Below are 83,439 nucleotides of genomic sequence, written 5' to 3'. Positions count from 1 at the left end.
CTAGAATCAATTTAGTTAAATCTACACTTCAAGTTTTAAAAAATGGATTAGATTTAATTGGATTAGAAGTAGTGGATAAGATGTAATATATTAAGATTCAATGAAAAAGAGGGTGCTTTTCTACAGGTCTTAAAGCGAGGGGGAGTGGTGAAAGCCTAAAGTCAAAGGTTTTAAAAATAAAGAGCTAACATTTCTATGATTATATTCAATATATTGTAAGTTGTGTTATAATAATTATGCAAAATGCAATATTTTACCCCCCATTTTTGTGTTTTTGATTGGTACTCTAAACAGAGAATACCATAAAGGAGTGAGATATATACCAAAAGAAGCAAAAAAGTAAGTTTAATAGTTGCAACATTCTGAAACTGACTAGCAAGAATATGTTAAGGGAGTGTTATATATGTTATCTTTAGTAGTTAATGTATAGTAAGTTAAATGATGAATATATCCTAATAAAACCAGTAAATATAAGGGTTTATTAGGANNTGTGATTGTAAAGTAAGTATACCTTAAAACTGAATATGAAATAATTATTAAACAGTAGAATAACTATTGTACATATGTTCTAATGATGTTGAAATGTAAGTAATTAGAAGCTATTTAACATTTTAGACATATTAAAAAACTGGAACAAGATAAAAAGAATCTTATCGTTCAGTTGGTGGATTATGAGGAATTGAAATCTGAAAACGAGCGATTAAAACAGAGATTAGCAAAACAATAACTATTTAGACAAATCACAGTTTGTTGAGATGATGATATAAAGTGAAAATACAGAATTTGGAGGAAATACATATCATGAATGATTTTGATACAATAACGAATCTGGCAATGGAATTACAATCAATAGCTCAAATTGCTCTGACTTATACGAAAGATGTTTATGATAAAGAGCGTTTTGAGAGAATAAGAGAAATATCTGCAGAATTAATGGCAATAAAGACAGGATTTCCGATAGAAAAGGTGAAAGAATTATTTTGTAATGAAACAGGATATCAAACTCCTAAAATAGAAACAAGAGCAGTAATCTTTAAAGAAAATAGAATATTGCTTGTAAAAGAAAAGGGGAAATGGTCTCTTCCTGGTGGATGGGTTGACTATAATGAGTCAATTACTTCAAACACAATTAAAGAAGCTAAAGAGGAATCAGGATTAGATGTGAAACCAATAAAGATTATTGCTATACAAGATAGAAATAAACACAATGTTCCCCAATATGCTTATGGGATAGTTAAGGTCTTTGTTCTGTGTGAGGTATTGGGTGGAAGTTTCCAGCAAAACAATGAAACAACAGAAAGTAATTATTTTTCTCTTGAGAATTTACCTATTTTAGATGAGGATAAAAATGTTTACGAACAAATAAAAATGTGTTTTGACGCAATAAAAGATAATAAATGGCAAGTTGTTTTTGATTAAGGATTTTGCTAAATTCCAATTTGTTAAATCACCATTTGAAGAGGAAACTTTTATTGATATAAGCGAGGCAATTGATAAATGGATGCATGCTTATGAAAATAAATAACTCCAAACCAATATGAACAATCATTATAGAATATGGTTATGCTTGAAAGAAATGTTATAGCAATGAATGATAATGATAATATATAAAAATTTTATAGAAAAAATATATTTTTTAATGAAAACTATTTTCAAATGAGTTTCATTATTGTATAATGTATTTGGCATTTAAATTATACCGCGGCAAACCTAAAAATTGGAGGTAAATTTATATGGCAAAAATGATGGGACCACGTTTCAAATTATGTAGGAGATTAGGATTAAATGTTGCAGGACATCCTAAAGCAATGGAAAGAGCAGTAAGAGGTACTTCTAGAGCTGATAAAAAATTATCAGATTATGGTGTTCAACTTTTAGAGAAACAAAGACTAAGAGCTTATTATGGTGTACTTGAAAAGCAATTTAGTGGATATGCTAAAAAATCTATTAAGGATGCTAAGAGAAATAGGGACATTCCAGGAGAAACACTTATAAAAATGCTAGAATGCAGGCTGGACAATATAGTGTATAGATTGGGATTTGCAAACTCTATTCGCCAAGCTAGACAGATGGTTAACCATGGTCACTTTTTGGTAAATGGAAAAAAAGTAGACATACCTTCTTATAGAATTGAAGTAGGAGATGTAGTTACTTTAAAAGAAGGATCAAGAAAAAATGAAATGTTTAAGGAAAATTTTGAATCTACTTTAATAGGACATTTACCATATTTAGAAAAGGACATGGAAGGTTTTTCTGGGAAACTGTTAAGAATACCTGATAGAAGTGAGGTTCCAATACAAATAACTGAGCAATTGGTTATAGAGTATTATTCTAAGTAATATATTGAAGTGATGTAGATTTAAAGTAATAAATTTATAAAGGATTTAAGGTTGCTATGCTTTTAGTATAACAACCTTAATTTTTTATATAAATTATTTAATATGCGAAATTTTAACAAAAACTAAAAGCTTAAAATTTACAAAAAAGCGTAAAAGGAAGCATAGTTACATGCTTCCTTTTGTGTATATATTTAGAAGATTTGGATGTAATTAATGGACAATGCAAATTTTAAAAAATCTTATAATATAAATTTTGAACACCCGTTTTTATATATGATTTTATATTGTTTGCTCTTCTTTTTAAGAATACCATATTATAAAATCAAATGCAAGTGAAAATCATTATCAAATAAAATATAATTGTATTTTGTTGCTAAAATAATACTAATTTTCTATAATATAGCTATATGGGTATTTAAAATGAAGTATTAATAGGTGATTTAAAGATAAGGAGTTTAACTTTAATATGGATATTTATTTGATTTTAAGTGAACTTATATTGATAGTGTATTATATTTTAGAAATTATAAATGTTTTTAATTTTGGAATCCTCTCTGTAGGATTCATATTAACTTATATAATTATAACGATGGCACAAAGCATATTCCATAAAAAAACTGTTTGTTTTATATTAGCTTTAGGTAAATTTATATTAATTTATTTTGGATATTTTTATATAGATAACATCACAATTATTTTTCTACCATTAAGTTTATATAGAAGTATTGAGATAAACAAATATTTACGTATAAAAATATTTGTTGCATTAATGATTTTATTAGCATTACCAAATACTTTAATTCCAATCTATATCTTTATAAGTCTAATTATGTATATTATATATCATATGTTAAATTATTTTACTCATTACATAGAAAAATTGGAAAATGACATAGTTAATTTAAAAAAGAGAAATGAAAGTCTAGAAAATAAAATATATAAACAAGAAGATTTTGAATCACAAATAAAATATACATCTATATTAGAGGAAAGAAGTAATATATCTCAGAGAATTCATGATGAGGTAGGCCATACTCTTTCAGCTGCTATATTTCAATTAGAGGCTGTAAATTTGCTTTTAGATAAAGATATGGAAAAAGCTAAAACTTTTCTTAAAAGTACTATTGATAGATTAAGAGATGGAATGGATAATATAAGAAATACTTTAAAAGAAATTAAACCGGAAAAAGAACAAATAGGTATAAACAAAGTAAAATTGTTTATAGAAAAAATCAGAATAAACAGCGATGTGGAAATTATTTTAAATTGTGATGATTATATAGATAGAATTTCTTTTGTGAATTGGAAAATCATATATGATAATATTGTGGAATCAATAACTAACAGTTTGAAATATTCAGAAGCTGATAAAATAACGATAACTATATCTATAATTAATAATAAAATTATAAAGTTAGAAATAAAGGATAATGGAATAGGAGTAAAGAAGATAAATAAAAATATGGGGATACGAGGAATGGAAGAAAGATGTGAGAGAATCGGGGGAAAACTTATAGTTGATGGAAGTGATGGTTTTTCTGTAATATCACTACTTCCTATTGAGATTTAGGGGGATATTATGAGTATTAAAATATTAATAGCAGATGATGATGAACTTATTAGAGAAAGCTTGAAGATTATTTTAAATATGAATGAAGAGTTTTCTGTAGTAGATACCGCTAATAATGGTTTAGAGGCTGTTAAAGCTTGCTTAAGGGAAGAAATAGATGTAGCGCTATTAGATGTTAGAATGCCGGTTATGAATGGTGTAGAGGCCTTAAAGGAGATCGTATCAAAATGTAGTACAAAGACTTTGATACTAACTACTTTTGATGAAGATGAATATATAAAAGATGCGCTAAAATATGGAGCTATGGGATATCTACTGAAAAATAATTCTCCAGAAAAAATTAAAAATGCTATATATACAGTTTTAAATGGAAATATAGTACTTCAAGATACAATTATAAAGAAAATAATAAATCCTGATAAAGAAAATCAAAGTAACTTTGACGATAAAAATAAGTTTACTGAAAGAGAAAAGGAAATTATAAAATTAATTTCTGAAGGGTTATCCAATAAAGAAATAGCATTAAATTTATATATATCTGAGGGAACAGTTAAAAATTATATTTCCTCCATATTGGATAAAACTTGTCTCAATCATAGAACTCAAATTGCTATATATTATTTAAAAGGATTACTTTAAGTAATGCACAATTAAGGAAGAAATTATTTTTAAAAAAATAATTTTCTAAAACATATTTTTGACTAGCAATATAAAATTGTTAGTGATTATGGCGAACACTGTTCGCCGCTACAATTAATAAACTTTAAATTTCTCAGTGATAGCTGAGAAATATCAATAATTGTCCATTGTCCATAGTCAATTCTTAATTACATAAGTGTAAATTAAAATAATTTAACATCACAACTCTATAATCCTATAGATTAAATTTAGATTTCCATATCTATATAGATAATGTATGACTTTAGTAATATTGAAAGTATGACCTTCTCCACTTAAGAGAAGGTCTATTTTTTTGTATTATATTTATAAGGAAAGAATTTATGGAGGATTTTGATATGAAGGTTTTAGAAGTAAATAATTTAACTAAAAAATTTAAGGATTTAACCGCTGTTGATAATATAAATTTTTCAATAGAAGATGGGGAAATTTACGGGTTATTAGGACCTAATGGTGCAGGAAAGAGTACTGTAATAAATATGATTTGTGGACTTATAAGCAGTGATATGGGTGAAATAAAGATATTAAAAAGTGATATAAAGAAAAATATGAATTCCACTAAGAAAAATATAGGACTTGTACCTCAAAGTGTAGCTGTATATTGGGAACTTACAGCATTAGAAAATGTAAAATTTTTTGGCAGTTTATATGGGCTGAAAGGAAAAGAATTGGAGGAGAAATCATTAGAAGCATTAGAATTTGTAGGACTTACAGATAGAATTAAAGAACCCTGCAGAAATTTTTCAGGAGGAATGAGTAGAAGATTAAATATAGCTTGTGCCATAGTGCATAAACCTAAAATTATAATAATGGATGAACCTACAGTAGGAATTGATCCTCAATCAAGAAATCATATATTAAATTCTGTAAAGAAACTTAATAAAATGGGTAGTACCATAATTTATACTTCTCATTATATGGAGGAGGTTGAGGAAATATGCAGTAAGGTTGGCATAATGGACCATGGAAAATTAATTTCTGAAGGTACTAAGGAAGAATTGAAGGCACTTATCACTGATTATAACTATATAAAAGTTAATGTGAATAATATAGAGAATTTAGATATTGAAAAGTTCAAAAACATTAATGGTATTAATAATATAAATATAAAAGAAAACACCATTATTTTTGAGAACAATAAAGATATGATAAATATGGATAAGATAATGAGAGTTTTTGTAGATAATAATATTTCTATAAAAAAAATAAATACTGTAATGCCTAATTTAGAAGATGTATTTCTAAAATTAACTGGTAGAAACCTCAGAAATTGAGAGGAGTGATATAGTGAGATTTATTAGTATTGTAGTTAAAGAAATAAAGCAGCATTTAAGAGATAAGACCTATATGATTTGTATGATTTTATTTCCTATATTTTTAGCAGCAATTTTAGTGAGTTCTGCTGGTAGTGATTGGGGAGAAGAAATAGTTTTTAATTCAAAACCCCTAGTATATTATGTAGAAGGAGAAGGCGAAAGCTCTGAAGCTTTCAAAGCCATGATAAAAGGGCTGGAAAATGTAGATAAAAGGGAAATTTACAGCTCAGAAACAGGAATTGAAGAAATTAAAAATAACAAATCCTCTGCATATATAAATTTTAAAGCTAATGAAAATAAAATAACTATATATAAAAATGAAAATCATGATATTGAAGGATCATTAATAGAATTACATCTAAATTCATTTGTAGAAAGATTTAATATACTTATGGAGATAGATAAAGTTAGAGACGAAAATTTATCAAATATCATGGACAATGATAAAAATCATAATTATGTAAAAATAGAATCTTTAGATAAATTAAAGGGACCTGCTAGTAAAGATTACAGTGGAATAATGACCATATTAACAATGGTAATGTATTGTTCTACAGGTGGAATAGCTATAGTTAATACTGAGCGATATCGTAAAACTTTAGATAGACTTATAATTGCTCCAGTAAATAAAGTTTATATACTTTCTGCATTGACAATAGGGGCTTTTATAGTGAATTGCATTCAATTTACTATAGTTATATCTGTGCTTAAATATTTATTTCATATAAATTTCGGAGAGGATTTTATAAGTGTAATATTAATTGTATTATCACTTGCTATATTAGCTATATCTATTGGTTGCTCAATGTCTTTAATGATTCCAAAAGAAAAATCCTATGCAATTTTAAATATACTATTGGTGTTTATATGTTTCCTAGGTGGAAGTTATATATCTATAGAAAATCTTAATAGTGAATTTTTAATGAAATTAACTAATCTCTCACCAGTTCGATGGGCAAATAATGCTATCTTCAGTGTAATTTATGCCAATGATTACTCAAAATTTTATAGTACTTTAGCATTAAATTTGGGCATTGCAGCAGTACTATTTTTAATATCAATGAGACTATTTAAAAGAATGGAGGAGTAATATGAGAAATTCTTTTCTTATAGCAAAAAATAATTTTAAAATAATATTTAAAAAGAAATCTTCTATATTCACATATATACTACTTCCTATAATAAGCATATTATTTTTGCTATTTATTCAATTTTTAAGTAAAACAGAAGTATATAATATAGGAATTGTAAATAAAGATAGAGGGACTTTATCTAAAGATATGATAAGTTATCTAGAAAATACTAAAAAATTTACTTTATCGAGTATAGAAGAAAATGAAATAAAAGACAAAGTTACTAAAAGTGAAACTTCTTATGTCATCATAATTCCAGAAGATTTTGAAGATAGTATATTGAAAAATCAGCCTAAAGACATAGAAATTATAACTATTAAAGATCAAGACTCAACAGTATGGGTTGAAAATTATATAAATATGTATATAGAGAATTTAAGAATAATAAGTAGCGTAAGCAAAGATTCTAAAGACTTCTATGATATTTATGAAGGGTATAAAATTAATGGGGAAATGTTCTTAGAAGGAAAAAGTACAGAGGATGTCACTGGTAAGAAAACTTTTACTACAGCTTCTATGGGAATATTTATAATGTTCTTAATGTATACATCTATAAATATCTCTAAACTTATAATAAGTGAAAAAAGAGAGAAAACCTATTATAGAATATGTGTATCACCTATGTCATCAAGACAATATGTACTTGGAAATGTGATTACCAATTTGTTAATTATAGGGTTTCAATTATTTGTAGTAATATTGATTTTGATGAAGATAATAAAACTTAATGCAAACTATTTAAATTTCTTTATATTAATGATTGTTTTTGGCATAGTGGTAGTATGCCTTGGAGTTTTAATCATATCCTTTGCAAACTCTTCAATGTCGGTAAGTGGTATTACAAATTTTATAGTAGTTCCAAGTTCTATGTTAGGTGGATGTTTTTGGTCTATAAGCCGTAGGGGAGAACTGCTAAGAAGAATATCTCTTTTAATGCCTCAAAGCTATGTTATGGATGGAATAGAAAAAATACAGGGTAATTTACATTTTAAGGATCTAATTCCCAATCTAGCTATACTAATGTTATTTGCATTAGCATTTTTAAGTATAGCAGTTTATAAAATGAAGATAAATAAATCAATAGGGGAATTTTTATAATATATCAATAAAAAGGAGTTCATCGAACTCCTTTTTCTAATTCACGACTCACATTCAACGATTGACAATGGAGAATTGTAGATATTTCTCAGCAATCGCTAAAAAATTAAAATTTATTAACTGTAGCGTCGAACAGTGTTCCCCATATATTTTCTCAAAGGAATAAAAAATCCATGCATTAACGGCTTTTAACTGCTAATGGGACAGCACCAGATATATGAAAGAAAGTTATTATTTTGATAAAGATTTTCAATGCCTATTGAAAATATTTATCAATTGTAATATAATAGCATTGTACCCAAATTAGCAAAGTAGTAGAGTTAACTTATTTATTTTCTCCTATGTTAGTTTAAACTAACATAGGAGAAAATCTGATTGTGTAATACCCTAGCTAATAATTTAATAAATCAAATTTTGAAAACATGATATTTTAGAATAAAAATATTAATTCTGAATAACTGCCTTAAAAGGAGGTGAGTGCTATGACATTGGCTATGGCAAGAGAAGGTGAAGTAAATAAAATAAAGAAAATAACAGGTAGAGATAACTTACGACAATTTCTTGCAAAATTAGGTTTTGTAGAAGGAGAAAGTGTTACTGTCATATCAGAGATATCAGGAAATATGATAATAAACGTAAAGGATTCAAGAATAGCTATTGGTAAAAGTATGGCTAATAGAATCATTATTTAGAGAGGAGAATTATCTATGATGACGTTAAAAGATGTTGAGTGTGGACAAAAGGTAACTGTAGTAAAACTCCATGGAAAGGGAGTTGTAAAAAGAAGAATTATGGATATGGGTATAACTAAGGGGGTGGAAATTTTTGTTCGTAAATTGGCACCTTTAGGGGATCCAATAGAAGTAAATGTAAGAAATTATGAGTTAACACTTCGTAAAGTGGATGCAGAAATGATAGAAGTAAAGTAAAAAAATAAATTATAATCCTTTTAGGAGGGAATTAAATGGAAAATATAAGAATTGCTCTTGTAGGAAATCCTAACTGTGGTAAAACTACAATGTTTAATTATTTAACTGGTAGTTCACAGTATGTAGGTAACTGGCCTGGAGTAACAGTAGAAAAAAAAGAAGGTAAATTATAACAAAATAAAGATGTAAAAGTAATAGATTTGCCTGGAATATATTCACTTTCACCATATACTTTAGAAGAAGTTATAACAAGAAACTATCTTATTACAGAAAAACCAGAAGTTATTATAAACATAGTAGATGGTACAAACCTTGAAAGAAACTTATATCTATCAACTCAGGTAATGGAACTTGGAATTCCTGTTATAATAGCTTTAAATATGATGGATATTGTCAGAAAAAATGGAGATATCATCAATAAGGATAAGTTGGGAAAAGCTATGGGGTGTACCGTAGTTGAAACATCTGCTTTAAAAGGTGACGGATGTAAAGAATTAATTAATAAAGCGATAGAATTAGCTAAATCACACAAAGTTAATCCAATCGGACATACTTTTTCAGTGGATATGGAAAAAGTATTGTCTAGTATTGAGAATGAAATTCAAAATCAAGTCTCAAAAGAACATTTACGTTGGTTTGCTATAAAATTATTTGAAAATGATGAAAAGGCAATTGAACAAGGAAATATTTCAAAATCTTCAAAAGATAAAGTTGGAACAATTGTAACTAGTTTTGAAGATAAAGTAGATGATGATGGAGAAAGTATTATAACTAATGAACGTTATAATTACATAAGTGGAATAATTGGTAAATGTGCAGTTAAGAAAAACAAATCTAAGTTAACGACGTCTGACAAAATAGACAAAATAGTTACTAATAGAGTTTTAGGATTACCTATATTTGCAGCGGTTATGTTCCTTGTTTATTACTTATCTATTTCAACAATAGGTACTGGCGCTACAGATTGGGTAAATGATGTGTTGTTTGGTGATATTATACCTCCTGCAGTAGAAGGCTTCCTTACATCTATAGGAACTGCTGATTGGTTAAATTCACTAATACTTGATGGTATTATTGCTGGTGTAGGAGCTGTACTTGGATTTTTACCACAAATGATGGTATTATTTTTATGTCTTGCGATTTTAGAAGATTGTGGTTATATGTCACGTATAGCTTTTATAATGGATAGAATATTCCGTAAGTTTGGTCTTTCAGGTAAGTCATTTATTCCTATGCTTATAGGAACAGGTTGTGGTGTTCCAGGAATTATGGCATCAAGAACTATTGAGAATGAATCAGATAGGAAAATGACTATTATTACTACCACATTTATGCCTTGTTCTGCGAAATTGCCAATAATAGCTTTAATTGCAGGGTCATTATTCCCGGGGTCAGCTTGGATAGCACCTTCAGCATATTTTGTTGGAATTGCAGCTATTATATGTTCTGGAATAATTTTAAAGAAAACAAAAGCTTTTGCAGGTGAGCCTGCTCCATTTGTGATGGAACTACCAAAATATCATGTGCCTAGTGTAAAAGGTGTGTTTATTCATATGTGGGATAGATCAAAATCCTTCGTTAAAAAAGCAGGTACTATAATATTCCTTGCCTGTGGATTAATATGGTTCTTAAGTACATTCAATTGGTCATTAGAAATGGTGGAAGCTACAGATTCAATATTAGCTTCAATTGGTAAAGTAATAGCGCCTATATTTAATCCATTAGGATGGGGCGACTGGAGGGCAGCAGTGGCAACTATTTCAGGATTTATTGCAAAAGAAAATGTAGTTGGTACATTTGGTATTTTATATGGGGTTGGAGAAGTAGCAGAAGATGGTGTAGAAATTTGGAATACTCTACAAGGCTCATTTACACAACTATCTGCATATTCATTCTTACTATTTAATTTATTATGTGCTCCATGTTTTGCAGCAATTGGTGCAATTAAACGTGAAATGGGTAATGCTAAATGGACTTGGGTAGCTGTAGGATATCAAACTGGATTAGCTTATGTAGTGGCACTTACAGTTTATCAATTAGGATCACTGTTTACAGGAAAAGGATTTGGAGTTGGAACTTTAGTTGCATTAGTACTATTAGCAGGATTCTTGTATATGCTATTTAGACCTTATAAGAATTTTTCTAATCCAACTAATATAAAAGGTGATAAGGTAGAAAATACTAGCGCATAGCGCGTAAGGAGATAATAAATATGTCTACATTTATAATTGGTACATTAGTACTAGGATCATTTGTTCTTGTTGGATGTAAAGTTTATAAAGATAAAAAAAATGGCAATTGCTGTAGCGGAGATTGTTGTGATTGTCATAGCTCATGTAAACCTACTAAGTCAAAATAAAAAATAAAAAATCTATTTTTCAAGTAGTTCCTTATTAGATACTTGAAAAATAGATTTTTTTATTTGATGAAATCATGATGACTTCAGTCATGAGTTAGAATATGCAACTACCTTATACATATAATATATACAAATAATTATATTATACTTATATATACTTGTAATTATAAGAGATGGTTATTATATCATGGACGTGAAGGTATATATTCAATACTATATCATATAGTATGAAATGTAGAGTATGGACATCAAATATTAATAAAAGATGTAGAAGAAAAATTAATAAAAATAGTAAATAAAATAGCTGGTGATAATAATTTTAGAATATTAGAAGATCATAATGAAAGCATTAAAGAGTCTATTAATGTAACTTTTCTTAACACTGAAAGTACATTAAGTTCGTAATACTTCGAAGCATGTTATTGATAGAAGTAAAAAAGAATTTGCTGCAGATTTAAAAACTATATATCATACACCAGCTGAAGAGCAAGGAGATGATCATATAGTTAAAGTTACTGAAAAATAGCAAAGAACATTATCCCGATGAAATGAAAATCTGGTCAGTTAATTATAATTAGGATGTTATAAGCTTATATTTAAGTTTTCTACGATGTAAGCAAGGTTATATACAAAACAAATGCTATTGAAATTCTTGACAATACTTATTGCATATTGAATCGTCAGTAAAGTGTATTTCAAAGTGCACTTCACTTCTTAAAGCATTGTACTTAGCATCTTTCGGAGTCATAAAAAGGTGGAAAATACCACTTAGAAATTTGGGAAAGCTTATAGAGAACTATTCATAATGTATGAAGGAAGACTTTCTTAAAGTTTACAGCTAATATAAAAATACACCCGTATTAAGAGTGTTCCTTACATGTAGTTTATTTGCTATATTTAGTTCATCATTCAGTTTACATAAAATTATTTGCAAATCAATAAAAAGAGCATGACTTAGGCCATGCTCTTTTTATTGATTTGATTTTTTTATTGAAATTGTTTCTTTGTAGTTAGGACATTTGGATGCACAGCTTCCACAGTTACATTCACCTTTGCCCTTTTTCTTAATTTGTTTAAATAATATAACTGCTGAAGCTATGAGAATACCACCTGTAACTAAAATTTCTATCATATTATCACCTCAATTAAAATATAAGGCCTCCTATATTATATATAAGGAATGCGACTATCCAAGCTACTGCTATTTGATAAGTAGCAGAGAAGAAAGCAAATTTACCACCAAATTCTTTTTTCATAGCGCCTATTACTGCAACACAAGGAGTGTATAGTAATGAGAAAGCTAAGAATGATAATGCACTTAAAGTAGTAAAGTTAGCTGCAATAGCTGCCCCTAACTCTCCAGAATATAACACACCCATTGTGCTTACAACAACTTCTTTAGCTGCAAGTCCAGTAAGCAATGATACAGAACTTTGCCATGTACCAAAACCTAGTGGTGCAAATATAGGAGCTATAAAGTTACCAATAGAAGCTAAGAAGCTCTCATCGATTTCTGCCATACCACTCATATTGAAGCTTTGTAGGAACCAAACAATAACTGATATTGCAAATATAATAGTTCCTGCTTTCTTTAAGAAACCTTTACCTTTTTCCCAGGTATGGTGAAGTACTGTTTTAGCTTCAGGTACTTTATATTCAGGTAACTCAATTATAAAAGGTTCTTCAGCTTTTTTATATAAAGTATTTTTTAGTATAATAGCTACTAAAAATGCTACTAAAATTCCAAGTAAATAAAGTCCCAATACTACTTCTGTTTGGTGACTAGCAAATAATGCTCCAGTAAATAGTGCATAAATTGGTAGCCTAGCATTACAGGACATAAAAGGTAGTATTAGAGCAGTTATTTTTCTATCTTTTTCGCTTTCAAGAGTTCTAGCTGACATGATTCCAGGAACAGAGCAACCAAATCCCATCATAAGAGGAATGAAAGCCTTACCGGAAAGGCCAAATTTTCTCATAAGCTTATCCATAATAAAAGCAGCTCTTGCCATATATCCACTGTCTTCTAATATAGACATACCTAAAAATAAAGTTAATATAATTGGCACGAAAGTTATGATTCCTCCAACGCCACCAATGATACCGTCAACTATTAAAGAATTAAACCAAGGGCGGCTATTTTCTAAAAGCCCTCCAACTAATCCTGCAAAATCTTCAGTAATTAATCCTTCTAACCAATCTTGAAGAGGTGCACCTACCCAATCAAAAGTAAATTTAAATATAATCCATAGTAGTGCTAGAAATATTGGGTAAGCTAAAAATCTGTTTAATACAATTTTATCAACCTTTTCACTAATAGATTCTTTCTTAGTCTTTGGCAATTCTACACAAGAATTTAAAATATTCTCTATATAAGCATATGCTTCAGTTTCATTCATTTTGCCAAAATTATGCTTAACGTTTATTGTTGTATCCAGTTTATTAAAGTCCTCGCTATTTAAAAGGTTTTTAACTTCATCAATCCCTTTTGATTTAGCAGCTGAAATAGGAAGGATATTTACTCCTAATTTTTTAGAAAGTAAATCAAAATCTATATGAATATTTTTAGATTTAGCAACATCTATCATATTTACAACTAAAACCATTGGCTTTTTAAATTCTGTTAGTTGTGAAGTTAAATATAAGTTTCTTTCTAAATTTGTAGCATCTACGATGTTTACAATTAGATCAACTTCATCACTTTGTAAAAATTCCTTAGATACTTTTTCTTCATTTGAAAAAGTATCCATGGCATAGATACCAGGTAAGTCTACAATTTTAACATTTTTTCCTACGTAGCCTTCTTTTTTATCAACAGTAACTCCAGCCCAGTTTCCTACATATTGATTAGAACCTGTAAGGGAATTAAAAAGAGTTGTTTTTCCTACGTTAGGGTTACCAAGTAATGCAACAGTAACCATTAATTTTCCCCCTCCATCTTTATAAAGATATTTCTTGCGTCTTTTTTTCGTATAGCAAAATCTGTTCCACGCAAATTAATTATAATGGGATCTCCTAGGGGAGCAACCTTTTTCATCGTAACCTTAGTACCTTCAATAAATCCTAAAGCTAGAAGTCTTTTAGACAATTTTTCGTCACAATTTAATTTTTGTATATAAGCGATATCGCCTAGTTCTAAATCACTAATGCTCAGATCTTTTACTTCCACGTAAGCAGCCGTACTCAAATTTAAATTATTAATGCTCATAATTTTCACCTCTTGTTGATAACAATTATCAGTATCATTATATGATTGTTTTTTAAAAAAGTCAATATTTTTTAGAAAAATAGGTTATTTAAAATAGCATTTGGAAATAATAATAAGTTATAGTAAGTTTTATAAGTAATGATAATTTTAAGTATTTGCATATATATAATTTGTAGAAAATAAATAGGTGAATGTGATATAATAATCAATATGTTGTATTTACCATTATTTTAATATTTTAATATAAATTATGTATTAATTATTTTGGTAACTTTAATTTAGAAAAGAGTGATATGGTGATTATTAAAGAAAATGTGATTTATGTAGAGGATTTTAATGAAGAGAATTGTTTAATAGTTGATGATAAAAAAGATTTATTTAAAGATGCTATTTTTTTTGATTTAGAGCACTACGTCTATAAAAAACCTATATGTATAGGAGTTTTTGGTAGCGCATATTATGATGAAAATGAAAACTCTTTAAAAATAACTCAATATATGATTGAAAATAAATACGAACTAAAAAAACTTTTAAGATTATCAAAAGATTATTTTAAAACTATGATTGAAGAACACAATAAGAAATATATAGTAACTTTTTCAGGTAATAATGACTTTACAGTAATTAATTATTTGTATGAGAAATATAAGATAAATTTTAAAATAGAAGAACATTTTAAAGATATAGATTTACAAAAGTATTATGAGAAGTCTATGAAAACTTCTATAGGACTTAAAAATTTAGAAAGTAAATTTAATATTACAAGAGAAAGTGAAATAATTAGCGGATCAAATTTAGCTAAAACTTTTAGCAAAATTATGAAAGATGAAGAATACTTTAATAGAATGCCTGTGGATAAAAAGGAAAAAATTTTACTATACAATATGCAAGATGTAGTTAGTTTGTTTTATATATATGTAAATTGGAATAAATATATAATTCCTTCTATTGAAGATGTTGAAGCAGAAAATGTTGTTAAATATAAAGAGAAAATTAATTATAAAGTTATTGAAAACAATGGCTGTAGCTAAGTGGTGTTTTAATCCATTTAGTTACAGCTTTTATTTGCATATACAAGTACAACAATAAGTTTTATCCTTGTTTATATGATTAAGATTATCTCCTAAAATAACTCCCTTTTGGGTAAGTTCTTTTCCCGCACTTTCATAACCATAGTCATCGAAGAGCTTCATCATAAGGTATCTTGAAACTAGGACTACAGGAATATTTTTGCTTAAAGCATATTCCACACCTGAAACCATCTTTAAAGGAATGTTTCCTCGTAACATCCACCCCTTCGATAATTAGACCTTGTGTATCTGAATCCACGCAAAATCTTACAAAGCAATCGTCCATTCCACAACATAGATTAAAACCAAATTTAAGTTTAAGAGTGAAAAATTTAATAATTATGAATAATGGGGAATGGGTTATAATATGCTACATGCTACAACCTATTTTTTTTATTCATCATATGATGTTTAAATGCAAAAAATATTTGCAATTAATGAAATATTTAGAAAATTATATTGACAAAATATTTTGAAAAAGCTAAAATATTATTAAGTTCATTTAGTATACTGAATGAACTTAATAATATTAATTATGTATAGTTGTTCCCGTTAACTGTAATGAGGTCTAGGGTGTTAGGATTGATATATTTCTCAAATTCTAATAGTTGTAATGAAATTCCTAATAGAGATTTTTTTTATTAGATTTAATTGCATCTATCAGGTGATATCACTTTGTTAAAGATGCTACTATTAATTTGTTATTTATGTATTAATAACTCATAAGGCAGTATACTTTTTTACAAGTTAACAACATAATTAAATAAAAAATATATTTATAAAATTTACTAAAGATTTCAATAATATGTGAGAGGTGAGGAGAATGCAAAAGCAATATGACATAATGATTATTGGTTCAGGGGTAGTTGGTAGTGCAATTGCAAGAGAGTTTTCAAGGTATGAATTAAAAATAGGTGTATTAGAAAAAGAGTTAGATGTGATATGTGAGACTAGTGGTAGAAATAGTGGAGTCCTTCATGCAGGTTTTAATAATAAACCAGGAACACTTATGGCAAAGTTCTGTGTAGAAGGTAATTTGGGCTTTGACAAAGTAGCAGAGGAACTCCATATTCCTTTTAAAAGGCTAGGGAAACTGGTAACTGGTTTTACAGATGAGGATATAGAGGGACTTAAAGCATTAAAGGAACAGGGAGATAAAAATGGGGTCCCAGGACTAGAAATTGTATCTAGGGAAAGAATTAAAGAATTAGCACCTAATGTAGAGGGAAAAGCAGCATTATATTCACTTATGACAGGAATATTAGATCCATTTATATATACAATAGCTTTAGCAGAAAATGCTTGTGAAAATGGTGTAGATTTTTACCTTGGTAGAGAAGTAACTGATATCCAAAGAAAAGAAGGATATTATGAAGTTACTACAAAAAATAAAGAAACTTATCATACTAGGTGGATAATTAATAGTGCAGGATTAAATTCTGATAAAATAGCAAGAATGGTTGGTATTACGGACTATACCATATATCCATGCAGGGGTGAATATTTTATTTTAGATAAAAATGCAGGGGAATTCCTCCAAATTCCAGCATATCCAGTTCCAAATAAAAAAGAAGGAGGACTTGGAATACATCTTACCCCTTCTATTCATGGAAATATATTTATTGGACCAAGTGCTCAATATCTTGATGAAAATGATAACTATTCAGCTACTGAAGAAGTTATGGACATGCTCGTGAAAGAAGGAAGAAAGATATTACCTCAAATAAAAAGAGAGAATTTTATTAGAAATTTTTCAGGTATTAGACCTAAACTAGTGAGTAAAGAAAAAGGTGGATATGCAGATTTTGTAATTGAAGAAAGAGAAGAGATAGCAAATATGATTAATTTAATTGGGATTGAGTCTCCAGGATTAACTTCAGCAATTCCAATTGCAAGATATGTATTAGATAAGGTTAGAAATAAGGAAGATTTAAAAGAAAATAAAGATTTTAATCCTATAAGAAGTGGTATATTAAAATTTTCGGAGCAATCTGAAGAAAAGCAAGCTGAGCTTATAAAAGAAAACCCTGATTATGGAGAAATTATTTGTAGATGTGAGACGGTTACAAAAGCAGAAATCATGCAGGCAATAAATAATCCATTAGGGGTAGACACAGTGACTGGAATTAAGTACAGAACAAGATCTATGATGGGAAGATGCCAAGGAGGATATTGCCAGACTAGAATTACAGAAATGATTATGAAAGAAAAAAATAAAGAAGTAGATGAAGTAATTTACTTAAGAGAGAATGGAAGAATGCTTTTAGGGAGGGTAAGATAATGGAAGCAATATTAAAAGATGCGGTTATTATTGGAGCAGGTCCAGCTGGACTTGCAGCAGCTTTAAAACTAAAAGAAAAAGGAATAGACGATATTTTAATATTGGAAAGAGAAAAGAAACCTGGTGGAATATTAAAACAATGCATTCATGACGGATTTGGATTAGTAAGATTTAATGAGGCACTTAGCGGACCAGAGTATGCAAATAGGTTTATAGAAGAGGTAGAGAAACAGAATATTGAAATACAAGCAAATGCTACAGTAATAAACCTTACGAATAGTAAGGAAGTTACAGTAGCCACAAAAGAAGGATTAAGAAGATATCAAGCTAAAGTAGTAGTACTAGCGATGGGATGCAGGGAAAGAACAAGAGGAGCTATTAGCATACCTGGTACGAGACCAGCAGGCGTATTTACAGCAGGCGTAGCTCAAAGTTATATGAATTTAAAAAATATTATGGTAGGAAAGAAAGTAGTTATACTGGGCTCTGGAGATATAGGACTTATAATGGCAAGGAGAATGACACTTGAGGGAGCAAAGGTACTTGCGGTAATAGAAAAGCTGCCTTATCCTAGTGGATTGTCTAGAAATATAGAGCAGTGTTTAAATGATTATGATATTCCTCTATTTTTAAGTCATACTGTAACAAATATCAAAGGAAAAGGAAGATTAGAGGAAGTAACTGTAAGTAAAGTGGATGAAAATGGACAACCTATTAAGGGAACAGAAAAGGAATATAAATGTGATACTTTGATACTATCTGTTGGACTTATTCCTGAAAATGAATTGTCGCTTAAAGCTGGAGTAAAATTAGATGAAAGAACAAAAGGTCCAATTGTAGATGAAAATTTACAGACAAGTGTTGAAGGAATTTATGCTGCAGGAAATGTTCTTCATGTACATGATTTAGTAGACTTTGTATCAAGGGAAGGAGAAAAACTTGCAGAGGCAGCAGCAATATATATAAAAGAAGAAAAACAAAATGAAAATAAAATTTTGATAACAACAGATAAGACTATTAATAATGTAGTTCCACAAAAGATAAGTGGAGAAAAAGATGTAGAGATATATCTAAGAGTAAGTAGACCTTCAAGAAATGGGGCAATAGAGATTAAGCAAGGCGAAGAAGTTATTAAAGTGGAGAAATTAAAAAAATTAAATCCAGCGGAAATGGTGCACATAATATTAAAAAAACAAGAACTTATTAGCAAAGAAAATATTAAGGTGGTGGCTCTCCAATGAATAAACAAATTACATGTATAATTTGTCCTAATGGATGTGAATTATCTGTAGAATGGGAAAACCAAAGTATAAAGAATATAAGTGGGGCTTTGTGTAAAAGAGGAAAAGAGTATGCGGCACAAGAAATACAAAATCCTAAAAGAACTATTGCATCTTTAGTTAAAGTGACTAATGGTGAAATACCATTAGTTAGTGTAAGAACAACAAAGGCTGTTCCTAAAGAAAAGATATTTGATGTTATGAAGGAAATTAAGAAGTTAGAAATTAATGCACCTGTAAAAATCAATCAAGTAATTGTTAAAAATATTCTTGGACTTGATTCAGACATTATTGCTACAAAATTTGTAGAAAAGAAAATAAGTAATTTTTAGTGCATTGTAAAATAAAAGAAGAGGAGCTTTGGGGCTTATCTGTAGATGTGTCAGTACCTGCGGTTTTTGAAAATTCTATTTAAATAATCACTATTGGGATGAAATATAGAGGATGGTATTAAGTTTAAGATTTGTAAATAACTTTTGAAAATACGAATCAGTTTATAATGTAAATACATTCATCTATTATTGAAAGGAGATATTTCATGGAACTTCTTCATGCCTTTGGCAGTATATTTAGCATTATTATAATGATAGCCATTGGATATATTTTGACTAAAAAAGAATGGATAGATAAGTCTGGGGCTAAATTATTTTCGAAAATTGTTATAAATGTATCTTTACCAGCTTTGATGATCAATAACCTTATGTCAGATTTTGACAGGGAAAAACTTTTAAGTTTGGGGACAGGACTTATAGTTCCCTTTTTATCTATAGCTTGTACTTATTTACTAGGTAAAATATTTATAAAGGTTTTTAATATTACCCCAAAAAGACGAGGATCCTTTTTATCTATGTTCTTTGTGTCTAACACTATATTTATTGGATTACCAGTTAACCTAGCTCTATTTGGATCAGAAAGTGTTCCCTATGTTTTATTATATTATATAGCCAATACTACATTCTTTTGGACCATAGGTGTTTTTGAAATAAGTAAAGACGGAAAAGGTGAAACTCAAGGATTTTTATCAATGAGTACCATAAAGAGAATATTCTCGCCTCCATTAATGGGATTCATAGTAGCTATAATATTAATACTTTTAACTATTCCTGTACCTAAGTTTATAATGGATACTTGCAAATACTTGGGTAACTTAACTACACCATTGTCTATGTTATTTATCGGTAATACAATGTACTATATAGATTTAAAAGGAATAAGTTTTGATAAAGACAATTTAGGTATTTTGCTAGGAAGATTTATAATATCACCTTTGTTAGTAGTATTGTTATGTAGGTTTTTCCCTTTACCTGAACTTATGAAAAAGGTATTTATTATTCAAGCGGCTATGCCAGTGATGACTAATACTGCAATAGTATCTAAAGCCTATGATGCAGACTATCAATATGCAGCCATTATGATTACTGTAACTACTATATTAAGTTTATTTATAATTCCTATATATAAAATACTGCTTCAATAAAAAAACCTTCTTTTCAGTTAAGACTGAAAAGAAGGTTTTCTTAGAGTAAATCTATCATATGACTACTGACTCTAATACTCCAATCTTTTTCAAAGTGGGAGTAAAAACTCCCTCTGAAGCTTAGAACTTTGTTTATCTTGTTTCAAAGTTTGGGCAAAAAACACTTGGTAATTGTTTGGTAACACAATAAGCATGTTCTAGATGATCTCTCATTGCTTTTCTTGCCATTTCTTCATTTCTGCTTATAAGTGCCTCATATATTGCGCGATGTTTTTCTATTGTATTGTTTCTATCATCATTTGTTAAAGCTTTATGGATTTGTTCTAACTGATCATAAATTAGTTTATTAAGAGTATTCATTAATTTAAAACATAATTCATTTTTAGCACAACTTAATATAGTAATATGAAATAATTGATCCAATCTAGTAAAGTTTTTTATATCTCCTCTAGGAAGACTAACAAGTTCATCAGAGACTCTCTTTAACTCAGCCAAATCTTCTTTTGTTGCTCTAGATGCAGCAAGTCCAACCATTTCTAATTCTATGGACATTCTAAGTTCAAAGAGACTTGTATTACTTGTTTTTTCAAAGGCTAAAATATAAGTTAGTGGTAAATAGTAGTTATTATTTTTAGGATCGTTAATAACAATCCCCTTTCGTGGAGATACAGTTACTATTCCTAAAAACTCCATAACTCGTAAGGCCTCACGTAAAGTTGGACGGCTTACATCTAAGATTTTCATTAATTCTGTTTCATTATACAATTTTTCTCCATATTCAAGTTGATTACTCATTATTAAATGGATAAAGGTTTCAATTATATGAAAATATGCTTTTTTGCTTTTAACAGGTTTCATATCTATTTTATTCATAGTAGCACCTCAATCAATATATTTTACAAGAATTATTTAAAATAGTTATCTATTATATTCTAAATTGTAGAGCTTCCTGTGTCTACATATTATACTAACATTACAAAAGTAATTGGTCTATTAAATAAATCTTATTACGGTTATTGCCTATGTAATTAAGTCTGACACTCCAGGTAAAAGAGGAGACATTAAAAAATAATAAATTATGATGACTAATTTAATAAAGTGTTTGATTAATAATATATAAAATTTTCTTTATTATTTTTATGTTATATATTGGGAGATGTCGTAATAAATATAGTAATAATCTAAAAAATAACAAGTCTTCTACATATTATTTTATATGTTACTACACAAATATTTAGGGGGTATATAAAATGATTTCTAATACTAATATATCAACAAATAGAAAAAATCAATTAGATGCGTTTAGAGAGGTAGAAGAATTATTAAATAAACGAAAATATAAAGGATTTTTTAGAATAAACAGCGAAAATAAATTATTATCCCCAGACATTGACAGTATTGTTTATCTAAGACATAAAAATAATAGAATAGAAAAATTTAATATAGCTTTTACTATAGAAAATGAAAAAGCTATACGAATTTATGAAGTTGAGCTTTTATTGGAAGGCAAACCTATTGATTATTTATATAAGCAATCTGTAATAAATATTATTATGAATAAAATTAAAGAAAGCTTATATATTAAAGAATTAAATCCACAGTATTCTGACTCTATTATTAAAGCTTATATAGGCGCAATTGAAAATGTAAACCATAACAATTAGTTATAAGAAAGGGGTAGCAATGGAAAAAATAAAGAAAAAAATTGAGATGAGTCTTGGAGAAATAAAGTGTAATCTAGTATTAAAAAATGCATCTTATATCAACGTGTTTAATGGACAAATTGAACAGGGAGATATAGGTATATGTGATGATACAATTATAGGCATTGGTAAATATGAGGGAGATATAGAAATTGATTGTTCAGAACAATATGTAGCTCCAGGTTTTATAGATTCCCATATCCATATTGAATCCACAATGATAACACCGGAAAAATACTCTTCAGTAGCAATTAAAAATGGGGTAACCACTGTAATAGCAGATCCTCATGAAATAGCAAATGTAGAGGGATTAAAGGGAATTGAGTTCATGCTTAAAAACTCTGAAAATGCTATGATTGATATGTACTTTATGTTACCATCTTGTGTTCCAGCTACAAGTTTTGAGGATAATGGATATACTTTAAATTGCGAAGAGCTTTTAGAATTGTCAAAGCATCCTAAAGTCTTAGGATTAGGAGAAGTAATGGATATTCAGGCAGTTATGAATAAAAATGAAGAGATGTTATGCAAACTTAAGTCCTTTAATGACAAGCCTATAGATGGTCATAGTCCTATAATATCTCCTATAGAACTAAATGCTTATGTTACTAGTGGTATTAAGACTGATCATGAATGTTCAAATTACAAGGATGCTTTAGATAAAATTTCAAAGGGTATGTATGTATTGATGAGAGAGGGATCGGCAGCTAAAAATCTAATATCACTATTAAAAGCTGTTAATGATGAGAATTACCATAGATTTTTATTCTGTACCGATGATAGAAATATAGAGGATTTAATGGAAGAAGGATCAATTGATAACTGTTTAAGAATAGCTATAAGAGAGGGGATAGATCCTGTTAAAGCTTTTACGATGGCAACTTTTAATGCTGCACAGTGTTATGGATTAAAAAATATTGGAGCTATAGCTCCAGGATATAAAGCAGATTTAGTTATTTTCGAAAGTCTTAAACAAATAAATATTAAAAGAGTATTAAAAAATGGGAAAGATCCTTCATTAAATGCTAAGGCAAGTGTTATTTATAATATTAAGACCTCTATGAATATAGATTTCGTATCAGCTAATGATTTCAAGGTTCCTGCTGTAGGAAACGAAATTAATATAATAAAAGTTAGACCACAATCTTTAGAGACTATAAAAGAAATAAGAAAAATTACGGCAGAAAATGGATATATTTCAAAGGTAAATAGTAAAGATGCTCTGAAATTAGCAATATTTGAACGGCATAAAAGAAGTAAAAAGTATTCTATAGGATATGTTGAAGGATTGGGATTAAGGGATTGTGCTATAGCTCAAACTATTGCACATGATTCCCATAACATTATTGTAATTGGTGATAATGATAAGGATATGGAAGTAGCTGTTAATTCTCTCATTACTATAGGAGGAGGAATCGTTATAGTTTCTGAAGGGAAATTAATATCACAGTTATCACTTCCAATAGGAGGATTAATGACATTCCAAGAGCCTTATATTGTTTGTGAGAATGTAAAAAGGCTTAATAGAATAGCAAGAAGTTATGGAATAAAGCAGGATTTTGATCCATTTATAACTCTTTCTTTTTTATCTCTTCCAGTGATTCCTGAAATCAAACTAACTACTAAAGGGCTATATGAATTTAGTAAAGCAAGTCTTATAGATTTATTTGTATAAATAAAATTATAATAATGATAGAATGTTTTTTCATTGTTACGAAAAACATTCTATTTTTATTTTCTCTTATTAGAAAGTTCAATGTAAAATTTCTATACAAATAAAATTTCATAGTTATGATTTTATGTAAAAAATAAGGATGTGTTATTTATTATCATAATTGTCAATAATAACAATTAGATAAGTACTATAAATAAAATGGAGATATATTAGCTATATTTGGTTATAATTATTTAAAAGAATTTGCTAAATCATTGAATGTAAATATAGAAGTAATAGAGGGAAAAGCTAAGTTAGAACTTAATGAAGAAATGGTCAATGATTTAATAAGTGTTGTCACTTGCTTTAGTGCTAGAATATATGATGCTAGAGGTGGAAGAAAGATTAAAAAAGATATAGAAAAATCTATAAAAGAATTATCAAAGAAAGAGGACAAGAATAGTGAGAATAACAATGAAAGCTATACTAGTAAATGAAGCTAATAATCAAAAACAAATTATTGATAATATGATGCTAGTATTTTGTACTGCTATAAGGTTTTCTTTTAAAAGACTATTAGAAAATAATATTAAGATTAATGAATTAGAAAAAATAGTGTTTAAGAAATATAATCTTAATATTAGACAGTCAAAAGATGCTGTAGAGTCAGCTAGACAAACTATTCTATCTCAAAAAGAATTAATAAAAATGAATTATAAAGATTATTCTAATAAATGTAAAGCTATTGAAAAAATATTAAAAGGTAAAAAGAAAATATCTGAAAAGAAAAAGAATGCTTTATTAAAAAAATTAGATAAAAGACAAAGAAAGGCTAACTATTTTAAGAATTTTATTGATACAAATACTATTCCATCTGTAACTTTTGGTACAAAAGAAATGTTTATTAGAAGATGCAAAGGCTTAATATCTAAAGAAGAATGGAGTGATTGTAGAAATAATAGGTTCTATAGTCGTGGAGATAAAAGTAAAAATGGAAACCCTAATTTAAGAATTATAATTAAAAACAATAAGAGTTTTTTAGAAATATCTACTTTAGAAAAAACATCAACTAATAGAGCAATTAAAATTCAAGTACCAATATATTTACCACAAAAATTATCTAAGAAAACAGGTAAAGTTAATGGAATAAACTATAGAGAAATGTTTTTAAGTCATTTAGCTAGTGGCGAGGCTTATCAAGTAGAAATACTAAAAGGAAATGATAAATACTATTGTCATATAACTTTTGATTTGCGGAAACAAAAACCTGTATACACAGGACATAATGGGATAATAGGAATAGACACAAATCCAGATGGTCTTGCACTGACTATGATAGATAACAAAGGTAACTATAAATGGCATACTTATTTAAAGCAACATGAATTATTATATGCTAGAAGTAATAGACGTGAGAATTTATGTGGTGAATTAGTAAAACGAGTAATATTAATAGCAAAAACATACAGCTGTGGAGTTGCTATAGAAGACTTAAAATTCAAAAACGATAAAGATATTAATAGTAAATTTGCTAGAATTAAACATCAATTTATATATTCTAAATTATTAACTATGCTTGAAAGTGCTTGTATAAGAGAACGAATAGAAATAATAAAAGTGAAACCTCAATTTACGAGTAAAATAGGGCTATACAAATATTGCCATCAATATGGAATGATAGTGCATAATGGCGCAGGTATGGTTATAGCAAGAAGAAGTTATAATTTTAAAGAAAAAGTACCTAAAATTTTAAAAGATAAATTAGTAAAAGATTTAGATAAATTTAATAAGAAGAATGAATGGTCTAAATGGATTGAAATTAATAAAAATATAAAAGGAAAGGTAGGTGAAAACCCTGATTTATGGTTAGTTAATAGGAAGAAAATACTTGGATTAGTTAGTTAATAATAACTTTAATATAGATATATACTGCCGAAGTACACCTAGTAGGAAAGGCTTTGGTGGCTTATAAATATTAGGGGCTGAGTAACACTCGCAATTCTGTTGTACTTTATAAGTGTATAAAATTATAAAGGCCATATGGAATTTTAGTAGTATAGTACTAACCTAAGTAGTTGAATCCTGTGACACTACCATCTTATTTAGAGAATAAGATGAAAAACTGTAGTATAGTTGATGTTACTATTTGCTATGGTTTTAGAAATCAGGTAAAACAGTGAGTTATTCTAAGAAAAAAAGAGGGGGATTTACTCTTATAGAAATAATAGTAGTTATATCGATTGTTGCTATATTAGCTTTTATAGCTGTGCCTAAGTTTGGAAATATACAGGAAAATGCTAAGCAAAAGGCAGATGTAGCAACTGCTAAAAATATAGCAATGGCAATTAATACAGAACTGTCAAAAGGAGAATTACTAACTAAAATAGATGAGGATATTGTTAAAAAGTATTTTAATAATGAAGAAATAAAACAACAAGCTTTAGTTGATGACACTTTACCAAATAAATTTTCTGTATATATAAAAAGTGATGGAGAAATATTTATTTTTACAGGAAATAGACAGGTTTATCCTAGTTTAAAAGATAAGACAGCAGCAGCAGATGGAAAAGACATAAAATCTTTTGAAATATCCTGCAAGTAAAGGGTGGAGGTAATATGATATTCTTATATAGTTTTATCTTTATCATTGGATTTTTCTTAGGAAAGATTTTGAACTTATGTATAGATGAAATAATTAAAAATGATAGAGAATATAAAATAAAAAAAGGAAAATATAATATTCAAAATTGGTTAGTTCAACTGGTGATGGGTATCATGCTCTTGCTTTTATATATAAAGTATGGCTTAGGTCTTCAATTAGTAAAGCTTTGCATTTTATCTTTTTTTATTATTATGATTGGTGTTATAGATTTTAATACTAAATATGTATATAATGTCACTGTTTATGGAGCTATAATTTTAGGCGTTATATTTACATTAATAGAATATATTAATGGATATCCTATTAAAGATTATATTTTCGGAGCACTATTAGGAGGAGGAGTTTTTTTTACTTTAATTCTTATTACTAAATTTATATATAAAAAAGAAGTAATAGGATATGGAGATTTAGAATTTTCGATTATAATAGGAGTCTTTTTGGGAGCCACAAGTAGCATATTAGTTTTCGTATTGGCTAACATATTAGCTACTATTATATGTATGTACATGATAGCTAAAGGAGAAAGTAGAAAAAAGACTATTCCTTATACACCTTTTATAACCATAGCTACCTTTATTGTAATATTATATAAGGATATTATAATAAGGCTTATTTTCGGTAATTAAATATTGAATTAATTATGGAAAGTTTTAGTAATAGGTAGATTTAAATAATCATAAGATATTGAATTTTCTATCTTTTTATAGAAAAAAATTTTATTTAATATTAGTAATTGTTAAAAAATTTTTAAAAGAATGATAAATTTGTTGACTTATGACGAAGAAATGCTGATAATGTAAAATAATATATTTCATCGAAAGGGGGTCAATGAGTTGTTTTATAAAAGTACCAGGGGAGAAGGAAAAAAAGTTAGAGCATCAGAAGCAATAATTAGGGGAATAGCTGAGGATGGAGGATTATATGTACCTGAAGAATTTCCTAAAATAGATAAGAGTTTTAAAGAATTAGGAAATATGAATTATAAAGAATTAGCACTTTATATTATGAAAAAATACTTTGATGATTTTAATGAAGAAGAACTTAAGGAATATATAGATAGAGCCTATGACAGTAAGTTTGAAAATCCTCTTATAGCACCATTGAATTATAAGGCAGGAGCATATTTTATAGAGCTTTATCACGGCAGAACATTAGCCTTTAAGGACATAGCCTTAAGTATATTGCCTCATCTTTTAAAAGCCTCAGCAAAAAAAATGAATATAACTAAAGAAATAGTTATATTAACAGCTACTTCAGGAGATACTGGAAAAGCTGCTTTAGAAGGATTTGATAGTATAGAGGGAACAAAGATAGTAGTATTTTACCCGAAAGACGGAGTAAGTGAAATTCAAAAAAGACAGATGGTTACACAAAGTGGGAAAAATACTTTTGTAGTAGGCATAGAAGGAAACTTTGACGATGCTCAAAGTGGAGTTAAGGAAATATTTAATGATAGAGATCTTAATGAATTATTGGGGGAAAGAGGATACATGTTTTCCTCTGCTAATTCTATAAATATAGGGAGACTTGTACCTCAAATAGTATATTATGTTTATTCTTATGTAAACCTAATTAAAGACAAAAGAGTGAAAGAAGGACAAGATATAAACATAGTTGTTCCTACGGGGAATTTTGGTAATATTTTAGCAGCCTTTTACGCTAAAAATATGGGAATACCAGTGGGAAAATTAATTTGTGCATCTAATGAGAATAAGGTGCTAGCAGACTTTATAAATACTGGAATATACGATAGGAGAAGAAAATTTTCTGTTACTAATTCTCCTTCTATGGATATTTTAATATCTAGTAATTTGGAAAGGTTTTTGTATGAAATAAGTGGAAGTGATTCATGTCTTATAAAAAATCTCATGACAGAACTTAAAGAAAAGGGTAAATATGAGATAACAGAGGAAATGAAGAAGAGATTAGATATATTATATGGGGATTTTTCAGATGAAGATGCTACACTTAAAGCTGTTGAAAAAGTCTATGAAAGTTCTGAGTATCTTATAGATACTCATACTGCAGTAGCTTATAAGGTTTATGAAAAATATAAAGTTAAAACAGGAGATAATAGTGTTACTATAATAGCATCCACTGCAAGTCCATTTAAATTTCCTAAAAGTATAAATGAAGTATTAAATATAGGACATGAGAATACTTCAGATTTTGAACTTATTAATTTATTTTCAGATAAATTAAATTTAAAGTTGCCTAAAGGATTAGAAGGACTAGAGGAAAAAGAAATCTGTCATAAGGTCACTTGTAAAAAGGATGAAATGAAGAAAGTAATTGAAAATTTTTTAGGGATATAGGTGATTAAAATGGTAGAAGTTAGAGTGCCTGCTACAAGTGCAAATATAGGACCAGGATTTGATTGCTTAGGTGTAGCAGTAAATATGTATAATAAATTCTTTGTAGAAGAAATTGAAGAGGGACTTATTTTTGAAGGTTGTGCGGATAAATTTAAAAATGAGGACAACTTAATATATGTGGCTATGAAAAAGTGTTTTGATAAAATCGGATACAAACCTACAGGATTAAGGATAAAAATAGAAAGTGATATACCAGCCTCAAGAGGGCTTGGAAGTAGCGCTGCTTGTGTAGTAGGAGGTATAATTTCTGCCAATGAATTAGCTGGTGGAGTTTTAAATAAAAAAGAACTTTTAGATTTAGCAGTGGAAGTAGAAGGGCATCCGGACAATGTAAATCCAGCATTGTTTGGGGGAATGACTGCTTCCATATCTGATAATAGAGAAGTAATTTATAGTAAAGTGAAGGTGAGTGAAGGTATTAAGTTCTGTGCACTTATACCAGACTTTACTTTATCTACAGAAAAGGCAAGGGCAGTCCTTCCTAAAAGTATAGATTACAAAGACGGAATTTTTAATGTAGGAAGAATTGCACTTATGATATCTGCACTAACTAATGGAGATTTTCATTTAATAAAATATGCTTGCAAGGATAAATTACATCAAGATTATAGGGCGAAGCTTATAGAAAATTTTTATTCAATAAAGGAAGAGTGTGAAAAACTAAATTCTTTAGGTGTATTTTTAAGTGGGGCAGGACCAACAATTATGGTGATGCTTAAAGAAAAGGATAAGCATTTTTCAATAAATATTAAAAGTTTTTTAGATACTTTAAAAAGCAATTGGCAGGTTAGAGAACTTAACATAGATAACTTTGGAACTCAAGTAAATAATGGTTAAGTTTAAATTCAATAAGATAAAATTCTGAAATCGCAATGAATACTTGGTACTGGGTGGTAAGTTTTAATATTTTATTCATTAGTCACCAGCCACTACCCACTAATTCATATATAGGGGGATTAAAATACAATGGAAAAAGTACTTGTAGCTAAGTTTGGGGGAAGTTCACTTTCAGACAGTGAACAATTTAGAAAGGTGAAAAATATAATTTATGATAATGAAAACAGGAGATACATAATACCTTCAGCGCCAGGTAAAAGATTTAAAAAAGATTATAAAATAACAGATCTTTTATATTTATGTCATGCTCATAGAGAAAGTGGTATATCCTTTGATGATGTATTTAAACATATAGAGGAAAGATATTTAAATTTAGCAAAGGAACTACAGGTCAAAATTGATATAAAAAATAAAATAGAAGAAATAAAGAGGGAGATTGAAGCAGGTGCCTCAAGAGATTTTGCAGCTAGCAGAGGAGAATATTTAAACGGATTAATTTTGGCAGACTATTTAAATTACGACTTTATAGATGCAGCGGAAATTATACATTTTAAAAAATATGGAAGTTTAGATTTAAAGGAAACAGAGAAGGCTATAAAAGAAAAGATTAAGAATGTGAAAAAGGCAGTTATTCCAGGCTTTTATGGAGCACTACCTGATGGAACTATAAAAACTTTTTCAAGGGGTGGTTCTGATATAACAGGAGCTATAGTAGCTAGAGCTGTAGAGGCCTCTCTTTACGAGAATTGGACAGATGTTTCAGGCTTTTTAATGGCAGATCCTAATATTATGGATAATCCAAAACCTATAGAAGTAATAAGCTATAAGGAACTTAGAGAACTTTCTTATATGGGAGCAAAGGTTCTTCATGAAGAGAGCATGTTTCCTGTAAGAGATGTGAAAATTCCTATAAACATAAAGAATACTAATAGACCAGAGGATAAGGGTACATTAATTGTAGATGATGATAAAGCTTTAAATTATACTGGATCTATTACAGGCATAGCAGGTAAAAAAGGATTTACAGTTATAGCTATACATAAGATGCTTATGAATTCAGAATTAGGTTTTCGTAGAAAACTTCTTTCTATATTAGAAGAGAATGGAGTAGCCTTTGAAAATATTCCTTCAGGTATGGATTCTGTATCATTAGTAATAGAAGATAGTCAACTTGGTAATAAGCTAGATATTATATTAGAAGAAATCAAGAGGCAGTGTAATCCAGATTCTTTAGAAGTTCATGTTAATATGGCATTGATCGCTACAGTAGGAAATGGAATGAATAGAACTAAGGGCATATCTGCAAAGATATTTAAAGGACTTTTAGATGCGGATGTAAATATAAGAATGATTAATCAAGGTTCTAGTGAAATAAATATTATTGTAGGTGTAGAAAATGATGATTTTGAAAGAGCTGTAAGAGGTATCTATAAAGCTTTTATAGATTAATATTTAGATATTAGAAAGTTATTTACGAAAGAGGGGAAAAAATTATGGGAAAAGTTAAAATTGCGTTATTAGGATTGGGAAATGTAGGTAAAGGTGTTTGGAATATATTAAGGACAAATAAAGAAGCTATAATCAAAAGGGCTGGTTATGATATAGAAATATCAAAAATATTGGTAAAAGATATAAATAAACAAAGGGGAATAGAGGTTCCTAAAGAATTATTAACTACAGATGTAGAAGAAATATTTAATGATGATAGTATAAAAATTGTAGTAGAGGTTATAGGTGGATTAGAGCCTGCTAAAGAATATATTCTAAGATCTATAAAAAATAAAAAACATGTTATAACTGCTAATAAAATGCTCATTGCAACTAATGGAAAAGAAATTTTTAAAGAGGCTCAAAAACAAGGAGTAATTGTGAATTTTGAAGCTAGTGTAGCTGGAGGAATTCCTGTAATAAATAGTATAAATGAAAGTTTAACTGCTAATAAAATAGAAGAAATTGTGGGTATAATTAATGGAACTACAAATTATATATTAACTAAAATGACTTTGGAAGGTATGAGTTTTGAAGAAGCACTTAAGGAAGCACAAAGAATGGGCTATGCAGAGGCAGATCCAACTTCTGATGTGGAAGGTTATGATGCAGTTTATAAATTGGCTATATTAACTGCTTTAGCCTTTGAAACAAATGTAGATGTGAATGATATATATGTAGAGGGGATAACTAAGATAAAAGCAAAAGATATAGAATATGCAAGGGAGCTAGGATATGTTATAAAACTTTTAGCTATTGTTAAAGAGGCTAATGGAAAGCTTGAACTTAGGGTTCATCCTACAATGATTCCATCAATTCATCCTTTAGCTAATGTTAATGATTCCTTTAATTCAATTTTTATTAAAGGTAATGCGGTAGGGGATTTGATGCTTTATGGAAGAGGAGCAGGAGAGCTTCCTACAGGAAGTGCGGTAGTTGGAGATATAATATCTGTTCTAAGAAATGAAGGTGTTTCTCCTATAGATAAAAACTATATTGATAGGGAAATAGCATCTGTAGGTAATTTTAAATCTCAATATTATTTAAGAATTTCTGTAAAAGAGGAGCCAGGAGTACTAGGAAAAATCACTACTATATTAGGAAAAAACAATGTAAGTATTCTATCTTTTATACAAAAACCTAAAAAAGAAGATTTCGTATCTATAGTGCTAATAACTCATGATACTTTGGAAGGAAACATAGATAAATCCATAGAAAAAATAGAGAACTTAGATGTAGTAGACAAGATAAAAAGTGTTATAAGAATTGAAAATTTAAGTTAATTAAAATACATTCTTCTAGATAAAATAGATTTAATTTTAATAGCTGAGGAATTATAAATTTTATTAATATATGCTTTAATAAATTAGTAATATAGAAATAAAGAATAAACCGCTTTTAATTATTTTATCATTAAATAATTAAAAGCGGTTATTATATGTTTGATTTAAATTTTATTGATAGTTATTATATTGTGTCTTTTTTAAATAAATCAACTAAAAAATTATCATGTTTTGCTAACAATTTACTAAAATTGCCCATTATTATTTTTCAGTATTATCTTATAGCATAATATTTTGGAAGTCCATTTTCATATTCAATCTTTGCTTCTCCTAGAATAAGTGGTAATGTGTAGTTGTAAGCTTCTATAGTAACGTTATTACCTTCTGGATTTATCCATTCCTTAGGGAAATATTTAATTTTATTTGCAACCTCTGATGTGTGAAGTGCAAAAGTTTCTGATTTATAAGGACTGTTAGAAATTCTTTTTATAGCGACCATATTCCCACTTTCACCATCTTTAGAGTATTCTAATGCGAATGATCCAATATCATAAGCCTCTTGAATGTCAGTTTCTGATGCAAAGTGCATAGCTGACCTCTGCATTGTAGAAAGTTCTATAGCTCTTACTTTTTTAACTCCATTTTCTTTTAATAGATTTTTAAGGTAATTACATACTCCACCAAGTTGGGCATGGCCAAATTTATCTAATCCAGTTGAAGACATTTCTCCTAAAAAAGTTCCATCAGCAGTTCTAATGCCTTCAGAGACAACTATTACAACAGTATTTTTTTCTTCAAGTTTTGTATTAACATCTTTTACAAACTTCTCAATGTTAAAAGGAGCTTCAGGAAGGTATATAAAGTCCACTACAGATTTTCCATTTATAGTGGCAATACAAGAACTAGCAGCTAACCAACCAGTATCTCTTCCCATTGTTTCTATTATAAATACATTTTTAGCGTTATAAACATTAGCATCTATACTGTTTTCTAAAGCTATAGTAGCAATGAATTTAGCAGCACTACCAAATCCAGGGGTATGGTCCATAATAGGTAAATCATTATCAATAGTTTTTGGAACACCTATAAATTTAATATTGATATTATGCTCTTTAGCATAATTACTAAGTTTATGTACTGTGTCCATTGAATCATTTCCACCTATATAGAAAAAAGTGCTAATTCCATATTCCTCTAATATTTCAAATAATTTTACATATTCATCCTTATGGTTTTCATAATTTTTAAGCTTGTACCTACAAGAACCAAGTCCAGAAGAAGGAGTATATTTAAGTCCGCTTACTTCTTCTTTTGGCATTTTTGATAAATTGAGCAAATTTTTATTTAAAATACCTTCAATGCCATTTAATCCAGCATAAACATTATCATAATATTTACACTCTAAATTTTTTTCAAATATTCCGATAGCACTTGAATTTATAACAGAAGTAGGACCACCGGACTGGGCCACTAAACAATTTTTCATATTAATTATCTCCCCTTACATTATATACACTATATTTTATTATAATATATAATAGTGATAGCTACAATTATATTATCATATTATGTAGTAAAATAACGAATATTGTATTATGATAACAATAGTTTAATATGTATATATAGATATACGATTTCTAAAATTAATATATGTGAAAATGATTGGTATTTTTGGGTATCATAGCTGAAGTTATTGAATTCACAATTCACAATGCACAATTCACAATTATGGACATTTCTCAGTTATCACTGAGAAATTTAAAATTNNTAAAGACTAGCAATATAAAATTACTAGTCAAAAATATGTTTTAGGAAATTATTTTGCCTAAAAATAATTTCATCCTTAACTGTGCATTGTGAATTGTGCACTGTGCACTAATCTAAGTTGTGCACTTTGCATTGTGAATTGAAAAACTCAAGGGTGTAGCTATATTCAGCTATACATTAATTTTTAAGGTAGTTTATCTATATATTATAATTATAGAAGGAGTGTAGGTTATGGAAAATAGATTATATCCTAAAGAAAGTAATGATATGTATGGATATGTAGATGAAAATGGTAAAACAATCATAGATTTTAAGTTTGATTTTGGAGATGAGTTTGAAGATGATATAGCTCTAGTAGAACTTAATGGTAAATGCGGTTTTATAAATAAAGATGGAAAAATAGTTATTGAGCCTAAATATGATGATATAAACTATTTTAATGAGGGCATGGCGGTAGTTGAAATAAATCATAAATATGGATACATTGATAAAAATGGAGATTTGGTTATTAAAACAAAATTTGAAGAAGCAAAAGGCTTCACTGAAGGATTAGCAGCTGTTAAGCTTTTAGGAAAATTCGGATATATAAATAGGGAAGGGAAGATGATAATAAGCCCATCTTTTGACGATGCAAATGAATTTGAAAATGGATTAGCACTAGTTAAAAAAGGAGAAAAATTTGGGTACATTGATAAAGATGGTAATGTAGCCATAGAATTTGACTTTCATTATGGTAGTGATTTCAATGAAGGTTTAGCAGCAGTAGCTATAGGTGATAAGTTTTTTTACATAGATGAAAATGGAGAAAAGATTTTTGATAAAGACTTTGAATTTGCCAACAGTTTTAGTGAGGAGTTGTCAGCAGTTTGTTTTAAAGATCAATATGGATTTGTAGATAAAAATGGAAAATTTGTCATAGAGCCTAAATACGATTGGGCAGATAATTTCACTGGAGAATACGCAGTAGTTTCAATTGGTGAAAAATATGGATTTGTAAATAAAAGCGGAAATGTTGTAATTCCCATAGAATATAGCAATGTTTTTGATTATAGTGAAGGATTTTTTTCTGTTCAAATTCATGAGAAATGGGGTTATATAGACGTAAATAATCATATCGTTATAGAACCTATTTTTGATGAAGTTGAAAATTTCTACAATGGAGTTGCTAAAGTTATAGTTAATGAAGTACCTCAGTATATTAAAAAAGACGGAAGTATACTTTAAAAGTAGCAGATTTTAAAGATATAATCATTTTTCATGGATAATACTGTAAAAACAGTTTTTATGATACAATTAAATAAATGATTATAATGGGAGATGAATGATATGAAGATGATTGATCTACATTGCGATACTATAGGAAGGCTTATGTATACTGGGGATAAAGTTAATTTAAGAAAAAATAATTTTTCTGTAGATGTTGAAAAACTAGTTAAAAGTGACTCTATGGCTCAATTTTTTGCTTTGTATGTAGACTCACAACAGGCAGATGATCCTTTAAAATATGCTTTAGATATGTTAGATAGATTTTATAATGAGATTCAAGCTAATAGCGATGAATTAAGATTAGCAACTAATTATCAAGAACTTATAGAAAACAACAATAATAATAAGATATCAGCTTTTTTAACAATTGAAGAAGGCGGAGTAATACAAGGTAAACTTAGCAATTTAAGAAATTTCTATAGATTAGGTGTTAGACTTATGACATTAACTTGGAATTATACTAATGAAATAGGATTTCCAAATTGCAAAAGTGAATTACAAAACAAAGGATTAACTGAGTTTGGCATAGATTGTGTAAGAGAAATGAACGATTTAGGAATGATAATAGATGTTTCACATCTATCTGATGGCGGATTTTACGATGTTGCTAAATACTCTAGTAAACCATTTGTAGCATCTCACTCTAATTCTAGGCAGATATGTCATCATCCTAGAAACTTAAATGATGATATGATTAGAGTGCTTGCGGAAAAAGGTGGAGTTACAGGAATAAATTTTGAAAAAAGCTTTTTAAACACTGAAGGCAGGAGCTTTGTCGAAGATATAGTAAAGCATATAAAGCATATAATTAATATAGGTGGAAGTGAAGTTGTAGCTCTAGGTACGGATTTTGATGGAATAGATGCTAAAGGGTTAGAAATAGATAATATTGGTGATATGGATAAACTATTGGTTGCACTAAATAATGAAAGTTTTAGTGACGATATAATAGAAAAAATCTTTTATAAAAATGCCTTTAGGGTTATTAAAGAAGTAATGAAATAGCATATTTATATGAAAAGTTAGTATAATATATAATAGATACGAATAGAGCAAGAAACTTTGCTCTATTTTTATTAAAATTTAAAGAAAATTCACAAAAGTCTTAATGCAATTCATTATTTATTTGGTAGAATTAAATATATAATTATTTCTAATAGAGTTTCCAGTTTAAAAAAGGAGAGGTTTGAATGGAATATCCAAAATTTTCATATGACAAGATTGAAAGCAATATAGTACTTAAAAAGGTAAACATTACTGGTAATGTATGTGGCGAGTTTGTAGAATTTACTATAGATCATATATATGAAAACAAAGGTAAGAGCGATGTAGAGGCAATCTACACTTTTCCTATACCAGAAACATCAGTATTATCAGGCTTTGAAGCAAATATTGGAGGAAGAAGTATAAAAGGTATTATAGAAGACAAAAAAGAAGTTGATAAAATCTATAATAATATAAAGGATGACAATTCTAATTTTTTATTAGAAGAGTTTAATGCTAATGATTTTAGAATTTCTATGGGAAAAATATTAGCAGGAGAAAGTATTAATATAAAGATATCATATATTGAAGAACTAGCTTATGATAATGAACAATTAAAGTTAACTATTCCTAGAATAATACCACCAACCAATGTAGAATCAAATGAAAATTTAGTTAAAAAGAATAATTATAAATTATACTTAAATTTATTAGTTGAGTCTTTTACTGATATGGAGTTTGTAAGTAATACTCATAAAATAAAAGTAGAAGAAGGTAATGATTATTTATATAAAATTACTTTAGCTTCATCTAAGGAAAATTTAGATAAAGATATGATAATTTATTTAAAAGAAAAAACTTTTGAAGAAACTACTGGAATGATATATGAAAATTCTAAGGAAAATAATAGTATAATTTATTTAAGATTCATACCTGATATAGAGCCTTCTAAGGAAAAGAAAATTGATAATTATATATTTATGGTAGATATATCAAACTCTATGGAAGGACAAAAACTTTTAGAAGCTAAAAACGCACTTCAGCTTTGCTTGAGAAATTTATCTAAAGAGGATACTTTTAATATAATTGCAATGGGAGATAAGCTTAATTATTTCTCAGAAGATAGAAGAGTAGAATATAACGAAGAAAATTTAATCAAAGCATCTATGTGGATAGATGAATTACAATGTGAAGATGATGCAGTTATTTTTGAAGGAATTAAATATGCTTTAAAGAATGAAGCTTTAGGAGAGGAAAATACTATTTTATTATTTACTGATGATATTGTAGATAATGAGAAAGAAATATTAGATTACGTAGATGAACATTGTATTGAAAGCAGAATTTTTCCATTTGGCATAGATGCCTCAGTTAATACTTATTTTATCAATAAATTAGCTCAAATTACTTATGGTAAAGCTGAATTTATTAATAATAATGAAAGAATTGAAGATAGTATTTTAAAGCAATTTAATAGAATTAGAGGATTACAAATTACAGATATTGAAATTGATTGGGGATTGGTTAAAGTTGAAAGAACTTATCCAAGAACCATTGAATATATGTATGATGGAGAATTATTTTCTATTTTTGCTAAAGTGCAAGGACAGGTAGAAGGAATTGTAACATTAAGAGGAAAAGTGGGAAATAGAAGAGTTCAAAGACGAATAAGTTTAAGCAATTTAGAATTAGAAGAAAATATGAATTTAATCGAAAAAGTATGGTATAAAAAGAGAATACAATCTTTACAAAATAGGATAAGATTTGAACGTGGAGAAACTTATAATGCTATGAAAAATAAGCTTGTAGAGATATCAAAACATATAGGAGTATTGAGTAGTGAAACATCATTTATATTGATGGAGCAACTTTATGATCCTGTATTAGGAATAGGATTTAAAAAATTCTTACCAGTAAAAATTAAGTATGATGAGGGAGATGGCACACAATTAGCATCTAACTTTTACTATAGGCACTATTTTGATCAACCTCAATTTGATGAATCAGAATTATCAAAAGCATTAAGAGGAGAACTATTAAGAATTTTAGCATCACATCAATTTGCTAGTGGAGCCTTTGCAAACTCCTTACAAGAAGATCAAATTGATAAAGTAATATCTACAATAAAAGGTATATTAGCTTTTACATTAGGGAAAGAGGATATTTCTATATATAAAAATTTACTAAATAAATCTTTGAATTTTATTGTAAGTAATTTTGAAGAATCAAAAAATGATTATGATGATAATGCTATATGCTTTTTATATTTAGCACTGAAGTCCTCATTAAATAGGGGAATCATAAAATCTGAAAAGAAAGAGGAGTTTGAAAGAAAAATTAAATCTTTAGAAGAAATCATCAAACTCAGAAATATTGATATAGAAGGCATAGAAAATCATTTTATAAGCTTTATAGAAAAATCTGAAAATAAAGACCATTCTTTAAGTTCGTTAATTGATAAAGCAATACTAAAAAACTAGTAAATAAAACTGCTGAATTTTCAGCAGTTTTATTTTTTGAAGATATCACATTAGACTAATAAGTGTATGCTGTGATATACTATCAATTATAACTTATTTAAGAGAGAATGTATTTAGGTAAGCAAAATGAAGAAAGAAGAAATTAATGATATAAGATATAAAATATATAGTACATTTAAAGAAGCTACAGGTTTAAATAGTAGCAATATTATAAGCATAAAACCATTACATTTAAAAATCTTATTTGAGCTTTACAATAGTAATTTCCTATCAAATTATTTTAGTGAGGATTTTATTAAAAACATTAGCTTTTCACTATCAAATAAAATGACAAAGGCAGCAGGAAAAACCATATATAAAAGAAGCTCAATAAGTGAAAGCTTTGAAATCAAATTAAGCTTAAACTTTCTAAAGAATTATAGCAAAACTAATAGAGAAAAAATAGTTTCAGGAATTGTAACGAAAGATGTAATTGAGGCAATGATGATAGTCTTTGAACATGAAATTTGTCATTTAATCGAGTTTCACAAATATAAAAAGTCAAGTTGTAAAACTGCAAGATTCAAATCTTTAAGCAGAGATATTTTTGGTCATAGCGATATTTATCATAGATTGCCTACTGATAGTGAGATATTTATGGAGAACTCTAATATCACCTTAGGAAGTACTGTGACCTTTAAGCATAATGGACTTTTACTAAAAGGAATACTTTATAAAATAAATAAGAATGCTGTAGTAATGGTTAGTGACAATAAAGGGATGTATAGTGATAAATATAATAATAGATATTCTAAGTATTATGTACCACTAGATAAAATAAAAAAATGATCTAGAAGGAGGAGAAGTGTTATGATTAAAGCTATATTGTTTGATTTAGATGGAACTTTAATTAATACAAACACATTAATATTAGAAAGTTTTAAACATGTTTTAAATAATAGCTTAGGTGTAAAAGTAGGAGATGATGAGCTCATTAGATATTTTGGGGAGCCACTGTCATATACTATGTCTAAATACTGTGAAGAAAAAACTGAAGAACTTGTAAATGCATATATAGAGTACTGTGCAACTATACATGATGATTATACAGAAGGTTATGAGGGTGTAGAAGAAGCACTTATAGAGTTAAAAAATAGAGGGTATAAATTAGCGGTAGTAACATCAAAAAGACGCAATACTGCTTTGAGAGGATTAAGATTGTTTAATCTAGAAAAATATTTTGATGTAATAGTAACGCCAGAAGATACTACAAAGCATAAGCCTAATCCAGAACCAGTGTTAAAGGCTCTAGAGCTTTTAGATGTAAAATCAGAGGAAGCAATAATGATAGGAGATAGTCATAATGATATTTTATCTGGAAAAGCTGCTAATGCAAAAACTTGTTTAGTTAAATATACATTTATTCCTTTAGAAGAGGTCTTAAAACATGAACCTGATTATGCTATTGATGATATGAGGGAATTATTAGATATACTTTAATTAGCAATGAAGCGATAGTAATTATATTTAAGTTAAGATTATTATACAAATTTAAAAAGACAGGCTATTAACAGGTGCCTGTCTTTACCCTAGGGATTTTTGAGAACCCAAAGTAGTCTACGCTACAACATATGTACATCATTACATATCCAGATATAATCCTTCGACTACATATAAACATTACACAACCTACATACATCTTTACTCGACAAAATAGAATACCTGTAGAGCATTAATTAATCTTTCGACTAAGTAACACCCTTAGCTTTTAATTAGGCATCTAAAAGAAAATAATAAACCAAAGATATTAGTATATTTTAGGCACATGGAATAAAATATCTAGTTAAAGATAAGACATATATTTTGTATCAGACAGATAGACAGGTTTTCACGGTAGTCTAGCTACAATGGAGTTCTGACAACAGGGCATGATGCAAAATAAATGAGCATACCGACTAGTTATTTCTTAAAACATGCCTCATCAGACAAGGTGTCAGATTCTACTCATAGTGAATCTATGGGCATGGTATGACAACGCAGTATGATGAAAAATAGACTAAAATATTGGCCTAGCATTTCTAAGAGGATACCTTATGCCTGCGGCAACCTAAGTTATCTTAGCTCGACCATTATACATAGTTTAGAACCCTGTATATACAGTTATGCACATACACAGCATTTCACCACCTATAATAGTCTTCTCTCCAGCCTATATAAGAATTTTCACTCCCATATACACCTTTGACCGAATGTTATAAAGCCATTTCCAGCCTACAAACACTCTTGGCTCAACCACTTTACATCCTCTGTATACTAATATGGTTACCAAAATAATTTTTCATATTCTTAATTTTTTGTTAACAATTAAGAAAACTACTTGCTTTTATTAATAATATCTCTTAATACGCCACAAGTATAATAAATATCTTCTTTAGTGATCCAATGATGGGTAACAAATCTCATTAAGCCATCTTCTTCTCCGTTACTTTTAATCCCTTTTTTGTATAATTCATCTACGATTATTTGTCCATCATTTCCAGTATTCTCTAAGCTAAAGAATACCATATTTATGTGTATATCCTTTTTATTAACTTCGATACCAGGAATTTTTTCAAGTTCATTAGCTAATAATAATGCATTTTCATGATCAGTTTTTAAAGGGTTTATCATTTCTTTCAAAGCTACTAAGCCAGCAGCTGCTAAAAATCCACTTTGTCTTAACCCTCCACCTAATAGCTTTCTTTTTTTTCTAGCTTTATCAATAAATTCTTTAGAACCTGCTAATATAGAACCGACAGGAGCACATAATGCTTTAGATAAGCAAAACATTACTGAGTCTGTGTATTTTGTAATTTCTGAAGGATGAACATTTAAATAAGTAGCAGCATTAAATAATCTTGCTCCATCTAAATGTACTTTAAGATCATATTTTTTTGCTAGATTATAAATATCTCTCATGTTATCTAAAGGTATAACTACACCGCTAGAATGAGCATTTTCAATACAAATAAGACTAGTGCTTGGAAAATGAATATCATCTTCTTTTCTAATTCTTTTTTCAATTTCAGATGTATTTAATATACCCTTAGGGTTATCTATAGTTCTTAGCTGAACTCCTGCAATTACAGAAGCGCCTCCTACTTCATGAGCTACAATATGACAATTATCTCCTAAAACTACTTCTTCACCTCTATTACAATGAGTAAAAAGCGCAAGTTGATTTCCAAAGGTTCCACTAGGAACAAATAATGCAGCTTCTTTGTTTACTAGATTAGCAGCGTATTGTTCAAGTTCTTTAACAGTAGGGTCATCTTCATAAACATCATCTCCTACTATAGCTTCAAACATAGCTTTTCTCATTTTGTCAGTAGGCTCTGTTACAGTATCACTTCTTAAATCTATAAATTTCATAAGTTTTCCCCCTAAATATTATAGTTATAATATCTATTATAATTTATTTCATTATATTAGAAAATATTAAATCTCAAATATGGTATAATAAAAAAATAATATATAAATTTACAAGTGGTGATTTAAATGAAAAGTCTTATATTAGCAGAAAAGCCTTCTGTGGCTAGAAATATAGCAGAGGCATTAAATTGTAAAATTAGAAAAGATGGATATATAGAGGGAGACGATTATATAATAACATGGGCTTTTGGTCATCTTTTACAATTGCTTGATGCAAAGGATTATGACGAGAATATGATAGGATGGAGAATGGAAAAGTTCCCATTTATACCTAGTGATTTTAGATATAAGGTTAAGTGTGATAGTTACAATAGAAATATTGTAGATAAAGGTGCAGAAAAGCAAATTAATATAATAAAAAGTTTAATAGATAGGGAAGATGTTGATGGAATAATATCTGCAACAGATTTTGATAGGGAAGGACAGGTTATTTCGGATGAATTGTTCATACATTTTAATGTAAACAAACCCATATATAGAATACTCCTTAACGAGTGGACGGAAGAAGAAGTAAAAAAAGGAATAAAAAATTTAAAACTTAATTCAGAAATGAAACCATTACAGGATGCAGGTATTGGAAGACAGTTAGCAGATTGGGTAATTGGAATTAATTTAACTTCAGTTGCAACATTACGTTACGGAGGAACTGGAAAAGATAGAAAAGTAATTAATATTGGAAGAGTGCTTTTACCAACATTAAAAATTATTTATGATAGAGATAAAGAAATAGAAAATTTCCAAGCTAGTTCTTACTATAAGTTATCAACTATCTATAAATCGAAAGATAATACTGAGTTTGAGACTCTTTATTATGAAAATTCTAGTGAAAAGTTTGAGAAAAAAGAATATTTAGATGAGATTAGTAGGATATTAGTTGATAAAAGTGGGGTAGTTATTGAGAAAGAAATTGAAAAGAAAAGAGAATATCCACAACCATTATTTAATTTGTCTAACTTGCAAGGATACATAACAAGTAAATATAAGGGTTGGACTTCGGATAAAGTATTAAAGGTTGCTCAAAGCCTTTATGAAAAGAAATTTATTACATATCCGAGAACAGCTAGCGTTGTATTGGAAGAAAGTTTAGAAGATAAAGTGAAGAAAGTCTTAGAAAATCTAAAAAAGGGATTACCTTATGAAGAGCAAGTTAAGTTTGTAAAATCAAAAAGAGTTTTTGATAATTCTAAGGTAGAAAGTCATAGTGCTATAACTCCTACATATGTAATTCCAAAGGGGTTAAGCGCAGATGAACAAGATGTATATAATGCTATAAAGAATAGATTTATTATGCAATTTATGCCTGTAGCTGAATTTGAAGAAACTAAAATAACTATTAAGGTAAATGATGAGAAAGTTCCTGGAGAGTTTATTGCAAAAGGTAAAGTCGAAATTATTAAAGGATGGAGAGCTGTTGAAAAAATAGATACTAAAGATACAATTTTGCCATTAGTGCAGAAAGATGAAAATCTTGATATTACTGATAATAAGGTTAATAAGGTTACTAAAAAACCACCTAAGTATCATACGGAAAAAACACTTTTAAGGGTTATGGAGACCTGTGGTAAAAATTTTAAAAATGATAAAGAGGATAAAGATGAAAGTTTAGATGATGAAACTAATACAGATGAAATGATGAATGCAATATTAAGTGGATTTAGCATAGGAACTCCTGCAACTAGGGCTGAAACTATTAATAAGCTTAAAGATATTGGATATATTAAAGCAAAAGGTAAGAGTTTAATTACAACTGAACTTGGCAGAACTATAGTTGAAATCTTTCCTGCAAAAGAACTTTTAGATTTGGAATATACAGGAAAGCTAGAAAAGACACTATCAGATATAGAAAAAGGCAAATATAAAAAAGAGGATTTCTTGGATTTTATATATGATTTCACGACACAATCAGTAGATAAAATAAAAAATGACAATTCACTTCTACATAAATTTAAAGTTCAATTACCAGAAGGAAAAGAGATTATTGGTAAATGTCCTATATGTGGGAATGCGATAGTAGAAGCTGAAAAAAGCTTTGGATGTACTAACTGGAAAAATGGGTGTAGATATACAATCTGGAAAGATGATAAATATATAGCTTCATTTGGAAAAGTAGTATCTAAAGAGATGGTAAAGATATTACTTCAAAATGGTAAAGTAGGGTTTAGAAATCTTAAGAGTAAAAAAGGGAATACTTTCAGTGCATACTTTAAGTATGAAAGAAATGAGAAAACGGGATATTTTAATTGGAATATAGAATTTATTGATTAAGAAAAAGGGGCTTCGCATTAGCAGTTAAAAACTGCTGATGTATAGCTCCTTTTTTCGTACTGCTTTATTTGTATAAAATTTCTACTTAAAATTCACCCAATTTTATTATATAATAATAGGCAAGTAAATTTATTAAGATTTGATTACAAAACACTATATTATAATTAATAAGAATAATTATAGAAATTTAATCCAAAATATATTTAGAAAAATTCATAAGACCTAAAGAAAAATATTGAGTGGCTTATGAACAAAAGGAGAATAATTGAGTATGAACAAAGTAAAAAAGATTATTTTATCGTCGAGTTTATTAATTAGCACCGTGATTTTAACTCACCTTGTAGAAATAGAAAGTAATGAGGAGTTTGACGTATATGATACATTTATGAATAGTGCAATTAGTTCAACGATAGAAGAACAATCTACTTTGGGAAAATCCATTCCAGTAAAAGATAATAGTGTAGAAGATCAAATTCCTAAAGGAACAAAAAAAATTGAGCATAGTGATAATACATATAATGAAGAGGAAAGAATAGTATTTTCAAGAGGAGGTAATATAGATGATGTTGACGCAAATCAAATATTACCTAAAGGTGCTACTATATCAACAGACAAGATGATTCAGAAGCCTTCTAAACCCAAAATAGAAAATTTGGATTGGTGGGGTGAAGCACAATATTTATATCCTATTGGAGCAGTAGCTGAAATTGAGGATGTTTATACTGGTAAGACTTTTAAGATGAAAAGAACCTTTGGCACAAATCATGCCGATGTTGAAGCATTGACTTCTAAGGATACAGAAGTAATTAAAAGCATATGGGGAGGGTTTTCTTGGGAAAGAAGACCGATAATTGTAAAAATTAATGGCAGAAGAATTGCAGCATCTATGGCAGGAATGCCCCATGCTGGGAATGATGCCTATCCTGCACTTTCCCAGGCGCCTAATTTATCAGATGGATATGGTACAGGACAGAATTTAGACGTAGTTAAAGGTAATAATATGGATGGTGTTTGTGATATCCATTTTTTAAACAGCACTAGACATGAAGATGGTAGTGTGCAGGCAGTTTCTGATCCAGAGCATCAAAAAAATATTGAAATAGCTTCAAAATCTAAATAAATTGAATAAAATTGAGTTTGTACATATAGGCATCTTTTATTTTGAGATGTCTTTTTTTTATAAAATATTATAAGCCTATAGATCTCAATCTATAGGCTTATATACTAGTAATAACGTGTATATCTTCTTTTACTATGTTTTCTCTTATTGATTAAGTAAATTGTAAGAACTATCAAGGAAATTATTACAATTAACATAATTGAGTATATTAAAATATTTTCCTTAATTATATCAAGTTTTGAAATTGTAGGATACAAATCATACTTAGATTCAGAGTCTCTAATTTTTACAGACACTTGTCCAACTGATTTGTCTTTATTTAATTTCCAAGCACTTAAGTGATTAACATTATAGTTAATTTCAGGCTTTAGTTCTGTATCATAATATGTAATATCCTCATGAATAGTTACAGGTACTCTAATTGCTTTTTCTGGCCCTATTAATGGAATAGCATTATATTTTAATGTAATAGTGTTAAGATCACTGTCCTTTTGAAGAAGGAGTTCTTTTTCTGCACTATAACTATAATCTGCCAACTTTTCCATATCTTCAAATACTTTTGTGTCCTTAGGATAGTCATACTCAGAATTTAGAACCACTGTAGCTATTTTACGATTTTCTCTTTCATAAACGGAAACTAAACAACGACCAGATTTGTCTGTATATCCGGTTTTTCCACCTATATTTCCGTTAACTCCAAGCAATTTGTTTCTATTTTCAATTTTAGCTATTGGACCTTTGGTAGATTGAACTGATGCTTCTTTCTTATTTATAACGGATTTAGTCCAATCATTTGACATTATTGCTTTAAGAAGTATACTTAAGTCGTAAGCAGTAGTTAAATGGTCTGGAGTATTGTCGTCTAATCCATTAGGTGTTACAAAATGAGTATTAGTCATTTCTAGCTCTTTTGCTTTTTCATTCATCATTTTAACAAAATTATTTACGCTTCCACCTACATTTTCAGCAATCATATAAGCTATGTCATTACCAGAATATAATAAAAGAATATCCATTGCATTTGAACCAGTAAAAGTATCACCAGCATCAACTGGATGAACATTTAAGCCGTAGGAGTAGGGAGCCTCATTTTTGGCAGCTTGAGGATAGGTTAACAAATCTCCAGGGCTTTTATTTTCTGCTAAAAGTAATGCAGTCATAAGCTTTGTAATACTTGCAGGATACATTTTTTCATCAATATTCTTTGCATATATTATTTCATTAGTTTCCAAATCCACAGCTAATGCAGAGGTACCTATAAGCTCTGGCTCTGGTGCTTTTGCAAAGGCAATGGTGGAAAATACTGAAGTAAATATTAGTGTAGATGCTATAAATTTAGTTATTTTTTTCACTTTACACTTCCCCTTTACATAATTTATGTTAAAACATAAAATTAGTATAGCATTTTAAGATTAAATGGACAAGGTAAATGGAGGTTATTATTATTTTTTATAATTTTTATGATATAATAAACCTAGCGAGGTGTGGATCTTGATAAATAACATAAAAGATATTTTTAAAGATAGAAAAGCAAAACCAATTGGTAAATACAAAAATAGTGCAGTTATGATTTTACTTTGTGAAGATGAGGAGAATCATGATTTAAATATAGTATTTGAAGTTAGATCTAATAAGTTGAAAACTCAGCCCGGTGATATATGTTTACCTGGTGGTATGATTGAAGAAGGAGAAACTCCTAAAGAAGCAGCCATTAGAGAAACTATGGAAGAACTTAACTTAAGTAAAGATGATATAGAGTATATTGGTGATATGGATTATTTTATAAGTCCCTATAGAATGTTTATGTATCCATTTATATCAAAAACTAAATTAGAAAAAATTATACCAAGTAAAGAAGAGGTAGATCACATCTTTACAGTACCACTAAAATTTTTTATGGAAAGTACTCCATTATTATATGAACTAGGAATTGGAGCAATAAATAAAGAAGGATTTCCTTTTCATCTTATAAATGGTGGTGAAGAGTATGAATTTAGACAGGGTAAATTGAAAGAATATTTTTATGAATATGATAATTATGTAATATGGGGGTTTACAGCGCAAGTTATAAAGTCTTTTATAGATATTATTAAGAGTGATAGTAATATTATGATATAATAGGGAATATATAATAATTAATTAAAATTAATATAATATTTTAATTAAAATTTTATTCGTATTGTGGTATAAATAACGATGATTTTAGGGGTGTGATTATATGGAACATGTATATAAATGGCATAATCAAGCTATAGGTGAAAGAGTAGTAAAAGCCTTAGAAAAAAATCAATTTCATGCTATTTATTTTGAAACAAAGGAGCAGGCAGAAAATTTCATAATGTATCATATCAAACCTGGGGATGTAGTTGCTTTTGGGGGATCAGTGACAATAAAATCTATGGATATTAAAAAGAAGATTATAAAAATTGGAGGAACTATTATAGACCATGGAGAGCCAGGGATCACTCAAGATGAAAAGATAGATATAATGAGAAAAGAACTAGTGAGTGATTTATTTCTCTGTAGCAGTAATGCAGTCACATTAAATGGAGAAATAGTAAATGTTGATGGTGCTGGAAATAGAGTTGCAGCTATAACTTTTGGTCCTAAGAAAGTTATAATGGTTGTAGGGGTAAATAAAATAGTAAAAGATGAAAAGGCTGCTTTTGAAAGAATTAAAAATATAGCAGCACCTCAAAATAATAAGAGATTAGCTTGTAGCAACCCANNATAGTAAAAATAGAATTTGTAGAGCGTATTCTGTATTAAAGAAGAAACCTATGCTAAGTGATATAAGTGTTATAATTATAGGAGAAGAAATGGGATTTTAAATTAAGGCCTTGAATATGATTATAAAAAATCGCGATAGTTTAATCACGATTTTTTATGTTAAATTAAGTTTAATATTCTAAAATAACATAATTTTCTAAAAATACTTTATCTTATTGCTATTATGCCTTATAATATAGACAGGACTTTAATAATTCAGGATGAGGTGATATAATGTCAAAATGTCCTTTGTTGACTACTTTTGAAGAAGAAGTTGAATGTTTTAAAGAATGTGCACTATACAAATGGTCAGAAAATGAAAATAAATGTCCCTTTGCAGAATTGAAAAATTTTAAGCCTTTGGTAATTAAAAATATATATGAGTATGATTTTTTAAAAGATGATAAAACTTCTCCTATAAGCATACTTTATAATGAAAGTTATTTATAGGCATATGATTAACTTACTTCGCCTGAATATAAATTGTAAAATATAATATTTTTATGGGTTAAGAAAAATATATATTTAATTGGATTTTTTATATAAATTTATAAAGATATAAAGGGTATAAAAAAATAGCACTATTAGGTGCTATTTTTTTGCTTTAAGTTACATCCTTTACTACAACCACTACAACCACTACAATTTCCTTGGAGTTTCTTAGTGCAGGTATTTTTAACTCCGTCCTTAAGAATAGTTTTAACCATAAAAGAGTTATTTTTATAGGTTAAAATAATTTCTTTAATATACTTTATAACTTCATCATCATAAAGTATATTAAGCTCTTCTATATTATCTCTGATATCATTATGATTTTCATTATCTAATAAAATTTCCACTTTTGGTGAACTACAACAGCCATTGACATATTTAAATCTAACAAAGCCATATTCAATATGATTTTGTAATAGAGAAATTAAATTATCATAGGCACTATTAGATATTTTTATTTTAGGTTTATCATACATACTAATCACCTAAATTCTTATATTATTCATGGTATTTAGAAGAATATTCATATAATAATGATTCTTTAAGTTCCCAAAGTTTTTTAGATAAATCTACATAATAATTATGTGGATTTTGAAGTCTTAAAACTTCGGGCCAAAGTTTTTGAGTTTCAACTTTAGAATACTCTTTTATATCCATTACAGAAGGACTATTATATATAGGTTTGCCTTTATTAAAAATTTTAACCATTAATTCTTTTACATAATAGTTTTTTAGTCTCTTTCTCTTCCATGTAAAAGTTGGATTGAAAATTTCTAGGGGTTCATCAATATTTATTTCCTCATCATTAAGACAAATTAAATCAGCTATAGCCATATCTGTTTTTTTATCAAAGATTCTATATAATTTTTTAAAAGCAGGATTTGTAATCTTTTCGATATTTTCACTGATTTTAATTCTAGGAATAATTACATTATCTTTCTCTATTGCAACAAGCTTATAAACACCGCCAAATACAGGTTCACTTCTAGCAGTTATCAATCTTTCTCCTACTCCAAAGCTGTCAATGGCAGCACCATTTTCTAGAACAGCTCTAATTATAAACTCATCTAAAGAGTTAGAAACTGTAATTCCCACATCTTCATAACCAGCTTCATCTAGCATTTTTCTTACTTCTTTTGTAAGATAAGTTATATCTCCACTATCAATTCTTACTGCTTTAGGTCTTTTACCCATTGGTTTTAGTACCTCATCAAAAACTTTTATTGCATTAGGCACTCCAGACTTTAAAACATTATAGGTATCTATAAGTAAAACGGTATCGTTTGGGTAAGTAAGGGCCCAAGCTTTAAAGGCTTCATATTCACTGTCAAATAATTGTATCCAAGAGTGAGCCATTGTACCTACAGCAGGAATACCAAACATTTCCTCTGCTATAGTACATGCTGTAGAATTACAACCTCCAATAACAGCTGCTCTAGCTCCATATATAGCACCATCGTATCCTTGTGCACGCCTAGAACCAAATTCCATGACAGGACGACCTTTTGCTGCTTCGCAAATTCTTGCTGCTTTGGTAGCTATTAATGTTTGATGGTTTATAGTAAGAAGTATCATTGTTTCAATAAACTGTGCCTGCATTACTGGACCTCTTACTGTTAGTAAAGGTTCTCCAGGAAATACAGGTGTGCCTTCAGGTATAGCCCAAACATCACAAGCAAATTCGAAATCCTCTAGATATTTTAAAAAGCTTTCACTAAAGATATTTTTACTTCTAAGATATTCTATATCATCATTTGTAAATTTTAAACTTGAAAGAAATTCTATTACCTGTTGTACACCGGCCATGATGCAATACCCACCGCCATCAGGAATTCTTCTAAAGAACATATCGAAATAAGCAATGGTATCTTGAACATCATTACTTAAATATCCATTAATCATGGTAAATTCATAAAAATCTACTAGCATGGTTAAATTTCTATGATTTTTTACATTAAAACTTTGTGAAGTACTCATTTTTTATCCCCTTACTGTTTTATAAATTGTGTGTTATATTATAACATAATCATAGTATATAATCTATAAAGTTATTGGATTATAAAGTATATTATATGCAATTTTGCTAAAGAATAAAATCTATTTAAATATGAGGTAATAATATGTGTTATAAAGAATATGAAAAGCTTAGTGACGAACAATTAAAAGCAATAGTTTGCAAAGAAGAAAACATATTAGTTAGTGCTGGTCCAGGTAGCGGAAAAACTGTTGTAATAGTTAATAAAGTTCATCATTTGATAAAATATAAAAATGTTAATCCTAGAAATGTTATAGTTATAACTTTTACTAAAGCTGCTGCAAATAATATGAGAAATAGATATAAGTATTTAAGTAAAGAAAAAGTCAGTCCTTTTTTTGGTACATTTCATGGACTATTTTATAAAATATTAAATTCTTATTATGGGAAAATAGATATCATAGAATCACAAGAAACCTATAAAATAATTAGAAGTTTTTTATCAACCTATATGGATGAGGTAGGGGATGAAAAAGTAAAAGAGTATATAAATAACATATCCTTATTTAAAAGTAGCAACTTACAAATTAGTGAATTTGAGACAACATTAGATAAGGATATATTTAAAAACTGTTATGAAATATATGAGAGCTATAAAAATGAAAAAAATATATATGATTTTGATGATTTACAAATAATGTGTAAGAACTTATTTATTAAGAATCCTAGGTTGCTTCAGAACTATAGAGATTTATTTAAATATATATTAATTGATGAATTTCAGGACTGCGATGAAATTCAAATAGATATCTTAAAATTACTTAAAGGAAATAATCAAATTTTTGCAGTAGGAGATGAGGATCAATGCATATATAGTTTTAGGGGATCTAGACCAGATTACATGGTGAATTTTAGTGAGTATTTTCCAAATGCAAAAGAAATATTTCTCTCTACTAATTATAGATGTACTAATAATATTGTAGAAACTTCTATGAAGGTTATAAAAAAGAATTTTCTAAGAAGTAAAAAAAATATAATAGCCCATAAAGAATATAATGGTGAAATAAAAATTGTAAATAGCGACAATGAAAATTTAGAGGCTGATTACATTGCTTCACATATAGAAAAGCAGATAGTAACTGATAAAGAGAAACCCAGTGATTTTGCTGTAATTTATAGAACTAATATTGAAAGTAGAAATATAATTGATACTTTCATTAGAAAAGGAATATCTTTTAGGCTTTTAGATAAAGAATATAATTTTTTTGAACATTTTATTTGTCAAGATATAATATCCTATTTGAGATTAAGCATTAATAATAGAGATAAAGAAAGCTTTTTAAGAATTATAAATAAACCTTATAGATATGTTAGTAAAGTCTTATTGGAGAAAATTAGATACAGTACTTCAGATGAAGACTGTTTTGAAATATTAAAATCTAGTAATGATATTAAGACCTTTCAAATAAAAAATATAGATAAATTAAAAAATGATATACATAGTTTAAATAAAATGTCATTGAATACTGCAATTGCTTTTGTTATTCAAGATTTAGGTTATTATGATTACTTAAAAGATTACTCTTCAAAGTTTAAAGGTAGCCTTAAGGATTTAGAAAACATTTTAGAAGAATTTAAGTCTTCCGCTTATGAACATAGAACTATTATTTCTTTTTTGGCCTATATAGAAGAATATAAAAATCATATAACAAACAAAAATAAAAATAAAAAAGATGATGCAGTAATATTAAGTACTATACACGGTGTAAAAGGGATGGAATTTAAAAATGTTTTCATAATTAATATGGTACAAGGATATATTCCCCACGAAAACAATATAGAAAGTAATATAGAAGAAGAAAGAAGATTATTTTATGTAGCGATGACTCGTAGTATTGAAAATCTATTTCTATTTATACCTAAGAAAATACAAAGTCAAAGTTATAGACCTTCTCAATTTATAAAAGAATGTGAATACAAAAATTCACTTCCATTTAAATTGAATGATCTTGTAGTTCATAAAAGTCACGGTAGAGGTAAGATTACATATATAGATGAAAGTACAATAGAAATTGAGTTTAATAACATAAATAAAAGATTTGATTTAAATATAGTATGTGATTATAGCTTAATAGAATTAGTAGATAAATAGTTTAATTCTTTCCATACATGTAACTATTGAAGAAGTGGTTGGAGGTATGGAATAAAAGGATGGCTAGATTGTTACTGAAAAATATTAAAAAATATAAATAAAACAGTAGAAAAAGATATGTTTTTTATTATAGAGATTAAAACAACTTTATTTAATATTATTTAGACTACTTTTGAAGTAGTCTTTTTGCATTCAAAGTAATTAAAGAAGTAAGACATAGATAATTATTTTAAATAGGTTACATAATCATAATTATGATTATTAAATTTAAAGTAAACTAAAATAAAAGTTAAAAATATAAAAAAATGTATTTAAATAAGCTTTCAATATCACTAATATTATGCGATCTAGGCTGAACTTTAATATAATGTTATAATAATTTAACAGAATTAATGAATAACAATAATTAAGGATTTGTTGAAGTATTTTTAATAATAGTATATAATCTTAATGAGTTTAAAGTACGGTAAAAAAAGATTAGGCTTAAAAATAATAGACAAGAAGGTCTATTATTTTTTTATGGAGGCATAGTTATGGATTTTCTCAATATGGCAAAGAATATAGAAGATGAATTAATTGAAATTAGAAGAGATTTACATAGAAATCCTGAGTTAGGTTTTGATTTGCCTCAAACTTCAGGAAAGATCAAAGCTTTTTTAAAGAATGAAAATATTCCTTATACTGAAGTAGCTAAAACTGGAGTAGTAGCTACTATAAAGGGAAGAAAACACTCAGAAGAAAAGAACTTTAAGACTATAGCTATAAGAGCAGATATGGATGCTTTGCCACTAGAGGATAAGAAAACTACTGCATATACTTCTAATATAAAGGGAAAAATGCATGCATGTGGTCATGATGCTCATACAACTATAGCACTAGGTGCTGCAAAAATATTGAATTCTATTAAAGATGAATTTAGTGGTAATATAAAATTTTTCTTTGAACCTGCAGAAGAGACTGTAGGAGGAGCTCAATTAATGATTGAAGAAGGTGTCCTTAAGAATCCTTCTGTGGATGGAGTTATAGGGCTTCATGTAGACGAAAATTTAGAATGTGGAAAAATTGGAATTAAAAGAGGAACTGTTTATGCGGCCTCAAATCCTTTTACTATAAAAATATATGGTAGAGGTGCACACGGTGCAAGCCCTCATAAAGGAGTAGATCCAATAGTCATTGCAAGTCATGTAGTTTTAGCACTCCAAACTATTGTAAGTAGAGAAATTTCTCCGACTTCTTCAGCGGTAGTAACAGTAGGGACAATTAAGGGTGGTACAGCACAAAATATTATACCTGAAGAAGTTGAAATATCAGGAATACTTAGAACTATGGAAATAGAACATAGAGAATATGTAAAGGAACGATTATCAGAAATAGTAAATGGCATAGTTACGTCTATGAGAGGGAATTGTAAAATAAAAATTGATGAAAGCTATCCATGCCTTTTAAATGATGACAATATGTATGATATATTTGAAAATAGTGCTGTAAGCTTATTAGGGCAGGATAAAGTTAAAGTCTATAATGAACCAACTATGGGAGTTGAAAGTTTTGCTTATTTTTCCTTAGAAAAGCCTTCAATGTTTTATTGGCTTGGATGCGGCAATTTAGAGAAGGGAATTGTACATCCTGCTCATAGCTGCTTGTTTGATATAGATGAAGAGTGTTTAGTTATAGGAACAGCTATGCATTGTAAAATGGCATTGGATTTTTTAAATAAATCATTATAAAAATAATTTTACCTTAGGAGGAAAATATGAAGATAGATATAGGACCAAATGAAGCAGGACAAAGATGTGATAAATTTGCAAGAAAATTATTAAAGGATGTTCCATTAAGTGCAATATATAAGGCATTTAGAAAGGGAGACATTAAAGTAAATGGTAAAAAGGTAAAAGAAAAATATTCCTTAGAAGAAGGGGATATAGTTGAGATTAGAGAAATTAAAACTGAAGCAAGTAATAATAAGAAAAAACAATTTGATAGAATTGATAATAAACTAAAAATAACTTATGAAGATGAAAATATGATATTAGTAGAAAAATGGCCAGGAGTCTTAGTACATAGTGATAAAAAAAATGGGGAGGCTACATTGACAGATTATGTGCTTTCTTATCTGTATGATAAAGGTGATTATCAGCCAGAGAAGGAAGTAACCTTTACTCCTGCACCGTGTAATAGATTAGATAGAAATACCTCCGGTATTGTATTATTTGGTAAGAATTTTAATGCACTAAAACAATTAAATGAGATGATTAGAGAGAGAAAAATCGAAAAATATTATACGGCATTAGTGAAAAATAGAATTAAGGATGGAATGTATGAAGCATATATTTCTAAAAATGAAGATGCGAACATATCTAAGGTTTATGATGAACCAATGCCAAACACAAAAAAGATAGCTATGAAAGTTAAAACAATACAAAGCTGTGGAACTTTTTCACTAATAGAAATAGATCTATTGACAGGAAGAAGCCATCAACTTAGAGCTCACTTATCCTTTTTAGGAAATCCAATAGTAGGAGATATCAAATACGGTGATAAAAAGTTAAATAGTTTTTTTATTAATAGATATGGATTAAACTATCAATTCTTATATGCTTATAAGGTTATATTTAAGAATACTCCTGATACACTATCATATTTAGAAAATAAAACAATTGCAGAATCGTTACCTCCAATACTTAAGAAGATAAAAAATGATGTTTTTAAAATCTAGTGGAGGTGTGTTATGGGAAATAGTTCGAAATTAAACACACAATCTGCGGCTAAAGGTGTTGCTATATTAAGTATGGCAATGCTTTTTGTAAAACTAATGTCTCTTTTATATGTTCCAGTATTGAGAGCTATTTTAAAGCCGGAGGGTATAGGAGTATATTATTCCTGTTATCAAATATTTCAATACTTTTATATAATAGGTAATGCAGGATTACCGGTGGCTATTTCTAAAATAGTTTCTGAATTTATAGCTCTTGGTAATTATAAAGATGCAGTTAAAACTTTTAAAATGGCAAGAGCTATGGCTTTTATGTTAGGACTTGTACTAACATTGTTACTATTCTTATTTGCAGAACCTTTAGCAAAAAGCATGAATAGTGAACAATCAACATATGCACTTATGGCATTATCACCGACTATATTAATTACTACTATATTATGTGCTTATAAGGGCTATTTTCAAGGTAGAGGAAATATGACTCCTACAGCAATTTCACAAGTAATTGAGCAGGTGTTTAATACAGCTTTTAGTTTGATCTTCGCTTATTTATTAATTGGATATGGAAATGAATATGGAGCAGCAGGTGGTACTGTTGGTACAACCTTAGGAGCTCTAGTGGCAGCAATATATTTTTTTAGATTCTATGAAAAAAATAAAGTCAATAATATACCATTAGGTTATAGTCATAAAGGTATAGAACGGGCTTCAAATGAAGAAATTGCAAAGAAAATTTTATTTTATGCTATCCCTATAACTATTGGTATAGCTATACAACAAGCGGGAACTCTAGTAGATTTAAAATTGGTGAAAGGTAGATTAGATATAGCTGGTTTTGATAAGTCAAATATAGAAATATTATGGGGAGTATTAAGCCAATATACCGTATTAATAAATGTACCTTTAGCCTTAGTAAGTTCATTATCGATTTCAATAGTTCCTATAATTTCAGGTCATAGTGCTACTAAAGATAAGAAATCTTTAAGAAATAGTGTTAATAGTAGTGTAAAAGCAACCTATTTAATTACGGTTCCATCTGCTGTAGGACTTTCTGCATTTAGTTTACAAATACTTCAATTATTAAAGCTTGATTTAAGTATATCTAAACTATTATTTTATGGATCTTATGTAATAATATTAATGGCAATAGTATATTTACAAACATCTATATTACAGGGGTTAGGGAAGGTTAAGGCAGTAACAATATTTTCAGTAATAGGACTTATTGGAAAAATTATTGCTAACTATGTATTTGTAGCTATTCCAGAAATCAATATATTAGGAGCAATAATAGGAAATGCTATTTCATTTTTAATAATGCTTATTTTAAATCAAGTATTAATAAATCAAAGTCTTAAAATTAAAGTTAGTATTGTAAGACCAATAATTAAACCGTTTATTGCATCAGCAGTTATGGCTACTGTAGGATTAATATGGTACAACCTAGTATATAAAGTATTTTTAATGTTATCAAAAGGATATATAGCAAATGCATTATCTATAGCTACTACTATATTTGTTGCTGCTGTAGTGTATTTTGTATCATTAATATATATAGGTGGAATTAGAAAAAAGGATATTCAAGTGCTGCCTAGAAAACTAGTAAGATTTATACCTAAGAAGTTATTGCTAAAGATAAGGTAGGAACAATATTTTAATATTGTATTTATTTATAATAAAATAGGTGAGAAATAGTGTGAAATTTATTTAAATTATTTTTCACTGTAAACTGTAAATTGTAATATAAAAAATCGTGACTATTAGTCACGATTTTTTATGATGATTTTCTTATCATAAAAGTAGAGGTTATGAATAGTGAAAATCCAATTATTATTAAAATAACATTCTTAATAATAAATATATCATTTGGAATTATTATGTTCAATATTTTTAAAGTTAAGGCTGTTAAAATAGTTAAACAGGTAATTATTAAAAATTCACCTAAATTTATAGAAATAGATACAACTTTATTAATTTCAACCATATTAATTACTAAGGCAATAATAGAAGATACAGTTAATGCAAAAGCATATCCTAATATATTAATTTCAGGAATTACTATCAATATATATATAAGTACTAATTGAATTAAAGATGTAATTAAAGAACTTATCAATATGGTCTTTTGCTTTCCTAAACCATTTAAAATACCATAGGTACAAGATGAGGTGTATAGAAAAGGTGCACAAATAGATACAGCTCTAATATATAATGAAAGATCATTTCTTTTATAGAATAACATTCCTAGATTATTTGGAATTGTAAGACATATTATCATAGTGGAAATACCCAATAAAAAGCACATTTTAACAACTTCATTAATTCTTGTTTCTAATCCAGTAAAATCTTTTCTAGTTAAATTTTTTGATATATCGGGTACTAATATTGTAGCCATAGATACTACAATAACAATTGGAAAATATATAATGGTTAAAGACATACCACTAAACTTACCTATAATTTCTAGTGCAGCGGTATATTCTAATCCAGCTAATACTAGTCTTCTAGGTACTAATAATGTAGAAAATCCTGAGATAGCTGTAGTTAATAAGCCATTGATAGCCAAAGGTGCTGCTACTATTAATATATTAAATAATAGTTGAGCACTGTTTTCTGTCCTTTCTTCATTTAATGGTATGTCCATAAACTTAAGCCTGCTTCTTTTATAAAATAAACATAAAAGTATAAGGCTCACAAATTCACCTATGGCAAAAGAGGTGTAAGTAGCAGTAACTGTAGAGGTTATATCTTCTAATAAAAAATAATTAATTACAGATAATGTAATAAACATTCTTATTGCTTTTTCAACGATATCAATAATTGCTGGTGTCTTAACTTCTAATACACCATAAAAATAACCTTTATACACAGAGGAGATAGCAATAAAAATCAATGCAGGACATAATACCCACAATGAATATAATGTTCTACTATCTTTTATTATATTAGTGCTAATAATTGGTGATAGTATAAATATTATTATTGTNNGAGCACTACACGAACGCTTTTATTTAAATTTTTATAATGACTTGTCCCATAATAAGAAGAAACTTCTTTAGATATGGCAGCAACTAAACCACCACATACTAGACAACAAAATAGATCATATATAGGCATTATAAGTCCATATAAACCAACTCCCTCTGGACCTAGTTTGTCCGAAAGAATAATAGAAAAAACAAATCTTATTATAGCCATAGCTAAATTAGATATGGTTAAAACAAATGTATCTTTATAAAATGTATCATTACCCATAAAAACCCCCGCTAAAGTAATATATTAATACTTATATGTAGACGAGCAGACTTATATTCTTATTTTAATATTTTAAATTTTTAGGAATTAACCATTGAAATTTCTATGACTCCTTAATTTAAACTTTAATAAATATACTTATAGTTAAGATAGTGAATATAATAACAATTAAATATATACCAATTAAAACTTTACAGAGGTTTTATGTATTATTTTTAACAACCATTTTCCGATTTAGTAAATAAAGGAAAGGATTAGTAATTTAATGTAAATTATAAAAATATATATTAATAAATATATAAATAATGGAGTGAGGTTATGAAGAAGATTTGTGGGTGGGCTTTATTGATAATATTTTCAATTTCAATCTTTATTTTTGTTAATAGAAATAAGAATGACTATGGAATATCTTGTAAGGAAAATAATGTTGCTTTAGAGATTAAATATAAAGGACTATCTAATTCAAGAGATTTTGATAAAGATGAAAAAGGAAATCATTATATAGCTTTTAAAGATAGAATTATAATAATAGAAGAGAGTGGTAAAAGTTACAGTTTATTCTCAAAAAATTCACTAGATATAACTAGCATTGTGTATGATAAGGAAAAAATTTATTATGCTTCAGATTCTTCAATTTTTTGTTATAATCTAAAAACTAAAGAGCATAGTGAATGTATTAAAGGAATACCTAACATGGGAGATTATAATAAGGTATTGCTAAAATTAAGAGGGGAATACCTATTTATTGCTATAGGGTCAGCTACCAATTCAGGTGTAGTAGGTGAAGACAATCTTTGGAGGAAAAATTATCCTACAGAACATGATTATAGTCCTAACTCCATAATTTTAAAAGGAAATAACTTTGGAGAAGAAAACACTGGGGCATTTGTAGAGTATGGTAAGCCCAATTTAGTTGGGCATATAATAGAGAAAAGTGAAATAGGAAATTCTACAGTAGTTATTTATAACATAAATACAAGGGCTTATGAAACATTTGCTTGGGGGATTAGAAATATAATGGGGATGGATTTTTCAAGTGAGGGTAGTCTGGTTGCTACTGTAGGGGGAATGGAGCATAGGGGATTAAGACCAATAAGTAATGATAGTGATTATATCTATGAAATTCAAAAGGGAGTATGGCATGGTTTTCCGGATTACTCTGGAGGAGATCCTATAACTTCTTTAAGATTTTTGGATAAAGATAATAGACCTACAGAATTTATTTTAGAAAAACATCCAACCCAAACCCCACCAGGACCATTATATCAATATAGTAAAGTATCAGCATTAGGAACCGTTGCAGTTGATTCACAAGGAAAATTGGGGGAAAGGGATGATATATATTTTTATGATCAGTTAGATAAAAATATATATAGTTATAATAAATTTAAAACATCTAAAGAATATATAACTTTTGGTGATAAAGCACAAGTTGAAAGTATAAAAATATTAGATAATAAACTTAATATTTTAGAAAATAATCAAGGTGTATTATATGAATTAAAGACTTGCGGAAATAAAAATAATGTAATATCATTAAAGGAATTGTTTAGATATTTATTATTTATTGCACTAACTCTTATTGTTATGATTATCATATTATTTATATAGTAATAAGTTGAAAATTTTTAAAATCTATTTAAATTTGAAATTTTAAAATTGTATTAAAGCCTTAGAATTTTTTAAGAAAAAGAAGGAAAGTTAAGGTTTGAGGTTATTTTCTTGAAGTAAATAAATTAAATTTAAAATTTAGCTATCTTTTTTGAGAACTTTGTTTATAATAATACTGTATTAATTTTTACAGTAGAAGGTGGTAATATAATTAAGCGAAAGATTGAAAATACTTATGGATACACATTAAAATTTTTATTATATGCTTTTAACCCTATAAAGAAAAAAGTTAAAAGGACAGATTGTATTGTTCATCAATTCATAAATAAAGAAGCTTTGGAGATTTTAAGAAATGATGGATATGAAAAGCAGTACAAATTTTTTAAAAAGTATATTAAAATATTAAACAAAGGTGTAATATGGGCAGATTCAGATTTTAAAAGTGCTAACCATTTTTATCATCATGAAGGTGGGAGAGGTTTATATGGCTGTTCTAATGCATTAATTGAATGTGAAATTTATTATAATAAAGCGTTAAAGAATATCCACTGTAATAATATTCCTAAAGCCATGTTTTATTTAGGAGCAGCATGCCATTTAATTCAAGATACAACAGTACCTGCACATGCAAATGTAAATTTGAGGAAACATAAGAATTTTGAAACATGGGCTATTAAACATATACAAAGTGGATATACTCATCCTATTAAACAAGGGTCTATAAATTATAATACGGTTGAGGAGTATATTAAAGAAAATGCTAAATATTCTAATAGGATTGATAGCATGTATAGGAATGTTAGAAATAAAAATGAAAGATATGCTAAAGTTCTAGAGAAGGTATTATTAAAAGCAAATCAAAGTACAGCAGGATTCCTACTAATGTTTTATAATGATGTAAATAATTAATCAAAATTTATGGAAGGAAATGTAAAATCTTCGTTGAATAATATCTATAATGATCTTATATAGATATTAAATGAGGTGAAGAGTTTATGAATAATTCTGTATTTATTAATTTAGAAAATAATATTTTATATGGAAACTTGTTGGATATAGGCCATGATAATTATGGAGTAATATATAATCTGTTCAAGTATTATGATGAAGAATGCGATATTCAATATTTTGAAAAAAGAGCACGAAGAAATATTGAGAAAGAGAGTTATGATAGTTGTATACTTTTTTTTAGTTTGAATTCAATATTTAAAAGTATTGAAAAAAGAAGACTTATTGATGAAGTTGGTAACTATCTGAAAAATGATGGAATTTTATATATATGGGATATAGATAAAAAATTTTTAAAAACTTATGAAAATAATATAAAAGTATATATGCCAGATAAAAGCTTAAAGGAATTTCAGATTAAAGATTATAATATTTTAAAAGATAATTCTAAAGAAAAGATATTAGATCTAGTTGATAAGAGATTTGAAGTTATGAACTTTAAAAGTAACGATGGAGTATACAATATAATTTGTAGAAAGAGGAGAAAAAACGGATGAATGTTTTATTAATAGGGGTGAATGCTAAATATATTCATAGTAATTTAGCAGTGAGATATTTAAAGACTTACACTAAAGATATGGATTATGATTGTGATATTATGGAGTTTTCTGTGAATGATAGGGTTGAGAGAATTGTAGAGGAAATAATGGAGAGAAAACCTAGATTACTAGGTTTTTCCTGTTATATATGGAATATTGAATATATAACAAGAATAACAACCTTAATAAAGTCAATAGATAGCAGTATACAAATATTTTATGGTGGACCTGAGGTAAGTTATGATTCAGAGAGTTTTCTAAAAGCTAACTATGGTGAATATGTTATAGAAGGCGAAGGGGAAGAAACTTACAGAGAGTTTATTTATGCTAAAATAAAGGAATATAAAAATGAAGAAGTAGATTGTAGTAGTATCAGGGGACTTTACTCTAAAAATAGTGGACAAATCTACTATGGTGGAAATCGTCCTTTAATGGATATGAATAAAATAGTCTTTCCTTATGAAGAAAATGAAGACTTAGCTCATAAAATAGTATATTATGAAGCTTCTAGGGGATGTCCATTTAATTGTAAATATTGCCTATCTTCAACTTTTCATGGAGTTAGATTCATAGATATCGAAAAGGTGAAGAAAGACTTAAAATATTTTGTTGATAATAAAGTTAGATTAGTAAAGTTTGTAGATAGGACATTTAACTGTAACGAAAGTTTTGCAAATAAAATTTGGAATTATTTAATTGAATTAGGTGGAGATACTAGATTTCACTTTGAAATATCTGCTGACTTATTAAGAAGTAAATCTATAAATACATTATCCAAAGCAAAAAAAGGATTGTTTCAATTTGAAATAGGTGTACAAACCACTAATGATGAAGTTCTTAAGAATATAAATAGAAATGTTAATTTTTCTACAATAAAAGACAAAGTAGAAGAATTAAAATGTCTAAAAAATATCATGCAACATTTAGATCTTATAGCAGGACTTCCAGGGGAAGATTTTAACTCTTTTAAAAAATCTTTTAATGATGTATATGCAATAGGTCCAGATGAACTTCAATTGGGTTTTCTAAAACTTTTAAAGGGGTCAAGTATGAGAGAAGAAGCGGAAAAATGGGATATGCATTATAGTCCATATCCTCCCTATGAAATATTGAAAACTAAAAATATAAGTTATGATGAATTAATTAGGCTGAAGCATATTGAACATATGGTCGATAAATACTTAAACAGCGGAAAATTTAATAATATATTAAAATATTTTGTAGAAAGTGATTTTTTTGATACTCCATTTGATTTTTATGAACAGCTATCGCTGTTTTATAAAGAAAAAGGATATTTTAAAAGAAATATTTCTTCAAGTGAATATTATAAGGTATTTTTTGACTTCAATAATGAAATATTAAGAAGGAATAGTGAATTATTATGTGACATAATTAAGTTTGACTATTTAACTTATAATAAAAAAAGAGGAATTCCGGATTTTATCTATAAAGAAAGTGATAAAAACGTCGAAAAACAAATTAAGGGCAATTTAATTGATAATAATTTAATAAGTTCTGTTAATGATATACATATTGAAAAATTTAATTATGACTTAAATAAATATTTTATAAATAAATTGATAACTAAGAAAGATTTCTATGTAGGTTTCTCTAATAATAGCGATAATCTTTTGATAGATTTAGGAATATACTTAAAAAAATAGAAAAAAAATCCTAAATGATGAACAAACAATGAACGTACGGTTAATAAATAGTTAATTTTGCCACTTGGTACGTTTACATATCTTGTATAATAAATTTTAGCTCTATATAATAAGTGGTAAATATAAACTCTTTATAAGTATTTTGTGATCTTTTATAAAGTGCATGATATTGTGTTGGGAGGAGATTATTCCTCTCTTTCCATAGAAGTGAACAGATGATGAATGTAAGATTAATAAATAGTTAAATTTACCGCTTGTACGTTTATATATCTTGTACAATAGATTTTAGCTCTATATAATAAGTGGTAAATATAAACTCTTTATAAGTATTTTGTGATTTTTTATAAAGTATATGATATTGTGTTGGGAGGAGATTATTCCTCTCTTTTCATAGAAATGAACAGATTATGAACGTAAGGTTAATAAATAGTTAAATTTACCACTTGTGCGTTTTCATATCTTGTACAATAAATTTTAGCTCTATATAATAAGTGGTAAACATAAACCTTTTATAAGTATTTTGTGATGTTTTATAAAGTATATGATATTGTGTCTGGGAGGGGACTATTCCTCTCTTTCCATATAATTATATTTTAAAAGGTGGTGATATTTTGGCATTAGAAGCTATAAACAAAGTTAAAACAGCAGAAGAAGAGGCAGCACAAATATTAGAAAGTGCATTAAAAGAAAGTAAAGATATAATTAAAAATGCAGAAAAAGAGGCAGATAAGCAGTATGAGGCTAGACTTACTGAAGCTTATAAAGAAGCAGAACAAATAAAATCTAAGTTTATAAGTGAAAGTGAGACTGAATCTGAACCTATCTTGAAAAAAGGTAGAGAAGAAGTAGATCATATACTGAATCTAGATGCTAACAAATTTAATAGTGCTGTTAAATTAGTAATTGAGAGGATAGTGAATTTCAATGGCAATAGTTAAAATGAAGAAGTTTACGCTTTTAGCCTTTGAGTCACAAAAGCAAAAGCTATTGAAAGATCTACAAAGGTTGGAAAGTGTTCAATTTTCTGAGGTTTTAATACAAGAAGAACTTGAAGAATATTTACAAAAAGACTCTGCTCATATTGAAATATCAGAAATCGAAGAAGAACAAGCAAAAATCAGGTTTGCTATTGATTTTTTAAGCCAGTATGAAGAAAAAAAAGGAATGATTCAGAGCTTAAAAGAGGGAAAAAACACTGTTACCTATTATGGACTTGAAAAAGCAGTTGAAGATTTGCAATGGAAAGTGCAATACAATTATTTAAAAGAAAAAGAAAACACTATCAACAAGAAAGAGCAGCATATCTCAAAATTATCTAGTGAGATTGAAGAAATAGGTAAATGGATCAATTTGGATATATCCATGAATGAAGTAAAAAATTTTAAAAACTGCATTGCCTATTTAGGGGTAGTTCCAAAAAACTTCATAGATAGTTTAAGAGAAGATATAAGTTTTCAATATAATAATTGTTATATTGAAGTTGTAAATGAAGATAATAGAGACAGTAATATTCTAATAATCTTCCATAAAGAGTTACAAAGTGAAATAGATACTTTATTAAAGAGATATAGTTTTAGTAAGGTAAATTATGACTACCAAGTACCACCAAAGGAAGTTATTAGAGGCTTTAGAACTAAAATAAAAGAGCTAAAGAATGAGCTAGAAAACATAAAAAAAGATATTAAGGATCACGTAAAATATATAGATGATTTTAAACTTATATATGAATATAATGAAAATCATTTACTTAGATTAGAGAGCTGTAACAATTTTTTAAGAAGTAAAAATATTCTAACAATAGAAGGATGGTTACCAGAAAAAACTATAGAAGAATTTGAAGAAACAATAAGTGAAAGTCTAAATAGTGAATATTATTTAGAGTTAGAAGATGCAAATGGTGAAGATGTTCCTATATTATTAAAAAATGGAGCAGTATCAGAGGCTTTTGAACCAATTACAGAAATGTATAGTATGCCTAGATACGATGAGATAGATCCAACACCATTATTTATGCCTTTCTATTTTATCTTCTTTGGTATGATGCTATCAGATGCTGGATATGGATTAGTTATGTTCATCGGTTCCTTGGTAGCGTTAAAACTCTTCAATCTAGATGAAGATAAGAGAAAATCCATCAAAATGTTCTTCTATTTAAGTATATCCACAATTTTTTGGGGAGTAATGTATGGTAGTTACTTCGGAGATGCAATTAAAATTAACCCAATATGGATGAAGCCAGATAGTAATGTAATTTTATTGATGATAGTTTCAGTAGCCTTCGGACTAATTCAAATATATGTTGGCTTAGGAATCAAAGGATATATGTTGATTAGAGATGGAAAACCATTAGACGCACTACTTGATGTAGGTTTATGGTATCTGACTTTAACAGGAGGTATTCTATGGTTATTATCAGCTTCAGGTGCAGTAAGTAGTTTATCTACAAGCGGCAATATTCTTACAATTGCAAAATATGCTACATTTGGTGGCATGATATTAATTTTGTTAACTCATGGAAGAAGTGAAAAGGGAATAGGTGCAAAACTTGGGGCAGGTTTATATTCATTATATGGAATAACAGGCTATGTAGGGGATTTAGTATCTTATACTAGACTTGCAGCACTTGGACTTGCAACAGGATTTATTGGGTCAGCATTTAACTTAATGATAGGAATGCTCGGAAATCCAATAGCAAAAATTTTAGCTGGATCACTAATATTTGTAGTAGGCCACGTATTTAATTTATTCATAAATGCCTTAGGGGCTTATGTTCATACTTGTAGATTACAATATCTTGAGTATTTTAATAAGTTCTATGAAGGCGGAGGTAAAACATTTAAACCATTAAAATTTAGTTCAAAATATGTAAAAGTTGTTAAGGATTAAGGAGGAATTTTCATGACAAACTTAATGGGATTTTTAGTAGACAATGGAGGAATAGTTTTTGCAGCAATGGGTGTTGCATTAGCTGCAATTATGCCAGGAATAGGTTCAGCTAGAGGTGTTGGAATGGTTGGAGAAGCCGCTTCAGGATTAATTACAGAGGAACCAGAAAAGTTTGGTAAGGCACTTATATTGGAATTATTACCAGGTACGCAAGGACTTTATGGTTTTGTTATAGCTCTTATGGTGCTATTCCAAATAAGCCCAGATATTACTTTAGCAAATGGTTTATATTTATTCGCAGCTTGTTTACCAATAGCTTTTGCTGGATGGAAATCAGCAATAGCACAAGCAAGAACAGCAGCATCAGCAATTCAAATATTAGCTAAAAGACCAGAACATAACACAAAAGGTATTATCTTAACAGTTATGGTTGAGACATATGCATTATTAGGCTTCGTTATGTCACTATTATTAATAATCAACGCTAACTTTTAATTAAGGAAGTGATGATAATGTCAAATTTAGAGAATTTAACTTCAAAGATTATAACTGATGCTAATGAAAAGGCTACTGATATAATCAATGATGCTAAAGTAAAAGAAAAAGAATTAATAGCTAAAAAGAAAGATGAAGCTGAAAAATTTGCAAAAACCATAATAGAAAAAGCAACCTTAGAAGGAAAAAACCTTTTTGATAGAGCTGTATCAAAAAGTGAATTAAAAGTAAGAAATGAAAAATTAGTTGCAAAACAACAAGTAATTGATAAGGTTTTTAATGAAGCTATAAAAGAACTTAATAATATGAGTTCTGAGGATTATTTAAATTATATAAAAAATAGCCTTAAATCTATTAAGCTTCAAGGACATGAAGAAATAATAGTTTCTGAAAATGATAAAGATAAAATAGGTGAAGAATTTATAAAGGAATTAAATAAAAGCATTGCTAGTGACGTTGAAAAGGCAAATATCATATTAAGTAAAAATACTAGACAAATAAATGGAGGATTTATTTTAGTTAGAAGCGGTATAGAATTTAACTATTCCTATGATGCTTTAGTAAATTCTTTAAGATATGAAATAGAAAACCAAGTAGCAATGATGTTATTTAATTAATTTCTAAGGAGGATAGCCATATGGATAGAATGAACTTTACTCATGCTGTGGCTAGGCTAAGAGTTATAGAAAAAAAGCTCCTTGATAAAATGAAAATAGAAAGAATGATAGAAAGTAGTTCACTAGAAGAAGCTATTAAAATTCTTCAAGAAACTCAATATGGAGATAGTATAGCCTTACTGAAAAGAGATGAGGACTATGAGCTATTATTAGATGAGGAGTTAAAAAGGCTTTACTCTCTTATGTATGAAATTTCTCCTGAAAAATTAATTGTTGATATTATGAGTATTAAATATGACTATCATAATATTAAAGTTTTAAAGAAATCTGAAATTTTAGGAGGAGATTTATCTTCTTTATTAATTCCTGTTGGCACTGTAGAAATTAATAAGTTAAAAAATTCTATGGTTACTAACGAGTTAAAAGAGTTGGAACCTATAATGAGAGAAGCTATTGTAAAAGCTCAAAAGAACTACGAAGAAAATAAGGATTCTCAAAATATAGATATAATTTTAGATAATTATATGTATGTGGCTACAATTGAAAAAGCTAAGGAATCCAACTTCGATTTCATTGTAGATTTTATAAGAAAATCAATAGATTTAACTAATATAAAAACAATGATAAGAGTTAAAATGCAAAACAAAGATATTAGATTCTTAGAAGGTGTATTGCTAGATAATGGCAATATACCTAAAGAGTTTTTTACACAAGGACTAAATGATAATTTGGAAAGTTTCAGCAATAGAATATCTAAATATGGATATGAAACTGTCTTAAAAGCTCTAATGGAACAATATTCAAGCAGTGGTAAATATAATTCTCTTGAAGTTTATTCAGATAATTATTTAATGAGTTTTATAAAAAATGCTAAGAGAATTAATTTTGGTCCAGAACCTATAATTGCATATATAATGGCTAAAGAAACCGAAATAAAAGTAATTAGAATAATATTAGCCGGTAAACTTAATAAAGTTGACAGTAATATTATTAGAGAAAGGTTGCGTGATATATATGCATAAAATTGGAGTTGTAGGAGATAAGGACTCTGTATTAGCATTTAAAGCTATAGGAGTAGACGTTTTTCCAGTGGTAGAAGCAGAAGAAGCTAGAAAAGCAATAGATAAAATGGCTTATAACGATTATGCGGTAATATTTGTAACTGAGCAATTAGCACAGCACTTAGATGAAACTATAGAAAGATATAATAAAAAGTTGCTTCCTTCCATTATATTAATTCCAAGTAATCAAGGGACTTTAAACATTGGTAAGAAAAGAATTAGTGATAATGTTGAGAAGGCTGTAGGTGTGAATATCTTATAGAAAGGTAGGTATGTAACTTGAAGAACGGTAAAATTGTTAAAGTTTCAGGTCCCTTAGTTGTTGCTAAGGACATGGATGAAGCTAATATATATGACGTTGTAAAAGTTGGTGAAAAAGGTCTTATCGGTGAGATAATTGAGATGAGAGGCGATAAGGCTTCTATACAAGTTTATGAAGAAACTTCAGGTTTAGGACCAGGAGATCCTGTTACAACTACAGGAGAACCTTTAAGTGTTGAGCTTGGACCTGGACTTATAGAGTCGATGTTTGACGGAATACAAAGACCTTTAGATGCATTTATGGAGGCTGCAAAATCATCCTTTTTATCAAAGGGTGTATCTGTAAAATCTCTAAATAGAGACAAAAAGTGGGAATTTAAACCTACTGTTAAAGTTGGAGATGCAATTGTAGCTGGAGATATAATAGGAACTGTTCAAGAAACGCCAGTAGTACTTCATAAAATAATGGTACCTTACGGAGTAGAAGGAACAGTTAAGGATATAAAATCAGGAGAATTTACTATAGAAGAAACTGTTTGTATAGTTTCTTCAGAAAAGGGCGATAAAGAATTAAATTTAATTCAAAAATGGCCTGTAAGACGTGGTAGACCATATTCTAGAAAATTGAATCCTGTAGAACCAATGATAACAGGACAAAGGGTTATTGATACTTTCTTCCCAGTAGCAAAAGGTGGTGCAGCGGCAGTTCCAGGGCCATTCGGAGCTGGTAAAACTGTTGTTCAACATCAAATAGCAAAATGGGGAGATGCAGAAATAGTTGTTTATGTTGGATGTGGAGAGCGTGGAAATGAAATGACTGACGTTCTAAACGAATTCCCTGAACTTAAGGACCCAAAAACAGGGGAAAGCTTAATGAAAAGAACAGTACTTATAGCTAACACTTCCAATATGCCAGTTGCAGCGAGGGAAGCTTCAATTTACACTGGTATAACAATTGCGGAATACTTTAGAGATATGGGATATTCTGTTTCAATAATGGCAGACTCTACTTCACGTTGGGCTGAAGCTCTAAGAGAAATGTCAGGAAGACTTGAAGAGATGCCAGGTGATGAAGGATATCCAGCATACTTAGGTTCAAGACTTGCTGATTATTATGAAAGAGCTGGTAAAGTTATAACATTGGGCTCAGATGGTAGAGAAGGAGCAGTAACTGCAATAGGAGCTGTTTCCCCACCAGGAGGAGACTTATCAGAACCAGTTACACAGGCTACTTTAAGAATAGTTAAGGTATTCTGGGGACTAGATGCTAATCTTGCTTATAGAAGACATTTCCCAGCAATTAATTGGCTGGATTCATACTCTTTATATCTAGATAAGATGGGAAATTGGATGAATGAAAATGTATCTTCCGATTGGTCTGAGTTAAGAACAGAAGCAATGGCACTTCTTCAAGAGGAAGCAAACTTAGAAGAAATAGTGAGACTTGTTGGTATAGACGCACTATCTGAAAGAGATAGATTAAAACTAGAAGTTTCTAAATCTATAAGAGAAGACTATTTACAGCAAAACGCTTTCCATGAAGTTGATACTTATGCTTCATTAGATAAACAATATAAGATGTTAAAACTTGTTTTGAAATTTATGAAGGAAGCAAATAAAGCTCTTGATGCTGGAGTTTATTTAGAAAAAATACTTAATATATCAGTAAGAGATAAAATTGCAAGAAGTAAGTATATATCAGAAGCTGAAATAGATAAGATAAAAGAAATTGAAGAAGAGTTAGAAAATGAAATTCAAAAACTAATCATCGAAGGAGGTGTTCTAGATGCTTAAAGAATACAGAACAGTTGCAGAGGTAGTAGGACCTTTGATGGTTGTTGAAGGTGTTGAAGGCGTAAAGTTCGACGAATTAGTTGATATAGAATTACAAACTGGAGAAAAGAGAAGAGGTAAGGTTCTTGAGATTAATGGTAGCAATGCCATGGTTCAGCTTTTTGAAGGTTCAACTGGAATAAATTTAAAAGGAACGAAAGTTAAGTTCCTAGGAAGACCTCTAGAACTTGGAGTATCAGAAGACATGCTCGGAAGAGTCTTTGATGGTATGGGTAGACCAAAGGATAATGGTCCTAAAATTATTCCAGAGAAGAGACTAGATATAAATGGTGAACCTATAAATCCTGTAGCAAGAAATTTTCCATCAGAATTTATTCAGACAGGTATTTCTGCTATAGATGGACTTAACACTTTAGTTAGAGGACAAAAGCTTCCTGTGTTTTCAGGATCAGGTCTTCCACATGCTCAACTTGCTGCACAAATAGCAAGACAGGCAAAGGTTTTAAATTCTGATTCAAAATTCGCCGTGGTTTTTGCAGCTATAGGTATTACTTTTGAAGAAGCGGAATTCTTTGTTGATGAGTTTACAAAAACAGGAGCTATAGATAGATCAGTTCTATTTATGAACTTAGCTAATGACCCAGCTGTAGAGAGAATAGCTACTCCAAGAATGGCACTAACAACAGCTGAATATCTTGCTTATGAAAAAGGAATGCATGTATTAGTTATAATGACAGATATAACTAACTATGCTGAAGCATTACGTGAAGTTTCAGCAGCTAGAAAAGAAGTTCCAGGTAGAAGAGGATATCCAGGTTATTTATACACTGACCTTTCAACACTTTATGAAAGAGCTGGAAGATTAAGAGGAAAAGAAGGTTCTATTACTCAAATTCCTATTTTAACAATGCCAGAAGATGATAAAACGCACCCAATCCCAGACCTTACTGGATATATAACAGAAGGACAAATAATCCTTTCAAGAGAGTTATATAAGAAGGGAGTAATGCCTCCAATAGATGTTTTACCATCATTATCAAGACTTAAAGATAAAGGTATAGGAAAAGGTAAAACAAGAGAAGATCATGCAGATACTATGAACCAATTATTTTCAGCTTATGCGCAAGGTAAACAAGCAAAAGAGCTTGCAGCAATATTGGGAGAATCTGCACTTTCTGAAGCAGACAAAAAATATGCTAAATTTGCAGAGGCTTTTGAAAAAAATTATGTTTCTCAAGGTTTTGAAGCAAATAGAACTGTAGAAGAAACATTAAAATTAGGTTGGGATTTATTAACTATATTACCTAGAACGGAGCTTAAAAGAATTAGGGATGAATATTTAGAAAAGTATTTACCTCTAAGAGAGGATGATTAACTATGGCAAAACTAAATGTTAATCCAACCAGAATGGAGCTCACCAGGCTTAAAAAGAGATTGGCCACCGCTACTAGAGGGCATAAACTACTAAAAGATAAGCAAGATGAGCTTATGAGAAGATTCATTGATTTAATTAAATATAATAATAAATTAAGAAGTGAAGTTGAAGAAAAGCTCCAAGAAGTCTTTAAAAATTTCTTTATGGCAAGTGCAGCAATGCCACCTCAATTCTTAGAGGCTGCATTATCCTGCCCTAAAGAAAGCATATCTGTAGAAGTGGAAACTAAAAACGTAATGAGTGTTAATGTTCCAGTAATGAATTTCATTAGAAAGCTTGAAAGTGATCCAGGAAGTATTTATCCTTATGGATTTGCATCTACTACTATAGAATTAGATGAAGCGATTGAAAAGTTATATTTAATATTACCTAAGCTTCTAGAATTAGCAGAAGTAGAAAAAGCTTGCCAATTGATGGCTGATGAGATTGAAAAGACTAGAAGAAGGGTTAATGCTCTTGAATATATGACAATACCTCAGCTTCAGGAAACTATAAAATATATAAAGATGAAGCTTGATGAAAATGAAAGAGGTGCTTTAACTAGATTAATGAAAGTTAAAAGTATGATGGAAGAAGCACAAAGAGCACAACAAAACTGAGACTTATTTGTCTCAGTTTTTTAATATTTAAAAATTAATTTTAAAAATAAATTGATAAATAATTTTTACTTAAAAAGTATTTGAGTAATATAACTAACTATTATATAATTTAAAAGGAAAGATTACCTTGTGAAAGGAGGATTTAAGACAAATATATGTCTTAATATATATTTATGGCAGTAAGAAAGATACTTCAGTATGGTGATGAAATACTTAATAAAGTATGTGAACCTATTGTTAAAATTGATGAAGAAATACTAGCGTTAGTACAGGATTTAAAAGATACTTTGTATAATTGTAGTGGAGTTGGTCTAGCAGCACCACAAATAGGTATATTAAAAAAAGCTATATTGATAGATTTAAGAGATGGATCTGATTCAATAGTGCTACTTAATCCTAGGATAATTGAAAGCTCAGGAAGCGAAGAAGATTATGAAGGATGCTTAAGTTACGAAGATCATGAAGGTTTAGTTGTAAGGCCTACTAGAATAATTGTAGAGGGTATGAATGCAGATGGACAGAAAGTTCAATATGAAGCAGTAGATTTTCTAGCTAGAGCATTTTGTCATGAGATAGATCATTTAGACGGAATATTATATATGTCAAAGGCTACTGAGATGTATGAACTTGTTGATGAAGAGTAAAGACGTGATTATTTCACGTCTTTTTTTACATATAAAAATATTGTAAAGCTAAAATAATTAACTTTTATTTTAAGAAATCTCAATTCCGTATACTCCAAAGCTGTTACTTTTAAAATAGCTCTTTTTATTTTTGAATATCTTTATATCAGAGGAAAGTTTTAGCGATTTTTCTACATAAATTTTAACATTTTTATATTCAAATGATGTATAATTAGTAATATCATCATGAAAATTTTTACACTCTACCCAAAGTGTTTTAGAGGTGGTATTTCCTCAACATAAATTTACATTGATAATTTTAATAACAAAAGAATAGTTATTTTTGAGTGCGTAATTGTATGCATTATCTTCAATACAAATCATATTATCAACTCCAATATTTAATGATAACATTATACCATATAAAATGCAGAAAAAATCTATAATGCTATTCCTATTATAAGGTTTATAAGGAATTGAGGTGCTAATATGGCCATAGAAAAAAGTGAAATGAATTTAGAACTTAAAAAATTTGAAGAAGTTAGAGATTGGGTTATTATAGAAGAAAATAAGACCTCAAAGAAATATAAAGAATATGAAGAAAAGATTTCTGATTTGAAAAAGTCTAGTGGCGGAAGTTTTAGTAATGATTTAATATTAGCAGAGAGAATTTTTCAATTTGCAGAAAAAAATTTAAATAAATATAAGGAAGCAAGTGTGCAACCATATTTTGCAAGAATCGATTTTAGAGAAAAACGATATGATACAGAAACTTTTTATATTGGAAAATTTGGACTAAATGACGAATTAAAAAATGAAGAAATTGTAATCGATTGGAGAGCACCTATTGCTAATTTATATTACAGTGGAACTTATGGTGAATCACAGTATATATCCCCAGAGGGTATAATTGAAGGAGAATTAAAACTTAAAAGAAAATTCTTAGTACGAGATGAAAAGCTTATAGATGCTTTTGATGAAGGAATAAATGAAATTATATTAAAGAATAGTGTAGAAGGCAATGAATTAATAGATGAATTTTTAAAGATAAACCTTGAACAAAGTATAAGTAGTAAGCTTAAAGATGTAGTTGCTACTATACAAAAGGAACAAAATGAGATAATAAGAGCATATAAAAATAAAGCTATGATAATACAAGGATCTGCTGGTTCTGGAAAAACCACTGTTGCACTGCATAGATTAGCTTTTTTAGTATATACATACAATGAGATTTTAGAGCATGAAGAAATACTTGTGGTAGCACCTAATGAAATATTTTTAGATTATATTTCTGAAGTGTTACCTAATTTAGGTGTGTATACCGTTACTCAAAGTACTTTTGAAAGTTTGTGTGCATCATTAATAAATTATAAAGGTAAAATTTATACTAAAGACAAAAAGTTATCTTATTTAATGGAAGATAGTAATGAGGAAGATAAAAGATATTTAGCTGCTGTAAGTAAAATAAAAGGATCTTTAAATTTTAAAATTATATTGGATAGATATATAAAATATTTAGAGAAAAAGGATGTTGAAGTTGATGATATAAAGATAGATGAGTATATTTTATATAGTGAAAAGGAAATTAAAAAATTATATATAAGAGATTTAAAGCATCTACCAATTGCAAAACGTAAAAATGAAATTAATCGATATTTTAAACAAAAATTAAAAGATAAACTTGAAAGTGTACAAAGTCAGGTTGAAGATAACTATAGCTTTAAGATAAAAGATATTAAGTGTAAAGAAAATTTAAATGATGAAGAAAAAAGAAAAGCAATTATAGAGCTTTATGATGAACGGGATAAGTTTATCAAAGAATTAAGACAAAAAGGAAATAAAGCTTTAAAAGACTTTTTTAATAAGTGGCAAAATGAAAAATTGATTTCTACTTATTATAATTTATATTCTAATGAAGAGATCTTTAATGAGATTACTGATAATAAGATTCCTTCAAAGCTTGTAAAATATATAGTTAATACTGCTCAGAAAAATATTAAAGACAAAATTATTGACAGTGAAGATTTATCTCATATGGTTTATTTAAAAATAGCATTAGAGGGTATAGATAGTAAATATATACATGTAATTGTAGACGAAGCTCAAGATTATAGTTATTTTGAAATGTTTATATTAAAGTTATTATCAAAAGAAAACTCTTTGACCATAGTAGGAGACTTAGGACAAGGAATTTATAGTCATAAAGGTATTGACTCATGGGAAAAGCTTATAAGAGCCGTATTTGAAGGTGATGCAACCTATAATTCTCTAACACAAAGTTATAGATCTACGGTAGAAATTATAGATTTTGCCAACATAGTGCTAGATAAACAAGATTTAAATTTAATTCCTGCAAAACCAGTTTTAAGGCATGGGCATAAACCTAAGATTATAAAAATTGAAAATACCTTAGATGGAATAAATGAGATAGATAAAATTGTTAAAGAAGTTGAAGATATAAATAAAAAAACTGTTGCAATTATATGTAAGACTTATAAACAATGTACAGAGATTTTAAAAGAGTTAAAAGTACAAAGTAACTATCAATGGAGTATGATTGATGAAAATGATAGTGGTATTAAGGGGAATAGAATAATAATTCCTAGTTATATGACAAAGGGATTAGAGTTTGATGCTACAATAGTTTATAATTGCGATGAAGAGAATTATGGTGAGAATAATCTTGATAAAAAACTGCTCTATGTCAACTTAACAAGAGCATTACATAGAGAGTATATAATGTATAAAGGTAATATATCAAAATTGATATAATTTCATATGTTGAAAATGGCTATTTCTTGAAAATAACCATCTTATGTGTTACCATATAAAGGGTATTATTTAAGAAAAAATATCTTATAATGGAGGTCTTGTATATGAAACCAGTTGAATTAAAAGATAAATTATATTGGATAGGTGTTAATGACCCAGAATTAAGAGTATTTGACATTATAATGGAAACTAAAAAAGGAACAACCTATAATTCTTATTTAATTGATGATGAAAAAGTTGTGATTATTGATACTGTTAAAGATAAGTTTTTCGATCAATATTTAAAAAATATAAGAGATGTTATAGGAAATAGAGATATAGATTACATAATCGTACAACATACGGAACTTGATCATAGTGGTTCTTTAATAAAGTTATTAGAACATTATCCTAATGCTAAAATAGTTGGATCTAGAGCTGCTATAAAGTATTTAGGTGGAATATTAAATTCAAATTTTCATAATCAAGTTGCTGAAGGTGAGCTAAATATAGGTAGCAGAACTTTAGAATTTATTTCTGCGCCAAATTTACACTGGCCAGATACAATATTCACATATGATAAAGTTGGTAAGGTCTTATTTACTTGTGATGTTATGGGATGTCATTATTGTCCTGAAAAGTGTATAACAGATAGTTATAGCGAAGATTACACTAAAGAAATGAAATATTATTTTGACGTGATAATGGGGCCATTTAAAAAGTTTGTTAATGCAGGATTAGATAAAATAGAGAATATTGAAAAGAATATGATTGCACCAAGCCATGGTCCAGTTCACATTGATGATATAGAGAAATTTACTAAGTTATATAGAGAATGGGCTAAAGAAGCTACTGTAGATGAAAAGAATATTCAAATATTTTATGTTTCAGCTTATGGAAATACTGAGTCAATGGCAAAATTTTTAGCTAAGACTATTGAAGATAAGCAAATTAAAGTAGAAGCTCATGAAATAACTACTACTAATTTTAATAAAATGATTGAGCTTGTAGATAAGTCAAGTGGTATCATTATAGGTTCTCCAACCATTAATCAGGATGCAGTAGAACCAACATGGAACTTGTTATCCCATGTAAGTGCTATAGTAAATAGGGGAAAAGTTGCTTCAGCTTTTGGATCTTATGGATGGAGTGGAGAAGCAGTTCCAATGCTAAATAATAGATTAAAGGAACTTAAATTTAAAACGTTGGCAGAAGGACTTAAATTTAATTTTGTTCCAAGCGAAGAAGATTTTACAGCAGCAGAATCTTTTGTGGATAATTTCTTACAATTAGTTAAATAATAAGATAAAGGCTATGAATTAAGAAGAAGTTTGGATTTATTGCAAAATTAAATTGTGAAAGATATATTAAAAACCGTGACTTAATCACGGTTTTGTTTTTACAAATATTTAGATATATAATCAATGATTTCAACACAAAGCTCAATGGTATCATTACCTTTATCAAGTTCTGTATTCAGCTCTACAAAATCCATAGATTTTATTAATCTAGTTTCTAATAGATATTTTAATATAAATTTACCCTCAGTAACAGTTAATCCATTATCAACTGGAGTTCCAGTTCCAGGAAGAAATTTAGGATCTATAGAGTCAATATCAAAGCTTAAATGGACTGCATCAACTTTATTTTTAATTAAAATCTCTTTGATATCATTTAAAATATTTTCTACCCCTCTTTTTTGAACTTCTTCAGTGGTATAAACATTTAATTTATGATCCTCTATTAATTGAAGTTCTCCAGCATCTAAATCTCTAGCACCTATTATAAATACATTCTTAGGGTTTACCTTTCTATCTTCAAAATAAAGTTTCGTTAAAGTATCATGACCTATCCCCATAGCAGCAGCTAAAGGCATTCCATGTACATTGCCAGATGGTGATGTTTCATGAGTATTAATATCACCATGAGCATCCACCCAAATAACTGCAAGATTATTGTAATATTTGCTAGCACCTGAAATACTACCTAATCCTAAAGAGTGGTCTCCTCCTATAACTAATGGAAAACTTTCAGATTTTAATGAACTGTAAACAGTATGAGCTAAATTTGTATTTACATCTATAATACTGTCAACATACTTCATGTTTTTATGAGCTGAGAACTTGTCACAATATTTTTTCTCAGGAACATATAAGTTTCCCAAATCATATACAGTGTGATTATTATTTTTTATAATTTGAGCTATATTTTTTTCTCTTAATTTATTTGGAGCCAAATCTACACCTTTTTTGTCACAACCAAAAAATATCGGTACTCCGATTAAGTTAATATCCATAATTAATTCCTCCTTTACATTGTATCCTTTGCGATTTTAAATTATATAACAAATTTCAACAAAATATAAGTCTTTTTTTGAAAAGTATATTATTAAAATTATTAATAAAATATAGAATTTTAAGTCAATAATATATTAGAGGATTTATTATTTGTATGTCGAACAATAAATAGTTATAATACTTTAAGGAGGTAATATATTGAACAAGGAAGAAATACTTAATTTTTTAGAGGAAAACGAATTATCTGATATAAATGAAGTATCCTATAAAAGTAAACAATTAATAATAGCTTTTAAATATTATTTTGATGATATTGAGATTGAAGCTGCTAACGAATATGCCAATGAAGAATATGAGGGAGAAATAAAGGATGAAAATTGGTATTATGAATATTTTTTACCTTATTTAAGTGATTTTGCATTAGATAATGTAGAAGATATATTAGATGAGTGTGTTGAAGAATATGATATGAATTATGAGTTTATAGCTTATGAACTTACAGAGAAAAAATATGATTATAATAATTTTGTAGTTGTTTTTTCTAAAGATGAGATAAATAATATTGATGATATAATCTTATATTTAGATGAAAAATAAAGCATACAAGACTTCAGAAACTTAACAAGTTTCTGAAGCTTGTACAATTTAATAATGAGGTTACGCTCCAAATTTTTTAAGTTTTTGATATTCAACTATATATCCGTCTAAATGTTGAGAACAACTTACAACAATTTTATCTGTAGGTTTTTTAAACATAAGAAGTAAATGCAATAAAGTCTTAAAAGAATTAATTTTTTGTTTTAAAATTTTTAATCTAACAAACATAATCTATCTCCCACACAATTAAATAATCTATAATTACTATCATTTAATTTATACTTTAATTTTAACAAATTAGACAAGAAATGTTAATCATTTTAATTTGCCATTTTTATGTATTTTATTACAAATTGTACATAAAATCATAAATAATTTCCAATAAATGATATATACATTTTTTGGAAGATAAAATTAAATGTTGATTTATGGGTATATGGAATAAAATGTAAAATATAAAAATGTCAGATTATAATATATTTATTTAGAAAGAAGGAATAATAAAATGAATATTGACAAAATCATTGAAAGAATCAATTTTTTGTATAAAAAAAGTCAAAATGAAGGGTTAACTGATGAAGAAAAAGTAGAACAACAGGAATTAAGACAAAGATATATAGATAATGTAAAGCGAAATTTTAGGGCTCAATTAGATGGAATAAAGAGAGTACCGCCAAAAAATTTAAATTAAAATAGTTATAAAGTGAGGGTGCAAAACTATGATAGTAACCGTTGAAAAGCTGATAAGTAATTTTAATCTAGAGGTAGCGTTAAATGGAGAAACGAATAAAAATATAATATTAGGAGGTATTAATAGACCAGGACTTCAGTTAACTGGTTTTTATGATTATTTTGATGAAAAAAGAGTTCAAATAATAGGAAAGACAGAATATAGCTACTTAGAATCCTTATCTTCTGAAGTCAGAAAAGAAAGAATGGATAAATTTTTTTCTTATGATGCTCCTTGTACCATCATAACTCGCTCATTAGAAGTTCATAAAGAAGTTTTAGAAGCTGCTGAGAAACATAATTCATGGGTATTGAGAACAGATATGAAGGCTACACGTTTTGTTGGTAAATTAACTAATTTTCTTGATATTGAGTTAGCACCTGAAACAAGAATTCATGGAGTACTAGTAGATGTATATGGTATAGGAATACTTATTATTGGAGAAAGTGGTATAGGTAAAAGCGAAACAGCATTAGAACTTATAAAGAGGGGACATAGGCTAGTTGCTGATGATGCAGTAGATATTAAAGAAATAGATGGATTTTTATATGGAAGCTGTCCTTATATAACTCAAGGTATGCTTGAGGTTAGAGGAATGGGGATCATTGATGTGCCTGCAATATATGGTATGAGTTCAGTAAAATCTAAGAAACAAATTAATTTAGTAATTTCAATAGAAAATTGGAGTAGTAATGGAAATTATGAGAGATTAGGGATGGATAAAGACTATATAGAAATTTTAAACACAGAGGCAGAAAAGCTAACTTTACCTGTAAGACCTGGAAGGAACATAGCAGTAATAATTGAAGCAGCCGCTGCTAACTATAGATATAGTTATACATCAAATATTACTGCAGTAGATACTATAGAAAAAAGAATGAGTGAATTAAATAATCTGAATTTATAATATAGGAATATACAAGGCATGCCACATGTATAGATAAACTACCTTAAAAATTGATATATAGCCAGATATAACTACATACTTGAGCATTCCAATTCACAATTCACAATGCAAAATGCAAAATTAAGGTGGAGTTTAATTCTTTATGAATTAATTTCTTAAACTAATTTTTACTAGCAATGTCTAGTTTTCCACCTCTGGGGANNTTGGAACTAAACCAGTGAATTATACCAATACTGTGGAGATACGCAATGTTATTGAAATATCGCTTAATGATGTAGATATTGTGACTTATCATACTGCACCCCAGGAATCTACACAGAAATTAGCTATAAGTTTATGTTTGCAGCTAATTTAATTTTGCTTTAATTCTTTAGCTTATATAGACCCCAGGGGTGAAAATTAATGTTGAGAAATTTAAAATTGTGAATTCAATAGTTTCAACTATGATACTAGAAAATATCAATTATTTTCACATATATATTAAATTTGGAACTGGTATATCTATATTATGCATAATAAGAACTAAAAAATTATCATTATTTTTTAGAATCCAGTTATTCATTTAAATCAAAATATATTAAGATATATTGACTAATTGGTTTGCTTTAAATGGCTAAAAATATATTTGTAATTTATAGAATTATTTAGTAGAATGTAGAATATAAGTAAACTATATAAAGTGTTGAAAGGGGAATGCTCAATGACAGATTTAGTTAAAAAATATGAACTAGCTTGGGACAAGTATTCTAAAGAAGATTTAGAAAGAGTTTTCGCATTATCTGATAGATATATAGACTTTATGTCAAAATGCAAAACAGAAAGAGAGTGTGTTACAGAGTTTATAGCTCTTGCTGAAGAAAAAGGATATAAAGATATTAACACATATATTGCTGAAGGAAAGAAGTTAGAAGTTGGAGATAAGGTTTATGCAAATTGTATGGGAAAGACTTTAGCATTATTTTTAATTGGTTCAGAACCAGTTGAAAAAGGCTTCAAAATATTAGGAGCACATGTTGATTCACCAAGATTAGATTTAAAACAAAATCCACTATATGAAGATTCTGATTTAGCATTATTAAAAACTCATTATTATGGTGGAGTTAAGAAATATCAATGGACAACTATTCCACTAGCTATTCATGGAGTTGTTTGCAAAAAAGATGGTTCAACTGTTAATGTTGTAATAGGTGAAAATGATAATGAGCCAGTAGTAGGAATATCTGATTTATTAATCCATTTAGCTGGAGATCAAATGCAGAAAACCTTAGCTAAAGGTGTTGAAGGTGAGCAATTAAATGTATTTATCGGAAGTATACCAGTTGAAGATAAAGAAGCTAAAAATAGAGTTAAATTAAATGTATTAAGATTATTAAATGATAAGTATGGGATTACAGAAGAAGATTTTGTATCAGCTGAACTTGAAGTAGTTCCAGCAGGAAGAGCTAGAAGCTATGGATTAGATAGCTCAATGGTTATGGCTTATGGCCATGATGATAGAGTATGTGCTTATACTTCTTTTGAAGCTATGATGAATTTAAATGAAACTGATAAGACTTGTATAACTCTTTTAGTTGACAAAGAAGAAGTAGGAAGCATAGGAGCTACAGGTATGCAATCAAGATTCTTTGAGAATACTGTTGCAGAGATAGTAAATTTAATGGGAGATTATAGTGAACTTAAAGTTAGAAGATCATTAGCTAATTCAAAAATGCTATCTTCAGATGTAAGTGCTGCATTTGATCCAAATTACCCATCTGTAAGTGAAAAACAAAACAGTGCATTCTTCGGAAAAGGAGTTGTTTTAAATAAATACACTGGAGCAAGGGGTAAAGGCGGATGTAACGATGCTAACCCAGAATTTATTGCTGAATTAAGAAAAGTAATGGATAAGCATAATGTTTCATGGCAAACTTCAGAACTTGGAAAAGTAGATCAAGGTGGCGGTGGTACAATCGCTTATATTCTAGCTGAGTATGGAATGGAAGTTATAGACTCAGGAGTTGCTCTACACAATATGCATGCTCCATATGAAATTGCAAGCAAAGCAGATATATATGAAGCTTGTAGAGCATATGAAGCATTCTTATTAGAAGTTTAAAATTAAGGGTGGATGGATATAGATAAACTACTCTAAAA

The 83,439-nt window shown here is 28.4% G+C and carries 73 protein-coding genes and 2 pseudogenes; 61 read left to right on the top strand and 14 right to left on the bottom strand.

What is annotated here, in order from left to right; genetic code table 11:
- The 12 genes and pseudogenes from B2W91_RS20875 to B2W91_RS20820 all read left to right on the top strand — a co-directional run.
- Positions 1-86 (top strand): DALR anticodon-binding domain-containing protein (locus tag B2W91_RS20875; protein ID WP_291584483.1); only part of this gene is annotated, 86 nt, incomplete at its 5' end.
- 715 nt (positions 87-801) lie between these two features.
- Positions 802-1,419: an NUDIX hydrolase N-terminal domain-containing protein gene (locus B2W91_RS20870; protein WP_291584466.1), complete on the top strand. Its 618-nt coding sequence runs from the start codon at positions 802-804 to the stop codon at positions 1,417-1,419.
- Positions 1,420-1,733: 314 nt separating this feature from the next.
- Positions 1,734-2,339: a 30S ribosomal protein S4 gene (rpsD, locus tag B2W91_RS20865; protein WP_291584464.1), complete on the top strand. Its 606-nt coding sequence runs from the start codon at positions 1,734-1,736 to the stop codon at positions 2,337-2,339.
- Positions 2,340-2,805: 466 nt separating this feature from the next.
- Positions 2,806-3,909, top strand: a complete 1,104-nt coding sequence (locus B2W91_RS20860) for a sensor histidine kinase (RefSeq protein WP_291584462.1) — start codon at positions 2,806-2,808, stop codon at positions 3,907-3,909.
- 9 nt (positions 3,910-3,918) lie between these two features.
- Positions 3,919-4,548: a response regulator transcription factor gene (locus B2W91_RS20855; protein ID WP_291584460.1), complete on the top strand. Its 630-nt coding sequence runs from the start codon at positions 3,919-3,921 to the stop codon at positions 4,546-4,548.
- Positions 4,549-4,925: 377 nt separating this feature from the next.
- Positions 4,926-5,861, top strand: coding sequence for an ABC transporter ATP-binding protein (locus B2W91_RS20850; protein WP_291584436.1), 936 nt, complete (start codon positions 4,926-4,928; stop codon positions 5,859-5,861).
- 13 nt (positions 5,862-5,874) lie between these two features.
- On the top strand, positions 5,875-6,993 hold the full coding sequence (locus B2W91_RS20845) for an ABC transporter permease (protein WP_291584434.1): 1,119 nt from the start codon (positions 5,875-5,877) through the stop codon (positions 6,991-6,993).
- A 1-nt stretch (position 6,994) separates the two neighbouring features.
- On the top strand, positions 6,995-8,134 hold the full coding sequence (locus B2W91_RS20840; protein ID WP_291584432.1) for an ABC transporter permease: 1,140 nt from the start codon (positions 6,995-6,997) through the stop codon (positions 8,132-8,134).
- 482 nt (positions 8,135-8,616) lie between these two features.
- Positions 8,617-8,826, top strand: a complete 210-nt coding sequence (locus B2W91_RS20835) for a FeoA family protein (protein ID WP_291584430.1) — start codon at positions 8,617-8,619, stop codon at positions 8,824-8,826.
- A gap of 15 nt (positions 8,827-8,841) precedes the next feature.
- Positions 8,842-9,063 carry a FeoA family protein gene (locus B2W91_RS20830; protein ID WP_291584428.1) on the top strand — a complete coding sequence of 74 codons (222 nt, stop codon included), beginning with the start codon at positions 8,842-8,844 and terminating at the stop codon, positions 9,061-9,063.
- Between the two features lie 35 nt (positions 9,064-9,098).
- Positions 9,099-11,255: pseudogene (gene feoB, locus B2W91_RS20825) on the top strand (ferrous iron transport protein B).
- A 20-nt stretch (positions 11,256-11,275) separates the two neighbouring features.
- Entirely contained in the window at positions 11,276-11,422 is a 147-nt protein-coding gene (locus B2W91_RS20820; RefSeq protein ID WP_291584426.1) for a FeoB-associated Cys-rich membrane protein, read from the top strand.
- A gap of 970 nt (positions 11,423-12,392) precedes the next feature.
- Here B2W91_RS20820 and B2W91_RS20815 read toward each other — a convergent pair.
- The 3 genes from B2W91_RS20815 to B2W91_RS20805 are packed head-to-tail and all read right to left on the bottom strand — an operon-like array spanning position 12,393 to position 14,576.
- Positions 12,393-12,554, bottom strand: coding sequence for a FeoB-associated Cys-rich membrane protein (locus tag B2W91_RS20815; protein WP_291584424.1), 162 nt, complete (start codon positions 12,552-12,554; stop codon positions 12,393-12,395).
- Between the two features lie 13 nt (positions 12,555-12,567).
- The gene (gene feoB / locus B2W91_RS20810) at positions 12,568-14,343 is read right to left on the bottom strand and encodes a ferrous iron transport protein B (protein WP_291584422.1); all 1,776 of its coding nucleotides are present in this window, start codon (positions 14,341-14,343) and stop codon (positions 12,568-12,570) included.
- Positions 14,343-14,576, bottom strand: coding sequence for a FeoA family protein (locus tag B2W91_RS20805; RefSeq protein ID WP_291584482.1), 234 nt, complete (start codon positions 14,574-14,576; stop codon positions 14,343-14,345). The genes feoB (B2W91_RS20810) and B2W91_RS20805 overlap by 1 nt, the downstream gene beginning before the upstream one ends.
- 347 nt (positions 14,577-14,923) lie before the next feature.
- Between B2W91_RS20805 and B2W91_RS20800 the strand changes: the two genes are divergently transcribed.
- Positions 14,924-15,661 (top strand): ribonuclease H-like domain-containing protein, encoded by a 738-nt coding sequence (locus B2W91_RS20800; protein ID WP_291584420.1) that lies wholly within the window; start codon positions 14,924-14,926, stop codon positions 15,659-15,661.
- Between the two features lie 30 nt (positions 15,662-15,691).
- Here B2W91_RS20800 and B2W91_RS20795 read toward each other — a convergent pair whose 3' ends face one another.
- Positions 15,692-15,919, bottom strand: a complete 228-nt coding sequence (locus B2W91_RS20795; protein ID WP_291584418.1) for a hypothetical protein — start codon at positions 15,917-15,919, stop codon at positions 15,692-15,694.
- A 604-nt stretch (positions 15,920-16,523) separates the two neighbouring features.
- On the opposite strand from B2W91_RS20795, the gene B2W91_RS20790 reads away from it, so the two are divergent.
- From B2W91_RS20790 to B2W91_RS20775, 4 genes are all read left to right on the top strand, one after another.
- Positions 16,524-17,981 (top strand): NAD(P)/FAD-dependent oxidoreductase, encoded by a 1,458-nt coding sequence (locus tag B2W91_RS20790; RefSeq protein WP_291584416.1) that lies wholly within the window; start codon positions 16,524-16,526, stop codon positions 17,979-17,981.
- Entirely contained in the window at positions 17,981-19,222 is a 1,242-nt protein-coding gene (locus tag B2W91_RS20785) for an NAD(P)/FAD-dependent oxidoreductase (RefSeq protein ID WP_291584414.1), read from the top strand. The genes B2W91_RS20790 and B2W91_RS20785 overlap by 1 nt, the downstream gene beginning before the upstream one ends.
- Positions 19,219-19,593, top strand: coding sequence for a DUF1667 domain-containing protein (locus B2W91_RS20780; protein WP_291584412.1), 375 nt, complete (start codon positions 19,219-19,221; stop codon positions 19,591-19,593). The genes B2W91_RS20785 and B2W91_RS20780 overlap by 4 nt, the downstream gene beginning before the upstream one ends.
- Before the next feature lie 206 nt (positions 19,594-19,799).
- Positions 19,800-20,738 carry an AEC family transporter gene (locus B2W91_RS20775; RefSeq protein ID WP_291584410.1) on the top strand — a complete coding sequence of 313 codons (939 nt, stop codon included), beginning with the start codon at positions 19,800-19,802 and terminating at the stop codon, positions 20,736-20,738.
- A gap of 132 nt (positions 20,739-20,870) precedes the next feature.
- Here the strand turns inward: B2W91_RS20775 and B2W91_RS20770 are convergent, their stop codons facing one another.
- Positions 20,871-21,611, bottom strand: a complete 741-nt coding sequence (locus B2W91_RS20770) for a FadR/GntR family transcriptional regulator (protein WP_291584408.1) — start codon at positions 21,609-21,611, stop codon at positions 20,871-20,873.
- Positions 21,612-21,988: 377 nt separating this feature from the next.
- On the opposite strand from B2W91_RS20770, the gene B2W91_RS20765 reads away from it, so the two are divergent.
- The 10 genes from B2W91_RS20765 to B2W91_RS20720 all read left to right on the top strand — a co-directional run bounded on the left by B2W91_RS20765 (position 21,989) and on the right by B2W91_RS20720 (position 32,740).
- Positions 21,989-22,402 (top strand): hypothetical protein, encoded by a 414-nt coding sequence (locus B2W91_RS20765; protein ID WP_291584406.1) that lies wholly within the window; start codon positions 21,989-21,991, stop codon positions 22,400-22,402.
- 19 nt (positions 22,403-22,421) lie between these two features.
- Positions 22,422-24,116 (top strand): adenine deaminase, encoded by a 1,695-nt coding sequence (gene ade, locus B2W91_RS20760; protein WP_291584405.1) that lies wholly within the window; start codon positions 22,422-22,424, stop codon positions 24,114-24,116.
- Positions 24,117-24,370: 254 nt separating this feature from the next.
- Entirely contained in the window at positions 24,371-24,592 is a 222-nt protein-coding gene (locus B2W91_RS20755; RefSeq protein WP_291584403.1) for a hypothetical protein, read from the top strand.
- Positions 24,558-26,000, top strand: coding sequence for a transposase (locus tag B2W91_RS20750; protein WP_291584401.1), 1,443 nt, complete (start codon positions 24,558-24,560; stop codon positions 25,998-26,000). Before B2W91_RS20755 ends, B2W91_RS20750 begins: the two co-directional genes overlap by 35 nt.
- A gap of 271 nt (positions 26,001-26,271) precedes the next feature.
- The gene (locus B2W91_RS20745; RefSeq protein ID WP_291584399.1) at positions 26,272-26,697 is read left to right on the top strand and encodes a prepilin-type N-terminal cleavage/methylation domain-containing protein; all 426 of its coding nucleotides are present in this window, start codon (positions 26,272-26,274) and stop codon (positions 26,695-26,697) included.
- Between the two features lie 14 nt (positions 26,698-26,711).
- On the top strand, positions 26,712-27,383 hold the full coding sequence (locus tag B2W91_RS20740; RefSeq protein WP_291584398.1) for a prepilin peptidase: 672 nt from the start codon (positions 26,712-26,714) through the stop codon (positions 27,381-27,383).
- 207 nt (positions 27,384-27,590) lie between these two features.
- The gene (gene thrC / locus B2W91_RS20735; RefSeq protein ID WP_291584396.1) at positions 27,591-29,072 is read left to right on the top strand and encodes a threonine synthase; all 1,482 of its coding nucleotides are present in this window, start codon (positions 27,591-27,593) and stop codon (positions 29,070-29,072) included.
- A 9-nt stretch (positions 29,073-29,081) separates the two neighbouring features.
- Positions 29,082-29,969 (top strand): homoserine kinase, encoded by an 888-nt coding sequence (gene thrB, locus B2W91_RS20730; RefSeq protein WP_291584394.1) that lies wholly within the window; start codon positions 29,082-29,084, stop codon positions 29,967-29,969.
- 129 nt (positions 29,970-30,098) lie between these two features.
- Positions 30,099-31,418 (top strand): aspartate kinase, encoded by a 1,320-nt coding sequence (locus B2W91_RS20725; protein ID WP_291584392.1) that lies wholly within the window; start codon positions 30,099-30,101, stop codon positions 31,416-31,418.
- Positions 31,419-31,462: 44 nt separating this feature from the next.
- Complete coding sequence (locus B2W91_RS20720; RefSeq protein WP_291584390.1) at positions 31,463-32,740, top strand: homoserine dehydrogenase; 1,278 nt, start codon at positions 31,463-31,465, stop codon at positions 32,738-32,740.
- A 274-nt stretch (positions 32,741-33,014) separates the two neighbouring features.
- Here B2W91_RS20720 and B2W91_RS20715 read toward each other — a convergent pair whose 3' ends face one another.
- Positions 33,015-34,226, bottom strand: coding sequence for a 6-phosphofructokinase (locus B2W91_RS20715; RefSeq protein ID WP_291584388.1), 1,212 nt, complete (start codon positions 34,224-34,226; stop codon positions 33,015-33,017).
- Between the two features lie 512 nt (positions 34,227-34,738).
- On the opposite strand from B2W91_RS20715, the gene B2W91_RS20710 reads away from it, so the two are divergent.
- From B2W91_RS20710 to ppaX, 5 genes are all read left to right on the top strand, one after another.
- On the top strand, positions 34,739-35,731 hold the full coding sequence (locus B2W91_RS20710; RefSeq protein ID WP_291584386.1) for a WG repeat-containing protein: 993 nt from the start codon (positions 34,739-34,741) through the stop codon (positions 35,729-35,731).
- Between the two features lie 102 nt (positions 35,732-35,833).
- Positions 35,834-36,778 carry a dipeptidase gene (locus tag B2W91_RS20705; protein ID WP_291584384.1) on the top strand — a complete coding sequence of 315 codons (945 nt, stop codon included), beginning with the start codon at positions 35,834-35,836 and terminating at the stop codon, positions 36,776-36,778.
- Between the two features lie 185 nt (positions 36,779-36,963).
- A complete protein-coding gene (locus B2W91_RS20700) occupies positions 36,964-39,237 on the top strand; it encodes a VIT and vWA domain-containing protein (protein ID WP_291584382.1) in 2,274 nt (757 codons plus the stop codon).
- A 126-nt stretch (positions 39,238-39,363) separates the two neighbouring features.
- Complete coding sequence (locus tag B2W91_RS20695; protein ID WP_291584380.1) at positions 39,364-40,065, top strand: SprT-like domain-containing protein; 702 nt, start codon at positions 39,364-39,366, stop codon at positions 40,063-40,065.
- Between the two features lie 21 nt (positions 40,066-40,086).
- On the top strand, positions 40,087-40,716 hold the full coding sequence (gene ppaX / locus B2W91_RS20690) for a pyrophosphatase PpaX (RefSeq protein WP_291584378.1): 630 nt from the start codon (positions 40,087-40,089) through the stop codon (positions 40,714-40,716).
- Positions 40,717-41,589: 873 nt separating this feature from the next.
- Here ppaX and ltaE read toward each other — a convergent pair.
- Entirely contained in the window at positions 41,590-42,627 is a 1,038-nt protein-coding gene (ltaE, locus tag B2W91_RS20685) for a low-specificity L-threonine aldolase (protein ID WP_291584376.1), read from the bottom strand.
- A gap of 126 nt (positions 42,628-42,753) precedes the next feature.
- Between ltaE and B2W91_RS20680 the strand changes: the two genes are divergently transcribed.
- Positions 42,754-44,952 carry a type IA DNA topoisomerase gene (locus B2W91_RS20680; RefSeq protein WP_291584374.1) on the top strand — a complete coding sequence of 733 codons (2,199 nt, stop codon included), beginning with the start codon at positions 42,754-42,756 and terminating at the stop codon, positions 44,950-44,952.
- 271 nt (positions 44,953-45,223) lie between these two features.
- Entirely contained in the window at positions 45,224-46,072 is an 849-nt protein-coding gene (locus B2W91_RS20675) for a hypothetical protein (protein ID WP_291584372.1), read from the top strand.
- A gap of 104 nt (positions 46,073-46,176) precedes the next feature.
- On the opposite strand, the gene B2W91_RS20670 is transcribed toward B2W91_RS20675, so the two are convergent.
- The gene (locus B2W91_RS20670; RefSeq protein ID WP_291584371.1) at positions 46,177-47,424 is read right to left on the bottom strand and encodes a D-alanyl-D-alanine carboxypeptidase family protein; all 1,248 of its coding nucleotides are present in this window, start codon (positions 47,422-47,424) and stop codon (positions 46,177-46,179) included.
- A 139-nt stretch (positions 47,425-47,563) separates the two neighbouring features.
- Here B2W91_RS20670 and B2W91_RS20665 point away from each other — a divergent pair, with 139 nt between their 5' ends.
- From B2W91_RS20665 to B2W91_RS20655, 3 genes and pseudogenes are all read left to right on the top strand, one after another.
- On the top strand, positions 47,564-48,190 hold the full coding sequence (locus B2W91_RS20665) for an NUDIX hydrolase (protein WP_291584369.1): 627 nt from the start codon (positions 47,564-47,566) through the stop codon (positions 48,188-48,190).
- A 100-nt stretch (positions 48,191-48,290) separates the two neighbouring features.
- Positions 48,291-48,903 (top strand): annotated as a pseudogene (locus B2W91_RS20660) (lactate utilization protein).
- A 172-nt stretch (positions 48,904-49,075) separates the two neighbouring features.
- A complete protein-coding gene (locus tag B2W91_RS20655) occupies positions 49,076-49,291 on the top strand; it encodes a hypothetical protein (protein ID WP_291584367.1) in 216 nt (71 codons plus the stop codon).
- A 134-nt stretch (positions 49,292-49,425) separates the two neighbouring features.
- Here the strand turns inward: B2W91_RS20655 and B2W91_RS20650 are convergent, their stop codons facing one another.
- Together B2W91_RS20650 and B2W91_RS20645 are read right to left on the bottom strand one after the other, a co-directional pair.
- Positions 49,426-49,809 carry a hypothetical protein gene (locus B2W91_RS20650; RefSeq protein WP_291584365.1) on the bottom strand — a complete coding sequence of 128 codons (384 nt, stop codon included), beginning with the start codon at positions 49,807-49,809 and terminating at the stop codon, positions 49,426-49,428.
- A gap of 22 nt (positions 49,810-49,831) precedes the next feature.
- Positions 49,832-51,310 carry a nicotinate phosphoribosyltransferase gene (locus B2W91_RS20645; RefSeq protein ID WP_291584364.1) on the bottom strand — a complete coding sequence of 493 codons (1,479 nt, stop codon included), beginning with the start codon at positions 51,308-51,310 and terminating at the stop codon, positions 49,832-49,834.
- 143 nt (positions 51,311-51,453) lie between these two features.
- Here B2W91_RS20645 and B2W91_RS20640 point away from each other — a divergent pair, with 143 nt between their 5' ends.
- The 4 genes from B2W91_RS20640 (at position 51,454) to B2W91_RS20625 (ending at position 57,817) form a co-directional block, all read left to right on the top strand.
- Positions 51,454-53,460 (top strand): ATP-dependent helicase, encoded by a 2,007-nt coding sequence (locus B2W91_RS20640; RefSeq protein WP_291584362.1) that lies wholly within the window; start codon positions 51,454-51,456, stop codon positions 53,458-53,460.
- A 533-nt stretch (positions 53,461-53,993) separates the two neighbouring features.
- The gene (locus tag B2W91_RS20635; protein ID WP_291584360.1) at positions 53,994-55,187 is read left to right on the top strand and encodes a M20 metallopeptidase family protein; all 1,194 of its coding nucleotides are present in this window, start codon (positions 53,994-53,996) and stop codon (positions 55,185-55,187) included.
- A 26-nt stretch (positions 55,188-55,213) separates the two neighbouring features.
- Entirely contained in the window at positions 55,214-56,176 is a 963-nt protein-coding gene (locus B2W91_RS20630; RefSeq protein WP_291584358.1) for an RluA family pseudouridine synthase, read from the top strand.
- Positions 56,177-56,188: 12 nt separating this feature from the next.
- Positions 56,189-57,817: a putative polysaccharide biosynthesis protein gene (locus B2W91_RS20625; RefSeq protein WP_291584356.1), complete on the top strand. Its 1,629-nt coding sequence runs from the start codon at positions 56,189-56,191 to the stop codon at positions 57,815-57,817.
- Between the two features lie 130 nt (positions 57,818-57,947).
- Here B2W91_RS20625 and spoVB read toward each other — a convergent pair whose 3' ends face one another.
- Positions 57,948-59,114 (bottom strand): stage V sporulation protein B, encoded by a 1,167-nt coding sequence (gene spoVB / locus B2W91_RS20620; protein WP_291584480.1) that lies wholly within the window; start codon positions 59,112-59,114, stop codon positions 57,948-57,950.
- A gap of 38 nt (positions 59,115-59,152) precedes the next feature.
- Positions 59,153-59,371, bottom strand: coding sequence for an oligosaccharide flippase family protein (locus B2W91_RS20615; protein ID WP_422653282.1), 219 nt, complete (start codon positions 59,369-59,371; stop codon positions 59,153-59,155).
- 375 nt (positions 59,372-59,746) lie between these two features.
- Between B2W91_RS20615 and B2W91_RS20610 the strand changes: the two genes are divergently transcribed.
- From B2W91_RS20610 to B2W91_RS20535, 16 genes are all read left to right on the top strand, one after another.
- The gene (locus B2W91_RS20610) at positions 59,747-61,039 is read left to right on the top strand and encodes a hypothetical protein (RefSeq protein WP_291584352.1); all 1,293 of its coding nucleotides are present in this window, start codon (positions 59,747-59,749) and stop codon (positions 61,037-61,039) included.
- Positions 61,040-61,222: 183 nt separating this feature from the next.
- Positions 61,223-61,948 (top strand): zinc dependent phospholipase C family protein, encoded by a 726-nt coding sequence (locus B2W91_RS20605; RefSeq protein WP_349680825.1) that lies wholly within the window; start codon positions 61,223-61,225, stop codon positions 61,946-61,948.
- Positions 61,949-62,034: 86 nt separating this feature from the next.
- Positions 62,035-62,544: a class I SAM-dependent methyltransferase gene (locus B2W91_RS20600; RefSeq protein WP_291584350.1), complete on the top strand. Its 510-nt coding sequence runs from the start codon at positions 62,035-62,037 to the stop codon at positions 62,542-62,544.
- Positions 62,541-64,250, top strand: a complete 1,710-nt coding sequence (locus B2W91_RS20595) for a B12-binding domain-containing radical SAM protein (protein WP_291584349.1) — start codon at positions 62,541-62,543, stop codon at positions 64,248-64,250. The genes B2W91_RS20600 and B2W91_RS20595 overlap by 4 nt, the downstream gene beginning before the upstream one ends.
- 611 nt (positions 64,251-64,861) lie before the next feature.
- The gene (locus B2W91_RS20590; protein ID WP_291584347.1) at positions 64,862-65,188 is read left to right on the top strand and encodes an ATPase; all 327 of its coding nucleotides are present in this window, start codon (positions 64,862-64,864) and stop codon (positions 65,186-65,188) included.
- Positions 65,175-67,136 carry a V-type ATP synthase subunit I gene (locus B2W91_RS20585; RefSeq protein ID WP_291584346.1) on the top strand — a complete coding sequence of 654 codons (1,962 nt, stop codon included), beginning with the start codon at positions 65,175-65,177 and terminating at the stop codon, positions 67,134-67,136. The genes B2W91_RS20590 and B2W91_RS20585 overlap by 14 nt, the downstream gene beginning before the upstream one ends.
- A 12-nt stretch (positions 67,137-67,148) precedes the next feature.
- Entirely contained in the window at positions 67,149-67,631 is a 483-nt protein-coding gene (locus B2W91_RS20580) for a V-type ATP synthase subunit K (protein ID WP_291584344.1), read from the top strand.
- A gap of 17 nt (positions 67,632-67,648) precedes the next feature.
- Positions 67,649-68,248, top strand: coding sequence for a V-type ATP synthase subunit E (locus B2W91_RS20575; RefSeq protein WP_291584341.1), 600 nt, complete (start codon positions 67,649-67,651; stop codon positions 68,246-68,248).
- Between the two features lie 20 nt (positions 68,249-68,268).
- Complete coding sequence (locus tag B2W91_RS20570; RefSeq protein WP_291584339.1) at positions 68,269-69,270, top strand: V-type ATP synthase subunit C; 1,002 nt, start codon at positions 68,269-68,271, stop codon at positions 69,268-69,270.
- Positions 69,263-69,571, top strand: a complete 309-nt coding sequence (locus tag B2W91_RS20565; protein ID WP_291584337.1) for a V-type ATP synthase subunit F — start codon at positions 69,263-69,265, stop codon at positions 69,569-69,571. The genes B2W91_RS20570 and B2W91_RS20565 overlap by 8 nt, the downstream gene beginning before the upstream one ends.
- Positions 69,572-69,588: 17 nt before the next feature.
- Entirely contained in the window at positions 69,589-71,364 is a 1,776-nt protein-coding gene (locus B2W91_RS20560) for a V-type ATP synthase subunit A (RefSeq protein ID WP_291584336.1), read from the top strand.
- Positions 71,357-72,739: a V-type ATP synthase subunit B gene (locus B2W91_RS20555; protein WP_291584335.1), complete on the top strand. Its 1,383-nt coding sequence runs from the start codon at positions 71,357-71,359 to the stop codon at positions 72,737-72,739. Before B2W91_RS20560 ends, B2W91_RS20555 begins: the two co-directional genes overlap by 8 nt.
- 2 nt (positions 72,740-72,741) lie before the next feature.
- A complete protein-coding gene (locus tag B2W91_RS20550; RefSeq protein WP_291584334.1) occupies positions 72,742-73,398 on the top strand; it encodes a V-type ATP synthase subunit D in 657 nt (218 codons plus the stop codon).
- Between the two features lie 173 nt (positions 73,399-73,571).
- Positions 73,572-74,042, top strand: coding sequence for a peptide deformylase (gene def / locus B2W91_RS20545; protein ID WP_291584333.1), 471 nt, complete (start codon positions 73,572-73,574; stop codon positions 74,040-74,042).
- A 468-nt stretch (positions 74,043-74,510) separates the two neighbouring features.
- A complete protein-coding gene (gene helD, locus B2W91_RS20540) occupies positions 74,511-76,793 on the top strand; it encodes an RNA polymerase recycling motor HelD (protein ID WP_291584332.1) in 2,283 nt (760 codons plus the stop codon).
- Between the two features lie 104 nt (positions 76,794-76,897).
- Entirely contained in the window at positions 76,898-78,073 is a 1,176-nt protein-coding gene (locus tag B2W91_RS20535) for an FprA family A-type flavoprotein (RefSeq protein WP_291584331.1), read from the top strand.
- Between the two features lie 98 nt (positions 78,074-78,171).
- On the opposite strand, the gene rocF is transcribed toward B2W91_RS20535, so the two are convergent.
- Positions 78,172-79,068: an arginase gene (gene rocF, locus B2W91_RS20530; RefSeq protein WP_291584330.1), complete on the bottom strand. Its 897-nt coding sequence runs from the start codon at positions 79,066-79,068 to the stop codon at positions 78,172-78,174.
- A gap of 199 nt (positions 79,069-79,267) precedes the next feature.
- On the opposite strand from rocF, the gene B2W91_RS20525 reads away from it, so the two are divergent.
- A complete protein-coding gene (locus B2W91_RS20525; RefSeq protein WP_291584329.1) occupies positions 79,268-79,666 on the top strand; it encodes a hypothetical protein in 399 nt (132 codons plus the stop codon).
- 60 nt (positions 79,667-79,726) lie between these two features.
- Here B2W91_RS20525 and B2W91_RS20520 read toward each other — a convergent pair whose 3' ends face one another.
- Positions 79,727-79,894 (bottom strand): aspartyl-phosphate phosphatase Spo0E family protein, encoded by a 168-nt coding sequence (locus tag B2W91_RS20520; protein ID WP_291584328.1) that lies wholly within the window; start codon positions 79,892-79,894, stop codon positions 79,727-79,729.
- A gap of 277 nt (positions 79,895-80,171) precedes the next feature.
- On the opposite strand from B2W91_RS20520, the gene B2W91_RS20515 reads away from it, so the two are divergent.
- The 3 genes from B2W91_RS20515 to B2W91_RS20505 all read left to right on the top strand — a co-directional run bounded on the left by B2W91_RS20515 (position 80,172) and on the right by B2W91_RS20505 (position 83,401).
- On the top strand, positions 80,172-80,357 hold the full coding sequence (locus B2W91_RS20515; RefSeq protein ID WP_291584327.1) for a DUF896 domain-containing protein: 186 nt from the start codon (positions 80,172-80,174) through the stop codon (positions 80,355-80,357).
- Between the two features lie 28 nt (positions 80,358-80,385).
- The gene (gene hprK / locus B2W91_RS20510) at positions 80,386-81,303 is read left to right on the top strand and encodes an HPr(Ser) kinase/phosphatase (RefSeq protein WP_291584326.1); all 918 of its coding nucleotides are present in this window, start codon (positions 80,386-80,388) and stop codon (positions 81,301-81,303) included.
- A gap of 700 nt (positions 81,304-82,003) precedes the next feature.
- A complete protein-coding gene (locus B2W91_RS20505; protein ID WP_291584325.1) occupies positions 82,004-83,401 on the top strand; it encodes an aminopeptidase in 1,398 nt (465 codons plus the stop codon).
- Positions 83,402-83,439: the final 38 nt, after the last annotated feature.

The organism is Clostridium sp. UBA6640, assembly GCF_002455975.1.
Lineage (GTDB): Bacteria > Bacillota > Clostridia > Clostridiales > Clostridiaceae > Clostridium_J.
The sequence above is the reverse complement of the archived record's forward strand: the minus strand, read 5'-3'. Positions and strand labels throughout refer to the sequence as shown.

What these genes read in the sequence shown, in the direction of transcription:
- B2W91_RS20700 (WP_291584382.1), top strand. Translation starts at nt 36,964, where the DNA reads ATGGAATATCCAAAATTTTCATATGACAAGATTGAAAGCAATATAGTA.
- B2W91_RS20705 (WP_291584384.1), top strand. Translation starts at nt 35,834, where the DNA reads ATGAAGATGATTGATCTACATTGCGATACTATAGGAAGGCTTATGTAT.
- B2W91_RS20610 (WP_291584352.1), top strand. Translation starts at nt 59,747, where the DNA reads ATGAAGAAGATTTGTGGGTGGGCTTTATTGATAATATTTTCAATTTCA.
- B2W91_RS20800 (WP_291584420.1), top strand. Translation starts at nt 14,924, where the DNA reads ATGGTGATTATTAAAGAAAATGTGATTTATGTAGAGGATTTTAATGAA.
- B2W91_RS20855 (WP_291584460.1), top strand. Translation starts at nt 3,919, where the DNA reads ATGAGTATTAAAATATTAATAGCAGATGATGATGAACTTATTAGAGAA.
- B2W91_RS20785 (WP_291584414.1), top strand. Translation starts at nt 17,981, where the DNA reads ATGGAAGCAATATTAAAAGATGCGGTTATTATTGGAGCAGGTCCAGCT.
- B2W91_RS20520 (WP_291584328.1), bottom strand. Translation starts at nt 79,894, where the DNA reads ATGTTTGTTAGATTAAAAATTTTAAAACAAAAAATTAATTCTTTTAAG.
- B2W91_RS20775 (WP_291584410.1), top strand. Translation starts at nt 19,800, where the DNA reads ATGGAACTTCTTCATGCCTTTGGCAGTATATTTAGCATTATTATAATG.
- B2W91_RS20655 (WP_291584367.1), top strand. Translation starts at nt 49,076, where the DNA reads ATGTCAAAATGTCCTTTGTTGACTACTTTTGAAGAAGAAGTTGAATGT.
- B2W91_RS20835 (WP_291584430.1), top strand. Translation starts at nt 8,617, where the DNA reads ATGACATTGGCTATGGCAAGAGAAGGTGAAGTAAATAAAATAAAGAAA.
- feoB (WP_291584422.1), bottom strand. Translation starts at nt 14,343, where the DNA reads ATGGTTACTGTTGCATTACTTGGTAACCCTAACGTAGGAAAAACAACT.
- B2W91_RS20635 (WP_291584360.1), top strand. Translation starts at nt 53,994, where the DNA reads ATGGATTTTCTCAATATGGCAAAGAATATAGAAGATGAATTAATTGAA.
- B2W91_RS20555 (WP_291584335.1), top strand. Translation starts at nt 71,357, where the DNA reads ATGCTTAAAGAATACAGAACAGTTGCAGAGGTAGTAGGACCTTTGATG.
- B2W91_RS20870 (WP_291584466.1), top strand. Translation starts at nt 802, where the DNA reads ATGAATGATTTTGATACAATAACGAATCTGGCAATGGAATTACAATCA.
- hprK (WP_291584326.1), top strand. Translation starts at nt 80,386, where the DNA reads ATGATAGTAACCGTTGAAAAGCTGATAAGTAATTTTAATCTAGAGGTA.
- B2W91_RS20815 (WP_291584424.1), bottom strand. Translation starts at nt 12,554, where the DNA reads ATGATAGAAATTTTAGTTACAGGTGGTATTCTCATAGCTTCAGCAGTT.
- B2W91_RS20860 (WP_291584462.1), top strand. Translation starts at nt 2,806, where the DNA reads ATGGATATTTATTTGATTTTAAGTGAACTTATATTGATAGTGTATTAT.
- B2W91_RS20535 (WP_291584331.1), top strand. Translation starts at nt 76,898, where the DNA reads ATGAAACCAGTTGAATTAAAAGATAAATTATATTGGATAGGTGTTAAT.
- B2W91_RS20640 (WP_291584362.1), top strand. Translation starts at nt 51,454, where the DNA reads ATGTGTTATAAAGAATATGAAAAGCTTAGTGACGAACAATTAAAAGCA.
- thrB (WP_291584394.1), top strand. Translation starts at nt 29,082, where the DNA reads ATGGTAGAAGTTAGAGTGCCTGCTACAAGTGCAAATATAGGACCAGGA.
- B2W91_RS20600 (WP_291584350.1), top strand. Translation starts at nt 62,035, where the DNA reads ATGAATAATTCTGTATTTATTAATTTAGAAAATAATATTTTATATGGA.
- B2W91_RS20840 (WP_291584432.1), top strand. Translation starts at nt 6,995, where the DNA reads ATGAGAAATTCTTTTCTTATAGCAAAAAATAATTTTAAAATAATATTT.
- ade (WP_291584405.1), top strand. Translation starts at nt 22,422, where the DNA reads ATGGAAAAAATAAAGAAAAAAATTGAGATGAGTCTTGGAGAAATAAAG.
- ppaX (WP_291584378.1), top strand. Translation starts at nt 40,087, where the DNA reads ATGATTAAAGCTATATTGTTTGATTTAGATGGAACTTTAATTAATACA.
- B2W91_RS20715 (WP_291584388.1), bottom strand. Translation starts at nt 34,226, where the DNA reads ATGAAAAATTGTTTAGTGGCCCAGTCCGGTGGTCCTACTTCTGTTATA.
- B2W91_RS20820 (WP_291584426.1), top strand. Translation starts at nt 11,276, where the DNA reads ATGTCTACATTTATAATTGGTACATTAGTACTAGGATCATTTGTTCTT.
- B2W91_RS20630 (WP_291584358.1), top strand. Translation starts at nt 55,214, where the DNA reads ATGAAGATAGATATAGGACCAAATGAAGCAGGACAAAGATGTGATAAA.
- rocF (WP_291584330.1), bottom strand. Translation starts at nt 79,068, where the DNA reads ATGGATATTAACTTAATCGGAGTACCGATATTTTTTGGTTGTGACAAA.
- B2W91_RS20795 (WP_291584418.1), bottom strand. Translation starts at nt 15,919, where the DNA reads ATGTTACGAGGAAACATTCCTTTAAAGATGGTTTCAGGTGTGGAATAT.
- B2W91_RS20565 (WP_291584337.1), top strand. Translation starts at nt 69,263, where the DNA reads ATGCATAAAATTGGAGTTGTAGGAGATAAGGACTCTGTATTAGCATTT.
- B2W91_RS20595 (WP_291584349.1), top strand. Translation starts at nt 62,541, where the DNA reads ATGAATGTTTTATTAATAGGGGTGAATGCTAAATATATTCATAGTAAT.
- B2W91_RS20740 (WP_291584398.1), top strand. Translation starts at nt 26,712, where the DNA reads ATGATATTCTTATATAGTTTTATCTTTATCATTGGATTTTTCTTAGGA.
- def (WP_291584333.1), top strand. Translation starts at nt 73,572, where the DNA reads ATGGCAGTAAGAAAGATACTTCAGTATGGTGATGAAATACTTAATAAA.
- B2W91_RS20550 (WP_291584334.1), top strand. Translation starts at nt 72,742, where the DNA reads ATGGCAAAACTAAATGTTAATCCAACCAGAATGGAGCTCACCAGGCTT.
- B2W91_RS20790 (WP_291584416.1), top strand. Translation starts at nt 16,524, where the DNA reads ATGCAAAAGCAATATGACATAATGATTATTGGTTCAGGGGTAGTTGGT.
- B2W91_RS20515 (WP_291584327.1), top strand. Translation starts at nt 80,172, where the DNA reads ATGAATATTGACAAAATCATTGAAAGAATCAATTTTTTGTATAAAAAA.
- B2W91_RS20585 (WP_291584346.1), top strand. Translation starts at nt 65,175, where the DNA reads ATGGCAATAGTTAAAATGAAGAAGTTTACGCTTTTAGCCTTTGAGTCA.
- B2W91_RS20505 (WP_291584325.1), top strand. Translation starts at nt 82,004, where the DNA reads ATGACAGATTTAGTTAAAAAATATGAACTAGCTTGGGACAAGTATTCT.
- B2W91_RS20765 (WP_291584406.1), top strand. Translation starts at nt 21,989, where the DNA reads ATGATTTCTAATACTAATATATCAACAAATAGAAAAAATCAATTAGAT.
- B2W91_RS20570 (WP_291584339.1), top strand. Translation starts at nt 68,269, where the DNA reads ATGGATAGAATGAACTTTACTCATGCTGTGGCTAGGCTAAGAGTTATA.
- B2W91_RS20720 (WP_291584390.1), top strand. Translation starts at nt 31,463, where the DNA reads ATGGGAAAAGTTAAAATTGCGTTATTAGGATTGGGAAATGTAGGTAAA.
- B2W91_RS20830 (WP_291584428.1), top strand. Translation starts at nt 8,842, where the DNA reads ATGATGACGTTAAAAGATGTTGAGTGTGGACAAAAGGTAACTGTAGTA.
- helD (WP_291584332.1), top strand. Translation starts at nt 74,511, where the DNA reads ATGGCCATAGAAAAAAGTGAAATGAATTTAGAACTTAAAAAATTTGAA.
- B2W91_RS20650 (WP_291584365.1), bottom strand. Translation starts at nt 49,809, where the DNA reads ATGTATGATAAACCTAAAATAAAAATATCTAATAGTGCCTATGATAAT.
- B2W91_RS20645 (WP_291584364.1), bottom strand. Translation starts at nt 51,310, where the DNA reads ATGAGTACTTCACAAAGTTTTAATGTAAAAAATCATAGAAATTTAACC.
- B2W91_RS20675 (WP_291584372.1), top strand. Translation starts at nt 45,224, where the DNA reads ATGAACAAAGTAAAAAAGATTATTTTATCGTCGAGTTTATTAATTAGC.
- B2W91_RS20580 (WP_291584344.1), top strand. Translation starts at nt 67,149, where the DNA reads ATGACAAACTTAATGGGATTTTTAGTAGACAATGGAGGAATAGTTTTT.
- ltaE (WP_291584376.1), bottom strand. Translation starts at nt 42,627, where the DNA reads ATGAAATTTATAGATTTAAGAAGTGATACTGTAACAGAGCCTACTGAC.
- B2W91_RS20680 (WP_291584374.1), top strand. Translation starts at nt 42,754, where the DNA reads ATGAAAAGTCTTATATTAGCAGAAAAGCCTTCTGTGGCTAGAAATATA.
- B2W91_RS20780 (WP_291584412.1), top strand. Translation starts at nt 19,219, where the DNA reads ATGAATAAACAAATTACATGTATAATTTGTCCTAATGGATGTGAATTA.
- B2W91_RS20770 (WP_291584408.1), bottom strand. Translation starts at nt 21,611, where the DNA reads ATGAATAAAATAGATATGAAACCTGTTAAAAGCAAAAAAGCATATTTT.
- rpsD (WP_291584464.1), top strand. Translation starts at nt 1,734, where the DNA reads ATGGCAAAAATGATGGGACCACGTTTCAAATTATGTAGGAGATTAGGA.
- B2W91_RS20725 (WP_291584392.1), top strand. Translation starts at nt 30,099, where the DNA reads ATGGAAAAAGTACTTGTAGCTAAGTTTGGGGGAAGTTCACTTTCAGAC.
- B2W91_RS20850 (WP_291584436.1), top strand. Translation starts at nt 4,926, where the DNA reads ATGAAGGTTTTAGAAGTAAATAATTTAACTAAAAAATTTAAGGATTTA.
- B2W91_RS20575 (WP_291584341.1), top strand. Translation starts at nt 67,649, where the DNA reads ATGTCAAATTTAGAGAATTTAACTTCAAAGATTATAACTGATGCTAAT.
- B2W91_RS20625 (WP_291584356.1), top strand. Translation starts at nt 56,189, where the DNA reads ATGGGAAATAGTTCGAAATTAAACACACAATCTGCGGCTAAAGGTGTT.
- B2W91_RS20695 (WP_291584380.1), top strand. Translation starts at nt 39,364, where the DNA reads ATGAAGAAAGAAGAAATTAATGATATAAGATATAAAATATATAGTACA.
- B2W91_RS20710 (WP_291584386.1), top strand. Translation starts at nt 34,739, where the DNA reads ATGGAAAATAGATTATATCCTAAAGAAAGTAATGATATGTATGGATAT.